Below are 115343 nucleotides of genomic sequence, written 5' to 3' on the forward strand. Positions count from 1 at the left end.
TCCCATTGAAATAAAGTCTGCAAATAAACCTAATTGTGCATCAGGTTGGCGGAAATATTCAATACAGAATCTAAACACGCCATAGCCTAATAAAAATACACCGGCTACACTGCCTGCTGGGCGTGGCTTTTTAATAAACCATTGCAGGATTAAAAACAGCACTAGGCCTTCAAAAAATGCTTCGTATAATTGCGATGGGTGACGCGCAAGCGGACCGCCCGTTGGAAATACCATTGCCCATGGCACGTCGGTAACTCGGCCCCATAATTCACCGTTTATAAAGTTACCAATACGTCCAGCTAAAAGCCCTACAGGAACCAGTGGTGCAACAAAGTCGCCCACTTGAAGAAGCGACTTTTTACGCGTCCACGAAAAAATTGCGACGGCAGTTATAACGCCAAGTGTTCCACCATGAAACGACATACCGCCCTGGTCTATTCTAAATAAATACAGTGGGTTTTCTATAAAGTAACTAAACTGGTAAAACAATACGTAGCCAATACGCCCGCCTAGTATTACCCCTAACATGCCGTAAAACAGTAAATCGCTTACTTGCTCTTTAGTCCAACCCGAATTTGGCTTTGATGCTTGACGATTTGCAAACCACATCGCAAATGCAAAACCTATTAAATACATTAAGCCATACCAACGTACGCTTAGCGGTCCAACAGAAAAAATAATTGGATCAATTTGAGGAAACTCAAGTGCCATAAAAAATAAACCTTTAGCTAAAAACCATTTTAATTGCGATAACTACAAGCAGCACCGCGAAAACTTTTTTAATTGTATTAACAGGTAAATAGTGAGTTGCTTTGGCGCCAATAGGCGCAACAAACCACGAGGTAATAACAATTCCAAATAATGCAGGTAAATAAACAAACCCAGCAAAACCATGCTCTAAATCGGTAACATGCCAACCTGCGCTGATGTAACCAATAGAGCCAAATAATGCTATAACAATTCCGCACGCGGCTGCGCAGCCAATTGCTTTTTTTATATCAACCGAAAAATAATTAAGCATAGGTACTATTAAAGCACCACCGCCAATACCAATTAAACCTGATAATCCGCCCATTATCGCAGAAAATCCACCTAAAATAGGACCTGCCGGTAACGGTTTATCTGACATCGGTTTATTACGCGCGGATAGCACCATTCTTGCTGCAATAAATACAACACTTATAGCAAACACTGTACGCAATATTTGTTCAGGGATTAAACTTGCTGCAAAGCCACTAATAAGTGCACCTAAAGCCACGCCCGACATAACCCATGGGGCTATATCCCAAGGCACGTTATCATTTTTATGATGAGCCAGCGCTGAAGACGTTGAAGTAAATAAAATAGAAGCGAGTGAGGTTGCAATAGCAATTACTAATACATGATCAGCTGACGTTACATTAAATGACAGTAGCAGAGTGCTTAGAACTGGAACGATAATTAAACCGCCACCAATGCCTAGTAACCCAGCTAAAAACCCAACAATACAGCCTAGTAGTGCGCAGCTTGCGACTAACAAACCTAAGTCATACATAGTAATCTCAAATACCCTTTTAAGGTTTATATATTAAAGGATTATAAAACTAATAGCATCTGTGTATTGCAATTAATTAGGCGTATAAGCTTATTTAGGAGTGTAAAACAAATCACCTAATTTATGCTCTAGCATAAAGCTTCGCGTTAAACGTAGTACTTGTTTGGCTGTAGATTGCGCTAAGCATTCACTTAATAGTTGTTCCATGTCACTAACATTTAAACGCCTAAGTACCCATTTAACTTTATTAAGCGATGATAAATTCATACTAAGGCGCCTGTAACCCATGGCAATAAGCAAAATAGCCCCTTCAGGATCGCCGCCTAGTTCACCACACAAACTAAATGGCAGTTCATATTGCTCACATTCACGCGCTACTTTATTTAGTACCCTGAGTACGCCCGGATGATAAGGGTTAAAAAGTTCGGCAACTCGTGCATTAGCCCTGTCTACTGCTAATAAATACTGTGTTAAATCGTTACTACCTACTGAGCAAAAATCGACTTTTTTTGACCACTCTGGAAGCATAAATACACTTGAAGGTACCTCTAGCATTATACCTATGTCGGGTCTTTCTATGGTTTGCTCTGGGTATTTTTCACTTAACTCAAAATAAGCCTGTTCAAATAACGCAAGTGACTCATCAACTTCTTCAGTGCCGCTGATCATAGGGAGCATTATTTTTAAATTACCCAAACCAATGTTTGCTTTAAGCATCGCTTTTAGTTGATCTAAAAATAACTCTGGATGATCAAGGCTAATACGAATGCCACGCCAACCTAAAAATGGGTTTTCTTCGGTAATGTTAAAGTAATCGAGTACCTTATCGCCCCCAATATCCAATGTACGCATAACCACAGGATTAGGATGATAGCTAGTTAGTACTTCTCGGTACCAGTTTTCTTGCTCTGATTGCGAAGGAAACTGACCTTTTTGCATAAACCACGCTTCGGTTCGATAAAGCCCCACACCGTCACAAATATGCGCGCTACTTTGCTCGGTATTAAGCTCAAGGCCTGCGTTTAATAATAAGCTAACATGTTCACCGTCAAGCGTAATTGATTCTGAGTCTTGCTCTGCTAAAAAGCGGTTATTAAGTAGGTTATCTTGATGCTGTAACTCTGTGTATTCATCCATCAACATTTGCGAAGGCGATATATATAAACGCCCAGCAAATGCATCTAAAATCATCGGTTTGCCATTAAACTGCAGTAGAGGTAAATCTTCTATACCCCAAATGGCAGGGATCCCCATCGCACGCGTTAATATAGAGGCATGGCTATTTGCAGAGCCATTTACGCTTACAACGCCTGTTAAGTGACCTTTTGGCACCTCAGCTAGCATGGCGGGTGTTAAGGTATTAGCAATTAAAATAGTGTTGGCCGGATAATTTTTAACAGCGTGCTCGGTATTTACAAGATGATGTAATACGCGAAGACCAATGTCTTTAACGTCAACAGCACGCTCTTTTATATAAGGGTCTTGCATGGCATTAAATTGAGATATTAAACGCTCTATTACAATTTTTAGGGCGCTTTTAGCACACCAGCCTTCTTGTAATTGCATTTCAACATTATGCCCTAAACTTTTAGCGTCAAGCAGTTGTTGATACACATCAAATACCGCAAGAGCTTCGTGCGGAATAGAATCGCTTAGCGTCATAGATAGGGTATTAAATTCTTTGCGTGTTGCAGCTACAGCTTGAGTAAACAAACGGCGCTGCTCAGTAACGTCACTGTCTTTTAAAAGCTCAATAGATTTAAAATCGAGTTTTGGTAATACAACAAATGCTTGCCCTATACCTATTCCAGGCGCGCTCGATACGCCTTTTAAAACAGACGTTTGATGAGATGACTCATCTTGGCGGAGTATTTCTTTAATTTCAGCATGCGCTAATTGTGAAGCAAGTTGAGCAGAAAGCGTTATTAAAAACGACTCTTCGTCTTGGCTAAATACACGTGCCATTTTTTGTTGAACAACAATAACACCCAGTACTTTTTTTTGATGAACAACGGGTACAGATAAAAAAGCGTTGTAGCCTTCTTCATTTACTTCGGGGGAAAGCTTAAAACGAGGATGCGATTTAGCAAATGCAATATTAATAGGCTCTTCGCGTTGCGCTACTAGGCCAACCAAACCTTCGGTAAAACCAATTCTAAACTTACCTACCGCATCGGGGTTTAGTCCTTCGGTTGCCATAAGTACAAAATTGTCTTGGCTGTAATCTGCAAAATAAATGGAGCAGCACTGGGTTTTCATGGCATCTTTAACCATTTGCACAAAGCACACTAATGCGCTGTCTAAATTCGCTTGTCGCGATACAGACTCCGCAATAGATCTCAGTGTAGCCAGCATACCCTGCTCCTTTATTGTATCGAGAAATTACTACCTTTTACTTCGCCAATGATCTTTATGTTGTTCTCTCTTATTAAAAGGCATAGCGAAAGGAGCAAACTCTTTCATTACTCGTCGATAAACATCCCGTTTAAACGATACAACCTGTCGTACAGGATACCAATAACTTACCCAGCGCCAATCATCAAACTCTGGATGATGGGTTTTAAGTAAATTTACATCTTCGTCTTTACAGCGTAATTTTAGTAAAAACCATTTTTGTTTTTGCCCAATACACACCGGACTAGAGTCTCGGCGGATTAATCGTTTGGGTAATTTATAGCGTAACCAATGTTTTGAGCTTGCGACTATTTCTACATCTTCTGGTCGCAACCCTACTTCTTCGTGTAATTCACGGTACATGGTTTGTTCTGCAGTTTCGCCATCATCAACACCACCTTGGGGAAATTGCCAAGAGTGTTGACCATAACGTCTGGCCCAAAAAACCTGTCCCTGATTATTGCAAATCACAATTCCGACATTGGCACGAAAACCTTCGGCATCAATCACCTTAGTGCCTCATTTGTAAGTCGATTTTTAATGATTGTTCCACATTAGCCGCAATACGGCAAATACTATTATACCCAAGCCAATTAGTGAGCTAAGTTTAAGCTTTTAGTATGTTGATAAATTAATAGAGAATAGGTAAATATTTAGAAAATAACTCAGCAAAGCTATTGCGGTTCTTGTTTTCCTCTAGTTACTCACAGTTTGTGCATAACTTTTGTAAAACACGCTCATTTTGCAAACAAATCCACAATATTAGATCTTAAAACTTAGCTTCTCCACAGATTCTGTGGATAAACATGTTCATATAGTTGTATTTATCCTTACAACTTTTAAATGGCTTAATCAAAACTGAACGTGCACATTTAAAAAAACCTGCAGAGTCAGTAACTTAAAGTAAAGTAGCTTAATTTCAATATGTGCAAAATTAACACAAACCACAGACGAGCAAAAAACGTACAACCCTAAAGATATCCACGGCTTAGCCTATTTGCTATCATGGCTATGGTATTTATACAACCGAAATTAAGAATATGCGACCTACAAAACCACACTCAATAAACGACTTAATGCAGCGCGTTAACAGTATTGCCGGATTAACACTTGGGCAACTTGCAAATCAGTACCATTTTAAAACGCCAGATGACTTACTACGTGAAAAAGGCTGGACTGGGCAACTCATTGAATACGTACTAGGCGCTACTGCAGGCTCAAAACCCCTCCCCGATTTTGAAGATTTAGGAATTGAGCTAAAAACACTGCCTATTTCTTATAAAGGTAGGCCACTGGAAACTACGTTTGTATCGGTTACACCTTTAATGAACGTGACGGGAATGACGTGGCATACCAGCTCTGTGCGTAAAAAACTAAATCATGTTTTATGGCTGCCAATTTTAAGCGAACGTGATATTGCGCCGTTTGACAGAACTATCGGCAGCGGCTTTTTCTGGCAGCCTTCACCTGAACAAGACGCTTTGTTACAACGCGACTGGGAAGAGCAAATGGAGCTAATTGCGCTAGGTAGAGTCGACGAAATATCAGGCCATTTAGGCGATGCTATGCAAATACGCCCTAAAGCTGCTCATAGTAAAATAGTCACTGATGCTATTGGCCCAAATGGGCAAATAATTAAAACCCTACCCCGTGGTTTTTATTTAAAAACCAGTTTTACAGGTGATATTTTAAAGCAGCAGTTTCAGCTATGAGTGCGTAAGAAGTTAAAGCATGAGTAAAGCGTTATACTTTTGTGCTCCACTCTTTAGTGCTGCGTACATCAACAAGCTTAAAGCCTACAATTTATTTTCATCTCTTTGGAAAAGTATCAGGCATAAAAAATCCCCGCATAGGCGAGGATTTTATCATCTAAAATTAAAAGTTAGATTCTATATAAAATAGAATTACTGACCTTTAACCTCTTTAAGACCGTTGTACGGTGCTTTATCACCTAATTGCTCTTCAATACGTAGCAATTGGTTGTACTTTGCAACACGGTCAGAACGGCTCAATGAACCTGTTTTGATTTGACCTGCAGCCGTACCCACTGCTAAATCAGCAATTGTTGAATCTTCAGTTTCACCAGAACGGTGAGAAATAACAACAGTAAAACCAGCATCTTTAGCCATTTTGATTGCAGCTAAAGTTTCAGTTAAAGAACCGATTTGATTAAACTTAATTAAGATTGAGTTAGCAATACCGTTGTCGATACCACGTTTTAAAATCTTAGTGTTAGTTACAAATAAATCATCACCTACTAATTGGATTTTATCACCCATTAGTTTAGTTTGATGTGCAAAGCCATCCCAATCAGACTCATCAAGACCATCTTCGATAGAAACGATTGGATACTGATTAGTAAGATCTTGTAAGAAGAAGTTAAATTCTTCAGAAGTGAATTTTTTACCTTCACCTTTAAGATCGTAGATGTTTGCTTCTTTGTCGTAAAACTCAGATGCAGCACAATCCATCGCTAAAGTAATATCTTTACCTAGCTCGTAACCTGCGTTTGCAACAGCTACTTTGATTGCAGCAAGAGCCGCTTCGTTAGATGCAAGGTTAGGTGCAAAACCACCTTCATCGCCAACCGCTGTTGAGTGACCATCAGCTTTAAGTACTTTAGCAAGGCTGTGGAATACTTCAGCGCCCATACGTAGGCCTTCGCGGAAGTTTTTAGCGCCAACAGGTTGGATCATGAATTCTTGAATATCTACAGAGTTATCTGCGTGCTCACCACCATTGATGATGTTCATCATTGGAAGTGGCATAGAGTAAACACCTGGTGTGCCATTTAAGTCAGCAATATGTTCATAAAGCTCAACTTTTTTAGACTGTGCAGCTGCTTTCGCAGTTGCTAGTGATACAGCTAAGATTGCGTTTGCACCTAATTTTTCTTTATTTTCGGTACCATCTAAATCTAGCATCACTTTATCAACAGCGTTTTGATCTAATGCATTTTGACCAGCTAAAGCATCAGCAATTTCTTTATTAATATAACCAACTGCTTTTAATACGCCTTTACCTAAGTAACGTGATTTATCACCGTCGCGTAACTCTAATGCTTCACGAGTACCAGTAGATGCGCCTGAAGGTGCTGCTGCACGACCCCAAGAACCATCTGCTAAATGTACGTCTGCTTCAACAGTTGGGTTACCACGCGAGTCCATAATTTCGCGACCGATTACTTTTACGATTTCTGACATCTTGATTCCTCTATATTCCCAAAATGGTGAGTTCAGCTAACTTTACTACGTTTTATATAGCTTAGTCAGCCCTTAAAACAAAAAAGCCGTGCAATATGCACGGCTTTTAAAATTACGAATTCGCTTTTTGGTGGATGTGCGCAGCTGCTACAAACCCTTCAAATAACGGATGACCATCACGTGGCGTTGACGTGAATTCCGGGTGGAACTGCGCGGCAATAAACCATGGGTGATCTTTATTTTCGATAATTTCTACCAGTTTTTTATCTTCTGATAAACCAGTAAAGCTTAAGCCTGCTTTTTCAAGTATTTCTACAAAGTTATTATTTACTTCGTAGCGATGACGATGACGTTCAACAATTTCGTCGCTGCCATATACTCCATGTACTTTAGAACCAGGCGTTAAATGACATTTTTGTGCGCCTAAACGCATAGTGCCACCTAAATCAGATTTTTCGCTACGTGTTTCAACATTACCTTCAGCATCTAGCCATTCAGTAATTAAGCCAACTACCGGTGCTTCTGAATTTGCATTAAATTCTGTAGAGTTTGCATCCGTTAAACCTGCAACATTACGTGCATATTCAATTAATGCTACTTGCATCCCTAAACAAATGCCTAAGTATGGTACTTTATTTTCACGTGCATATTTAGCTGCTAAAATTTTGCCTTCAACACCACGTCCGCCAAATCCACCCGGTACTAAAATAGCATCTAAGTGTGAAAGTAATTCAACACCTTTGCTTTCTAAGTCTTGTGAATCTACGTATTCAATGTTGATTGTTAGGCGGTTTTTAAGACCCGCATGCTTTAATGCTTCGTTAACCGATTTGTACGCATCTGGTAATTCAATATATTTACCAACCATACCAATGGTCACTTCACCCGTTGGGTTAGACTCTTGATAAAGTACTTGTTCCCACTCAGCTAAATCAGCTTCTGGTGGATCTAAGTGAAAACGACGACATACAAAGTTATCTAATTCTTGTGTTTTTAATAACGCAGGAATTTTATAAATGCTGTCTACATCGGGTAGTGAAATAACCGCTTTTTCTTCTACGTTTGTGAATAATGAGATTTTTGCACGCTCATTATTAGGTAGTTTACGGTCTGAACGACAAATAAGAATATCTGGTTGAATACCTACTGAGCGTAACTCTTTAACAGAGTGCTGAGTTGGTTTCGTTTTAACTTCACCGGCAGGGCCTAAAAATGGCACTAGCGTTAAGTGAATAAATAGCGCGCGTTCGCGGCCAATTTCAGTTCCCATCTGACGAATTGCTTCAATAAACGGTTGTGATTCAATATCACCTACAGTGCCGCCAATTTCTACAATAGCAATATCATAACCTTCAGCACCGTCGTATACACGTTGCTTAATATCGTTAGTGATATGTGGAATAACCTGAATAGTAGCACCTAGGTATTCACCACGGCGCTCACGACGTAATACGTCTTCATATACACGGCCTTGTGTGAAGTTATTACGACTAGTCATTTTGGTACGGATAAAACGCTCGTAGTGACCTAAATCAAGGTCAGTTTCTGCGCCGTCTTCTGTAACGTAAACTTCACCGTGTTGAATTGGGCTCATTGTGCCTGGGTCAACGTTGATGTAAGGATCCAGCTTTAAAATGGTAACATTTAAACCACGGGCTTCTAAAATAGCGGCCAGTGAAGCTGCGGCAATACCTTTACCCAACGAAGAAACAACTCCGCCAGTAACGAAGATAAATTTTGTACTCATGCGAACCCTAGAATATCAGGAATTAAAAGGAATATAACACCCAAAGAAGAGCCTAAGGGTATATCATCAAGACGGGGCGAAATTGTACCAAAACACTGCTTATCAATCCAGCTAAAATTAGCTAATACGCGCACAAAAAATGTGCACTATTTAACATTAAGCCTATTTTACTTTTTTAATCGCATCCCACGCACTATCCATCTCTTCAAAGGTTGCTGTATCTAAGCTTTTACCTTGCGCATGCAAATAGGCGTTTACCTTTTCAAAACGCGCTGAAAACTTATCATTAGCGCTACGAAGCAGTTGTTCGGGATCTCGTTTAACATGACGTACAACATTAACCGTGGCAAAAAGTAAGTCGCCGAGCTCTTCCGCTGTATGATCAGATAGCGGGTCTTGCTCAATCGCTTCTTTTACTTCAAGCACTTCTTCACTCACTTTATCTAGTGCACCATGATACGTTGGCCAATCAAAGCCAAGGGAAGCCACGCGTTGTTGAATTTTTTTGGCTTTACTTAAGCTTGGCATATTGCCAGGGATATCTTGCCAAAAAGAAGGGGATTCGGTTTGCGCTTTAGCACTTCGCTCCTGTGCTTTGATTGCTTGCCACTGCTGCGATAATTGATCGTCTGTTAGCTCTTTTTTTTCACCAAACACATGCGGGTGACGACGGGTAAGCTTATCGTTTAATTGCTCTACTAGATCATTAAAATCAAATAGATTTTGCTCTTGTGCAAGTTGCGCATAAAAAACTATTTGAAATAGCAAATCACCCAATTCACCTTTAAGCTCATCTAAGTTGCCTGATTCAATACAGTCGGCAACTTCGTACGCTTCTTCTAGCGTATGCGGCACAATAGATTTAAAATCTTGCTTGAGATCCCACGGACAACCGCTCTTGGGATCTCGCAGTGTTTTCATTATGCTAAGAAGTTGTGTAAGCGCTGCATTATCATTCATGATTAATGACCACGCTTGGCATCATGTACACCTTCAATTTGGTGTAACTTAGAAAGAACACGGTTAGTACCCGATAAGTCATGTACTTCTATTTGCATTGTAAATATAGCTAACTGATTATCTTCAACCGTATTTACGTTCATGTTTAAAACATTTACTTTTTCGTTAGCAAGTACTGAGCTTATATCGCGTATTAGCCCTGAACGGTCGGTGGCTTCTATTTTAATACTTAGTGCGTACGAGCCGTTGATATCATCAGACCAACTTACCGAAATAACACGCTCAGGATGCTGGTTTTTTAAGTTATTAAACGAATCACAGTCTTCCTTATGAACACCTATTCCTCGACCTTGGGTTATATAACCTATTATTTCATCGCCAGGTACTGGGCGACAGCACTTGGCTACATGGCTCATTAAGCTGCCAACGCCATCAACCACAATGCCGTTTTTGTCACCAGTTACTTTACTTGGTGCTTTAATGCGAATAACCGGCTCATCTTCAGTCCGATCACTTACAAAGTTAAGCATTTGATTGAGGCGAACATCGCCCGCACCAATCGCAACCATTAAGTCATCCAGCTCTTTAAAGTTAAAACGCTTGATGGCTGGTTCTAAATCTTTGTATGTTAAATTGAGCTTTTGTAATTCACTGTCGAGAATTTCTTTCCCCGCACTTAAGTTTTTGTCGCGGTCGAGCTGTTTAAACCAGTGGTGGATTTTAGCTCTAGCACGGGATGACTTAATGTACCCTAATGACGGGTTTAACCAATCACGACTTGGATTTGGTTGTTTTTGGGTCAGTATTTCTACCTGATCCCCTGTTGTAAGTTGATGCGTAAACGGCACTATTTTGCCGAATATTTTTGCACCAATACAACGATGCCCCACATTTGAGTGAATGTAGTAAGCAAAATCAAGCGGTGTAGCGCCAAGTGGTAAATCGATAATATCGCCGCTTGGGGTAAATATGTATACGCGATCTTCTACTACTTGGTTTTTAAGCTCTTCTGCTAAATCGCCACCATCAACCACTTCTTCTTGCCATTGGAGTAGCTTACGCAACCAGCTGATTTTTTGCTCATAACCCGATCCGCGCCCTGGTAATGCACCTTCTTTGTACATCCAGTGTGCAGCCACCCCTAACTCAGCATCTTGATGCATGTCGCTGGTACGAATTTGTATCTCTACCGTTTTACCTTCAGGTCCAAATACCACGGTATGAATTGACTGATAGCCGTTTTGTTTTGGGGTTGCTACATAGTCGTCAAACTCTTTATTAAGATGACGCCAATTGGTGTGCACAATGCCCAGCGCACCGTAGCAGTCTTGCAATCGTTCAACGACGATACGCATAGCCCGAATATCAAAAAGCTGATCAAACTCGTAGTTTTTTTGCTGCATTTTTTTATAAATGCTGTAAATGTGCTTAGGACGACCATAAACTTGGGCTTCTATGCCCGCTTCACTTAAACGGTTTTTTACTTGCTCAACCATATCTTCCATGTAGGCTTCGCGTGTAAGGCGTTTGTCGTCAAGTTGTTTGGCTATGCTTTTATAGGTGCCTGGGTGCAAATATCTAAACGATAAATCTTCTAGTTCCCATTTTAATTGCCCTATTCCTAATCTGTTTGCCAATGGTGCAAAAATATCAGCCGTTTCTTTAGCGGCAATGACGCGGTCTTCTTCATCCGCATTTTTTACATTGCGTAAATGACATACCTGCTCGGCAAGCTTAATGACCACGGCGCGCACATCTTCAACCATGGTTAATAACATTTTTCGAATATTATCAACTTGCATAGTGCCTTTACCTTGATGCGATAAAGTACTAATAGTGGCCATTTGTGCAACCCCAGTTAGCAGCATAGCTATGTTATTCCCAAGCTGCTCTTCGATGGTTTCAAGCGATATTAAGTCGTTTAAAAAATACGGGGTTAAATACGCAGTAGCTAACGATTCGGGGTCAAGATTTAGCTCAGCTAAAATTTCAACCATTTCGATTGCAGTAGTTTGCCTACTTTCACTATCACATTTTACGCAGAGCGCTTGGGCTTTAGTAAGTAGCTCTGTTTTTTCTTCAGACAAGGCAAGAAATGAAAGCCGAGTGCTAAAATCTGTTGTCTCATCTTGTTGATGTGATTGTCGTGTAGCTACCATAATGCGTTCTACCTCCGTTGAAATAACGCCATAGTTTCAATATGCCCTGTATGAGGAAACATATTCATTAGCCCAATTTTATTAAGATCAAAGCCAGCTTGTGAAATAATTGCGCTGTCACGGGCTAAAGTAACAGGGTCACAAGAGACATATAAAATAGTTTTAAACTGCTTTAAAGGTAATTGCTCTAATACAGCCATAGCACCAGTCCTAGAGGGATCAAGTACAAGCACATCTAAGTTTTTGCTAAACCATGGGGCGCTCTGTATGCTTTGGGTTAAATCAAAGCAATGAAACTGCGCATTGGTAATAGAGTTAGTTTGCGCATTTTGAGCAGCCATTGCAACCGCTGAAGTCACACCTTCTACACCAATTACAGATTTTGCTTGTTTTGCTAACACTAATGAGAAATTACCAATACCACAAAATAAATCCAATAAATTTTCATCACCTTTTAAATCAAGCCAATTTGCAGCTTGCTTTAACATAGCTTCGTTAACTTGTGCATTTACCTGAATAAAATTACCTAAACCAAATTCAAATTTTAGATCAAATTCTTTAAGATAATAAAATGGCATGGCTAAGTGTGAATGTTCTATTGCATCGCTCTCGCTTTGCCATACAATTTCAAACTGCTGGCTTTTTGTTATGTGCTCAACCAAAGCCTTTGTATCATCATTAATTGCTTTAGTGTGACGAATAACAACAAAGTTTTGTTTATCACTTTGGCATAACTGTAAATGGCTTATACTGTGCAGTGCTTTGTGTTGATTAATTAAGTCATCAAAAAGTGTAAAAACATCTGTAAATACTTCATCAAGTACTGCACATTTATTAATACTCACAATATTTTTTGAGCCACTTGCTCTGTAACCCACACGCATTTTTTTAGCTGTTTTATCAAACATAACGGCTATGCGAGCGCTGCGTCTATAATGCACAGGTTTACTTAATAATGGGGTTTGCCAGTTTAAGCTGTTTAATTTAGCAAACTTACTAAATAACTGAGTAACTGCAGTTTGTTTTTCTACAACTTGTTGGCTTACTTCTAAATGCTGTAATTGGCAACCACCACACTGATTATAGTGCTCACAAAAAGCATCTACTCTTGATTCACTCGCTTGAATAACTTTAATTACTTTTGCACTGCTGTATTTAGCTTTATCTTCGACGAGTGTTGCTTTAACTGTTTCGTTTGGTAATGCACCGCTTACAAAACATACTTTATTGTTATGTTTAGCAATGCCACGCCCTTGATGATCCATTCCCGTTATAATTAATTCTAGTGTTTGTTGCTTTAACGTTTTTTTTTTCGCTTTAAAAATTTGCGCCATTAGGCATTACCTTAACTTTATTTATGAAGCACCTATATTTAGATGCTTTAGAATGCGTGTTGAACCGTATATACTCAAGTCATACTAATAACGATAAAACGCTCTCATTATGACCAAATTAGGCTTACGCGATTCTGTTTTAACACTGACCCTGATCCCAACGGTGATCATAGGATTACTACTTGGTGGCTATTTTACAATAAATCGTTACATTGAGCTTGATGAAATTTTATATCAGCAAGGCACTACTATTTCTGAGCCCCTTGCTATTGCGCTTGAGCAACCCATGCTCGAAAAAAACAAACAGCTATTGAATCGCCTTATAAGCTACACACATAACAAGCACTCCCCTACAATTAAGTCGATTGCAATTTTTGATAAAAATAATGCGCTATTAATGACCAGTAATTATCACCGCTCATTTGAAAAGTTAATTAGTCAAAAAACGCTCATAAATTTAAAAACCACCCATGTGCAAAAGTCAGATGAGCTTGTTACATTTTTCACCCCCATTATTAACCATACAAGTCACGATTCTAAATGGGACCCGTCGGCTTTTCAGTCATCTCTAGGCACCGTTATTATACAGCTAAACAAAGACCAAGCTGTTATAGGGCAACAACGAGCTTTATTAATTAGCGGTATTGTAATTATTTTATCGTTGGTGTTTGCAGCTATTTTAGCTTTAAGGTTAAGCCGCATGTTTATGACGCCGCTTAATAAGTTAGTACTTGCAACCGACAAGTTAGTTGAAGGTAAAAGAAGTACTGGCCTTAACGACAACATGATTGGTGAGTTTGAGTTACTTCGAGAAGGCTTAAACACCATTGCTCACACTATGGTGATGCAAAAAGATGAAATGCAAAAAAATATTGATCAAGCAACAAGCGACTACCGCGAAACACTAGAGCAATACGAAACGTCAAATATAGAGCTCTCGTTTGCAAAAAAAGAAGCGCAAGATGCTAACCGTGTAAAATCAGACTTTTTAGCTAAAATGAGTCACGAGCTTCGTACTCCTCTCAACGGTGTTATTGGATTTACACGCCAGCTTTATAAAACACCGCTGAATAAACATCAAAAAGATTACCTCGACACCATTATGCTCTCAGCAAATAGTTTAATGACTATTATTAGCGACATTCTAGACTTCTCAAAACTAGAAGCAGGTGCAATGGAGCTTGAGTCGATACAGTTTCAACTTCGTGATGCTGTAAATGAAGTAATGACACTACTCGCTCCTAGCGCACACGATAAGCAATTAGAGCTATCCATTTACATTAACCAACAAGTACCGGATGACTTAACAGGCGATCCCACTCGCTTTAAACAAGTGCTGATAAACCTATTAAGTAATGCGATTAAATTTACCGAAAAAGGCTCTATTAAGGTCGACATAAGCCATCGGTTACTCGATGACGAACGCACTTCTTTACTTGTGTCAGTAACAGATACTGGCGTGGGTATACCTATGGATAAGCAAGACTCTTTATTCACTCCATTTGGACAAGCAGACTCAAGCATTACACGTAAGTTTGGTGGTACAGGCCTTGGTCTTATTATTACCAAGCATATTGTTGAAGCAATGAGTGGTCGTATAACGTTAAATTCTGCGCCTGGTAACGGTACCTGCTTTACATTCAATAGTGTGTTTAGTTTGCCAAATCACGTATTTACAAATGACTTACCGACTAAATCGCTCATTGGTAAGCGTATCTTATATTTAGAGCCACATGAGCATACGCACCATGCCGTACTTTCGTTATTAACCCAGTGGGAATCAAACGTTACGGCATGCTTTAACGAAACTAGCTTTTTAGACGCTATAAAAAATACTGAACATAAATATGACGTTTGCTTAATTGGCCATATGGCATCAGTTGATGATATGCAGCAACTAAAAAGCTATGTAAAAGCCGTGCGTGAATCTACAGATTACTTATATTTAATGCTTAATACTGTATCGCACAATATGCGAGAAGCCTTTATAGGCAGCGGAGCTGATGCATGTTTAAGTAAGCCACTTAATCACCGTAAGTTATGTGAAGTACTTGCAGCACCTTACAGACTTGACCACCCGACTCATAATATTGAACAAAACGATCAAGCTTTGCTGCCGTTAAAAGTATTGGTTGTTGATGATAACGATGCCAATTTAAAACTTCTCCATACTTTATTAAGTGAACAGATTGAAGTAATAGAAACGGCTCATAATGGTTCACAAGCATACAGCTTAAGTAAAAGTCATAAATACGACATAATTTTTATGGATATACAAATGCCAATTATGGACGGTATAACCGCATGTAAGCTTATACAAGAATCATCACTTAATGAAGATACACCCATTATCGCTGTAACGGCACATGCCCTTCAAAGCGAAAAAGAGCAACTGTTAAAAGATGGCTTTAAAGGCTATTTAACTAAGCCTATTGATGAAGATATGCTTAAACAAATTATTAGCGACCATAGCCCACAGACTCCTGTTAATCGTGACAAAGCTAAAACAGATACACCGCAAAGTCCTGCACCATTTCAAAGTAGTAGAATTGATTGGGCACAAGCCCTGCAGCGTGCTGGCGGAAAGAGCGAGTTAGCGCTAGAGATGCTTAACATGCTACTTTTAAGTGTCCCTGAGACCCTTACATTACTTGCTAAAGCAATAGAGAGTAACGATTGCCAGCAAGTGTTAAGTATTGTTCATAAATTTCATGGTGCATGTTGTTACACTGGTGTACCTAAACTTAAATCACTCGCAGAAACAATTGAAACATCGCTTAAAAATAAATGCTTGTTAGAGAATATTGAACCTGAATTATTTGAGTTACAGGACGAGCTTGAAAACCTACTTGCAGATGCAAGTGTGACCGAACTGCAAAGATAAGCTTTGAATTTTAGATACAAAAAAACGCGGTATTTACCGCGTTTTTTAATTAAGCTTTTTAAATGCTTATGTTTGCTTATCTTACATTCTTGCTTCAATCATTAATCGTTTCATGTCTCGTACGGCTTTATCGAGCCCATCTATCGCTGCACGAGCAATAATAGCGTGACCAATATTTAGCTCATAAATCTCAGGCATTGCAGCGATTGGTTTCACGTTATGATAATGAAGACCATGGCCAGCGTTAACAATCAAACCTAAGCTTGCTGCGTATTTAACACCTTCACGAATGTGCTCTAACTCTTTGTGTAAATCAGTATCATTTGTTGCATCAGCGTACGCGCCTGTGTGTATTTCTACATAAGGAGCACCACATTCTTTGGCTGCATCTAACTGTGCTTTATCTGCATCAATAAATAGCGATACTTTAATACCCGCTTCGGTAAGCGTTTTTGTTGCTGCTTTAATTTTATCTATATTACCGGCTACGTCTAAGCCACCTTCGGTTGTTAATTCTTCGCGCTTTTCAGGTACTAAACACACGTACTCAGGTTTTACTTCAAGCGCGATTTTTATCATTTCATCGGTAACAGCGGTTTCAAGATTCATACGAGTTTGAATGGTTTTAGCCATTACATAAACGTCGCGATCTTGAATATGGCGTCTGTCTTCACGTAAGTGAATCGTAATACCGTCTGCGCCTGCATGCTCTGCTACACTGGCTGCATGAGCTGGATCTGGGTAACTTGTTCCACGCGCTTGGCGAAGTGTTGCAATATGATCTACGTTTACACCCAAAAGAATATCTTTCATTTTCTTACCTGTAAAATTACGTTTATTGAGAGGCCATAAATAGCTCGCGGCTTTTTAATGGTTTACTACCTAATAAGGGTTTTAATAAATAGCGACTTAATTGCTTTGCCATATATAGCACATCATTTTGGCTAAAGTCATGATTTGCTATGGCGTTGAGTTGTTTGCCACTAAATCCAGAACGCGTATCTTCTTGTACTAAAAAACCAAGTTCAGGGAAATACCTATACGTCTGCTTTTCATCTATTGGTTCACCACTGGCGTCAAAACTAAAATCCACGCCATAACCGAGTAATTCCAATAGTTGAAACTCGTATGAACGAAGCACTTCTTGTAAATTGGCCCCGCTGTTTAGGTTTGATAGATGAGTTTTATATAGCTCAAATACTTGTTCAATTGGCTCGTTAACAGGAACGATACGATTAGTAAGCTCATTTAAATAAAAACCACAATAAAGCTCATCACCTTTTAAAAAGTGCGAGTTCCCATGCAGTTCAAACTTATTGATATATTTTAAATCGTACTTGCCACTGTAATTAACAAGCAGTGCCTGAAACGGCTGAAGTTGTGCTTTATGTTTAGTGGCCTGGCGACCACTAATTCGGGCCAGCATTCTTAACTGACCAACGCCTTCTACAAGCATATCTAACATTACTTGGGAGTCACTATAAGGACGCCGATGTAATAAATACGCGGTGTAGAAGTCGCTATCCATTCACTAAGCTACTGCTTGGTTTAGTCTTCACTGTAACCTAAGCTTCTTAGTGCACGTTCATCGTCAGCCCAACCCGACTTAACTTTAACCCAAAGCTCTAAAAATACTTTGTTATCAAGCATTTCTTCTATGTCTTTACGGGCTTCACGGCCAATGGTTTTTAGCTTTTCGCCTTTATTACCAATAACCATGCGTTTTTGTGTTTCGCGCTCAACAAGAATTAACCCGTTGATATGCCATATACCGTTGTCTTGCCATTTAAACTGCTCAATTTCAACAGTTACAGAATACGGCAATTCTTCGCCCATAAAACGCATTAGTTTTTCACGAATTACTTCAGCTGCCATAAAGCGCATTGAACGGTCAGTTACATAATCTTCCGGAAAGTAAAATTCGCAAGGAGGTAAGCGTTTAGTTACTTCTGCTTTGATTAAATCAACATTTTTACCTTGCGTTGCCGATACTGGCATAATTCCAACAAAATCAAACTTGTCACTTAACCACTTCATATGAGGCAACACAAGGTCACGGTCTTTAACTTGGTCTATTTTATTAATAACCAATAATACCGGCTTACCACTTTGCGATACTTTATTAAGTACCATGTCGTCATCGGCATTCCAATGAGTGCCCTCAACTACAAAAATAATAAGCTCAACATCACCAATAGAGCTAGACGCGGCACGGTTCATTAAACGGTTAATCGCACGTTTTTCTTCAACGTGTAGACCTGGTGTATCTATGTATACCGCTTGGTGTTTACCTTCGGTATGAATACCCATAATACGATGACGCGTGGTTTGTGGTTTACGTGAGGTAATACTCACTTTTTGCTCAATAATTTCATTAAGCAAAGTCGACTTACCTACGTTTGGGCGCCCTACAATAGCAACCATTCCACAAAACGTATCTACATCACCTTCATGAGGCTGTATTAGGGTATCAAGGTTCATTTTTAAGTATCTTCAATGCTTTTTCAGCAGCTTTTTGTTCGGCTTTACGGCGCGAGCTACCTACAGAAATTATGCTATCCATTCCATCAACAATACATTCGACCGTGAATGTTTGATTGTGTGCTTGGCCTTTGGTATCAACCACAGTGTAACCCGGTAAAGATAATTTACGGGCTTGTAAATACTCTTGCAGCAGGGTCTTCGGATCTTTTTGGTTAAGCCCTGGTGAAATAGCATCTAATCGTGATTCGTACCATGACAATATAAGATCGCCACAGCTATCAATACCTGAATCTAAAAATGCAGCGCCAATAATAGCTTCTACTGCATCAGCAAGCGTTGACTCGCGACGGAATCCGCCACTTTTAAGCTCGCCCGGCCCTAAGCGTAAATAATCGCCTAGGCCAAATTCAAGACCAAACTCGGCAAGTGTTTGACCACGCACAAGCGTTGAGCGCATGCGGCTTAAATCGCCTTCACGCGCTTTAGGAAATTTGGCATAAAGTGCATTGGCAATCACAAAGCTTAAAATAGAGTCGCCTAAAAATTCTAGTCGCTCATTATGCTGGCCTTTGTGGCTGCGGTGCGTCATTGCTTGCTCAAGTAAACCTTGATCGGCAAATTCATAGCCAATTTTTTTATATAATTCTGTTACATTTTTTTTCATCGTTACTGAATATTACCTAGGCGCTCAAAGCGAACACCAGTTGGAACCCATCCTGGTAAAATATCATCAGGGCCATTCTCAAATTCAAAACTCATCCATATAAAGACAGCTTTACCCACCAAGTTTTCTTTTGGTACAAAGCCCCAAAAGCGACCATCTTGGCTGTTGTCGCGGTTATCACCCATCATAAAATAATGATCAGCAGGAACAGTCCATTCATCAGAAGGCGTGCCCGGTTGCTGGTAGTAACGCCCTTTTCTCTCAGGCGCTTGTGGGTTGATTAATATATCATGCGTAACTGTTGTTAAATTTTCATTTACACGAGCTAGAGGCATTGGGCCTTGTTTAAATTCGTTATCATTAATTAGTTTAAAATCAATTTTATTGAATTCATTACATAAAAGCTCACCCTGCTGGGTTTCGCCTTCTTTACAATTTGGCTGAATATATAAACGTTTATCGCGATAAACAATTTTATCGCCAGGTAAACCAATTGTACGTTTAATATAGTCAACATTTTCATCTAAAGGGTATTTAAAAACAACAATATCACCACGCTCAGGCTGCCCAATATCAACTAATTGAGTACGCCAAACAGGGTCTTTTATTCCATATGAATACTTTTGCACTAAAATAAAATCACCTACTAATAGTGTAGGCATCATTGAACCGGATGGAATTTGAAACGGTTCAAAGATAAATGATCTAAAAATAGTAATTGCTGCAATCATCGGGAAAATCGACTTTGCTGCTTCTGTTAGCACTGGTTCTGGTGCAATTAATGCCGCAGTTTCTTCATCTAACGGAGCTCCAGCAGACGTTTGCGCTATCGCTAAGCGCTCCTGTCTTTTTGGGGCGTACATTAAGTGATCTATTAACCATATTAAACCTGAGCCTAAAGTTAATAACACCAATAAAACTGAAAAATAACCAGCCATTTATAATCCTTTGTTTTTATTTGCCAACTTTTAAAATAGCTAAAAACGCTTCTTGAGGCACTTCAACATTACCTACTTGCTTCATACGTTTTTTACCATCTTTTTGCTTTTTAAGTAGCTTTTTCTTACGACTCACATCACCGCCGTAACACTTAGCAATTACGTTTTTACGTAATTGTTTTACCGTGGTACGGGCAATAACATGTTGTCCGATAGCAGCTTGAATCGCAATATCAAACATTTGACGTGGGATAAGCTCTTTTAACGCATCAGCTAACTGACGACCACGAGACTGCGCACCATCTCTGTGAACAATTATCGCAAGTGCGTCAACGCGCTCACCATTGATTAAAATATCAACACGCACCATATCTGATGTTTGAAAGTGTTTAAAGTTATAATCAAGCGACGCAAAACCACGGCTAGTTGATTTTAATTTATCAAAAAAGTCCATCACCACTTCAGCCATAGGTAACTCGTACGTTACAGCTACTTGCTTTCCGTGATAAGTCATTTTTGTTTGGCTACCACGTTTTTCAATACACAAAGTAATAACGTTACCTAGGTATTCTTGTGGTACCAAAATATTAGCTTCAACAATCGGCTCACGAATCTCTACAATATCGTTTACTGCAGGCAAATCAGATGGATTATCAATCTGAAATGTACCTTCTTTAGTAACTATCTCATAGATTACCGTAGGTGCTGTTGTAATTAAATCAATATCGTATTCACGCTCTAAACGCTCTTGAATGATTTCCATGTGTAGCATACCTAAAAAGCCACAGCGGAAACCAAAGCCTAGTGCAGTTGAATTCTCTGGTTCAAAGAATAACGACGCATCGTTTAAGCTTAATTTATTAAGTGCATCACGGAACGATTCATACTCATCTGATGCAATTGGGAACATACCCGCATAAACCTGAGGCTTAATTTTTTGAAAGCCAGGTAAGCGAAGTGGAGCTGCATTTTTTTGATGAGTAATAGTGTCACCTACTGGCGCACCATGTATCTCTTTAATACCAGCAATAACAAACCCTACTTCACCTGTTCTTAAAATACCGGTGTTGGTTTGCTTAGGTGTGAACACACCTACTTGGTCAGCAGTATGTATATGCTCGTTCGACATTATTTTTATTTTGTCGCCAGTGCGTAATTCACCGTGCTTAATACGCACTAGTGATACAACGCCTTGGTATGGGTCAAACCAAGAATCGATAATAAGTGCTTGTAAAGGTGCATCTTTGTCGCCTACTGGCGGCGGTACATCTTTAACAATCATTTCAAGAACTTCGGCAATACCTACACCTGTTTTAGCGCTACACTGCACTGCATCAAGGGCATCAATACCAATAATCTCTTCAATTTCTTCTGCAACACGTAAAGGATCCGCTTGCGGTAAATCGATTTTATTAAGTACTGGAATTACTTCTAATTCCATTTCAATAGCGGTGTAACAGTTAGCTAGTGTTTGTGCTTCAACGCCTTGGCCTGCATCAACAACAAGCAACGCGCCTTCACAAGCAGCTAAAGATCGTGAAACTTCATACGTAAAATCAACGTGTCCTGGAGTATCAATGAAATTAAGTTGGTAGGTTTCGCCGTCGTTCGCTTTGTAATTCAACGTTACACTTTGCGCTTTAATGGTAATACCACGTTCGCGCTCAATATCCATTGAATCCAAAACTTGTTTTTGCATTTCACGGTCGGTTAAACCGCCACAAACTTGGATCAAACGATCTGAAAGGGTCGATTTACCATGGTCAATATGGGCGATGATCGAAAAATTACGGATATGCTTCATAAACTGGATTCTATACTTCTATTTTAATGGACTAAATATGAATACCTAAGTGACTTGAAAATACTTGCTTTAGGATGCCATAAGCTAAATTTGTATATAACAAACTGTACTTACGCTTTTTAAGATGGGTTACAACCATTTTATGTATTGAATAACAATAAGTTATATTTACTTAACTTAAATAATTCAGCCAGATAAAATAATTTAAAAAACCACGATTCCCTGTATTTCCAAGTTACTTTGGTATAAAACGGCAATTTTACATTTAATTGGCGTCAATCACCATCTATTTGAGTTAAAGGGATACTAATTGGGTGAATTTTTATAACTTTTATATCGTGCTTTAGAGATTTCACGCGAGTTTTAGCTATAAAAAAGCCAGTAACACCACCTATAGCAGCAGCTAAAATCTGCCAGCCTTCGGAAGTCATAAACAATTGCGCCGCAACAAATGCAAAAACAAGACTCAAAAGGAGCGGTAGCATGTAAACCGCAAAAGCATGCTTAACAACATGACTATCATCTAGTGACAAAGTGACCTTTTGCCCTATTTCTACAGAGGATTCAAATTTATAAGGAAAGGTTTTTTTTGCAGTGCCAAATAATTTACTAAACACTTGTGAGCCGCAACGACCATTGCAGCCTTCACAAGCTTGTTTTTGCTGTGCTTCTAAATAAGTAATGTGGCCATCGAGGGCCACAACAGTGAGGGTTTGTTCAATCATAACAATCCTTACGGAATCGTCTATAGTGCGCGAGTAACTGACTCTGCAATCGCTTTTGCGGTCATACTCGGTACATTACCAACAACCGATACATCAAAATTACCGCCATTATGCACATATACTGTCGTTGCACCAGAAGTGAGTGCTCCACTTAAACGCTTACCTGGTAATGGGCGCTGAATAAATACAGAAACCTCAACAAAACCATCAGAGAACAAGTAATAATCAGTTAATTCGTTATTTAAATCGAGCTTATGTCTGTCTGATTTTAGTAACTCAAAGCCATCTGGTAACCAGCTGATTTTCCAGTTTGTGGCAGTACTATCTTCATTTATAAGTGCATCGTTTGGCAAAGGCGTTGGAAAGTTTCGATTGAGCACTTCAACTAGCATACCGGCTGGCTGCTCTGTCACGCTAATGTGTGTAAGCTGTAACTGCTCTAAGGCTTCACCTTCATGGTTAACGTACGCGGCTTTTAGTAACAACGACGATTCCATATCCAACCAAATCCAGTAATTATATTTATACTCGTCTTTAGATTCAATTCGAACAAGTTGCGCTGCACGCCCTGCAATACGCCCTTTTCCGCCTAGTACAAAATCATAATGCGCACTTAAGCGATCTATATCTTTAAAAAGTACTTCAGGGATTGGACCTGCTATTGAATCTGTTTTTAGAGAATATGGTTCAGACTGAGGTTCAAAATAAGTTACTTGATTATCGATACGGACCATTTCAAGCCCAGCACCGTTAAGTAAACTTAAATGCTCAAGTTCGGTGTCACCTTGTAAAGCATGCACCCATCTGTAGGGTTCCATTGTTTTACCTTTGACAACCACAAACGAGGCGTCAAAATTACGGGTGTGAACGGCATTAGCCATTTTGAGTAATAAATCTTTGGCAGGATTTGTGTCGTTGGCAAATGCATTAAAGCTTACTACCAACGACAGAACAAAAGTGATTACTTTCATTTAATTAGTTTTTTTCCTCAGACGCTTTGGTATTAGTTTGCGCTGTTTCTAAAGAATTCGCAACTCGTGCTTGGCGTTGATGCTCAAGAACTAATGCGCCAATACGTTGTTGCTGTAATTCACGTAAACCTTGCTCTGCATTTTCAAGCGCAGGCTCAGACGAATAACTTACTGGCGATGCCATACCTGCTAACGGTGTGGTTTGCAGTAATGGAATTTCACTTTGCTGCTCATTGTTACTTTGAGGAAGCGTATTAACGCCCACAATAGCAAACATCGCTACACTTGCTGCAATAGCTAATTGAGCAACTGGTTTGCGCCAATTAAAAGCGACTACTTTATTATCTTGTACTGTTTCAGTGATTGCTTGAGGCTGTGTTTTTGACTGACTAAAGTCAGCATAAACAGGCTCGCTTTCAAGTGCTAATGCAACGCGATCGCTAATATCAATATGTATGTCGTTATTATTTTTTTGAGCACGCATCGCATCACCAATTAACGCATAACGGCCAAACGTAGTTACATCTTGCTCTGCAATTTTTGCATCATTTAGATGTTGCTCGCCATCAAGTAATGCCGATAACGCTTCGTTATCTAACTTGTTAAGGTGTGCTTTTGTCATACTAAGACTCGCCTATTAATGGGTTTAATTTGTTATCTATTGCTTCACGGGCACGAAATATACGCGAACGCACAGTCCCGACTGGGCAATCCATTACCACTGCTATTTCTTCATAGCTCATCCCTTCTATTTCTCTAAGGGTGATTGCGGTTTTAAGATCTTCAGGCAAACTATCAATCGTATTAAAAATAACAGCGCGTACTTCTTCGCTTAAAAGTAGGTTTTCAGGAGATGCATTCGATCGCATTGAATCTGCACAATCATAAAACTCGGCATCTTCAGCGTCTATATCATTTGCTGGCGGCTTACGCCCCTGGGCTACTAAGTAATTTTTAGCACAATTAACGGCAATACGGTATAACCACGTGTAAAAGGCGCTGTCACCTCTAAAGTTAGGAAGTGCACGGTAAGCTTTAATAAAAGCTTCTTGTGCTACATCAGCAATATCGCCTTGGTTAGATACATAACGTGAGATCAAACCTGCAATTTTATTTTGATACTTCTTTACTAATAGGTTGAAGGCGTTTTTATCTCCTTGCTGGACCCTTTTTACTAGCACTAAATCTAATTCCTGCTCGCTCATTCGAGCCGGTACTCCTATGTCTGATTTTTGCTTGTTATTCATATTGTCGTCATTGTTCACAAATACTCTGACCTCTTTATGAATAAAAAGTTCTGCTTAATATTATTTTTTTATAAAATAGATGATAATAACGGCGCTAAGCCTTTAAAATCACTACGTAGTAGTATGACAAATATGATACAACTACAGATATTAAAAACAAATATTGCTCTATATGAGCATTGTAACCGCAAAGTACCTCTGACATGAACCAAAATAAACATCACATTGCAGATGTCGCTATTATAGGTAGCGGCGCAGCAGGCTTATCACTTGCATTATCTCTAGCTAATTATTGTAACGTTACCGTGATCAGTAAAGGAGCGCTTACCGAAGGTTCTACTTTGTATGCCCAAGGCGGTATAGCTGCTGTATTTGATAAACAAAACGACAGCATAGAATCTCATGTTGAAGATACTCTCGATGCAGGCGGCGGTTTATGCGATAGAGACGCTGTTCATTATACCGCCAGCAATGCTCACGATTGCCTACAGTGGTTAATCGACCAAGGCGTACCCTTTGATATGGAGTTTGATAGCAAAGGAAAAGAGCGTTTTCACTTAACACGTGAAGGTGGTCACAGCCATCGTCGTATTTTGCATGCAGCCGATGCAACAGGCAAAGCTGTGCAAACCACGCTTATTAGCCAAGTTAAAATTCATAAAAATATAACGCTTTTAGAGCAATACAACGCCATTGATTTAATCACAGATAAAAGCGCCGGAAAAACAGGCTCACACATTGAAGGTATGTATGTGTGGAACAAAAAAGCTAAAAAGGTAGAAACCATTTCAGCTAAATTTGTTGCTCTTGCCACTGGTGGCGCAAGCAAAGTGTATTTGTATACTTCTAATCCAGATGTATCAAGTGGTGATGGTATTGCAATGGCATGGCGCGCAGGCTGTAAAGTTGCCAATATGGAATTTAATCAATTTCATCCAACAAGCCTTTATCATCCAGAGCTACAAAACTTTTTAATTACAGAAGCTATGCGCGGTGAAGGGGCTTATTTAAAACGACCTGATGGCACTCGTTTTATGAAAGACTTTGACAGCCGTGAAGAACTCGCTCCACGCGATATAGTGGCACGCGCAATCGATTTTGAAATGAAGCGTTTAGGTGCTAATTGTGTTTATTTAGATATTAGCCACAAAGATAAAGACTTTATTATTGAGCACTTTCCTACTATTTACGCAAAATGCCTAAGTGTAGGGCTTGATATAACAAAAGAAGCAATCCCTGTTGTACCTGCTGCGCATTACACTTGTGGTGGCGTAATGACCGACTTTAACGGTAAAACAGATCTCGATAACTTGTATGCTGTTGGCGAAGTTGCTTACACAGGCTTGCATGGTGCAAACCGTATGGCAAGTAATTCACTATTAGAGTGCATTGTATTTGCCCACGCTGCAGCTAAAGATATTTTAAGTAAAATTGAACATGCACCAGAGCCGATGGCGCTTCCTCATTGGGATGAGAGCCGTGTTAGTAACTCAGATGAAGAAATTGTTATTACCCATAACTGGCATGAACTACGTTTATTTATGTGGGATTATGTAGGTATTGTACGCTCTACTAAACGCTTAGAACGAGCACTGCATAGAGTTGAGTTGCTACAGCAAGAAATACACGATTACTATGCAAACTTTAGAGTAAGTAACAACTTACTTGAGCTTCGTAATTTAGTGCAAGTATCAGAGCTAATTATTAGAAGTGCTATGGAGCGAAAAGAAAGTAGAGGCTTGCATTACACTATTGATTACCCTGAACAAAGTGAAAACCCAACGCCGACTATTTTGACTCCAAAACGCAATTAATTGCGCCGACAGTGGCACGTTTTAGACGCGCATAACTTTGCTCATTAACGCCATTGGCTGAAATTATAAGCCAATGGTTGTTACTAAAACCTTTAATATGAAGCCATATATTATTACCATAAAATCGGCTTTTGTTACTTATTTCACCCTGAATTTTTAAGCTCTCGCCCTCAAACCTAAATAACTTTGGTTCTAATATTATAATGCCCTCATGTGGGTGAATTGCTAATACTTTGCGCCACATTATCAAGCCAGCTAGTGCATTTAGTATTAAACAAAAAAGCATAGCTAATAGTGAATCTAAAAATAAACATAATATAAAACTGAGCATACAAAAAAAGACCACAATTGGTTTGTGGTCAGCTTTATTATTTGTAACCGTAAACCTATACACGAACTCGGTCTAAGATCAGCGAAACCATACCGTTTAACTGCTCGTCTTTACATTCTTCATGACCCATAAACCATGCAAATAAGTCAGGGTCTTCTTCTGTTAGCAAACGCTGAAAGATAGCCTGTTGCTCTGCGCTCAAAGAGTCGTATGCTTCTTCTACAAACGGCATAAACAAAACATCTAGCTCTAACATGCCACGACGACAAGCCCAACGAATACGTGCTTTACTATGAATTTCAACCATTTTAAACCTCATACTTAATTGACTCGAGTTTAACAAACACAAGCCTATTTAGCAGCTATTAATCTCTCATTAAATAATAAACCCGCGCCAATAAGCGCTTGTCTGTACCATACGTAACAACTGCGTTATTATGTCACTTCATTTATATTGCAAAGAAGGTTTTTATGTCGAGCGTTTATGCATGTCCGTTATCTCATCAACTTATTAGCCTCTGCGGTGCTGATAAATTATCTTATTTGCACGGACAAATCACTCAAGATCTAAATAAATTAACCAGCAGTAATTATTTGTGGGCTGGCCATTGCAGCGCCAAAGGTAAACTTTGGGGTGTATTTAAATTATTTTCTTACCAAGATAGTTACTACCTTGCGGGTAGCCAAGCTGAAGTTGAAAAATCATTAGCTGAACTTAAAAAATACGCTGTATTTGCAAAAGTTGATATTACTGAATGCTCAAAGCGTTTAATTGGTTTAATTGGTGATGATTTATCTGATGTACTGGCACAACTTGATATTAGCTTTGAAGGCGATGCAAGCGCGTGTGATTTTACTAATGGTAAAGCGCTAAAATTAGCTGATAACCGTGTTTTAATAATGGTTGATAACCAATTTAGCATGCCTGATAACGTATCCACACTTGATAACGAAGCCCCTTGGCAACAAGCAGCGATGCTTGCCGGTGAGCCTCAGCTGAGTGCAGATGCAATTGGCGAGTACGTTCCTCAAATGGTAAACCTACATGCTATTGGCGGTATAAGTTTCAAAAAAGGGTGTTATACCGGTCAAGAAACAGTAGCCCGTATGAAGTACCTTGGTAAAAATAAACGTGCAATGTATATCGTTTCAGGGCAAAGCGAAGGGATTCTTTCAGAGCCTGATTTAGAAACCCAATTAGGCGAAAATTGGCGCCGTGCAGGTAAACTTATTGCACAAAGCTTTGATGAGCAAACAAATAAATTAACAGGCCTCGTTGTGTTGCCAAACGATACTGATGTAACTCAGGTACTTCGTGCAAAACACACACCTCAGGTGGAGCTAAGCATTCTGCCTCTACCCTACTCTCTTGAAGATGAATAAATAGGAATGACTATGATCGTTGCGGCAAACAAAGTGGTAAAAATGCATTATTCAGTAATGGATAATGATGGCAATAGCATTGATAACTCGTTCGGTGGTGAGCCACTACACTTTATCATTGGCACAGGCTATTTAATTTCAGGCCTAGAAAATGCTTTGCTGGGCAAGCAACCAGGCGACACGCTTAGCGTAAAGGTTGAACCTGAAGAAGGTTACGGCGAGCGCCACGAAAACCTAATGCAAGCAGTACCTAAATCAATGTTTGAAGGTATGGAAATTGAAGTTGGCATGCAATTTCGTGCATCAACAGATGATGGTGACCAATCAGTAATGATCATCGATATCCAAGATGAAGAAGTGATTGTAGATGGTAATAACCCACTTGCAGGTATAACACTTAACTTTGATGTAGAAATACTAGAAGTACGTGATGCGACAGAAGATGAATTAACTCACGGCCACGTACATGGCGAAGGTGGGTGTGGCCACGACCACTAATGCACTGCTAAACAGATAAAAAAGCGCCTAAGGCGCTTTTTTTATATCATATTGTTACGCTTAACCGTTTCAGCTTTTGGCTTACTAGGCAGCGCGATTGATACGTTTTTTTCTTTTAAAGCAGCTAGTAAACCTTTTTGATCGTTTGTACCAACTCTATACAAGGTGCCATCTTTGAGCGTTAACTGTATTGCACTAAAGCCAGATACTGTATACACCCAACCATCATGAGTAATTCGCATACCAATACCGTGCCTGTAAGAGTTTTGAACTGCTTTTGCTTCTGCTACTTCGCTAAGCTCAATACTTTGCCCAGCAACGCCTGGACCAAACGCCCAGCTAATATTTTTATCATCTACTTTTACTGTTAGGCCATGGAACAAAAAGCCCACCAGCACTAAAATCCCAGTAAATATTATTAAAGGTCCATCAGCGCCTAACAAGTTCCACGCAAGCGCCACAAAACCGCCAATCCACGCTAATACAAAAAAGATAAACACCGCATACTGTTTATGCTGATACATAATATTCTCTAAATTAAATAAATACTTAAAAGCTGTATACCAATGTAGCACTCAGCTCTGAGTCAAACTTGAGTTTATCATCTTCGGGTTTTGAATTATAACGATACATGTAGGTAAATTTGAGTGATACCGCGCCAATCACTTGGCTTATCAGTGCGGTTTCCGATTTTAAGCGAGAATTAAGACCTGAAAGCGACTGCTCTATACTCACATCTTGATTAAAACGAGTACGCTTAGAAACTAAACGTTCCCACTGCATTGCAACACGTACTAAATAACCGGTTTTATCAATTTCATCTTCGCTCACATCCGAATCTTCATCGGCGACTGAACGGTATAAACCAGGTCCTATATCAATATCTACTTTGTTTTTAGAGCCTTGATATACACGCGCACCATAGCCTGTCGCCACCGTGCTTTTAAAATCAAGTCCACTAAACTCATCTTCTTCGTAATCACCGTAAATAAAAAATGAGGAGTTTTTAACACCTACTTTATAGTTACCTTGCGCTGATACAAAAATACGATTAGCTGTAACATCAGTGCCACCGCTTTCATCGTTCTCATCACGCTTATAAAGAGAGTCTATTTTGAATTGGTTACGCCACTTTTCAAAATCTTGGTATAAATTACCTTTGAGCTTAAAACTGGTCGAATTGGTGTTACCTTTACTTAGAATAAAACCAAATTCAGTATCACCGTAAAGCATATCACCTTTGTGTAACTCATGAATTTCTTCATCAGAGAGCTTGCCATATTCATGAAAATCTTCAAATGGATCAACAGCCCAACTTGGGCAGCTAATTATTAAAAAAATTAAAAATAAATACTTACGCACAACACTCTCTCTGCACACAATTATAAAAATAAGCGGTATTGCTTATTCACTCTCTTTCCATAAAATATGACAAAACGGAGCATCTTTATCACGACTAATCAAAATTTTAGCAAACAAAACATCATCATTTTCAAATTCTAAACCAACTAGCACCTGAATAAAGTGCTCTGGCTCTATCTCAAGGGCAACAAAATCTTGCCACTGATCGTCTGGCTCGTCTTCTTCAATAAAGCCTAGGTCTTCTCTAAACTCATTAAAGTCTTCAACATCTTTATCACTCAAGTTATTTGGCGCTAGCTCTAAAAAAATATCATAAGCTTGGTGAGTAGCTTCTTCTACCGTATATAAACGTGGACCCGACATATGTGCTTAACCTTAAGCTTTTAAGTTGCGCTATATTATCAAATCTCATCATCATTTTGATAAAAAAAAGCGTAAAACACTGACTTTTTTGTAACTGAGTCATGCTTTATTCAGCATACAGCTCAAACAATAAATAACAATTTAACTAACCCATTGAATATCAAGATTACTTTTTTAATTTAAGCTTAAAACAACAACGTAAAAAATTTTATTATCTCAAGTGCTAATTGTTTAGCTTTTTCTCATCTAAATCTAACCCTTTAAGACTACAGCTTTAGCAATAAATTCCATTTATTTAAAAAATACCGTCACTTTACTTAATTCTTATAACAACATAAGCTCAACTAACAGGTCAGAGGAGTGTGTAATGATAAAACTAGAAAAACAAAATGGCATTGCAACCGTCACGCTTAGCAGAGCAAAAAAACAAAACGCATTAAGCTTTGAAATGTTTGTAGAGCTAAACAAAGCCATTAAAAATATAAAAAAAGACCGCAGTATTCGTGCTGTAGTAATAAAAGGTGATGGCGAGCATTTTTGTGCAGGCCTTGATATATCAGCCGTAATGGCGGCACCACTAAATATTATAAAATTACTGCTTAAATGGTTACCTGGCAATCAAAATTTAGCGCAAAAAGTAGTATTAGGCTGGCAGTCACTGAGTGTGCCCGTTATTGCACAAATTGATGGCAACTGTTTAGGGGGTGGATTACAAATAGCACTAGGTGCCGATTACAGGATTGTTCATATTGATGCCAAGCTTGCCATTATGGAAGCGCGTTGGGGCTTGTGCCCCGATATGGGCGCAAATGTAATGATGAGCGGTTTAGTTAAGCGTGACCAAGCCCTTTGGCTTGCAAGCCACGCAAACCTAATCACAGCACAACAAGCAAATGAGCTAGGTTTAGTTACTCAGCTTACCGATGATACTCAACAAGCCACGCAAAACATGCTCAATACATTACTTGAGCGCTCACCCGATACGCTTGCTGCTATTAAACGTGTTACACAACTTAGCTACAAACCAAACCAACGAAAAATACTCGCTAAAGAAACCTTTAGCCAAATTCGCTTATTGCTAAACCCAAACACTAAAAAAGCAATTGCTAAAGCAAAAGGAAAAGCGGATATAACCTACGCAAATACAAAGCACTGGTAGACTATTGCACAATGCATAAAAGAGTTTGATTTGTTAAAGTTAAGCTCTTATCTTTTCTGTGAGCCACTTTGATGAAATATCTGCTCAGTAGCGCTATTATTTTACTATGTTTAGCCTGCGCTAAACTCATTATGCACTTTATTGGTGGAAGCTTTCCTGCGCCGTTACTCGCTATGGTTATTTTATTAGTTTTACTCTTGTCGGGTATTGTAAAAGAGCAACATATAAAACCATGCGCCTCCCCTATTTTAAATATTATGCCTATATTTTTCATTCCTGCTGGCGTGGGATTTATTGAACATCTCGGCCTTATAAAATCGCACTGGGCATTTTTAGCATCAGTTGTGGTGCTTGTCCCTATAACTATCTTATTGCTTGTTAGCAGTGTAATTGCGTACTTTAAGGGAAAAGAAAATAATGACTAATCTTACTTTTTCCGCTATTTCAGAGCTACAGCCTAATTTATGGTGGCTAAGTATTCCTTTTATTATTGTATTATTTTTAGCACTAAGGGCCGTAAACCAAAGTATAAAAAACAGCGTATTTAAATCGCTCACCAACCCCGTATTTTTAAGTATTAGTATTATCGCTTTACTACTTGTTAATCTAAATTTGCCTTATACGCAATTTGCCACGCACAGCAAATTACTAAGCTGGTTATTAGAGCCCGCAATTGTGGCTCTAGCGCTTCCTTTATATCAGCAGTTTACACACGTACGAAAAAATCTATTACTCATAGTCGCAACATGTAGCTTAGGCATTGTTAACGCAACCGTTGTGGCATTTTTGCTAAGCATATTATTTAACGCACCTGCACAGCTAAGTGCATCTGTTGCCGCACTCAGTGTGACGACCCCAATATCTTTAATTGTTACCGACTCGTTAGGAGGGATTAGCTCACTTGCTGCGGCTTTAGTTATTTTTATTGGTTTACTAGGCGCTTTATTTGGTTTTATGCTTTTTAAACTCATTAATATTTTTAATCACGAATCTCAAGGCGTTGCCATGGGCACAGCTTGCCATGCAATTGGGACCGCTGCTGCTATTGCTGAGCATCCAAAAGTAGGCGCTTACTCATCAGTTGCAATGGCACTAAGTGCTTTATTAACAGCGATTATAGTGCCGCTGTTATATCCATTTTTAGTCAACATTTTGCTATAGTTGGAAAAATACAACATAGCCCTAACATAGAGCGCTTTATGATCAGTTCTGAAATCGAACAGTTTGAAAAATATTACACCATGCTTACTGAGTATATGGTTACCTACAGTATGCAAATTGTTGGCGCTATTTTTATCGTCCTCATTGGTTTGTGGATAGCACAAAAGCTTGCCAAATTTGTAGCCGCGTTAATGACCCGCCATAACGTTGATATTACGCTCACAAACTTTGTCAGTAGCGTGGTAAAAGTACTGCTCATTGTAATGGTTATAATTATTGCACTTGGCAAAATAGGTATCAGCGTTACGCCATTTGTAGCAGCCATTGGTGCTGCATCTTTAGGTGCTGGTTTAGCGCTGCAAGGAATGCTTTCTAATTATGGTGCAGGCCTTGCCATTATAGCCACTCGACCTTTTGTTGTTGGTGATACTATTGAAGTTAAAAATGTAAGCGGCCAAGTTAAAACAATTGAGCTTGGCTACACTATTTTAATCAATGAAGAAAAAGTAGAAATTACTATTCCAAATAAGCATATAGTGGGTGAAATACTTCATAACTCATTTAGTTACTCATTGGTCAAAGGTGAAATAGACATAGCCTATAGTGCTTGCTCTGATAACGCGATTAGCCTCATTGAAGACGTACTTAAAGCACATGAATTAGTCGCACAAAATCCGTTATCACAAGTGGGTATTGAACGCTTCGCCGATAGCGGTGTTACAATAAGCTACCGATATTGGGTGCCTACTACTAAAATTATCGAAACCAAACTGGCTATTAACGGTGGTGTTTATAAAGCAATTAATAACGCTGATATTGAAATTCCATTCCCTCAACGCGTCATTACAATTAACAAAGCCGACCTAGAAAGCTAATTTATTTTTATTTTGAGCTTGCATATCTGCAAGCTCATCCTTTCCTACCCCCCCTCTCTGCTCAGAATAAACTCAAATAGTTGTGTTATAGATTTATTTGCCATATAAATAGTGTTAATAAATATCAATACGCACTTAATTTTAATAATAAAAAAACAATAATGAGTAATGATGATGCGCAACCCCTTCTACCTAGGCGATTGGCAAGTAACACCTTCAACTAACTCAATTCAACTCACTGGTAAAGCCAAACAGTTAGAGCCCAAAGCGATGGAAGTTTTATTGCATTTGTGTCAACAAAATGGCGACATTGTAAGCAGCGATGAATTGCTCAATAAATGCTGGAAAAATACTGATATTGGCGATAATCCATTACATAAAACTATCACTCAGCTAAGAAAAGCGCTCGGTGATAAAGCCAATGAACCACATTACATTGAAACTATCCGTAAACGTGGCTACCGCATTATTGCAAAATTATCTTTTCCGTTAGCAGATCCTATCCCAAGCACTAAGAGTACATGGCAGGGAGGATCCCCTTTCTTAGGCCTGCGTGCATATAACCCAAATGATACCCACGTTTTTTTTGGCCGTACCCAATCTATAGCTACCCTGCTGGAAAGGATATCTAGCCAAGTAAATTACGGTCGTGCTTTTTGCTTAATACTTGGCCCTAGTGGTACAGGTAAATCCTCGCTTGTTAATGCTGGAATTTTACCAAAACTGCTAGATGAGCGAGGCTATAACGGCATCGGGGTTATTTCCTACACCCAGATCGACTTTGCAGATGTGCATAAAAATAGACTTTTTCTAGACTTAGCTTCTGCATTACTTGATTGGGATATAAACGACCAGCCTGTGTTTGAAGGATTAAGCGCGCAAACACTTGCAGAGCAACTAGAATTGGCAATAGATGGCGTAATTAACGCCATACAAGCTGCACTTAGTAAAGCCTCTACACAACTTAAAACACCCCAGTTATTTTTATTTATTGACCGCTTAGAAGTACTGCTTTCTTCTCCTATATTTAGTAGCGAAACACGCAGCCATTTTTTATCGGTTATTGAACGCTTAGCAATCTCTAAAGCTGTGATTGTATTTAGTGCGTGTCGTAACGACTTTTATCCTTTAGTGGTTGAACAACCAAGTTTAATGGCAGGCAAAGCTCATGGCGCGCACTACGATTTAACACCGCCAAACCGTCAAGAACTCCAACAAATTATTCGCCTGCCAGCGTTAACCGCTAATTTAACGTTCTCCAATGACCCACAAACTCAAACACCACTGGATGAAATATTGTGCGCCGATACCGCCAATAACCCCGATGCATTGCCCATGCTGCAATACACATTGCAAGAGCTGTACTTACAGCGCAGTGATAATAACGAGCTACTGCACAGTGTTTACAAAAAACTCGGGGGTATTGAGGGCGCCATAGGCAAAAAAGCAGAAGATATATTTATTGGCCTTAGTAATGAGCAACAGCAACAACTAAAAAGCGTATTATCACAACTGATCACTTTAAACCCAGATGGTAAAACCATTACGAGCCGCGCTGCCCGCTGGCAAACATTAACCAACACAAGCCAAAAAGAGCTTGTACAAGCCATGGTCGATAGCCGTTTATTTGTATCGCATTTACAAAACCAAGAAGCCTGTTTTAGTCTTGCTCACGAGGCATTATTGCGTCAATGGCCGCGCGCAAAACAATGGATTAATGACCATAAAGATGCCTTAGCAATAAAAAGTCGTTTACAACATCAAGCACAAAATTGGGTAGATGAAGGTAAAAGTAGTGCTTACCTCCTAGCGCCAGGTAAACCGCTACAAGAAGCGCAGCTATTACTTAACGACAAACTGTTTAAATTAGATGATAACGAGCATGCTCTTATCAAAAGCTCTGTAAAAAAAACAAAAACAAAAATAAGAGCAAAAAGAGTGACCGTTGCTTTATTGTGCTTACTTACATTTACCGCGTTATTAATGAGCTTTACTAGTTTTAAGGCCCAACAGCATGCGCAAAAAAAGCAGCTTGAGGCCGAAAGCTTACTAGGGTTTATGGTCGGCGACTTTGCCGATAAATTACGTAGCGTTGAACGTATGGACTTACTTGATGGTATTAGTAATAAAGCACTTGAGTATTTTACTGATCAAACTGACCAATCAAGTTCACTTTTTAGCTTTAGCGATAATAAAGCACAATTTAACAAACGTTTTCAGTACGCACAAACCCTCGAAGCAATGGGTGAAGTAGCTTATTCGCGCGGCAAAACCGATGAAGCCTTTACCGCCTTTGAAAACGCCCGCACCCGCCTTGAGGCATTATTAAAAATACAGCCTAGCAACTTAGAGCTACTAACGCTTGCAGGCGCCAATGCCTTTTGGCTTGGTCAATTAGCTTATGACCAAAATGATCATCAAGCTACTGAGCAAATGTTTAAAAAATACCACGCTTACAGTAAAAAAATGTATGCGCTGGCAGCCAATGATTTTAACTCCATTATGGAATTATCGTATTCATCTAATTCTTTAGGTTCTTTATACATAGAAAAATCCAACTACAGCGCTGCTAAAAAGAACTTTGCAGAGTCACTTTTACTTAAAAATAAAGCGCTTAAACTCAAACCTAATAACAAAGATTTACTTCGAGATAAATCCGATACGATTAGTTGGCTTGCAAAAACAGAAGAGAAGCTAAGTAACTTTAATGAAGCAGTTAATATATTGGAAAGTGCAGTTGACGTAATCACAAAATTGATTGCTAACTACCCTAGTGATGCAAGCCTTTTTTACACGTCAGCAAACCTATATATGCAACAAAGTTATTTACTGAGCTATTTGAGTGATAAACGGATGGCCCATAAAAAAGCCAGCTTGGCGAATCAAGTTATCAATGAAGCTTTAGTACAAGACCCAAAAAACAATAAATTTCAGCTTATGTATTATCGCTCTTTAGCACATTCACTAATGCTATCTACTGATGAAGCTACTGACTCAACAATTGAAAAAATAATTAATTTTTTAAAATCTCAAAATTTTAAAAATACCAGCACTATTAATACACAAATTACACTGATTCAATATTTTATAAATAGACAATCACCACTCAAAGCGCAGGAGTTATTAACTGAGCTTGAGAATAATGAAAACTACAAACATCAATTAGCCAACCTAACTAAAACTGGTGATTACTTAGTATATACAAGAATAAACTTAATCAAAGCAAACTTAGCTACAACTAATAAACAGCGAGAGCAATTTTGCTTAAGTGCTATCAAAGCTATTTCTGAAGCTGCAAAAATAAGTCAGAGCGTAAAAATAACATACCCACTAGTACAAGCTTATACCTGTTTAAACAGAGAAGACGAGATATCAGAAATAAAAACAAGCCTAGTTAAATTAGGCATTACGAACTTCCAACTATAATTACTCATAAAGGAAATGATATGAATAACACCCTAGAGAATGTCGACTTTCAAGTAAATATTAAACTTAACAACGGTAAAGCTATTTTTAGCTATACAAAAAATGGCGAACCCGCTACTGGCGGTGGTGTTGTAAGAACTGAAACCGCTGGCAACTACAATTTAGACGATGCCACAATTCAAAATGGTTTCGTATTTACTGGCGCTACTATCACCGATATCGACACACAAAAACCATGCGCCCAAGACTTCAGCTATAAAGTAAGTGACAACGGCCACACAATTATCATTACCGACACAGATGAAAATAATGGCTCTGTATGCTTAATCTTTAACGTTGAGTGTAATGGCAATAAATATGAAAGCGCTGATCCTCAAGTTAAGAATGAAAAAGAACTCTAATTAGTAATGCTTATTTTTAAATTGCACAGGCATATTAATTGCGGTGCAATTTATTTAAAAACGCCCCTTAAATAAACATAAATAACAACAACTTAAATCAGAAGGTTACCGAAAGGTTTAAAAACGATAAATTGAATAAACTGCTAGACATAAAGTTTCATTAACAATAAAAATGAGCAACACCATGTCTAACAATAATGAAAATAGCAGAGCAAACAACACCGACAGCGCTGTATCTGCATTAATCAGCAGCATTTCTAATACCGTTAACAATGAAAAAATAAGCGCAATTATTAATGTTACTAATGTCATGGCCGATGCTATTTTTATTGTTAATGCAGATGGGGTGTTTGAATCAGTAAATCCCGTAGCAGCACGTTTTTTCAATGTAACGTCTGATTCATTAATAGGTAAAAAATGGCAAGATTGTTTACAAGAACAGTATCGCGATGACTATAAATACATGTTTGAAAGTTGGAAAAACAACTATCAAACACCACTCAATCATGGTCCAAAAGAAGTTAAAATAAGAAAAAACAATGGTAACTGTTTAGATGTTGAGTTATCTATATCATGTTTACCCGAATCGGTAGTCGCAAGTACCCCACTTTTTATTTGTATAATGCATGATATTTCAAAGCACGTTAAAAAGTATAAAGTACTGGAAAACGTAGCCAAACTTGATCACCTCACTGGTATTGCTAATCGTTGTACTTTAGAAAAAACCATCATTAAAAATTGGCAAGAGTGCATAGTTAACAAGCAGCCTCTTAGCTTTATACTTATCGATATTGATTACTTTAAATTATTTAACGATAACTTTGGCCATGTAAAAGGTGATAAGTGCCTTCAAAAAGTCGCTCGTACAATTGAAGAGTGCTTACCATCTAAAGACAGTTTAGTAGCACGCTATGGTGGTGAGGAGTTTGCTGTTGTGCTGCCTCGTTCGCACATTTCAAATGCACAAATGATTGCTAAGCGTATTCAGGAAAAAATACTCAACATTAATTTTAGAGATCTCGGTTTACCAGCGAATGTAAAAATAAGTGTAAGTCAGGGTTTAGCATGTGAATACAATAATCAATACAGAACATCTGAGGCATTAATATGCGCGGCGGATACGGCCTTATACAGAGCGAAGTCGGAAGGTCGTAATAAATTATGTATAAGGTGATGTACTAACTATTTGGTATAGCATTTATCTACTAAAATAAAAAAACCGCAATTGCGGTTTTTTTATTACTTGAGAAAAGCTTAAATATCGATTAGCAATCCTTCGTCTTTTTTAATCTTTTCGATCACCATATAAGTATGATGAGTACCCACGCCGGGAATATCTACTAAGTCGCCAAGAACTTGTCTATATTCTTCCATATTAGAAACGCGAATTTTTAATAAGTAATCATAACCACCAGCAACCATGTCACATTCGACTACTTGTTCTATCCTTAATATGTGCTCTCTAAATACTTTAAATACAGCTGTATTTGAAGCAACAAGCGATACTTGAACATGCGCTACTAAGCTCTGATTAAGTTTAGCTTCGCTAAGCTTGGCATAATAGCCTTCAATATACCCTTCTTGCTCTAATCGTTTAACACGATCTAGGCACGGGCTGGCACTCAAATTAACCTGTTTTGCGAGGTTAACATTAGAAATTCTGCCGTTCTTTTGAAGAACGTCTAGTATGGCTAAATCAATACGATCTAGCATGCGTAATCTATTTGGAATTGTCATAACAGAATTTTATGCGGATAAGTTAAATTTATACCCTGTAAATTATCGTAAATCGCGAAATTTAACCAGCATATTCTGCTGAATTTTAATTAGAATGCACTCACAATATCACTGGTAATTTATTGGTAATTAATTTTACTTTAATTCTTAACATCCTGAGGGTTGCTTATGTTATTCAACGGCGATTTAACTACTACTTGTCCTATCAGACAAAGAATCCGTGACTTTTACCGCATAGATGAAAATGCAGTTATTGATCATATTTTACCGCTTGCAGAAGTAGGCGTAAAAGCACGAAGTCGTGCCTGGGAAAGAGCCCGCCAGATTGTTTTGAACATTCGTAAAGAGCAAGATGGGCAAGGCGGTGTTGATGCGCTTTTAAATGAATTTTCACTCTCTAGTGAAGAAGGCGTTGTATTAATGTGTTTGGCCGAAGCACTGCTTCGCGTACCAGATAAAGCAACTCAAGATGTACTTATTCGTGACAAGTTAGCCAAAGGTGATTGGAGCTCTCATTTAGGAAGCAGCGATTCTTTATTTGTAAACGCATCTTCTTGGGGATTATTAGTTACCGGTAAAATGGTTAACTACACAGACAAAACTAAAGAACAACAGTTCGGCATGCTTAAAAAGACCATTGGTCGTTTAGGTGAGCCAGTTATTCGTAAGTCTGTAAACTTTGCTATGAAAATTATGGGCAAGCAATTCGTAATGGGTCGTACCATTGACGAAGCAATTGAACGTGCTGCCGAAACAGAGCAAAAAGGTTATGTGTATTCTTACGATATGCTAGGCGAAGGCGCGCGCACAATGAAAGATGCGAAGCGTTACTTTGACAGCTACATGAATGCTATACACTCAATTGGTAAAGCGGCCAATGGTCGTGGTCCAATTAAGAGCCCTGGCATTTCAGTTAAGCTTTCTGCTATTCATCCACGCTATGAGTTCACTCATAAAGACCGTGTGATGGAAGAAATAGTCCCTAAGTTAAAAGAACTTGCTCTTGCCGCTAAAAAATACGATATCGGCTTTACCGTTGATGCAGAAGAAGCAGACCGTTTAGATATTTCATTAGATGTAATTGAAGCGGTATTCAGTGATGAAGATCTTGGTGATTGGCAAGGGTTTGGCTTAGCGGTTCAAGCCTATCAAAAACGCGCTATTTTTGTAATTGAATGGCTAACTGACCTTGCAACCCGCGTTGGTCGCAAGATGATGGTACGTCTAGTAAAAGGCGCATACTGGGATACTGAAATAAAAACCACACAGCAAGATGGTTTAGATCATTACCCAGTATTTACCCGTAAAGCAACAACAGACGTTTCTTACAAAGCGTGTGCTATTAAAATGCTTGAAGCGCGCGATGTGCTTTATCCGCAATTTGCTACACATAACGCTTACACTGCCGCGACTATTTTAGAAGTAGCAAAAGGCGACAACACAGGTTTCGAATTTCAACGTTTGCACGGTATGGGTGAGTCATTATTCGACCAAATCGTTAACGAAGAAAAAATTCAATGCCGCGTGTATGCCCCAGTTGGTCAACACGAAGACCTCCTTGCGTACCTTGTTCGTCGTTTGTTAGAAAATGGTGCTAACTCATCATTTGTGAACGCCATTGTAGATACAACAAAACCTGTTGAATCATTACTACCAGACCCTGTAGAAACATTGCAAGGCTTGCGTAACAAGTACAATACGCAAATCAAAATGCCAATTGATTTATACGGTGAAGAACGTGCTAACTCTAAAGGCATGGATTTAACCGACATCAACGTTATCACCCCTTTCAAAGAGAATCTTGAAACATGGTTTAACGAGCACTTAATTGAGCAAAGTCAAGTACCTGAAGGCTCATTAGCTGTTAAAAACCCAGCAAATCACAAAGAAATCATCGGCCACGTTAAACTGCAAACTGGCGAAGAGATGAAAGTATTACTGGCTAACGCTGAAGCAGCACTTGAATCATGGTCACAAACACCAGTAAGAGAGCGAGCTAACTTACTGCGTCGCGTTGCTGACATATTAGAGCGTCATCACGACGAACTTGTTGCTATCTGTATTAAAGAAGCAGGTAAAGTAGCGCAAGATGGTATTGATGAAGTACGTGAAGCGGTTGATTTTTGCCGTTACTACGCGGCGCGCGCTGAGGAGCTATCGCAAGATGAGCGTTTTGAAGCCCGTGGCGTTATTTTATGTATTAGCCCGTGGAACTTCCCGCTTGCAATATTCTTAGGCCAAGTTGCCGCTGCGATTGTCACAGGTAACACTGTAATTGCAAAGCCTGCTGAGCAAACAAGTTTAATAGCCCTTCGTGCTATTGAACTAATGCTGTCTGTTGGTTTACCTGAGCATGTTGTTCAACCGGTTATTGCTCGTGGTTCTGAAGTAGGCAAAACAATTGTTCCTGATGAGCGCATTCAAGCGGTTATGTTTACAGGTTCTACTGAAACTGGCACATTAATTTCTCAAACACTTGCTGCACGTAACGATATTCAAGTACCGTTAATTGCAGAAACAGGTGGCCAAAACTGTATGATTGTTGACTCAACGGCGCTTCCTGAGCAAGTAGTTGACGATGTGATCAGTTCTGGTTTTCAAAGTGCTGGGCAACGTTGTTCTGCTCTTCGTGTGTTATTCATTCAAGATGACGTAGCAGATGGCATTATCGAAATGCTTAAAGGTGCCCTAGCTGAGCTACACATTGGCGACCCATCGTTACTATCAACTGATGTTGGTCCGGTAATTGATGAAAAAGCACTTAAAAATTTAAACGAGCACGTTGAGTACTTAAAAGGTAATTCTATACTTCATTACGAGTGTAAAATCCCGGATAACACTCAAAATGGCGCATACTTTTTTGCACCTCGTTTATACGAAATCAAAGATTTATCAGTACTTAAGCGTGAAGTATTTGGCCCATGTGTTCATATTGTTCGCTTTAAATCGAGCGAACTTGATGATGTGATGGATCAAATTAATAACACAGGTTATGGCTTAACAATGGGTGTACATTCACGTATTGAAGAGCGCTGTGAGTACCTTGCTAAAATGTCACGTGCAGGTAATGTTTACATTAACCGAAACATGATTGGTGCTATTGTTGGTGTGCAACCATTTGGTGGCCGTGGTTTATCAGGTACTGGCCCTAAAGCCGGTGGCCCTAACTACCTTCAACGTTTAGTAAAAGAAAAGGCATCACCAGATAACGTGCAAATGACAAACCTGACGCCAGATGAGCTTGATTTACACCACTATAGCGGTGCAAATGAGCAAGTTAAAAAGCTAATGGCTAACTCAATGCGCGATGAAAAAATCTGGCGTGCAACACCACTAAACGACCGTGTTTCAGCTGTGCGTCAGTTGCTTGCTAAAATCGCGACGGTAGAAATTATCGACGATTTAGCAGACGATTTAGCATTAACATTATCAGAAGCTCGTGCACAGCTTAACCGCCTTGAAAAGCACATGCGTAAATTTACTACCCTGCCAGGGCCAACGGGTGAGTCTAATACACTTCATCTAGAAGCGCGTGGCTGTGTAGTGTGTTATGCAGATAAGAGCACATCATTTAACTTCTGGGCATTGTCTATCATTACCGCTATTGCCGCAGGTAATACGGTAATTACTGTAGCGTCTGAGCTGTTTTACGATGAAGCTGTTGCCTTTAAAGATAAATTTATCTCTACAGGTGTTGCTGAAGGTGTTTTCCAAGTAGCTAAACCTAATCAGTTACAAGCTATCTTGGCTCACCCTCATTTAGCTGGTGCGGTAGTTGCTGCTCGCTCGTCTCGTTTAGGCTACTTTAGCCAACAGCTTGCACAGCGTAAAGGCGCAATTTTACCGGTAATTAGCTCTGAGTATTACGATACATTAATCAAGCGCTTAATTACTGAAAAAACAATTAGTATTGATACAACAGCATCAGGCGGTAATACCTCGCTAATGACGCTTGTTGAAGATGATGAATAATTAAGCTAATGCTTTTTTACTAAAAAATAAAATAAGGCACTGTAAAGTGCCTTTTTTATTTGGTCGTTACGTATAAGTTTGTTAGTTTAAAAGTAGATTAACAACTGAAGCCGTAAAATTGAAAACCATTCCTATTACTAAGTTAGTCCCAGGTATGTTTGTGCAAAGCGTTACCAAACAAACTGGCAGTATTAAAATTAAAAACCAAGGCTGGGTTAAAACTCAAGCTGGTATTAATAACCTGATAAAAGCAGGTATTTTAGAAGTAGAAATCGACCCAGATAAAACCCTCATTGATTCAGTCCCTGAAAAAGATCCTATCGCTACACCTACAACAAAAATAAAGCGTGATCCTTGGCAAAAAATAAACAGCGCTGAGCAAGAAATGGGAAAAGCAAAAAAGCTCTATGACGAAGCAAAAACACTGCAAATAAAAGCATTTAAAGATATAAAAGCTGGCCGTGATATAGATATAGCGCCGTTTAGAGAACTGGCAAGTGGCTTTATGGATTCTGTTTTTAGAAATCAAGATGCCCTAGCCTGCCTTACCCAAATGCGCCAAAAAGATGCCTACCTACTTGAGCACTCAATTAATGTATCAATATTAATGGGTATTTTTGCAAAACACTTAAATATAGAGAAAGATACTATTGTTGAGCTGACTACCGGCGCACTATTACACGACATTGGTAAAATAAAAATCCCTGATGAAGTGCTAAACAAACCTGGGCGCTTTACAGACGACGAATTTAAAATAATGAAAATGCATTCGCTTTTCAGTAAAGAGATATTAGAAGATTCTGGGTTAACAGGGATCGCGGTAGACATTGCAGGTATGCACCACGAAAGACTCGATGGTAAAGGCTACCCGTTTGGTAAAAAAGGTGACGAGATAAGTCAGTATGTGCGTATGGCGTCAATGGTAGATGTTTATGATGCACTTACCGCAGAACGTGTTTATAAAGCAGGCATGGAGCCAATAAAGGCGTTTAAAATATTAAAAGACGGGTGCCCAGATAGCTTTGATCCTGTGCTGCTTAATAAATTTATTCAATGTATTGGCATCCATCCGGTAGGAACGCTTGTCAGGTTATCGAGCCAAAGAGTAGGTTTGGTCACCAAGAGTAATCCGGGGGCACCACTAAAACCTGTCGTTAAAACATTTTACAGCGCTAAGCATAGCCGCTACACCGAAGTAAAAGATATTGATTTATCTAATAAAAAAACTGTAGACACTCTTGAGTCAGCGGTTAAACCTAAAGAATATAATATTGATTTAGAACGCTTTTATAAAAATTCAATATTATCCTAAGCACTATTGAGAGCTCAATATTCTACCGAGCTCTCAACATGATAACTAAGCGCTTACTGCGGCCAGTCTTGCAAAGCTTTTAAGCTAAACTCATAACCATCAAAATCTAGCACACTTTGCTCAGGTGTAATTTCTGTGACTGTTAGAGCACCTATGCTTTCTCCTTCGTGTAATTCTCGACCATTTAGCTTGATCCAGCGTTTATCAGCACTCGATGAATATATATGCGCTTGATATTTAATACTAGGTAACATTGATTGCAAACCATCAGGTAATAACTCAACAGGCTCAACACGTGATGACGTTTTTGACGCTTGAGTAACTTCATAATCTTGGTTTTTTTCGACATCTTGTATAGCTTGCGCAAATGCATTTTTAAGAGTTGTAGGCACGGCATCAAGCTCAGGGTCACTCGTCTGTTGAGATTGGGTGCTGCCATTAATTGGCTTACCCAATACTTTATATTTACTCATATCAAGTTGAGCCGATGCGGTATTTTGATTTTGCCCAAATACCGCAGTGTTTTGTGCATTATTTGGATTGTAATTACTTTGTGGGTTAAACGCTGGCTGATTATAATTTTGAACAGGCATTACTTGTTGCATGTTTTGCTGATTATAACCTGCTGCGCTCGTAACCTGGCTCGACGGCATAGGAATATACTGACCATTTGGGGTTAATAACATTTGCTGTACACCATTGGGGGTTTGCACATGCACAAGTTGCCCTTCAATCGTTGCAGTATTTGTTGGAGCTACTTTAGCAGGCTCCAACTTAGCTACTTGCTGTTTTTCAGCTTCAGCATCTTCCTCTTTAACGTCTTTGTTAGGCGATGATTTTTCGCTTTCCACCACCTTAATTACAGCGGGTCCCGCTGCGTTTAATAAAGTTGTACTTTGAAACCACTTTCCGGCGGTAAAGCCACCCGCTACCGCAATAAAAGCAGCTAAGCTTGTACCAAATACTAATGCTAATCGTCTATAACGCTTAAGTGCTTGCTGTTGCTTTAACTGCTCAGATTGTAAGTCGTACTGTTCAGCACTCATATCTGATTGCTGCGACTGCTTTAGCGCATCTAATAAATAAGACATAACTTACCTAACTATAAAATAAATGAAAGACCAATGCCTACGGCAAATAAAGCAGCGAATGCAAGGCTATAGGGTACAAATAACGTTGCTTTGTTAGCTTCGTTAACCGGTGCTACAAAGTCCATCGGTAATGACTCATGAGCTGATTTTTTTATTATATCGCTATCAACTATCAACTGCTGCTTTGCAAAAGTCCCAACTAAAGCACGCTCACAGACCAAATTCATTAATCGTGGCACACCGCCAGTTAATTGATGAACAGCTTGCATGGCATCCATCGAAAAGATTCCTTTATCACACCCTGCAATATGTAACCGATGCTTTATGTAAGCGACTGTTTGGCCTTGCGTAAGTGGTAATAAATGGTAACGAGCCGTTATCCTCTGGGCAAGTTGCCTTAATTCGTTGCGCTTCAAAAGGTCTTGCAGCTCAGGTTGACCAACCAATACTATTTGTAATAATTTTTTATGATCGGTTTCTATATTTGTCAGCAAACGTAATTGCTCAAGCACGTTAGGGGCAAGTAATTGTGCTTCGTCGATAATAAGTATAGTGTGCCCGCCCGATTTATTATTAGTCTCTAAATGCTTTTTTATAATATCGGTAAGACTTTTAAGCGTCGCATTATGAACATCGTAACTAATATTGAGCTCATCACAAATACTGGCTAATAACTCCAGCTCTGAAAGCGCTGGGTTATGGATCATCGCTACTTGAGTGTTTTCAGGAAGCTGCTCTAACATACTGCGGGTAATTGTAGTTTTACCTGTACCTACTTCACCTGTTAATAATACAAAACCACCGTCTTCACCTAATCCATAGGTAAGGTGTGCTAAGGCTTCTTTATGTCGTTCACTTAAAAATAAGTAATGAGGGTTAGGCGAAATCGAAAAAGGTTTTTCGTTCAGGCCAAAATAGCTTAAATACACCGTGATGTTCCTTCGTAATTAAATCACGGCCTATAATGGCAAAAAAATGCGCTGAGTGACAACGTTGTAAGCGCTTTATTATTGAAATAACGTAAATTTATGTAAAACAAAAAAGTGCAGCTGTTTTAAGGCTGCACTTTTGTCTGTCTAATCTTAGTATGCATTTTACTCTTCGTAGCGCACTAATCGTAAATACACATTACTGGTTTTAGCATGTAAGCTATTCAACCCACTATCAAATTGATAAACCCACGCTGAGCTCATTGTGCTTACACCCGATGTATTTGACCAATAGTTTTGAAGCTTAGTGCCCAAAAATACGTTTTCATTAATACTCGGCTCTGTGCAACTGTGCTCTAAAATACTCGCCAATTCTTTAATGTTAGGCATTTGCCAATCATCGTAATCTGCGGTTGTATCATTTTTAGCACCACGAAGTGCTTCTTGCCAAGTAAGGGAAGGTGTTGAGCCTTCACAAAGTTGTGTCTCTGTATTATAAGTTTGCCCATAACTACAGCGTTGCCACATAAGGCCTGTTTCGCTATCAGACACTGTGCCATCTGCATTTATGGTAAATCTATCTGTCGGTGTTGTGGTATCTGCACCGTCGTAGCACGTTTGCGCCGCTGCAATATTAAAGCTCAAGCTTATAGTTGCTAGTGCATAGAGTAATTTTAATTTCATTATTTTCTCCTAACGACTTCTAACTAAACGTACATAAGCAGTATTTTCTTTTGGATAAGCAAGGTCGTTACCATCACTCATATCAATGATATACGCTTGCGATAAACTGGTACCATCAGCTGCTGTTTGTGAGGTCCAGTAACGTAAATGGCTTAATGCACTTTCACTTGGCATATTAGGTAAAAATGCCTCATCAATTAATATACTTTGCCCTTGTTTACCGTAATCAATTAAGCCCAAAAGCTCTGTATAAGTAGGTAATCGCCAGTTTGTACCACCACAAAAATCTAAATCATTAACTTCGTTTATATAACTTTGTACTCCACAACTTGTATTGTCCGGACACGTTGAATTGGCGGTACTGGTATCGGTAAAAGTCGTATTCCCTACATCCCAAAAGTAATGATTTTGACCATCACGTAACGAAGTATTTGGTACCGTGCCAGATGCCACACTTTTCACCTCCCATACAAGCCCAGTAACATTATCGCGTATACAGGTAAAGTCACTACTATCATCACCAACTTCATCAGCAAACTGATTAAGTTTAGTGTAATCAAACGCTAAATTACCTTTGCCAACTTTATCTAAGCGATTTGCATAGCTATCGCGTCCAAGCTCTGCATCTTGCGCTGGAAAGTCATCACTCTCACAATTAATACGTTGAGTATTGTTATAACACTCACCAACACCACTATCGTTGATGAGTCCAAGTGCTTTGGGTGATACATCAACAAATAAAGAGTCTGTATCGGTGCGCCCCTTTGAATCGGTTACCGTGACTTCAAAGCTCAATGTAGACTCAGTATCAACATCTGAGGCAAAAAATGTCGTTATACATTGGTCGCTATTGCTTAATGTTTCGCTATTACCGGTAAGTTGTTGCCATTCACACTTATAGGTATCGGTAACGGTTTCGCTATTTGTAGCATCAAGCGTTACTTGCTCAAACTCTTCGACATTTTGATCTGCGCCTGCATTTGCATCCACTAACTCATTTGTTTTGTTGAGTGTCATTGAATATTGAGTGCTCGCCTCGCCACCTTCATCATCAGTGACAGTTAGCTGCCAAGATAAATTCACGTTACTTTCAAGTAATGGATGAGAGAAACTAAGAGTCGATTCATTAAAACTCTCAATATCTAAATCAGGACCCGATAGCAATTGCCACAAATAACTATCAATTTGGCCATTATCATCAGGATCGCTCGACTCTAGGGCACTCAAAGTCACTGTATCTTTGTATACAGAGGGAAGTGTTTCAGGAGATGTTTGTGTAACAACAGCAAGAGGTAGTTGGTTATTAGAGCTCACTGAAATAGAAATGTCGTCACTAACAGCGCTACTACCTGTACTTTGATAGCTCACTCTTAATATTATTTCACTATCAGTTTTTACGTCAGGTGCAGTAAGTGTTTGCTCAGCGCCTTCAAGGGGGAAACCTTCTATGCTTGGGCCGCTAACTTGTTGCCATGAAAACGTACCATCAGCGGGGGAACCTTGTGCTGTGATGGTAAATTCAGATTTTTCGATAATTTGTAAATCGGCTCCAGCATTAACAGACGTTTCAACAACTGTATTATCGCTATCACCGCCACCGCCTCCACACGCACTCAGTAAACCACACGAAATGAGGGGGATTAAAGCAAACGCTTTCATACGCAGCACCTTATTATGTCAAATAATTACTATAGTGTAATCACTAGCAATAAAGATGCCATTAAAGTACTACATATATGTATCTTGATGAATGCGTACAAACAACTTCGTACCGATTTTACTGTAATCTATTTTGTATTCACGCCCGTCTAGAGCTTGAATAAACAGCAACTGCTTTTCTTCGCCAAATACATCAGCGCTACTTACATAAACCATTTCTAAATAACGCTCTTTTGCATCACGGCGGTTTTTAGGTAATTCTTCTTTAAATGGCTCCAGGCCATGTTGCGTTACTTTAATTCGAGGATGAATTTCAGAGTTTACAATCACTAAATCATGCTTTTTATCTTTATGTATTATGGTATTTCGACCACTTTTTAAAAAGGCTCTGTCTTGACTCATTTTTCTTTCCTACAGTCGTAGCTTAATTACTAAGCTGCGACGCTATAAACTGACTAGGCTCGCGCTTCCACTTATTTAAGTTAGCACTAAATGCCCAAATATCTCTATCTAACACGCTGGCAGGCAATAATAAATCGTAACCTGTTAGCTGCTGAAGGTGCTTAGTTCTATTAGCAAACATGGCTATAAGCCCAGTATAGCTTATCCCTTTATGGGATGTGTAATGTGTATCTTCTATTAACCATTCTGATGGGCAATTGCCATTTTTGCAATGTTTTTGAACAACTTGCATAAATAAATTACGCTGCTCTATTAATAATTTCCCTGCAATTCTAGGCGCTATGCTTGATAAAAAGTCGTCTATATCATTTACCTTAACGCCAACCGCATTTAATTCTAAATAGTCAAAGCCATCTTCTACTTTGGGTATTCCACTGTGATGAAAGTTACTATGAGGCATACACCAAGCTCCGTACTTGTGGCAATAAACGAGCTCAGATTCGCTTAATATAAGGCTATGGTATGGTTCTTGAGATTTTAAAAATCCAATAAAAATAGCCACAAGGCACAAGCTCACTAAAAATATTTCAAGTATGCTAATCTCACCCGGCCTCAGTAAATTAAATAACATAATAAAGACTAAGCCTATAGCACCTACAACAATCACCTCAATTGCGTTTCGCGCGCCCTGTGCCCGAAACTTAATGACATTGTCAGATTTATCCATATCGGTAAAACACCATATAAAAAACAAACATAATAATGCCCCAAATTATGACCTTTCTTGTTGTTATACATAAGTTACAGCTAGTTTTAAATTTCATACATTACCGCTTTTTCCTCAACAAAATAGGAACAATGAATAAATCTTATTTACTTTTACGCTTAACGCACAAATTTATGAGATACATAACCGTCTTTTCACGGTCTTATTTCGTACAATACTTACAATTCATTTTCAGGTATGAAATCAATGTACTCAAGACAATCAGGTAAAGCACTTTTTCCATTTATTATTACGTTACTTCTAATATTTAGCGTTTATTTATATTTACCCGCTAGCCACGGCGAACAAGCCGATTCATCACAAATGTCTACCCAAGTAACGGCTCATACTGTTACCTCTGAGGAAAACGCAGTGATGATAGAGGCCATCGGTAGTGCACGTGCAAACCAAGCTATTTATATAAAAAGTGCGCAAAACGATTATGTCACAGATATATATTTTAAAGATGGCGACTTAGTCAGTAAAGGACAAAAATTAGTACAGTTACAAAGCCAACAAGAGCAACTTGCAGTTAAAGAACTCGGTATTAACTTACGTGAGGAAAAACGTCAGTTAGATCGCCTTACCGAACTTTCACGTTCGCAATCAACGGCAAAGTCATTACTTGAAGAACAATTATCTCGTGTTGATGCCACTGAAGCTCAACTAGAAAGCGCTAAAACAAAGTTAAATGAAATGACTATTACCGCGCCATTTTCAGGCCTGTTAGGTAAGCGTGAAATATCAGTTGGCGCCTACGTAAGCAACACAACAATAATCACCACACTTGATGATATTAGTATTATTAAAGTTGACTTCAAAGTACCTGAAAAATATTTAGCACAATTAAACATGGGTATGAAAGTACTTACCCAAAACGATGCCTACCCAGGGCAGACATTTAACGGCAAGGTAACACATATTAGCTCGCGTATTGATTCGGTAACACGCAGTGTTGAAGTAACTGCAAGTTTTGCTAATAAATCAGGATTACTTCGCCCTGGCATGTTATTAAATACAGCACTTGAGCTAAGCAGTAACCAAGCTTTAATGGTGCCAGAAAAAGCGGTTATCCCTTTACAAGACAAACACTTTGTTTTTCAAATTCAAGACGGAGTAGCCAATAAGGTTGAAGTGCATGTTGCTGGCAGAAATAATGGCTGGGTTGCTATCGATGAAGGTTTAAATGATGGCGAGCAAATTGTTACTGAAGGGCTAATAAAAATTCGCTCTGGTAGTAAAGTAAGCGTTAAGGGGTAATACGTGAAAATTACTGATACTAGCGTTAAACGCCCCGTTTTTGCCATAGTAATTAATTTACTACTTCTTACTTTTGGTCTGGTTGCATTTACTATGCTGCCACTTCGTGAGTACCCTGATATTGAAACGCCAATAGTAAATATCAGCACTGAATACACAGGTGCTTCTGCCGAAATTATAGAAACCAAAATAACGCAAATAATAGAAAATCGAATTTCCGGTATTGAAGGTATTAAAAGTATTAACTCTTCGAGCCGTAATGGGCGCTCAAACATTACCATTGAGTTTGATATTAACCGCGACATAGATGCTGCATCTAACGATGTACGTGAACGTGTAGCACGTGCACTTGATAGTTTACCCGATCAGGTACGCCCACCAGAAGTGTCTAAATCAAATAGTGATGAAAGCCCTATTGCATGGTTTGTATTAAACAGCGAAACAATGGACTCGTTACAGCTCTCTGATTACGCGCAGCGTTTTATTGTTGACCGCTTAGCCGTAGTAGATGGTGTATCTAACGTGCGTATTGGTGGTGAGCGCCAATACGCAATGAAAATTTGGCTAAACCGCCAAGCAATGGCTGCACGCGGCATTACCTCAAGCGATATTGAAAATACACTGCGTACAGAAAACGTTGAATTACCTGCCGGCGAAATAGAATCAATAGATCGCGACTTTACCGTGCGTACTGCACGTAGTTATAAAGATCAGCGCGATTTTAAAAACCTGGTAATTAAACGTGGTGAAGAAGGTTATTTAGTGCGTTTAGGTGAAGTTGCCGACGTAAAATTAGAAGCTGCCGATGACGAAAGCTTATTTCGTGGTAACGGGCGCAACATGATTGGCCTAGGAATTGTAAAACAAGCTAAAGCAAACACGCTTACCGTAGTAGATAACGCACGCAGCGAACTTGAAAAAATCAAACGTAACCTACCTGAAGGCACCACAATTCAAGACAGCTACGATTCGTCTGTATTTATTAAAGAATCAATTAGTGAAGTTTACAGCACACTTGCCATCTCTATGGGTTTAGTCGTACTCGTTATATTTTTGTTTTTAGGCAATATACGAGCAACGCTTATTCCTGCGGTTACCGTACCGGTCGCACTTGTTGGTAGCTTTATGTTTTTATTAGCAATGGGCTACTCAATCAACTTACTAACTTTACTTGCCTTAGTACTGGCTATTGGTTTAGTAGTAGATGATGCCATTGTAATGCTTGAAAACATTCACCGTCGTATTGAACTGGGTGAGCCGCCATTACTAGCTGCATATAGAGGTGCGCGTGAAGTTGGTTTTGCCATAGTAGCAACCACGCTTGTACTAATATCGGTGTTTGTGCCATTGGTGTTTATGGATGGCCGTATAGGGGCATTATTTACTGAGTTTGCAATGGCGGTAAGTGCTGCCGTATTTTTCTCAAGTGTTACAGCGCTGACTCTCGCTCCAGCCTTGTGTTCTAAAGTACTTAAAGTATCAGACAAACCAAATAAATTTAGCCAATGGATGGACCGCCAGTTTACTAAAATTGAAGTAAGTTACCGTACTTCACTCTCCACTAACATAACCCGTAAATGGGGCTTAATGGTGAGCTTATTATTAGCGGGCTTTGTTAGTTACTCGTTGTTTTTACAAGTTCCCTCTGAGCTAACGCCAAAAGAAGACCGTGGCACGTTCTTTATTATGATGAGCGGCCCTGAGGGCGCAAGTTATGAAAATAACGCCGCTAATATGGCTCAAATTGAAGAACGTTTAATGCCTTACTCGCAAGCAGGTGAGCTAAGTCGTGTACTTGTTCGAGTGCCTGGCTGGGGTGGCAGCGGCGGTGTTGCGATTGTCGGAATGGCCGATTGGGATAAGCGTAAACGCTCAACATGGGAAGTAATGGACGAAATAAGCGGTAAAATGCAAGAAGTTACCGATGTGCGTGCATTTGCCATTATGCGTCGTGGTATTGGCGGTGGTGGTTCATCTCGCCCTATTGAGTTTGTATTGCAAGGTAATGATTACGCTCAACTTGCCGATTGGCGTGACCGTATAATTAAGCGTGCCGAACAAAACCCTGGTTTAGTAAGAATCGATCATGATTATAAAGAAACCTTCCCGCAGTTTTTAGTCAGCATAGATAAAAACAAGGCTGCTGATTTAGGTGTTTCGGTATCTGATGTAGGCCGTACACTTGAAACAATGCTTGGCCAGCGCCGTGTTACAACCTTTATTGACCGTGGTGAAGAATACGATGTAATTTTAAAAGGGACAAAAGAAGACTTTGCTAACCCTACTGACATTTCAAATATATATCTTAAATCACGAAGCGGTGAACTAGTCCCACTTGATAGCCTTATCAGCTTAAAAGAAGAAGCAACTGCATCGCGCTTAAACCGATATAACCGTATGCGCGCAATTACATTAAGCGCCAACTTAGCCGACGGTTATACGCTTGAGCAAGCGCTTAACTTTTTAAACGAAGTAGCCGCGCAAGAAAACGATATAGATGGCGCCGTAGATTACAAAGGCGAATCGCAACTTTATTACGAAGGCGCATCAGCGATGACCTACGTATTTATACTTGCACTCACGGTTACCTTTTTAGTACTGGCAGCGCAGTTTGAAAGCTTTATGCATCCGTTCGTCATTATGCTTACCGTACCACTTGGTTTAATGGGCGCTATGTTCGGACTTTGGGCTACAGGACTTACCTTAAATATTTACAGTCAAATAGGTATTGTCATGCTTATAGGGTTAAGTGCTAAAAACGGTATTTTGATTGTGGAATTTACTAACCAACTGCGCGATAAAGGCGTTGAATTTAGTGAAGCTATTTTGCAAGCAGCAACTCAGCGTTTACGCCCTATTATTATGACCTCGTTGACTACGGTTATGAGTTCGGTACCTTTAGTACTTGCTTCAGGTCCGGGCGCTGAAAGCCGTATGGTTATAGGTGTGGTCGTGTTTACTGGGGTTATTGTATCGACCCTACTTACTCTTTTTGTTGTACCTGCTGCATATTATGCACTTGCACGTAACACTCAATCACCTGAGTTTTTACAGCAAAAATTAGACAAACAAGCCGCTGAAAAACCTTTCGAAGAGATCTAGCCTCTTAATTGCGCCGTAACCTTGTTGTTGCGGCGCATACAATTTATGCTCGCTTTTAAAACCCCATATACATTTTAGGAATACTTATGAGCTCAACAACGCAAGTAGCAACATTTGGTGGCGGCTGTTTTTGGTGTATAGATGCTGCATTTAGACGTGTAAATGGCGTACTAACCGTAAGCTCTGGCTACACTGGCGGTGAAACAAATAACCCAACATATGATTCTGTATGCTCAGGCACAACCGGTCACGCTGAGGTTGTTAAAATTGAATTTGATACTACTGTAGTTAGCTTTGAAACACTTTTAGCAATGTTTTTCACACTGCATGATGCAACACAATTGAATCGCCAAGGTAACGATATAGGCACACAATATAGAAGTGTGGTTTACTATCACGATGAAGCTCAACTTAAGCAAACCAACGAAATGATAGCTCAACTGCAAAGCCATGTCGCTGAGCCAATTGTGACAGAAGTCAGCCCTACCACTACGTATTACCCAGCAGAGCATTATCACCAAGATTACTATAACGAAAATCCACAGCAGGGTTACTGTAGTATTTTAATAGCACCTAAGTTACACAAGTTTGAAACCGTATTTGAAGAGTTCTTAGCTGACTAGCTAATTTTAGTAGTTAAACTTAGCTAAACATTAAAAAGCCCGACATATGTCGGGCTTTCTAATATTAATAAATACCGTTAAAACTGGTAGCTTGCGCCTGCAAAAAAGCGACGCTCTGGCGTGTTGTAGTAATACACTTCACCCGTTGTAAAATCAGCGTTTGAATCAACAGCGTTATATTCTTTATCAAATAAGTTTTCTACACGAAGCGAAACTTCAATATGTTCATTTACTTGATAATTACCCGCTAAGTTCCAAAGTGTATAAGAGCCTAAGCGCGTCACAGCACCTTGTCGGTCGCTACGGTATTGCATGTCTAAGCTTGCATCAAAAGCACCAAACTGTTTTGCAAGTTCCCAGTTAAAAGTACGTTTAGCAACATTACGCAACTCTGCGCCCGTTTCTTCGTCTTCAGCGCTTAAGTAAGCAAAGTTAAGGTTGCTATCAAAACCAAAAAACTGCTGAGATAAGCTAAATTCAACCCCTTCGTAGCGTGCTTCATTTAAGTTGATAGGAAAAAAGTTAGAATCTAAAGATATCTTATCTTCAATATCATTTCTAAAAATAGCAACGTCAATACTTGCTATATCAAAATCTACATTTAACCCAATCTCTTGATTTAATGATTTCTCAGGCTCTAAATCTGGATTAGATGAAGGTGGAAAACCAGGAAAAGCCGGAAAGTATAAATCGTTAAATGTAGGTGCTTTAAAGCCAGTACTTTGGCTTATACGGAATGTTGCATCTTCAGATAAGTGATAACCAGCAGCGGCTGTATATGTTGTTTCATCACCAAACTGTTCATCATCGTCTTGGCGAATTGTTAAATTAGCTAACACTTTTTCAGCATTGTAATAAGCCCCAACAAATACTGCTAATACATCACGCTCTTGCATATCATACTGCGTTGAACTGTGCGATACATCATCGTTGTACCAGTTAACACCACCGCTAATATTAAGCTCTTCAGATAGTATATATTGACCGTTATAATCAAATTGCACACGTTTCGTTATAAAATCATTTACACCAAATGCTGAGGTATCGTGAGAGTCATCTGTTGAAATAGAAATATCAATACTGTGCGATTGGTTAGTGTAGTTTTTACTCCAACCTGCAGAAAGCTGATAGTTTTTAAAATCACCTGTTTCTATAGTACTTGTGGCTGGACTAAAGCGACTGTCGTAATCTGCATAGCCTTCACTGTATTGGCCTAATAACTTAAAGTCGCCGTAATGTGCATCGGTGTAGTTTATTTTAAAACCAAGGTTTTTATTTTCATAGCCATCTTCATCTGGTGCAACGCCTTGCAGTGCATCAAAGTTATCTGTTTTTTCAAAGCCTGCGTTAAATGCTGTTGTTATATCATCTGATTTTACAGAGCCTGCAACTTGATAATTTTGATAAGAGTCAGAACCAAATGTAGCGCTTAGGGATAAGTTATCTGACTCACGCGTAATAATATTAATAACACCAGCGAGTGCATCAGAGCCATAAACAGCCGCGCGAGAGCCTTTAATAATTTCTATGCGTTCAATACTATTTAGAGGGACATTATTTAATGCTTTTTGACCTAGTGTTGCTGAGCCTGTACGTACACCGTCAATTAAAATCAACGTATCGCCAGAGCCCGTACCACGAAGTGACACACCTGTATTTTGACCAAAACCACCGTTTGGATTAACCTGAAAACCCACTCGCGTGCTTAAAAGTGTAGGTAAATCGCGTACGTTACTAGCTTCTATTTCAGCACGTTCAATAACATTTACACTCGCTAAAACGTCGTTAATTGATTGCTCAAACTTATTAGCTGTAACGGTTATTTTTTCAATTGATTGCTCTGCACCAGACACAGAAAATGAAAGCGCAGCAGAAATTGCAACGCCTAGAGTTGTTTTGTTTAACATGAGGTCCCCTACCTTTGCCCACCGCAAAGATTTAAGTAAGTAAGATTGCATCAAGGCCGGTCTCCGGACTCAGTAAGCATATAAAAACATGCAATACTTTACCGTTGCGGGGGCAGTGTTGGGCTTGTAGTCATCATGAAAACTCACCAACTTCCCGATTATCCTGCTAAAAAAATCATTGCATGAAGTGGCTAGCAAGCACCTTGAAAATATGCCGTCATTGTGAGCATTTTGTTTACAAATGTCAATGGACGTCTATATAGCTAAAAGCTATTTCAGTTCAGTGCTGTATTATTATAGCTTGAAGTAATACCGTACTTATCAAGTAGCTTCTGAAGTTGCATTTGTGTAGTAGGTAAATTTAATATTTCATCCATTTTACGACTAGATATTTTATTTGATTGTGAGTTAATCAAAAAATGTGTTTCATACACTGCATCTGGTACGTCACTCTTAAATAGTAAATCCATATTTAAGATATTCTGCTTTTTAAAATACTGATAAGCAACACTGTTTAAAACCCCGACTTCAGCGCGCCTTAATAGCAGCATTTTAACTACATTGAATTCATCAATTGTTAGGCTTACCTGGTGCTCTTCTCTCAAGTATTCGGCATTTGTATTAAATCCTGCAAATTGATACGAGTACCCTAAAACCCCAACTTTGGTTAATTTATCCAGATTGTCAAAATAAGTTTGTTCTGATGCATTCTCTTTGAGTGTATAAATCTCGTTTTTGGTGATGGTATAAAATTCAGTTTTTTCAATATTCTCCTGCGATGCTTGTGGCAACCATTGCATTGCCATTAAAAATAAAACGTCGAAGTTATTTTTTTCAACAGACAAAGTAAGCCTTTTTACAGGTAAAGAAATAAGTATAAAGTTAAATTCCTCCTGTGCGTCGTTTATAATATTAATAAACTCAGGAGCAAAGCCCTGCTTTTTTTGCGCGTTAATAATAATCGGAAAGTAGCCATCTTCGACCAATACATCAATATCAACTGGCTTTGATAAGCTTGGCTTGGTAAATATAAGCAAAACAAATAACAGAAATAATTGATGGGGTCTCATTTTAATACCTTCTAGAGTGAAATTTTTATTATATTCAATTAAATATAATAGCTTAAATATCAAAAAGTGGATTAACACATGCAGAACTACGAGAGGATAAGGTGGGAAAGTTGTAAAAAGATTAAGTAGCTTTAATCTGTCTGCAAATATAGACAAATTAAAGCACTTTTATTAAAAACAGTTTATAAATTAGTCGCGAAAGTTTTTAAACTGAAAAGGCTGACCTAAATCGGCACTGCGCACTACCTGCATTGCTTCTTGAAGATCGTCACGCTTTTTACCTGTCACACGTACTTCTTCGCCTTGAATAGCGGCTTGTACTTTAACTTTTGAATCTTTAATGGCTTTAACCACTTTTTTGGCCATGTCTTTTTCGATACCTTGCTTTAACCCAACGTTACGAAATACATTTTTTCCTGCACGGCTAATATCTTGAAGTTCTAAACTAGCTACATCCATACCGCGCTTTGAAATTTTTCCCGCTAAAATATCGAACAACTGCATAACTTGAGAGTCAGCTTCTGCTTTAAGCTTAATTGTTTTATCGTTTAACTCAATAGATGCATCAACGCCCCTAAAATCAAAGCGAGTCTCTAGTTCACGGTTTGCGTTATCAACCGCATTTTTAGCTTCGTTCATTTCTACTTCAGATACAATATCAAATGAAGGCATTAGTATACTCCTAACTATTTAATCTTAATTTTATGTGGCAATTATAACGCTAAAATTATAAATCTTTACATTTTTCTGCATCTTGTTCAGGTGCGATACTAAATTAGTTTGATATACTTGCGCCTCTTTTTTAAGCGATTTTAGGATTTGTCGTGACAAGGCGTGTTTATCAAGCAGTTTTTTTAATCAGCATAGTGGCTTTCACCTTTTTATTTGCTAAAGAAATAAAAGGTGGCGTTGTAAATTTATTCCCTCATGTTGATAAAGTCGCCCATTTTGGGATTTTTTTTATATTAGCCATAATAATGGATAAGGCTTTTAAGCTTCCTTTATATGCTCAAATACTCTTATTAGCAGGCTATGGCGCCTCGATAGAAATAATGCAAGACGCACTTCCTTATAGGCAAGCATCACTTGGTGATTTTTTTGCTGATTTTGCAGGTGCTGCAAGCTACTTTTTACTTAGAGTAATTTTTACACCTCGAAAAAAGAACCCACATGGCTAATATTTTAATCGTTGGCGATGGCGCTATTGGCTTATTGCTGAGCCACTTTTTGAGCGCATCGCATAATGTCAGCGTTTTAACTCGTAAAAACCCAACAAACACCCGCTTTTATAGCAGAGGAAAGGGTGCATCTAAAAAAATTGACGCTAAATTTATTTCATTAAATCAGCTAAATAAAGCGGCTGAACTTGATGTTGTTTTATTTACCGTTAAAGCCTTTCAAGTACTTGATGCATTTACGCAAATAAAGCCATTTTTACCAAATCATTGCTCTGTTGTACTTTCGCATAACGGAATGGGTAATGTTGATGAGGTAAATAGCCAGCTAAGCACTCACCAAGCACTCTACTTTTTAACGACAAGCATAGCTGGCTTTAAATCAAACCAATACATTGTGCAGCACACTGGTGAGGGACAAAGCGTTATTGGTGCTTGTAATGAATTAGCTTTTCAAAATAGCGCGCCAATAGCTGATATTTTTAAAGTAATACCCAATCTAAAGTTTACTAATAACATTCAGCAGCTTCGTTTTGAAAAGCTACTCGTCAATATTGCCATTAATCCATTAAGCGCTTTAAGTAATGTAAAAAATGGCGAATTACGTGCACCTAAGTACAATACAATAATTTTTAATGCACTCACTGAAGCATGCAATATTGCAAAGGCTCAAGGGCTTAATATCCCATTAATTAAAGCTCTCAATACCGCTTATAAAATAATGGAGTTAACCGCAAATAATTACTCATCAATGCAGCAAGATATAGCTCACAATAGAGAAACTGAAATATCAGCTATATGTGGCTATATTAGCCAACAAGGTAAACTTCACAGTATTCCAACGCCTTACAACGATGAGTTGTTAGTCAAAATTCAGGCAAAAAAAAGCGTGGTATAAACCACGCTTATATAAGCTTTTAACTTTACGGGCGATAAACTTTTACAGTTTCGAAGCCCTGTTCGTGCAGCATAAGTGCCTGTAGTTGGCTCATTACGCCTCTGTCACAATATAAATAGTAGTCGGTGTCTTTTGGTAAATCACCAAACTTAGTAGCTAAACGGAAGAACGGCAAATGCACCACTTCAACACCATCGATTGCAAGCGGTGCAGCTTCTTCTTCTTCTGGTGAGCGAATATCAATTACTACAGAGCCTGCAGGTAAATCAGCAACCGACTCAGCCTCTTTTAGCTCTTGCTTTGCTTCTACGTCAATATCGCGTACATCCATTATGCGCGCGTTATTTACTACGGTATCTAGCACATCAAAATCGAACTTTTCTTCTTCGGCTTCTATTACTTCAATTTTGGCTTTAACTGTCGGCTTTTTAGAAATAACACCACAATATTCAGGCATCGTTTCAGCCATTTCAGCTGTACCAATTTGGCGAGCAAGATTAATAATTTCTTGTTTATCATTTTGAATTAGCGGGCGTAAAATAAGCGTTTCAGTAACGCGGTCAATCACGCTTAAGTTCGCTAATGTTTGACTAGATACTTGGCCAATACTTTCACCAGTGACAAGCGCCTGAATGTTTAACTTTTCAGCCACTACACTTCCTGCTCGCATCATCATACGTTTAAGCACAACACCCATTTGGCTGTTTTCAACGTTTTCTAAAATTTCAGCAACAACAGGTTCAAAATCAACTGTTATAAATTTCACTTTATGTGTTGAGCTGTATTTTTTCCATAAAAAATAGCTCGCTTGCTTAACACCAATCTCGTGCGCTGCGCCACCTAGATTAAAGAATAAAAAGTGCGTACGTGCGCCTTTACGAATCATTTGGTAACTTGCTACGCCAGAGTCAAAACCACCCGACATAAGAGAAAGCACGTCTTCTTGCGTTGGTAGTGGAAAGCCCGCCATACCAAAATGCGTTTGCGAAACAATATAAGCTTTATCGTCTTTTACTTCTAAGCGTATTGTTACTTCTGGACGGCTAAGTTTAACGCTTGCGCCTTCAATATGTTGATTTAGCCCACCACCAACATAACGCTCTAAATCAGTCGAGGTAAAGTCGTGTTGGCCTATACGCTTAGCACGCACACAGAAGGTTTTACCCACAATTGTGTGACCCACTAACACTATTGTTTTTTGATAGATATCATCGAGAGTTTCAAATTGCGTCTCAGTTACTTCAATAAACTGAACGATACCAGGTATGCGTTTAAGGCTGTCGATAAAATCAAGGCGAACTTGTGCATCTTCAAGCTTTGTAACAACTGAAATATTATCCCAGTTATTTCTTACTTGTACTTTTTCGTCAAGACGTCGCAATACAATTTTAATGTTATTTTCTAACACTTTAGTAAAGCGTTTACGGACCGAACGGCTTTTGATGGCTATTTCAGGATGTAGTTTGACGATAAATTTAAGCATAGTTCACTCTTAGACTGCGGGAATTCGCGCTCCCAGGCATTTGGCGCGCGATTATAGCAAAAAATTCAGCGTCTAGGAAACAGCCAAAAGGCAACGGCTAAACAACAGTTGGGGCTTGTTGCGCTAATTCAGTGTATTTTTCGCGTAATAGGTTCATTTTATCAATACTTTTATCGGTACTGTACGCTCTAAATAATGTAAGTACTTTTAAAATACCGTGATATATATCTTGCTCAGCAAGGGTACCGCTTGGCCTACGAGCCTTAATATAAGGCGTCCAAAAGCTAACAGTTAACTTTAGTGTATGGGCTAAATCAATGACATCTTGCTCATCAATAGCAATCATTTCACTATCGCGAAGACCTAGAATAATTTTACGAACTTGCTCTAATAATTCTAACTGAAAATCAATGTAAGCTTGTTTTAGCTCAGTGTCTCTGGCAAGTATATCGCCAAGATTGTCGTAAAAAAAATGGTAACGCCACATCAATTCAAATAACGAATCTAAATAAGCCGTTAAATGATTAAATGCATCATCATCTTTATTAATAGGTTTAAAGTGAGTATTTAAATGATCGCGATACAACGCAAAAATATGACGGATAATGTCTTCTTTATTTTTAAAATGATAATAAAGATTACCCGGGCTCATCCCTAAGTTTGATGCAATATGATTTGTCGTTATTGCACGCTCACCATTTTCGTTAAACAACAAAATACTGGTGTGTATTATTTTATCCTTGGTATTCATATGCTAATACTCAAATTATCTATAGGCTACATTACACTCAAAAGAGTTAAACAGTATAAACAAATATGAATCATTAAAACACTCAAACCTTGGACTGACCTGTTCAAAGAAAGTAAGTGTTTATATGCTTTATTAGCTAGGCTGCTTTGTGGCATAAACACTGTTAAACTAGCGCTAAAATCATAAATAGTGAACATTATGAAAGTTATTGCAATTTACCCGGGCACCTTTGATCCACTAACCAATGGTCATACAGATCTTATTCAACGTGCAGCTAAAATGTTTGATACCGTATTAGTTGCGGTTGCGAACAACCCAAGTAAAAAACCCTGTTTTAACCTTGAAGAACGTGTTGAACTTGCAAACTCTATTTTAAGTCACTTAGATAATGTTAAGGTCATTGGTTTTTCTGGCTTATTGGCTGACCTTGCGCGCGATCACAATGCTAATGTGCTTATTCGTGGTATTAGGGCTGTATCTGATTTTGACTATGAATTTCAATTAGCTAACATGAACCGCCGCCTGAATCCTGATTTAGAAAGTGTATTTTTAACACCCGCAGAGCGAAATTCATTTATTTCATCAACGCTTGTTAAAGAAGTAGCTCGTCACAATGGTGATGTAAGCGAGTTTGTAGACCCTGTAATTGTCAAAGCTCTAAAAACTAAACTGGGCTGTGGTGCCCAATAACACTTCCCGAATTAGCGCATAACTTGTATGCGCTAATTCGGCTTTTGTATAGATGATAATTTTAATTTTTTAATTAACCAAACAAGTTTTAGCAAATCTTTATTGATAATTAGTATTAGCGCCATAGTGATATCAATAATAGGCATAAGAAAACCATACAGCATCCACAGCCACCAAAAGTCCCGATTGCCATAAAGAGTATTATCAATATACATGCTCATAAACAGTGAGGCATTGATACCAAGCCCTACAATAAGATAATAAAATTCGTACGGTATTTTGCGTCCTAAAAAAATACGCCACATAAAAATAACGGCAATTGTTAGTACATCAAATATAAACATCTTTAAATGCGGAGCTGCAGTAGTTATGTCCATAAATAAACTAGATGTGTACGAAGCCATCATAATAAAGCTAAGGTGAACTCGGCTTTTATCTTGCTTATTAATGGCAATTGATAGAGTGAACAAAAAAGCAAAAACAAAAAGCCATGTAATAAGTATTCCAAAATACACGTTAATTGAATTTAATTGCCAAAATAGATCCTCCATTCTATTCAACCTTTTGATGAGTGCTTTTTCTACGATTAAGTAAATACCGTTTTAATGCAACCAAACCTAAAAAATCTTTATTAATTAGGAGAACTAAAAGCATCGTTAAATCAGAAATTATTTGCCCTATTGCATATAAGGCCCAAAACCACCAGTAGTCTAAATTTCCTAAAACAATACTGTCATAGTGCATTCCAAAAAAAACAAATGCGTTAAAGCTAAGTCCAACTAAAAGATAATAAAAGGCTACGGGGAGGTTTTTACTAAAGTATATCCGCCATATAATCAGAAAAAATATAGTTACGATATCTAATATGAAAAGGGTCAAATGAGGTGTGTTGCTAAAGGGATCCATAAAAATACTTGAGGTGTAAGATACCATCATAATGAATGCAAGCTGTGTGCAGCTTTTGTCATACTTGTTAATGCTTGCAGACAAATTGTATAAAAAAGCGAGCACAAAAGACCATGTAATAAAAATAATTATATAGTCGTATAAACCAACCAGCTGCCATAAAAAATCATGCATTGCGTGACCTTTTAAATTTTTCAGTTAAAAATTTAGTAAGCTTAACTAGACCTAAAAAATCTTTGTTAGAGATAAGCGCTAATGGCATTATCAAATCTGTAAAGTACATACCAAATACATAAACGTTCCAAAACCACAAATAATATAGAGTGCCTAAAATCTCTATATCGTAATGCATAGCTAAAAATAAAGATGCGTTAATACTCAGACCAAAAACAAGGTAATAAAATGCGTTAGGAATTGGGCCACGACTGCAGTACCGAAACGTAAAAATAATGATTAGAGTTACAATATCGAAGTAAAAATAGTTTAAGTGAGACACTATAACCATATCGAACAGTGTACTTAAGGTATACGAAATCATCATAATACCAGAAAGGTACATTGTATTTTTATAGGGACTGTTTATGCTTGCTGACAAATTATAAAGAAATGCAATTACAAAGAACCATGTAATAAAAATACCTACATAATCTCTAATCGCTACCAGATCCCACAGTATGTCAGCCATCATGCCCCTTTATGAATTTATTATTTCGCAACCACCCTTTTAGTTTATACAAACCTAAAAAATCTTTGTTTATAAAAAATATAGCTACCATCATAAAGTCGGCTAAATTAACAACAATTGAATAAAAAAACCAAAACCACCAAGGTTCGTAATTATTAAAAACTGACACATCTATATACATACCAAGAAATAATGATGAGTTTATAATCAACCCTAACAACAAGTAGATCGATATAAGATTTTTAATAATGAACAACCTTAAAATAATAATGGCGAAAATAGTTGTTATATCAAACAAAAAGAGCTGAAGATACGATATGTGTTGTATATCTATAAACAGGCTTGAGGAGTAAGAAATTGACATAACCAACGATAACCATACAGCTTCTTTTTTAGGTGTGTTAATACTTACAACTAGTGAGTACAAAAAAGCCATTAAAAAGCCCCACTGTACAAATACACCTATGTAAAAAGAAATTGCTGGATTAACTAGAATATTATCCATTATTTTTGAGATTCTTATTGAATACTAGTGACAGAATCATTAAAACATCGAACATATTTACACCGATAGAGTAAACACTCCAATACCACCAAGGCTCATAGTTATATAAGACGTATAGATCGTAATGTAATATTAAGGTGAGTACAGCATTTATTATTAACGCAAAGATGATGAAGTGAAAAGCTATAGAGCGGTGAAGTACTTTAAAGTACTCTAAAATTAACAAAGCTAAAATTGTAATAAAATCGTAGAGCGCCGAGTTTAAATATAGACTTTCTAATAAGTCTATATAACCACTAAAAACATATGAACAGAGCATAAGCGTAGATAAATAAACAGGAGACTTATTTTCTTTATTTATCGCAGAGGTCAAACAATACAGGAAGGCCATTAAAAAACCCCACTGAGTGAAGGCTTTTACATAAACCATGAGGGGTTCAGTAACGTACATTTGAACTAGGTTACTTTGTTGGTATCGTTAGACTTGAAGTAACTGAGGGTTTTGTTCTTTAACTTATGAAGCCCTAAAAAGTCTCTATCTACTATTAATGATACAACCATTAATATATCGATAATATTTATAGTGAACTGATAGAGGCTCCAAAACCACCAAGGTTCGAGGTTCTCATAAAAATAAACATCTAAGTACATCAAAATAAAAAAGGTAGTGTTAATAAAAAGGCCGATTAACAAGTACAAAAAAGAGGGAGTCGTTTTCTTTATCACAAAAAATAGAGTTGTAAGAAAAGAGATTGTGACTATGTCGTGTAAAGCCCAGTCAAGATAGGTTGTTTGATAATAGGAAAGCCAAGTATAAAAATAATCTGTCGCAGTATAAGATACCATCATAACGAATGAACTGAGTAATAAAGTCGTCTTTCTTTTAACGCCTAGGCTATATACAAAAATATTGAAAAAGAAGGCCATTAAAAAAGCCCACATAACAAAAGCTGATAATGAAAAAAGACCAAAGAACTCAGTTAAAAACATTCAATACCTTACATTTATTTAGGTTTCTGGCCTGAAAGAATAGAACCACCACCACGCTGCAATTCATTACTCGCAGCAGTCATCGCTTCTTGTGAGATGCTTACTGTATCAGATTGTAGGGTTTTAGGGCTAGCAGTTTGTTCCATTGCAGGCTTTAATTGTTGTGTTTTGTTGTATGCTTGCATTTGTAATTGGCTATTAGCTGAAACTTGCATGTGATTGATCCTTATAAAAGTTTTAATTATATTTGGTGCAACTTTTAACCACATTATTATGTAGATAAATGCATTACCTGTTTTAAGCAGTGATAGCTATTTTGCTACCTATCTAATACATAGCAACCAATGTGCCAACTTTTTTTGACACATTAAAATTCACTCAAAAAATATAACCCAACCAAACAACTCCGACCAGTTTACTGCAAATATAAAAAAACGCACAGGGATAACCGTACGTTTTTTGTATCCAGGGAGTTTAAGCTACGTATTTACACGGGATCTCCGCACGTGTACTTAGCTTCAAAATATATTCCATTGCTACTTCGTCACAATTTTCTTTACGAAGGCAAAGTTCACAATCTTTCATTACTTTTTCAGGCAAAGAGTCTTTGCTACAAAAAGTAAAACGCTGTTGTTCAAAAAAATCGGGTACACGGGTCAATACAATAACTCGGTTAAGTGCCAATTTTTTGGCTTTAGCAAGTAGGTGCTCTACAAGCTGTCTACCCTGCCCCGTCACTTTACTTTTTGGGTCTATACCCAATGAGCGTATTTCAGCAAGGCCGGTATCGTAAATGTATAACGATGCACAACCTGACACTTTTCCATTTATTTCAGTAACTGCAAACTCGTTAATAGAGTGCACCATATCGCTTTTTGCACGAGGTAGGTTTTCGCCTACCGTTGCCCAATGCTGTATAAGTGTGGCAATTGCCTCTACATCATCTAAATTTGCATCACGTACCGTTATTTGCTGTTTTTTTTTGGCTTCTTTAACAGCATTAGTTACTTGCTCAATAGACGTCCCACCAAGCGCTTGACGCGCTTTTATACACGCATCAATTTCAAGTACTGGGTAAACATCGTTTTCAAATACAGTGTTTACTGATTTGTACTGCTCAAGTGATAGCTCCTCAAGCGTTTTACCTTCGCTAATCGCAAGCTGTACAAGTACACCCACAATGTGATGCCCTTCTCTAAATGGCACACCTTTAGCAACTAAGTAATCTGCAAGTTCGGTGGCATTAGCGTGGCCGCCTTTTGCCGCTGCTAACGTTTTATCGCCATTTACTTTTACGCCTTTAATACATGCTTGCGCCATATGAATACATGCAAGCCATGTTGGCATAGCGTCAAACAGACCTTCTTTGTCTTCTTGCATATCTTTATTGTATGCAAGTGGCAGTGCCTTTAATGTCATCATCATAGCGCTAAATGCACCAAATACACGTCCGGTTTTACCGCGAATAAGCTCGAGTGCATCAGGATTTTTTTTCTGAGGCATGAGCGATGAGCCTGACGTGACGTTATCAGCAAGCTCTATAAATCCGGCTTCACCCGAATTATAAAAAATCAGATCTTCAGACATACGAGATAAGTGAATCATCGAAATAGACGCACAACTTAAAAGATCTAACACGAAGTCACGATCAGATACGCCATCAAGGCTATTTTTTGTAGCCGCTGTAAAACCTAATCCGTGGGCTAATGCTTGGCGATCAATCGGATAAGCTGTACCTGCTAATGCACCACTGCCTAATGGGCAAAAATTCATGCGCGCTTTAGCATCTTGCAGGCGGCTTTCATCGCGCTCTAGCATTTCTACATACGCCATACACCAGTGGCTAAACAATACTGGTTGTGCGCGCTGTAAATGCGTGTAACCTGGCAATATTGTGCCAAGCTCTCGTTCTGCAAGCGCTACAAATTCGCCTTTTAGCTGTGCAATGGCATCTAATAAATGATCGGCTGTATCACGGCACCATAGTCTAAAATCGGTGGCAACTTGGTCATTACGGCTTCGGCCTGTATGTAATTTTTTAGCTAAATCACCTACTTTTTCAATTAGAGCAGCTTCAACGTGTGAATGAATATCTTCTGCACCTGAAGTAGCAACTGATTGTGGATCAGCTTTAACTTCTTCAAGTAGCTCATTTAATGCAGCAACTAATTTTGTATGCTCATCACTTGAAAGTACATTTACCTGTTCAAGTGCACCTGCCCATGCCACAGAGCCAATAATATCTTGCTCTGCTAACTGGTAGTCAAAGGGAAGAGAGTCGTTAAATTGCTTAAACGCCTCATCTGGACCCGTAGAAAAACGTCCGCCCCATAATGCCATGAAATCTCTCCAAACCCTGTAGTGCCCCTTTTATAAGGGGCTATAAATAATTTACTTTTTAGCCAATGCTGAAATTCTGCTTGAAAGCGAGAATAAACGAATAAAGCCTTCAGCGTGTGACTGGTCATACACATCATCTTCACCAAATGTAGCAAATGCTTCGCTGTATAAGCTATTTGGTGATTGCTTTTGAACCGCAGTTACTTGACCTTTATATAGCTTAAGTACCACTTCACCTGTTGCCACTTTAGAAAGTGCTTCTGCACCGGCTAAAATAGAATCTTTAAGTGGTGTAAACCAACGTCCGTCGTACACTAAATGTGAAAATTCACCACCTAGTACTTCTTTCCATTTACGGCTTGCTTTATCAAGCACTAGCTCGTCAATGGCTTGAAGCGCAGCCATAATTACTGTGCCACCTGGTGTTTCATAACAACCGCGTGACTTCATACCAACTAAACGGTTTTCTACAATATCAACACGTCCAACGCCATGAGGCGATGCAATATCGTTTAATTTAACTAAACAGTCATATGGTTTAAGTTCTTCGCCATTTACAGCAACTACTTCGCCTTCAACAACTTTTAAAGTTACTAGTTCTGATTTATCAGGTGCTTGCTCTGGAGAGTTAGTCCAAGTCCATACTTGCTCAGTTGGTTGGCACCATGGATCTTCAAGCTCACCACCTTCGTGCGAAATATGCCAAGCGTTAGCATCACGGCTATAAATTTTTGTAGCAGATGCTGAACACGGAATGTCACGCTCTGCTAAGTAATCAAGTAATGATTCACGACTCGATAAGTCCCACTCACGCCATGGCGCAATTACTTTTAAATCTGGAGCAAGGGCTGCAAAACATGATTCAAAACGAACTTGGTCATTACCTTTACCAGTACAACCATGAGAAAGTGCATCAGCACCTACTTTACGTGCAATTTCAACTTGTGCTTTAGCAATAATAGGACGCGCCATAGACGTACCTAGTAAATAAGTACCTTCGTAAATCGAGCCCGTTTTAAGTGTTGGATAAATGTAATCACTTACCATTTCATCTTTTAAATCAACTACGTAACATTCTGAAGCACCTGAAGCGATTGCTTTAGCTTCTACGCCTTCAAGTTCTTCTGCGCCTTGACCTACATCCGCTACAAACGCAACAACTTCACAACCGTAGTTTTCTTTTAACCATGGCACGATAGCCGATGTATCAAGACCACCTGAATAGGCTAAAACGACTTTTTTAATTGAACTCATAGGTGTTCCTTAACAAAATTTGGATTTAGTAATGTAACTAGCAAAGCATTTTGCGCGTGCATGCGATTCTCTGCTTGTTGAATAATTTTCGATGCTGGACCATCCATTACCTCAGAGGTAATTTCAAATTCACGGTGTGCCGGTTGGCAATGTAATACCGTAGTTGCACCTGTTTGATCTAGCAATGCCTGATTTAATTGATAAGGCATATATTTTTCTTTAACTTGCTCAAGCGGTGTTGTATCACCCATTGATACCCATGTATCTGCATATACAACGTTTGCACCAACAGCCGCTTCAACACGGTCACTTACCATCACTGATGCGCCATTCATTGCCGCTATTTGCTCTGCCTTTTTAAGGATTTGCGAGTCAGGCGAGCTGCCTTTCGGCGTTACAGCAACAAAATCAGTGCCAAGCGTTGCCGCTAAAAGCATTAATGAATGAGTTACATTGTTGCCCTCACCTAAGTAAGCCACTTTAAGCTCGCTCACATCGCCGTGAACTTCTTGAAGCGTTAAAAAGTCAGCAAGAGCTTGGCATGGGTGGTATAAATCACACAAACTATTTACTACCGGTACTGATGCGTATTCACCTAATGTAGTTAATGTGCTGTGCTGATTTACGCGTGCAACAATACCATCAGCCCAAGTAGAAATATTAAGTGCGAAATCTTTAATTGATTCACGTGCACCCATAGCGCCATTTTGCTGATCTAAATAAACTGCATGGCCACCAAGGCGGTTAATACCTATATCAAACGATAAGCGAGTACGTAAACTTTGTTTTTCAAACAATGTTACGATTGATTTTCCCGCTAATACATTGCTGTATTTTTCTGGTTTTGCTTTTATATCTTGCGCTAACTTTAATAAATTAAGTGCGCCTTCTTGGTCTAACTCTAAACCCGTTAAAAAATTCTCAAACATAATAAACCTATGGTGTAATCTTAGTTCCGACATGCTCGCCTTGTAGCAGAGCAGTTAAATTTTCTGGCTTTTGCCAGCTGGAAATATACACACCGCGTCGTAAATGTTGGGCAGCGTGAAGGCTGGTCTTAACTTTGACCTCCATCCCGCCCACAATTACTCCATTTGTAATTAAAGTATCAATGTGTTTTGTGTCAAGTTGATGTAACGGCTGTTTATTTTCGTCAAGCACTGCTTCAACATCCGTCATAAAAATAAGCTCAGCATTTAAGTTACTAGCAATAGCCGCTGCTGCTTCATCTGCATTTACGTTGTACCAAAGCCCTTGCTCATCAAAGCCTATAGAGCTAACAATGGGTAGGCGACCGATTTTAAGTAAATCATTAACAATAGAATCGTCGTTGCTTTTACATTTACCCACTAAGCAAAGCGCTTTTAGCTTTTGAGTTGCAGTAACACCTGCCTCAAAAAGGCTTAAGCCGACAGGCTTGTGCCCTGCACTAATAGCTTGAGTCATTAATTGTTTATTAGCGCAACCTGCAAGGGCACCCACTATATAAGGCATTTGCTCTGCTGGACTAATACGTAAACCTTGGTGTTTAGCACTAGCAAAACCCGCTTGCTTTAGCCATGTATCAACTAAAGCGCCACCGCCATGAACAATGACAAACTCATCATTTTTTTGCTCGCTTAGCACGTCAAATAACGCTTTGGCTGCATTTTCTGTATTAAGTACTGCACCACCGAGTTTAATAACCCACGTTTTTTTACTCATTTAAAACGCTCCTTTTAAGCCCGTAGTGTGATCTAAATTCATAGAAATATTAATACACTGCAAAGCTTGTCCAGCAGCGCCTTTTAATAAGTTATCAATGGCAGACATTACAATTAACTGCGTGCCTTGTTGCTGCCAACCAATATCAACAAATGGCTGCTTAGCTACACCTTTAATTGAAGGTACTTTATCGCCTAATAAACGAATTAATGGCTCGCTCGAAAGTACTTGATAAGCCGATGCAACGTTTTCCTTGGTAACGCCTGGCTTAAGCTGTACATAAATAGTTTCTAAAATACCGCGCGGAAAATTACCTAAGTGCGGTGTAAATAACACTTTGTGGCCAAGGTGTTGTTCAATTTCAGGGCCGTGGCGATGGTTAAACAAACCATAAGGTGCAAGCGACACTTCACAAAAATGTGTTCCTACACTGGCTTTACGCCCTGCGCCTGTAACGCCCGAAACCGCATTAATAATAATACTTTCGCTGCTCAATAAGCCTGCTTGCTTAAGCGGTTTTAACGCATTAAGCGCTGCTGTTGGGTAACAACCTGCAACAGCAATTAGCTTTGCATTAGCGATAGCATCATGGTTCCACTCAGCTAGACCGTAAGCCGCTTCATTTAAAAGCTCTGGATGTTGATGCTCAAAACCATAGTAAGTAACGTAGTCGTCATTGTTTGCTAAACGATAGCCACCAGATAAATCAAATACCTTTTTACCCATAGCTAAAAATTGCGGCGCTAAATCAACACTTACCTTGTGATCGGTACATAAGCATACGTAATCAGCATCACTTTGAATGTCATCAAAAGCTGATACGCTAAGAGGAAGTAAAGGGCAGTCTAGTAAGCCAAGGTGCTCTGGGTATAAATCACTTAGCAATTTATTTTTATCTAAGCTACCCTCTGATACATAACAGCCTGTTAAAGTTAAGTTTGGATGCTTAGCAACTAAACTTGCTAACTCTGCGCCGCTGTATCCGCTTGCGCCAATAATCACTACATTCATTTGTTACTCGTTATCTTAAAATTAATTACTACTTATCTATAATGTTCGCTTAAACTAGCTTAGACGCTAATTAAGTCTTTTTTATTAATGAATTTTGATTATCGTCGCATTATTTTCATGGCGTTACTTTTAATATATTTATGCTTAAAAAGTGAATTGATATTCATCATAAATACTTTTATATTGTTATGCAATTAAATTGAATAATAATTTTGGATTTTTTTATGCCTTTGCCTTCGTTTATTTCCATGTACCAACAATTGATTGCAGCCCCTTCTATTAGTGCTATTGAAGACAACCTGTGTATGAGCAATAAAAACGTAATTGAACTCCTAGCCAGTTGGTGCGAAACAATCGGTTTTACGTGTGAAATTATAGAATTAGAAGGAGGTAAAGGGCGCTATAATTTATTAGCAAAACGCGGAGAAGGTGATGGCGGATTAATGCTAGCTGGTCATACCGACACAGTGCCTTTTGATGACAGTCGTTGGAATCATAATCCATTTAAACTTACCGAACTCGATAACAAATTGTATGGGCTAGGAAGTATTGATATGAAAGGCTTTTTTGCTTTTGTATTACAAGCGATTAGTGAACTTGATGAAAAGCAGCAAACTCAGCCTATTTTAATCCTTGCCACCGCCGACGAAGAAACAACGATGGCTGGTGCACAACAAATATGTAAGCACCCGAATTTAAAACCTGCGCGTTGTATAATAGGCGAACCTACTGATATGACCCCAGTATTTATGCACAAAGGCCATATGAGTACAGCAATAAGAGTAGTTGGTCGCTCTGGGCATAGCTCCGATCCCGAACGTGGTCTTAACGCCATTGAAGTAATGCATAAAGTGATTACAAAATTGATGATCTTAAAAGAACAATTAAAGCATAAGTATTCAATAAACCACTTCGAAATCCCTTATCCAACATTAAACTTAGGTAATATTCATGGCGGCGATAACGCGAATAGAATTTGTGGTTGCTGTGAAATGCATATAGATATGCGCCCATTACCAGGTTTAAGTGTACAAGAACTACAAGCATTAGTACTCGATGCAACGAAAGAGATAAATCAGCAATACCCAAATGCGGTGAGCGTTATTGATTTACATGAACCAATACCGGCATTTAGTGGTAGCACCGACAGTGCTTTAGTAAAAATGGCTGAAAAAATAGCGGGGCAAAAAGCGGTCGCGGTAAATTACTGCACTGAAGCGCCGTTTATCCAGCAACTCGGTTGTGAAACGATTGTAATGGGCCCAGGCTCAATTAACCAAGCACACCAGCCTGATGAATTTTTAGCGATGGAAAAAATAAAACCATCACAACAAATAATCACTGATCTTATAAAAGCAAATTGCTTTAACTAATAAGATTACAATAAAGGCGCCAATTGGCGCCTTTATTAATACAGAACTAAGGCCTAATCACCTTTAACTTCTAAGTTAATAAACTTAACTAGTTCTTCAGGTTGCCCTACTAGCATCATAACTTGTTGGTTAATTTCCATCATAGTTTTACCTTCAGGTAGCTTTGCAGACACACTGAATGAATTTAAACCTTTCGCAAAGCTAGTTAAAGCCTCTGCAATATCTTCAGTTACAGGAGCTTGTTGTAACTGTTGCTCTAGCGTCATTTCCATTTGCTCAAGCGTCATACCTTGCTTTTCAAGCTCGCTTGAGAGTAAATCTTTTAATTTACCCTGGTTATTTAAGGCAAAGCTAACATTACGTGGCTCTAATTTACTCATTGCTTGCATAACAAGTGTTTGCTGCTGTAATTCTTGCTCATACGTCAGCGGTTGATCACCCGCTTCTTGTTGCGCCTTGCTAATAGCCAATGAAGCATCCATTAACGCTTTTGAATTAGCTAAACCCATATCCATATTAAAACTAACAATGTCTTTTGCATCAAGCTTAACTACTACATCACTATTGCCAGACTCTTCATCGTAATCAAGTGATGAATGTAAGTCGTAACTTGCCGACGCTAACATTTCGTTTGTATCAGCTGGTAATTTTGATACGAAGCTTTTATCAAACTGAAAGCTTTTTACATCAAATGATGTATGTGGTGATATTTTATCCGACTCGTAGCCAGTTATTTCAATGCTTTGAATATTAGCAACATTGTCACCTTCAGGGCTTATTACTTCCATATTTGTTATTTCTACACTCTTTGAAATAACACTTGCCGATAAACCAGCGTATTTAAATGTAGCGCCAGTTTGCTCGCTTACTAAAGCAAGTTGCTTATCTACTTCTGCACGCACTTCTTGAGTTGCTACGTAGTTTGCGTAACTAACACCACCCACGCCTGCGGCCACAAGAGCTGCAACTATAACTAATTTTTTCATGTCATTTCCTTATTTAATTCTTTCTATAAAGTGTCTCAACTTAAGAGTAACACTGAAGAACATCACCGATAAGTGTTAATTAATCAAACTAAGTAACTCATGTACGGTTTTTACAGGGGTAATTTTAGCGCCTAGCCCTTCCATCGATTTATGGTAATTACGAAATGGAATATATATTTCTGTAAAACCATGTTGTGCAGCCTCTTTAACACGCGGTACACCACTGTCTATTGGGCGTACATCGCCGTTTAAGCTAAGTTCTCCCATAATACACGTGGTACGAGGTACAACAAATTCGTTTAAACTGCTAAGTAACGCGGTTACTAATGCTAAATCGATGCAGGTTTCTGTCTCATCAATTCTTAAACCACCCACAATATTAAAAAACGTATCGTGAAATATTTTAGTTTTAGTATGCTTACGTAATATACCGGTCAGCATTTTTATACGATTCATATTTAAACCAACACAAACACGCTGCGGAAATTCAGCTTCTGTTTCGGTAGTTAAACATTGAATCTCAAGCAATAAATTACGATTCCCTTTACGAATACAGGTAATAGTAGAGCCAGGTGAGTCAGTGGTTGAACCCGATAAAAATATTTCACTTGGATTATCAACGCTTAACATCCCACGTTCACACATTTTAAAAATGCCAACAGTATCAATATCACCAAAGCGGTTTTTATTTGCCCTAAGGGTTCGTATTTGCCCATCGTTGGTATCTATGTGTAAAAGCGCATCAACAATATGTACAAGTGTTTGAGGGCCTGCTATTTCGTTATTTTTATTTACGTGAGCAATAATGAACATGGTTACATCATTTTGCTTACAGTACTGAGTTAATGCTTGGGCGGCGCTTTTTACTTGCGAAGGCGAACCTGGGCTACCATTTGCCGTATCGGTTACAACAGCTTGAATAGAGTCAATAACAGCAAACTTAATTTTATTTTTCTCGAGCTCTTCGATGATGGTTTCAACGCTCGTTTCTGAAAGTAAATAAAGCTCGTCCGGGTTATAGTTTAACTTTAAACGTTTTACCCTGTTTTTAAACTGCGATAAAGATTCTTCTGCCGTACAGTAAAGTGACGGCATCCGTTGTGACATTCTCGCCACTAAGTCAGATAGCAAAGTTGTCTTACCCGCCCCCGGATCGCCCGAAATTATATTAACAGAGCCAGTAGTCACCCCGCCGCTTAGTACGCGATCAAGCTCGCCGATTTCAGTTAGCTGCTTTTCAGCCTCTGATGTAGCAATATCATTGATTTTTTTAGAGCCACCACCAACACCACCAGCATAACCACCAACGTTTGCTCGTATTGATGCTTTTTTACTGTGCCCTGCTGAAGGCTTAAATTCCGCTAATGTGTTCCACGCACCGCAGCGACATTGACCCTGCCAACGTTGATAGTTCATGCCACATTCGGTACAAACAAATTCTACTTTTGCCGCTTTAGCCATTGATAACTTTACCTACTATTCTTTAAATTAAAAAAATTCTTACTATTAAGCGCTTATTTTGCCATTTCAGGCATTTACTTAGCAACAAACTCTTGCCTGCTTAAAAATCTAGCGTCACAATCAATAAATACACATGGTGTTTCTTTTTAGCTATAATTTAGGGCATACTTTTTGCTTTGTAATAGTTTAAAGTAACTTGCCAATAAAATGGCAAATAACACATACATAACAAGAGCTAAACAGTAGTAACTCAAATAATTGTACCTATATTAATAACATAGAGCGATTTAACGTTTATTGAACTTCTAATAAATGGACTTAACAGTATACCTACTTTTTCAATTAGACGGTGATGGTTTTATAAATGGCTGATGACATAATGCTCAAACACGAAGACCTCGTGAATGAGTTAAAAACATATTTAGGCAACGCTAAATTTGATCTAATTTTCAAATCAAAAACCGCAGGGTTAACCAAACCTGAGCAATTTTTAATGAAAATGGAAATGTCGCGTTTATCTCAGCCAGTGGCACGTTTTGTTGATCTTCGTGGATTAGTGACAGGCCAAGTAAAACCATATGAGCATAACGGCAAGCAACACTTTATGGATGACACAGCCATTGAAGTGTTTGAAAAAGCGCTTAAACAACATGGTGAATACACCTTAGCTGTTTACGAAGCCGTAATGAATACAGAAAATAACCACCGCGTATTACAAAAACAAGCAGCCGAAAAATCAGAGTTACAAGAGCTAGAAAATAACTTAAACACTGAAGTAATTAAGTTTGCCTCTTACGAGAGCCGCCGTGAAGAACGGATGAATTACTCAATAAAAGTAACGATTGATTACAAAGATAAAAAGAACATTGCTGCTAGCACCTCAGATATATCTTTAAGCGGTTGTAAAGTTAAGCTTGCAACGCGCTACTCTATAAAAAAAGGCGAACTCATCGCAATGCGCTTAGTAGGCCTTGAGCAAGACTTTGAACTTGGCCTAAAAAACGGTATTCAATACGAAGTTGTTGCAGTAGAAAATATCTCTCGTGAATTTAATCACATCCGCTTAAAGCGCACTTATATAGAAAACAACGATGCCTTTAATGACTTTTTAGAAAGTTTTATTCATGGTAATAAGCGTCGTTATAAAGTAAATCTAGATAATACGCTCGATGCTGTAGTATCAAAGGGGTATGAGCAGTACTACATTCCTCGCGTAACGTCATTATATGTGTTTTTAAGTAAAAAAAAGGAGCAATATTACCCAAGCCTCAGCCTTACCACTGAAAATAATATTTTTATTCAGCGCTACTTTACCGATGAAAAAAAAGTACCGTGCTTGTACAATATTCTTAATCATCAGCGTATTACACAATTACTAACTCAAATTACCGCAGTAAAAGAAGATTACCTCTATACATTTACACATATATCATCAGGTAAAATTTATTACTACTCAGCGACGCGTACAGAGTTAAATAACAACCCTAAATTACGTGATCTATTTTTAGGTTTTGGTAGCCAAAAAGAGAGCTGGCAGTGCTTTAAAATACAAATAATGCCAAGTCATCCAGATGATTCTTTTATACCGCTTTCACTACCCAATAGTGCCGGTGAAAATATAGAAAAATTAAATAAGCCACCTTCACCTCGTGTAAAAGGCCTTATAAAAGATGTTAAGTATATTGTTGTACTTACAAATATTGGCAATAAAGCTGAACAAGCAAATTATAAACAACTTACTTTTGATAAAGCATTAGTAAATCAGCTTAAGCACTTTGGCCACGCAAAACACAAAACACCACCCTACTTAGATATTGTGCCACTTGAATACGTAAATTTACGCTCGCATAAGCGCTATCTTTATAAAACACCAGTTAGTGTTACTATTAATGATGAGGTATTTAATGGCTATACACGTGACTTTTCGGTAATGGGTTTGCAGTTAGAGTGCGAACAACCTGCCACATTTAAAAAAGGCGATATAGTACTTTTAGCATTCCCTGAACTTCAAAAAATAACTAAAAAGCATAAGCTTAGTGAACTAAAGTACGAAGTAATGGCCATCAGTAAGTCATTTACTACTATTAACCTAAAAGCAAATCGTATTGCTGATTTACCCCATGCTGGCGTGACCTTTTTCACTCAGCTAATAGAAGGTAATAAAGACAAACTTAAAGTATCTGAAGAAGCACCTAAAGTAGAAGGCTTATCTACCGCACTTAGAAATATGGTTACAAAAAGCGTTTGCCAATTTCCGCTATATTTACACAAAGAAGCTGCACACTTTAAAACCGGCGCAATTGGATATGGGTTATACGCCAGCCCTATTCACGTAATTTTGCAAAACTTTGGTTTATTAAGTAACAAAACTGACTTTTCGAGCATTCTGACTGAAGAGCAAATTATTAATGTAATAACACCAAATATCAAAGATCGCAGCCGCCAAGATGCACCACTTGCTTTTACACTTGCTATTAACTTCGACCCTCGAAAAGGCAGTATTGAAGAGGCTATTGTTAGCCAATGCGCTTTAGGTGAAGACTACTCAAGCTTTTATAAACAAATTAGTAAAGGCATTACATCGCAACTTATATTCGTAATGCGTTTGTATATATCGCGCACAGGTCGCCCCGATACTGATTATCTTTCTAATGAGCTAAAATACGTAAGTCAGTACGCAATGCACAAAGCTAAAGATTTAGAAGAAGCCTTATGGGCCGTAGCTGGTGTGGGTGATGTAGTAGATATAACTGAAGAAGCGCTAAGCCATTTAGAACTTAAAAAAGAGCAAGTTGCACAAATGAGCCGCCGTAAGCTAATTTGGTTAAACCGCTTACGTTAAGCGGTTTAACTTAATTTATTTTAAAGTGTTGGTTGTTTTTCTAACGGAATAGCCAACATATACAACAATTGCAATAATGACCCTTCACAAATAGCCGCTTGTGCTTGCTCAACCACTTTAGGCTTACCATGCACGGCCACACCTAGGCCTGCTTTTGCCATCATCACTAAATCATTTGCGCCATCTCCAATAGCTACAGTTTGTGCTTTTTTAAGCCCTAGCTTTTGCTGAAGCACCTCTAATACGACCGCTTTTTGCTGCGCATCGACAATCGTACCCAGTACTTTACCTGTTAGCTTGTCGTCTTTAAATTCGAGCACATTAGCGTGCACTTCATCTAAATTAATCAGCTCTTGTACACGCTCTGCAAAAGGCACAAAACCACCTGAGGCAATCGCCAAATACCAGTTATGTTGCTTTAAAATTTGGCACAGTATTTTAATACCAGGCATTAATGGTAATGTACTTTTCAGTTCTTCAATTAAGCTTTTTTCAATACCTTCAAGCTTGGCTACACGCTGATATAAACTCTCACTAAAATCAAGTTTACCCGCCATTGCAAGTGCAGTTACAGAGGCAACTTCATCGTATACGTTCGCAAGGCGTGCTATTTCGTCTATGCACTCAATAGTTATTGCAGTTGAATCCATATCCATAACCAATAAACCAGGCTCATATAAATTAGGCGGCGTAGTAACTTGCACTAATTGACAATCAAGCGTGTTTGAAAATTCTTGTAGTACTAACGGGTTTATAGTTTTATCTGCATTTTGCGCGTAAAAACACAGTGCTGGTGCAAGCCCTAAATCAGGTTGGTATTGGCATATAGCGGTGACGTTTTGGTTATGTGTCGCTAAAAAGTCAACAATACTGGCAATGTGTTTTTCTTCAAAATCACCTGCAAATGCGATGCTAAATAACCCTAATGCTTTGTTTGGAATATAATCGAGAGGTGTAGATACACCACCACTATAGCTAAACCATTTATTTAGAGTTAAGTGTTGTAATGGTTGCTCAGCAGCTTGCTGTGCCATGTTGATTTGCGACATGGGATCTCCGTGTTTATTTTTATTTTCCTGATAGTTGGCATCTCAAAACTGCTATTCTCAACACTAAATTCGCCATCAGGTGGGGTTTAAGGTTATAGTTAGTGTAGTTGTAACATCAAATCAAAATGCTGTCAGTAGCATAAACGGTGACTATGAAAAATAACCATATTAAAAACCCTATAAGCGCATCCCAAAGAAAGCGACTCGTTCGCTTAATTCTTGCGGCTGGCTGTTTTGTATTACTAAGCTGGGTGGGTGTTAATAGTAGTTTTCAGAGTCACCAGTTACTTTACGATAGCGCCGACAGCACCGCAAAAAGCCTCACTCAGTTTATGGCTTTAAATGTTAAAACACCTTTAATCGAAAAAAACAAACCCCAGCTCAATGCAATTTGTAACGATATAAGTAAAGATGAGTTCGTGCTTTCGGCCACTATTTACGATCAACAGGGTATTTTATTAGCCAGTAGCGACAATTGGCAGTCGCATCATGTTTATGGTCAACTTTCTGATTCTACCCCCGGAATAAGTAAGTTAAAAACACCTTTTATGGAACCTGTTATAAGCGATGATGACCGCCCTATAGGTTTTGTATCTATTACTTATTTAACTCGCGCTGCAATATCCGACAGCCATAATCATTTTCATGACTTAGGCAGGCAGGTTTTACTAATGCTAGTGATTGCTTGTATATTTACGTGGCAGTTAGGCCGAGGGTTAAAACGTTGGCAGGTAAACCGCTATATGCAAAAAACATCTGAACAAGAATCATAAAGCTGCTTTGCAAGCGTCTCTTTTTCGCTGTGTGGCTTTAAATCACATAGTGCGTCAAACACATTAGGTATATGTAATGGCGTGTTAACCTCCCCTTGGTAGCCACTTAACGGCATTGAAGGTGAATCTGTTTCAAGCACTAAGTACTCGGGCTCAATAGCGGCAATAACAGCACGGGTTTTAGTTGCACGTTCATAGGTAATAACACCGCCTACGCCAAGCTTAAAGCCCTGTTTGATATAGTACTTCGCTTGTTGGATTGAACCTGAAAATGCATGAATCACTCCCCCATTTTTTGGCTTACAACGTTTAAACGCTTGCGCAATTAAATCATGGCTTTGCCTGTGATGTACAATGAGCGGTAAGCTTAGCTCATTAGAAAGCTTTATTTGCTGTTCAAATAAATAAGTTTGTTTAGAGAGGTTTTCAATGCTTCTATCAAGCCCACACTCACCAATAGCCACCAGCTGATGCTTATTTGTAGTTGCAAAGTCAAATAACGCTTCTATGTGCGATTCTTTATGTTGCTCTAAGAAGTAAGGATGTAGCCCTGCCGCTATTTTTATACTTGGATAGGTTGCTTTGAGCTCTATAAGAGTATGCGATTGAGCAAGCGTAATACCCGGTACAACAAACTGATTAACTCCCTTTGCGACGCACTCGCCTATGAGCGATTCACGACTTGAATCAAACTCACTAAAATCGAGGTGGCAATGAGAGTCAATAAATTGCACGGTTACTTACTCATCTATTTATTAAGGATTTAAGCGTGTAATTTGCCAGCTATTATCTGCTTGGCGTTGATACATAAAACGATCATGTAAACGATGCGCCCCACCTTGCCAAAACTCAATTTTAGTGGGCACTACACAATAACCGCCCCAAAAATCAGGTAATGGAATTTCACCTTTAGCAAACTTATTTTTCATATTAGCAAAGGTTTCCATTAGTACTTTACGTGATGACACCGGACGACTTTGCGCTGATGCCCACGCTGCTAATTGGCTTTCTTTAGGACGAGATAAAAAGTACTTTGCCACAGCAGAAGTTGGTAATGGTTTAGCCTCGCCATAAACAATAACTTGGCGTTCCATGTGATGCCACGGAAAGTGCAAGGAAATTTTGTTATTGCCTTTAAGCTCCTGCGCTTTACGCGAACCTGTATTGGTAAAAAATACAAAGCCGTTATCATCCAGATGCTTTAAAAGCACTATACGCTGTGAAGGCTGACCGGTTTCATCAACAGTTGCTACAACCATCGCTGTTGGGTCGGGTAATTGGCTTGCTACAGCATGCTCAAGCCATGTTTCAAACTGCTTGAATGGGTCATCTTGCAAGTTATCTTCGCTTAACGCGTCTTGCAGGTATTCACGGCGGATATCTTCGAGTTTCATAACAAATCCTTTAAATAAAGACTTAGAAAAGAGCTTAGAGTAGCGCGCTTAAAACAATAGATATTGAGTAATAACAAATATTAAGATTCAGGTATATGCGATAGTAATAACACCGAGTCTCGAGTGTATTCGATAGCAGTAAACATAGAGTCTCAGGTGTATCGTTGGGTTTCGTTTCACTCAACCCAACCTACAACGCAAACTACACATCTCTGCAAGTGTAGGAGTGCTAGCAAGGCGGTAAAACTATTTATGCCAAGTAGCATACGGTTTGTATGTGACTTAGGCTAAATAGTTTTACCAACGCAGCTAAAGCGAACTACACGCAGCAGACGGTTCACCTAAGTAGTTTAGCCTAAGACAAGGCATCCAACCCGACTTATCCCTATGAGCATACGGTTTGTATGTGATTAGGGTAAGTCGGGGTGGATAACGCAGTATTAGGTTAAAATACGACGGTGATTACATTTGCTCCATAACTTCAATGCCTAGCAAATCCAATCCCGTTTCTAGTGTTTTAGAAACCAAATTACACAACACTAAACGGCTATCGCGCACGCTTGGCTCTACGCCTTCTTTAAGTACTGGGCAAGCTTCGTAAAATGTCATGTATAAGCTTGCAAGCTCGTATAAGTAACCACATAGTACGTGCGGTGTTGCTTCGCTGATCATTAAATCAAGTACTTCTTCGAGCTGTAGTAGCTTAAGTGCAAGTGCTTTTTCTTGAGGCTCAACAATTGCAACGTCTGAATTTAATGTAGCAGCATCAACGCCTGATTTGCGGAAAATACTGCGTACACGTGTATAAGCATATTGTAAGTAAGGAGCTGTTGCGCCTTCAAAACTTAGCATGCTGTCCCAGTTAAAAATGTAATCACTGGTACGGTGCTTAGAAAGGTCGGCATATTTAACTGCGCCAATACCTACTTTACGTGCAATTTCGCTGCGATCGCTATCACTTAAATCAGACTCACGTTCAGCTAATTTTGCTGCTGCGCGGTTAATTGATTCTTCTAATAAATCAGCAAGTTTTACTGTGCCGCCAGTACGTGTTTTAAATGGTTTATTATCGGCGCCCATCATGGTGCCAAACGGGCAAAACTCGTAACTTGTTTCGTCTCTTAATAAACCAGCTTTACGCGCTGTTAGCTCTACTTGGTTAAAGTGTAGATTTTGACGTGCATCTACAAAAATTAAGATGCGATCAGCACCTAATTTGTTTGAACGATAGTCACATGCCGCTAAGTCTGTTGTTGCATATAAAAAACCACCGCCAGATTTTTGTACGATAAACGCTGATGGCTCGCCATCTTTATTAGCTAGCTCATCTAAAAACACCACTTGCGCGCCTTGCGACTCCACGGCAATGTTTTTATCTTTAAGTAGGCTAATAATATCGTTAAGCTCTGCATTGTATGCGCTTTCAGCCATAATATCGGCTTGAGTAAGCGTTACATTCAAACGCTTGTATACTTCTTCAGAGTGTTTAACTGAGGTGGCTATAAATAGTTTCCAAAGTTTTTCACAATGCGCATCGCCGCCTTGTAATTTAACAACGTAGTCACGTGCTTTATCTGCAAAGCCTTCTTCGTCGTCAAAGCGTTTTTTAGCGTCGCGGTAAAAAGTTTCTAAATCAGCAAGCGCAACAGTATCTAAGTCAACGCCTTGACTAATTTGATCTTCTAAATGCGCGATTAACATACCAAATTGCGTCCCCCAATCACCCATGTGATTTTGACGCACAACCATATCGCCTCTAAATTCAAGCGCACGTACAATTGAGTCACCAATAATAGTTGAACGTAAATGACCTACGTGCATTTCTTTAGCTAGGTTTGGTGATGAATAATCAACAACAACTTTTTGTGGCTTAGCGTGCTCGTTTACAGCTAGTTTTGCATCATTGTTAGCCGCTTTAACGCTTTGCGCTAAAAACTCAGGCTTTAAATGGATATTAATAAAACCAGGACCCGCAATTTCAGTCTTTTGTGCAATATCGCTTACATCAAGGTTATCAATAATTTTTTGTGCAAGCTCACGCGGGTTGCTTTTCATTTTTTTAGCTGCGCCCATGGCTGCATTAATTTGGTAATCACCAAATTGTGGACGCGTGCTTTGCGTTACTGCCGGGTTTGTGTCTTCAGGTAAGCCTGCACCGACCATAGCTGCAATGGCTTTTTCAATTAAAATAGTACGAATATTCATATTTTTTTACCTTTATAAACCCGCCAAAGCAGGTTTTCTTTTAATTCTTGTAAATGAGCTCTAGTTTTCGCGTGTATGGCTAAACGTTACTTCTGGGTAACGCTCTACCGATAAATTAAGATTTACACGGCTCGGTGCAATGTAAGTTAAGTTATCACCGCCATCGAGTGCTAAATTGCTTTCGCATTTACGTTTAAATTCTTCAAACTTTTTAACGTCATCACTGCTTACCCAGCGTGCCGTATTCACGTTTACGCCTTCATAAATAGCATCAACGTTATATTCTGCTTTTAAACGCGCTACAACCACATCAAACTGAAGTACACCTACCGCGCCTACTATTAAGTCGTTATTAATAAGTGGTCTAAATACCTGTACAGCCCCTTCTTCAGAAAGCTGTACTAAACCTTTTAGCAATTGCTTTTGCTTAAGCGGATCGCGAAGGCGAATACGACGAAATAGTTCAGGGGCGAAGTTAGGAATACCACTAAATTTAAGTTTTTCGCCTTGCGTGAACGTATCACCAATTTGAATTGTACCGTGGTTATGCAAGCCAATAATGTCGCCAGCGAAAGCATCTGCGGCACGTTCACGATCGCCCGCCATAAAGGTTACCGCATCAGAAATGCTCACTTGCTTGCCAATTCGCACGTGATTCATTTTCATGCCTTGGCTGTACTTACCCGATACAATACGCATAAATGCAATACGGTCACGGTGTTTAGGGTCCATGTTGGCCTGAATTTTAAATACAAACCCGGTAAAGTTTTCTTCAGTTGCAACAATTAGTCTGTCTTCGGTTTCACGTGGTAATGGCGTTGGCGCCCACTTAGTTAAACCATCTAACACGTGATCAACACCAAAGTTACCAAGTGCGGTACCGTAATAAACTGGCGAAAGCTCACCGGCTAAAAACAGATCTAAATCAAATTCGTTTGATGCACCAATAACAAGCTCAAGCTCATCACGTAACTGCGCAGCTAAGTCTTCACCAATGGCTATATCTAACTCTGGATTATCAAGGCCTTTAATTGTGCGAACATCTTGAATTTTATGACCTTGGCCCGTTTTATATAAAACAGCTTCATCATTATGAATGTGATAAACACCTTTGAACTCTTTACCACAACCAATTGGCCAAGTAATGGGTGCACAGGCAATATTTAGCTCTGTTTCAACTTCGTCCAGCACTTCCATTGGGTCGCGAATATCACGGTCACATTTGTTCATAAATGTAACAATAGGTGTGGTACGCAGGCGTGTAACTTCCATTAGCTTACGGGTACGGTCTTCTACACCTTTAGCCGCATCAATAACCATTAAGCACGAATCTACTGCTGTTAATGTACGGTACGTATCTTCAGAGAAATCTTCGTGTCCTGGCGTATCAAGTAAATTAACAAGTGCGTCGTTATATGGAAATTGCATTACAGACGTAGTAACTGATATACCACGCTCTTTTTCCATTTCCATCCAGTCAGATTTAGCATGCTGGTTAGAGCCGCGACCTTTTACAGTACCAGCTCTTTGAATAGCTTGTCCGAATAACAATACTTTTTCGGTAATCGTTGTTTTACCAGCATCCGGGTGAGAGATGATAGCAAAGGTCCTTCGCTTGCTGATTTCATTGATAATAGTCTGGTCTGCCATTGATAAATTCTTTTAGTTTATATGCGGGGTTGAATGCATTTTAATAAGCGTCTGCGAGTAAACCCGTTATGTTGATCGTAATTAACTACTATTCTCGCTGATTTTCACGTTGCAAACAGCTGATAATAAAGCGTCAATAGTTGATTTTTTAATAATGGCAATTGTAACAGGAGTCGGTATAAAAGTGTGCTATCTACTTAAAAATATCTTAGCTTTAAAATAAATGTGTACAGCAAGCGATATTTAAACGACCTACAATTTAGTCGTAGATCGTTTAAATAAAAATGAGTAGTTACTTAACAACATCAATTGTAGGTACAACCGACATTCCAACACGTAGTTGACTAAGTAAAGGCTGCTTAGCATCTAAACTAATCTTTACCGGTAGGCGCTGCGCTATTTTAGTAAAGTTGCCTGTTGCATTATGCGCACCAATAGTGGAGTAACTTACACCACTTGCTGGACTTAGACTGTCAACGTGTCCTTTTAATGTCACGCCTGGCAATGCATCAACTTTAATTTCAACCTGTTGACCAACTTTTACATTAGCTAGTTGTGTTTCTCTATAATTTGCACTTATAAACACTTTATCCAATGGCACAATAACGAGAAGTGGCTTACCTGGGCTTACAAAGCCACCTACACGCACAGCCTTTTGACCAACAATACCGCTAACAGGTGCTTTAATTTTTGTGTAAGAGAGCTTTAATAATGCTTCTTCTAATGAGGCATTTGACTGAGCTAATAATGCTTTTGCTTTATCTTGATCAGCATTTAAAATAGCTGTTTGCTGCTTTGCTGCAACTAGTGCTGCTTCTTTTTTATGTAAGTTAGCTTTTTGAATTGCTAGCTTTGCTTGTGCTTCTTGAAGCGCTTGAACAGTGCCCGAGCCATCAGACGCTAAATTACTGTATCGAGTTAGATTTACATTTGCTAATTCAAGCCCTGCTTTTTCAGCTTCAATACCGGCCTCTGCTTGTAATATTACAGACTCCTGATAAATAATTTTTGCTTTTAGGCTTTTAATATTTGCCTGTGCACTATTAACCCGTGCTTTAGCTGCGTCAATAGCAACTACATAATCGCGGTCATCAATCGTTGCTAACACATCGCCTTTTTCTACACGCTGATTATCTTTAATTAATACCTCATTTATGACACCTGATATTTTAGGCGATACAAATGTAAAGTCGGCTTGTATATATGCGTCATCTGTTGTTTGCTTTGAAGCCGATGACTCTGGTGTATTTAAATAAACAATACTACCTGCAACAACAGCAAATAAGGTTGCTACCACGGTAAATTTAACTGCTTTTGATAATGCCATAATTTATTACTCAATTTTAAAAATAAGGTTTAAGATTTATTTAGATTCGGTGCAGGTACAAAGTCCATGCACAGTGCCAACGGAATTAAGACAAGGGCTATAATTCCCAACACTAAATACGCATCAGCAATAGATAAAACTAAAGACTGCTGAGCAATAACACTACCAAGCTCCGCAGGTGTTGCGCTTTGTGGTAGAGAGTTACCAACTAGTGAAGCATGATCTAATAACATTTCGTTATGAAAACGACTTCGAACAACGATCAACTGTCCAACAACTGCACCACCAATTAGCGACCCAAAAACACGCAAGGTATTTATAGTTCCCGAAAAGTAAGGGCCCTCACTTGGGTCTAACACGCTAGTCATTAAGAATAATATAGGGACAACGGCCATTGGCTGGCCAAATGCCTGCAATAACTGGGCTGTTAAAAATTGATCGCCATGCCATTGCGGCGTTATTTGAGTACCACTAAAACAAGCAAGAGAAATTAAGAACAGGCCTATTGCCATAACAAATCGTGCATCAACCCATTTTTTATATAAAAAAAGTGCAACAACAGATCCCAGCACTAACTGCGGTAAAGCAATAAGCAACCCAATAGGCGCTAACTGTAATGCTCGATAGTTATGTAAATTTGTTAAATGAACTGAAGGAAGCATTGAACCCGACATAAAAACCACCAACAATAACGTTAGTATCACCGCGCCAATACCTAAATTACGTTTACCGATTAGCTGAGGCTTCATAAATGGGGTTTTATGATGCCACTCCGTAAACAAATAACATCCAAACAAAACAATTCCAGCACTAAAGCATACGGTAATAAGTGATGAATTAAACCAGTCAAGCCGAACTCCTTGATCGAGAGCTGTAGCAATTAACGCAAGTGATGAAACCCCGCATATTAGACCTAACCAGTTACCTTCTTTAAAGCGAGCATACTTAACACCTTCTTTTGGTAAGCCCCATGCTGTTAGAGAGCCGGCTACAAGACACAATGGAATAACTTGCCAGTAAATTAAGCGCCAATCAGATAACCCATCAACCCATTGGCCACTTAACCAAATAGCAAAATTAGGTGCAAATGTAGCAGTCATTGCATATAAAGCTAAACCATGTAAACGAATATGAGGAGGTAGAAACTTAAGTGCGGCCATCATTAAAATAGGGATTAACGCGCCACTGCTTACACCTTGGATAAAGCGTAAAGCGATCAGTAAATCTAAGTTGTGAATAAACGGCAATATTGCGGCTATAAAACCACATACTGTCACCATACTAATATGAAAACGCCTAACCGATAACGTAATAGCAAACCATGAAGCAAACGGCATTGCTATTAATTCTCCTACGGTGTAAGCGCTCGATAGCCACGATGCATCATCAAGGCTTGCGCCCAACACGCCACGAATATCAACAAGACCTAAAGAACCGACACGATTATTTAAACCGGCCATCATTGCCGCAATAAAAATACCTAAGAGCCCGGCAATTGCTTGTTTAGAAGGTCCTGCGGGTCTTACAATGGGATCCGCGTTTTGTATGGGCACATTAATTGTGGCTGCATTCATTACTCCCCCTCCGCAACTATTTCATTTCTCGCTGATGTTTTTTTAGGCAAAATATCAGGATTCCAGCCTCCACCTAATGATTTATATAAGCTAACCACCGCAAGTGATGCATTAGTGGCGCTATTGTTTAAATTAGTTTGGCTTGCCAGTAAGTGGCGCTGTGCAGTGAGTACACTAAGATAATCTGCAGCACCTTGCTGGTAAGCTCGCTCAACACTATGTAGTGCTTGTTTATTAAAGTTATATGCTATTTCTACTTTATCGTGGTGATTTTGCTGTGCCGCCCAGCCATCTACTGCGTTATCTACTTCATGCCATGCTTTGAGTACTGTTTGGCGATAATTTAATGCCGCATTTTTCTCGCGTTCTTTTGTTAATTTAAGTTGTGACTTTAAGCGTCCACCTTGAAAAATAGGCAAATATACATTGGGCCCAACAGAAAATACGCGTGAGTCCCACGTTGATAAATCGTGCTGCGCATAACCTTCAACACCTAATGTACCCGTTAACGTAATACGCGGGTAAAAATCTGCTTGTGCTGCACCAATAGCGGCTACGGCACTGTGTAAATTTGCCTGAGCTTGTAAAATATCTGGGCGACGTTTTACAAATTCAGATGGGATCACCTTAGGTATACCAGTAGGAATATGTGGCTGTGGTATACGTGCTGCTAATAAAGCATTTAATGCACGCGGTTGCTCTCCAATTAATAATGCAAGTGCATTCATTAAAGTATTACGACGCTGTGTTACCTCTGGTAATCCCGCATTAATTGTTGCTAGTTCTGCCTGGGCACTAATAGTTTCAAACCGCGTGCTTACGCCATTTTTTTCACGACTTTGCACAAGGGTTAATATACGCTCTGCAATGCTTTTATTTTCATGTGTGATTTCTAATTGTGTTTGCGCACTTCGCAGCAACAAGTAGGCTTTAGCAACTTCGCCCGCGAGGCTGACCCGCACAGCTTCACGTTCAAATAATGACGCTTGCAACATAGCGATTGCGCCCTCTTCTATTCGTTTATTACGACCCCATAAATCCAGCTCCCAACTGGCATCAAACCCTAGTTGCCAAAAGTTATCAGCATCTGGTGGCGCACCAAGTGCGACAAATTTACCGTTTTCGCTAAGACCTTCACGTTTGTAATCAAATCCAGCAGATACGTTTGGCAAACGCTCTGATGATGCTATACCCAACGCAGCTCGACTTTGTGCAATTCGACTTGAAGCCATTTGTAAGTCAAGATTACCCAGCTGCGCTTTTTGCTCTAATTCAGTTAAAATAGGGTCGTTTAATATAGTCCACCAGTTCCATACTAATTCAGCTTTGTTGCTTTGCTCGCCTTGGCCAAAGTCGGCTGTAGGCGTTACAACCGTGTTATTTATGTTTGCATTAGGCTCTTCAAATGTAGGACCTACAACACACCCCGATAAAATAGCAATTGACGTAAGTGCTATGGCTGTGTGCCGTGAATAGTTAAAAAGCCTTTTATTAAAACGCAGAATTGCCATTTCGATATCCCAAATTTAACAATGCAACAAACATGTACTGTACCGCTCGGTTTGACTTATTAACAGAAAAATTCAACAAATCAATATTAGCAAGCTCACAATCATGAATGTATTTTAGAAACAATCAGCTAAGTTATATTAGCGTTACTGAAGTGGACTAGTTACAGAAAACTCAAAGCTTAAATTGAACTGTACCGCTCGGTTTGGTATGCTATTCGTAATTTAATATCATGTCAAGGTGAAATGTAATGACAAAAGAGCTTACTAATTCCCAAAGCACTACGCCTCCTAGTGAGCTAGAGCTTGGCGCAAAAGCAAGGACAGTATTACAAGCAGCTCGTAAAATATTTTTAACTCATGGGTTTAACGGTGCAACTACTGATATGATCCAACGTGAAGCAGGGGTATCAAAATCGACGGTTTACGCTCACTTTGCAAATAAAGAAACATTATTTTTAGCAGTCATAAAAAGTGAATGCGAAGTATTTACGGCTTCAATTCATAATATTACTTTTAAACCGGGCAACTTAACTGAAAACTTACGCCGCTTAGGGTATGCCTACTTACAAGTCGCCTTGGCGGAATCTGCAATGGCGCTATACCGCGTCGTAATAGCTGAAGCTCCCCGCTTTCCTGCTCTTGGTCATATGTTTTACAACTCAGGTCCGCTTGTAGTTAAAGGTAAAGTTTCTAAGTACTTAACAGATGCAGTCGCTTCAAACGAGCTTAACTTTGAAACTATTAGCATTGAAGAAGCTACCGATGTATTTGTTGCGTTAATGCGCAGCGAACTGCATTTGTTATATCTAACTCATCCGGATAAACCAATAACTAAAGATGCGATTGATCGATGGGTTGAAATAACCATCGACTTTTTAGTACGCTCATACGGCTGTTAAATATGTAATTATTTAATAGGTAATAACATTATTACGAATGCGTATTTCTTACACGTGTTCGTTTTAAACAAACACTCAAAATCATCGTATTAAACCTTGCTATGCCTTCTCAGCCTCACAGCCTTATTTCACCTATGCATCAATATATAAACTCGTGGCAGTAAATCGACTATGGAGAGCAGCTTGGCAAAAATATAAAAGCATGTGGAGTGTTTTGTGTGCAAATTTCGCTCTACAAAAGATGCTTCCCAATTTGGCAATAAATTCGTAACTTTAAAAAATGTAAAACTATGTAAGTTTTTTAAACACTGAATTGATATTATTCAGTGTAATTTGTTAAATTTAAATAACTTAAACATAAAAAAAAGAGCTAAAGATCATGCAACTAATGATTGTAATTTAGCCACCAAGACCGCTATAAGCTTGTGTAATCAGGTCGTAACGCATATTATTGGCAGATTGCATGGAGGATAAGTCGTTTGGTCATGAAAACCAGTAAGTTAAGTATAAGATTATTATGGTATATAACACCTCTTGTTATTCTACCACTGCTATTTTTAGGTGGCTTTACGCTCACCAATGTCACTAATTCAACACAAAAACAAGCTGATTTAATAATGAGCCGTTTTGTTGAGCAACAACAGCAAAAAATATTCAACTATATCGACTCTTTTCACTCTACTGCAAAACTACTTTCAAATTCGCCAGTACTTAGTGACTTTTTAGCAAACGATATTAGCGCCAACGGTAATTACACCCGAAAACTTGGCGCGCTTATGGATGTATTTGCCAGTTACAGCGAAGCTTATCCAGATATAATTAGCATTAATTTAGTTTCAGCAAGTGGGAAAAGTGATGCCTACTACTCTAATAACCTAACAACAGCGCCTAAAAGCTATCCATTTTTTAATCGAGTATTGCAAAGTAATTTAAGTACACAGCAATTTATGATTCAAAAGGACGATGGCACCACGAGCTTATATTTCATTCAACGAATTGACAGCGTTGATTACTACTTGAAACGTCCACAGCAGCTTGGTTTTATTGTAATACATATAGAGCCTTCAATACTCAACTCCAGTATTTTAGAAGCGCCATATAACAACACACTTAATTTAATGTTGACCAAAGACGGGAAAATTTTATTTAGCTCCGACTACAACATGCGCGGCCAATACATAAGCGAATATGAACTTAACCAAGTACACGATCTTGCCGATATAGGCATGCTTTCTACCATTGAACTCTCAAGCATAGATAAAATAGAGCGAATGATTTTTGCCGTACAAATGCCCGGTGGATATTATTACGTTTCAACCATTCCCAAAGGTGTGCTTTATCAATCAGGTAAAGCCATAAGCTTAATAACAGGCTTAATTGTTATTATTTCGATAATCACCCTGCCAATATTAATTTTTATAGTGGTACGTAATTTATTACTTAACCCAATTGAATTATTAGGTGCTGCAAGCCACCGTGTTGGTGATGGCGATTTGTCGGTGCACTTACCAGCTCATACAAATGACGAAGTGGGTGTTTTGTTTAACGACTTTAACCACATGGTTAATCAAATTAGACACTACCAGCAGCAGCTTGAAGAATATAAACACCACCTTGAAGATAAAGTAGAAAGTCGTACTAAAGCACTTGAAGCCATGAACAGCCAACTAGAGCTTGCAATTGGCCAAGCCGAGCAAGCTAATCAGCTTAAAAGTCGTTTTTTAGCTAATATGAGTCACGAAATACGAACGCCACTTACGGCTATTATGGGCTTTACAGAGCAATTACTCCACAACGACAAAGTAGCCAACGACAAACAACATCTAAGCACTATTTTACGTAATTCAAAACACTTACTAGAGTTAATAAATAACATACTCGACTTATCTAAAATTGAAGCTGAAAAGCTAGCTGTCGATTTGTCTGCGTTAAACGTAGTGCAGCTTGTGCATGACATTGAATCGATTATTCAACCACTGGCACAAGAAAAACAATTAACCCTTAATATTGATTACCAACTGCCGCTACCTCGCACCATTTATAGTGATGTGACCCGCTTAAAACAAATACTTATAAATATTGCAAATAACGCTGTTAAATTTACCGAAAATGGCAGTGTGTCTATTTGCGTGCATTATTTACAAGCAAGTCAAAAGCTAGAATTTGTAATTAAAGATACCGGCATTGGGATGTCTGAGCATCAAATAGAGCGTGTGTTTAAACCGTTTGAGCAAGCCGATGCCACAACCACACGCCGTTTTGGTGGTACAGGCCTTGGGTTGTGTATTTCTAAAAATTTAGCACTGTTACTTGGTGGCGATGTAACGCTTGAAAGTGAAGTTGGTGTTGGAAGCCGCTTTACAATTAGGGTGTCGTGTCAGTTATCTGATGATCAACCAATGCTTGAGTTTTTAACGCAGGAAAGCCAGTTAATACCAGAGAAAGACCCTCTCTTATCGTTTGCGACCAATAACTTTGAGGCTAATATTTTAGTCGCTGAGGATAACCCTGATAACCAACTATTAATTAAATTATTACTGCAAACTTGGGGCCTTGAACCCGATATTGCTAGTAATGGCGCACAAGCTGTAGAAATGGCACTCGTTAATGACTATCAGCTTATTATAATGGATATGCAAATGCCTGTAATGGGCGGATTAGAAGCGACTAAAATGCTTCGTCATGCAGCATACGATGGCCCCATTATTGCCCTTACTGCTAACGTAATGAATCACGATATAGGCACTTACCTAGAAGCTGGCTGCAATAAAGCACTCGCTAAACCCATTGATAAAGATGCTCTGGAAAATGTACTCGTAAGCTACCTACATCTTGAAAAGGATAATCAAAATAAGTGGGACAGCTTATTAAAAAGCGAAAAGTTTCAGCAAATTACTGATAACTATTTAGCCAACTTACCTACTTATTTAGAAGAAGTTAAAACTCTGAAACATTGTAATGACTGGGAAGCATTAAGAGGTATAGCGCACAGTATTAAAGGTAGTTCTGGGTGCTTTAATTTTGATGAAATTTATCACAGCGCTGCGGCACTTGAAGAAAATTTAAAAAGTAACAATAAAGTGCCAAGAGACGAGCTGGTAAATAAATTAATAGCAGCCATTGAGCAAGCAATTAGTGGCAAAGTAACCTAAAAGAAAATTTACAAAATAGTACAAGTTCGGTGCGTTAGCGCTCTATGCTTAAAACGCTAATCACCGACTTTAATTATGAAAAGTTTAAACCTAATGCCATGCCCATTAAAATAGCGTCTTCAAAGCCATTTTTGGCCGGATTATCACTTGGATAGTAGTTTTTACGCACTGACATCTCTGTAAAGCCAGCGTTCTCGTATAGCGCAATAGCCCGCGTATTAGATTCGCGTACTTCTAAAAAGAGGTTTTCAGCATTTTGCTGTTCACCATATTCAATAAACTGGGCTAACAACTGCCTTGCAATACCCTTACCCTGGTGGCTTGGTGTTACACAAATATCCATAAGCGTAAAATCAGGCCCTGCTTTTTCACCAATATAAAAACCAATCATGCTCACCTCATCAAATGCGGCAACATTAAAATAGCGCCCGCCTATACATGAACTCATTGTATTTAAAGTCCACGGATGGCTATGACATGCTGTTTCGATGGCCATTAATTGAGGTATTGCAGTTTCATCTACTGATTTAAAGTTTATCAAGGTGTTCACTCATTAAAGCCCATAAAGCGCGCTTCTCAGAGGCGTTGAGCTGTGGGGTTGGCAATGTAAGCTGATTGTCGTTTAATTGCATCTCACTGCCCTGTACAACGCTATTTATAATAATAGGTTCTGCACTGAGTTTAATGTCTGCAAGTAGTTGCTCATTTAGCGTTAAAGAACTAGCTATCGTGCTTTGCGATAAAGTATTAGCTTGGTCATTTGCTTGAGGACAATAATGCTGATTGAGTTCAAGATTTTCTATATCAAAAATAGCTGCGTAACGTGGATGCATAACAACTCAGTAGATTAGACATTTGAACAATATAAGAAGTAATAAAAACGATGTAAAGAAGAAATGGCAGGGGCGGAGAGATTCGAACTCCCAACCATCGGTTTTGGAGACCGCTGTTCTACCAATTGGAACTACGCCCCTGCAATGACGACGAATTATAGAGAAGTTTCGCCAAAGGTAAAGAGAAAAATCACTCTTTTAGTTTAACTGCTTTTTAAATAAACAAAACGGCGAATTAGCATGCTAATTCGCCGTTTTTTAATCACTTAAAATTAGTTAATTAAAACTAAAATTAATTATTCCCATTCGATAGTTGCAGGTGGTTTACCTGAAATATCGTAAACTACACGAGAAATACCATCAATTTCGTTAATGATACGGTTTGAAACCACACCTAAAAATTCATATGGTAAATGTGACCAGCGTGCTGTCATAAAGTCGATTGTTTCTACACAACGAAGTGATACAACCCAATCGTACTTACGTGCATCGCCCATAACCCCTACCGATTTAACTGGTAAGAATACAGTAAACGCTTGGCTTACTTTATGGTAAAGCTCAGCTTTGTGTAGCTCTTCGATGAAAATCGCATCTGCGCGGCGTAGTAAATCACAGTACTCTTTTTTGATTTCGCCAAGTACACGTACACCTAAGCCTGGTCCAGGGAAAGGATGACGGTAAAGCATGTCGTACGGTAAACCAAGTTCTAGACCAATTTTACGCACTTCATCTTTGAATAATTCACGCAATGGCTCAACAAGGCCCATTTTCATGTCATCTGGTAATCCGCCCACATTGTGGTGAGATTTAATAACATGCGCTTTACCTGTGGCAGATGCCGCAGATTCAATAACGTCAGGGTAAATTGTACCTTGCGCTAACCATTTCGCATTTTTAAGCTTTTTGGCTTGCTCATCAAATACATTAATAAACGTGTGACCAATGGCTTTACGTTTATCTTCTGGGTCTGACTTACCAGCTAAATCATTTAAAAACTGCTCTTCAGCTTCAACTTTTACAATGTTTAAGCCAAATTTATTACCAAACATGTCCATCACTTGCTGACCTTCGTTTAAACGAAGTAAACCATTATCAACAAATACACATGTTAGCTTTGCGCCAATTGCACGGTGAATAAGCATAGCCACAACTGATGAATCAACACCACCAGAGAGACCTAAAATAACTTCGTCATCACCTACAGTTTCTTTAATACGCTCAATAGCATCATCAATGATTTTTGCAGGAGTCCATAATTTTTCACAGCCACAAATATCAATAGCGAAACGCTCAAGCAAACGTAACCCTTGATGAGTATGCGTTACTTCTGGGTGAAATTGTACGCCGTAAAAACGCTTTTCTTCGTTAGACATTGCAGCATGTGGACAAGTAGATGTTTTAGCTGTTGTTGTAAAATCAGCTGGAATGTCCATTACTTTATCGCCATGACTCATCCATACGTCAAGTATGCCGTTGCCGCCATCAGTAATATGGTCTTCAATTGCATCAAATAATGCACAGCTGCCTACTTTTTCAACTTGTGCGTAGCCAAACTCTTTTTTATCAGAGCTGTGTACACTTCCACCAAGTTGAGCTGCCATTGTTTGCATACCGTAGCAAATACCTAGCACAGGCACGCCTGCATTAAATACATACTCAGGAGCGCGCGGGCTGTTTTCAAGTGTTGTTGATTCTGGACCACCAGAAAGAATAATACCTTGTGGGTTGAACTCGCGGATTTGCTCTTCAGTCACATCCCATGCCCAAAGTTCACAGTAAACACCAATTTCACGCACACGACGGGCGATTAATTGAGTGTATTGTGAACCAAAGTCTAAAATGAGAATTCGTGAATCGTGAATATCTTTGCTCATGGAGTATCTCGTAAAGTCTGATGCTAAATGCCGTTTGTTAATGTAAACGACTAAAAAGAGGGCTTGCAAAGCAAGCCCAGTATATTAAATTAATTACGCTGCTTAACCTAAGCGGTAATTTGGTGCTTCTTTAGTGATTTGCACATCATGAACGTGCGACTCACCCATACCCGCTGAAGTAACACGTACAAATTGTGGTTTTGTATTAAGCTCTTCAATTGTTGCACAACCCGTTAAGCCCATAGCACTACGTAAGCCACCTACTTGCTGATGAATAATCGTTGCAATAGGACCTTTGTAAGCTACGCGACCTTCAATACCTTCAGGTACTAACTTGTCAGCTTCATTTGATTTTTGGAAGTAACGATCTGATGAACCTTCTTTTTGATCCATCGCGCCCAATGAGCCCATACCACGGTAAGATTTGTAATAACGGCCTTGGTACAATTCAACTTCACCTGGTGCTTCTTCTGTACCAGCAAGAAGAGAACCCACCATTACACACGATGCACCAGCAACAAGTGCTTTAACAATATCACCAGAAAAACGAATGCCACCATCAGCAATAACAGGAATGTCGCGACCTTTTAAGCCTTCAACAGCATCTGAAATAGCGGTAATTTGTGGAACGCCACAACCGGTAACAATACGTGTAGTACAGATAGAACCAGGGCCGATACCTACTTTAACTGCATCCGCTCCGGCATCAGCTAGTGCAATCGCACCTTCAGCTGTTGCAATGTTACCTGCAATAATTTGTAAGTCTGGGTACTCTTTGCGAGTTTTAGTAACACGGTCAATAACGCCTTGAGAGTGACCATGCGATGTATCGATAAGTAAAACATCAATACCCGCTTCTACTAATGCAGCAATGCGCTCATCAGTACCTGCGCCAACACTTACAGCAGCACCTACACGTAAACGACCTTGGTCATCTTTACATGCGTCAGGTTTGTCTTGGGCTTTTTGGTAATCTTTTACTGTGATCATGCCTTTAAGTTTAAATTCATCATCAACAACTAAGATTTTTTCAATGCGGTGTTCGTGCATTAAGCCTAAAATCTCTTCGCGTGCTGCGCCCTCTTTAACGGTAACAAGCTTTTCTTTTTTAGTCATAACGGTAGAAACAGGCTGTTCAAGCTTAGTTTCAAAACGCATATCACGACTAGTAACAATGCCTACAAGCACATTGTTGCTGTCGGTAACCGGAAAGCCTGAAAAACCTTTTTCGTGCGAAAGCTCAATTGCATCTGCAATTGTTAAATCGGCAGTGACCGTTACAGGGTATGAAACAATACCTGCTTCGTAGGTTTTAACTTTACGTACGTTTTTCGCTTGTTCTTCAATAGTCATGTTTTTATGAATAAAACCAAGACCACCTTCTTGCGCAAGGGCAATAGCTAAACGAGCTTCTGTAACAGTATCCATAGATGCTGAAATAAGCGGCAAGTTAAGTTTGATACCACGCGTTAAGCGAGTTGAAATATTTGCCGTGTGTGGCAAAACAGTAGAATGACCAGGTACTAAAAGTACGTCATCAAAGGTAAGAGCTTCTTTAGCGATTCTAAGCATTTTGGCAACTTCTCACATGTGGATCTAAGATAAGGAATTGCGGCCAAATTTTAACAGCGTTGTTGGCATGAGTAAATAATATTTCGCAAATATTTATGATAAAGTAGTGCAATAAATAGTTTTAGGTTGTTTTTTATGTTTTCGAAGCCTTCGCAGACGGTTTACACCGTGTCGCGCCTTAATAGAGAAATTCGCACAATCCTTGAGCAAGGTTTTGCATCTTTAGTGCTCACGGGCGAAATTTCTAACTTTATTACCCCTGCATCCGGCCATTGGTACTTTTCGTTAAAAGACGATAAAGCACAAATTAAAGCCGCTATGTGGCGTGGGAATAATCGCAACCAAAGCTATCGCCCTGCAAATGGCGCGCAAGTTACAGTAAAAGCGCGTGTATCACTTTATGAACCTCGCGGTGACTACCAGCTTATTGTTGAGCATATGGAACCGGCCGGCGAAGGTCAGCTAAAACAAGAATTCGATGCGCTTAAAATGCGTTTGGCCGCCGAAGGATTATTTAGCTCTGCGTATAAAAAACCACTTCCGCAAAATATTAATCGTATTGGTGTTATTACCTCAGCAACCGGCGCTGCTATAAAAGATATTTTAACGGTACTTAAACGCCGTGCGCCGCAGTTAGAAGTAATCATTTACCCTGCTATGGTACAAGGCAAAGAAGCACACCTACATTTAATTAATCAAATTGAATTAGCTAATGCTCGTGATGAAGTAGACGTACTTATTTTAGGACGAGGCGGCGGATCACTTGAAGATTTATGGTGCTTTAATCACGAACAGCTCGCACGGGCTATTTTTGAAAGTGAATTACCTATAGTAAGTGCAGTAGGCCATGAAATAGATACAACCATTAGCGATTACGTTGCTGATGTTCGTGCAGCAACTCCATCAGCCGCAGCTGAGCTTGTAAGCCCAAATACGCAAGAGTTACACAACAAAGTAACACAATTAGTTAATCGTTTATCTAACGCGTTTAAGCACGGTATTGCCGATAAACGCGCATTAGCAACGCAGTTACAACACCGCCTTAATTTGTGTCATCCGCGTAATCAGCTGAGTCAAAAATCACAACGTTTGGATGAGCTAAGCATTGCGCTGCAACAAGCTATGCGTAATCGTTTATACCAACAAGAACGCACACTCAATAACTTAACGCCGCGTTTGATGCGCCAATCACCTGATAAAAAACTCACTTCAGCAAGCCATCAACTCTCGCAATTACAAGCTAGGCTACACCAAGCTATACAGCATCAGTTACAACAAGCGAATAATAGCTTAGCACTGCAAGCAAGCAGGTTAGACTCGGTAAGTCCGCTTAATGTTTTAGCGCGCGGTTATAGCATCACTAAAACACAGCAAGGGAAAGTAGTTAAATCTGTGGGGCAAATTAAAACAGGCGATGTTTTAGTTACAGAGCTCGTTGATGGCTCTATAGAATCACAAATTATTTAAAGCTCTGTACTTAGCAACATTTTAAGTTCGCTATCGCTCGATGTGGAGGTAGTGCTTTTAAATTGTTGCCAAAACTCTTGTTCCATCAACTTATCGTTTAGCTCTCGCCATTGAGCATTACCAAATGTGTCGTTATCAGTAGGAGCGGCAAGTTCAAATTCACATACTGTTTTTTTACATTTTGCACTAACAACGTCAGGAATAATTGATAAATCAGCTGTTAATAAAAAATCTTGTAATGCCATTTCAGTACGATAAGCCCATTCTTCGTCGCGCGTTTGCTTTTCAAATTTATCACGTAAAATCTGCTCAAAATCTGAAGGGCTCCTCATTTTCTTTAAAACACTTTTGAGCGCCGCTTTCTGTTCGGCGAGTTGCTGCTTAAGCTGAGTTACTTGCTCTTCTAAAGGTAGTTCATCAAGCATTTGGGTTTCTGAATTGGTTGTAGGCGTGTCTTCAGCGGGCTCTATACTAGCGACTTGCTCAGGTACTACAGAGTCTGCATTACTTAATACCTCATTACTTTGTTGTTCAGTATGAAGCTTTTGCTGTTTTTCATAACTTGGCTGCGACTTAACAGATTCTGGATGACTTGAAGCTGCGTTAAAGTAGCTCCAAGTTAAACCTACACCCGCAATAAACCCAATCCCTAGAGCCAATAAACTATTCTTGTTCATGTTAATTCCTTTTAAGTTTTATTATTTTTAATTACTTATAACATTGCACTCGTGTGCGATTCGTTTTCAGGCTCAGGATTTGCTAAAAAATTTTGGTTCATACTTTGCGCCGGACACTCACAATCCGGTCGACCAATAATTTTAGCGGGTACGCCAACAGCGGTTGTGTGTGGTGGAACATTGCTAAGTACAACTGAGCCCGCACCAATTCGTGCGCCCTCACCTACTTCAATATTACCCAGTACTTTAGCGCCGGCGCCAATTAATACGCCCGCTCTAATTTTGGGATGACGATCGCCCTGCTCATTGCCTGTACCACCAAGCGTTACAGATTGTAAAATTGATACGTTATCTTCAATTACCGCTGTTTCACCAATAACAATACCGGTTGCGTGGTCAAACATAATGCCTTTACCCACTTTACATGCAGGGTGAATATCGACCCCAAACACTTCAGAATTACGGCTTTGAATAAAGCGCGCTAACTCTTTGCGGTTTTGTTGCCACAAGCAATTAGCCAAACGGTGCGCCTGAATAGCATGAAAACCTTTTAGATTTAATATAACCGTAAGATAGGTTTCTGATGCAGGGTCGCGGTCTTTTACAGCTTTAATGTCCTCAGCAACAAAAGATAGCATACGGTCACATTTTACAAATGCTTGGTCAAACAGCTCTCGGATAGTGAATGCAGATACCACCGCATCAGCCAACTTATTGGCAACAATAAAGCTCAATGCCGAACCTAAACAATCATGATTTAAAACACATGAATAAACATGACTTGCTAATAATGGTTCACGTTTTACTACATCGTTAGCTTCGTCGCGAAGCTGTTGCCAAATTGCATGACGCATAATACTGCACTGCCTTAAGTTGATATAAAATAGCCTTTTCCCAAGTCTAACGGATTTAGCCATCAAGGTGTTAATCCCTTAGTTATTTGTTCTGGTTATTAGGTATAACTGTTTATTAAGTTTCATTATTAAATAATAAAAATGCCTCGACGCTTATAGCACCGAGGCATTATTTTAACGCTTAAAAAACACTTAAATTATTGAAATACTTTATCGACTTTCATCACTTCAATATTTTTTGCAGGAATTGCTAATTTATAATCAGCAATTACTTTATCCTCAGCAACCAACTCAGCAGGTTTATTAGTGTTGTAAATCATTGGCGATGTTTGCTGCGATGCTAAACGTTTTTGCATATCAGCGCCGTCACCAGTAATAAATACATAGTGAACATTGTCTGTTTGTAAGTTTTCTTTAATAACGCGATTAACATCAGCAAGCGTTAGCGTTTTAAGTTTATTAGTTACGTAACTTACAAAGCTATCAATGTTGTAAAATTCGCTATCAAGCGCGTAACCTAATTGGCGATTTTGACTTGCAACCATTTGCGGCACAAAGTTAATTAAAAAGTTACGCGTAGCTTCAAAGTCGTCTTCGCTCATACCATTTTTAATTAGCTTATCTAGCTCAAACAAAGCGGTACGTGTTGCAAAGTGCGCATCGTTATTAGAGCGAAGTGGGCGTAACCACACTTGAAATATTTGCTCTGAGCGCCCTAGGTTTGCATCTGGCTTGGTTTGAAACATACCACGTGGAAAGTATTCAATGTATGCGTAATCGCCATAGTTCATGCCGCGAGTTTCACGAATGCGCTCATATAAAAAGCTGTTAGAACTACGGTGCTCACCAAAGTACGAACGCACAAGCCAAAGGGCTGTCCAGTCTTCGCTACTTCTAATTGTATCAATAGGGAAACCAAACGATACCGCCGTCGATTGCGCTGACTTTTCTACAATAGTTGCATGATGACCTTTAAGCGCTGGCGCATCAGGAATACTTAAACGGCTTTGCTCACCCTTTGGTAGCGTTGCAAAATCGCTCATCATTTTAGCTCTAAGGTTTGCAGGCACAGCCCCAATTAAGCCAACCGTGAGTTTAGATTGCGTAAGCTCGCTGTTATAAAACGCTTTAACATCATCTAGTGTCAACGCTTCTAAATCCGAAATATCACCGTAGTTGTAACTTTCGTAAGGGTGATTTTTGTAAAGTGCACTGTATAGCACTTCTTTACCTAGCTCTTCATCGTTAGATGCTTTTAAGCCTGATTTAATACCATCGATCATTTCTTTTTTAAGGCGTTTAAAGTCATCGTCTCTAAAGCCTGGGTTTAATAATTGATCGCTCACAAGTGAATACCACTGCGCTGCATTGTCTTTATGAATGCGCCCTTGGAACGACAGCATTTCTTTATCTATTTGATAGCCAAAGCTACCCGCAAGCGGATAAAGTGCTTTTTGAATATCTTTATAGCTTGTCGCCTCTGAGCCACCTTGTGCAAGCATAGCCGCAGTTAACGCAGCAACACCTTTTTTACCTTGTGGGTCGGCAGCCGCGCCGGTATTGAATAAAAAGTTAACATCGATTAATGGCGAGCTATTGGTTTTATCAAGTACTTTAAATGTAGGCTTCGCAGGTGCTTGTTCAAGCTTTGCAGTAAGCGCATTTAAATTAACTTCTTGCTCAAAACCTGGGGCTTTATCAAGTGCCGACATTGTTAATGTGGTACGTGCGTTATCAGTAAAGTATTTATTAGCAACGGCTTTAATATCTGCGCTGGTAATGTTATCTGCCGATTTATACAGCTGGTTTATAACCTCAGGATCGCGCTCAAAATGCATGTAACTAGCAAGTGTTGATGCAATCGCTTGCGACGAATCTAAGCCATTTATAAAGCTGTATTTAAGGTTCGATTTTAAATCACTGAGCTTTTGCTCATCAACAAGCTCAGTGCGTGCTTTTGCATAAGTTCGGTTAATGGCATCGCGCGCAGTGGCTAAATCGTCTGCGTTTTCTACTTTAACAAATACGTGTAATAAACCCGGATCTTTAGTCTCTGGGTTATAGGTAAACATTTGGCTGGCAATTTGTTTGTCGACCACTAGCTCTTGATATAAATCTGAATTACTAGAAAAATAAAGCTGTGAGATTAAATCTAGTGCCGCTCTGTCTTTTTTAGCAGGCTCCCACGCAGCGCCTTTGTACGATACAAGTAACCAGTGTCCTGGTAGCGCTTCATCTTGCTGGTGCAAATATTTTGGTGCTTGTTGAACAGGTTCTGCTTTAATGTCAGCAACATAGTTACCCTTTTTCCAGCTGCCCCAATGCTTTTTAACCATTGCCATTGTTGCTTGTGGGTCTACATCGCCCACGATGACAAGTGACACATACTCAGGCTTATAAAACTTAGCAAAAAATTCTTTACCATAGGCCATTTGATCTGGCATGGCTTCTATGTCTTTAAAAAAGCCCATAGTGGTGTGTTTATACGTGTGCTTATCAAACGCTTCTTCGCGTACAGCGCTTAATAATTTACGAATTGGGCTCGCGTTGTTTTTTAAGTACTCACCTTTTACCGTTTGTGCTTCGGTTCTAAATTGCTCTTCGGTGTAGGTTAAGTTTTGAAAAATATCAGCTTCAAGCTCAAGTACTTTATCAAGGTGCTGCTTCGAAAAGTTTAAATGGTAATTTGTGTAATCGTTTGTTGTATAAGCGCGGTTATCAACACCTGAATTTTTTAATATGTCTGAGTACACATCTTCAGGGTATTTTTGTGAGCCTTTAAACATCATGTGTTCAAAAAAGTGAGCAAAGCCTGTTTTACCCTCTTCAACTTCGTTACGCGATCCAACCGATACCGGAATTTGCAGCGACACTACATCAGGGTAATCGGTTTTAACAACCATGACACGTAAGCCGTTTTCTAGCTCTTCAATTAAGTAATCTTGCGAAAAAACACGGTCATCAGCTTTATTTACTTGTTCTTTTTGTGCTGTTGTTTGCGTGCTTTGGTTTTGTTGCATGGCGCAACCTGTTAACGCCAGCGATACCGCTAAGCTGGTTGCTAATAATTTAAATTTCATTGTTGTCCCTTTTTAAATTGAGCAAATTTGTTGTCAGATTTAACTCTTTAATTATGCCCCAAAGCCAATAAATATAAGAGCCCCAAGGGAATTTATTATGTAAACAACTGTGTCAATTATAAATAATGGGAACAAGCACTATGAATAAACATCATGTTAATTGAAAAACTTTCATTAAATAAATCTATCTAGACGTCTAAATGGCTGCTATATTAAATCCATCAAAACAAACTTAGCTGGAATGAGGATTATGGCTTTATCACTAAAAGAGAAGATAGTGGACACCAACCAAGGTGTTTATCTTATTGGTACTACCCCGCCTAAAATTGGCACCGATAAAGCGCAATTAAAAACCATTGCAGAAAAGCTATTAGGTCGCTTACACGAAATTGAATACGACGGCGTGATAATTTACGACATTCAAGACGAAAGCAGCCGAACTAATCAAGACCGTCCATTTGCGTTTAAACAAACCGTTGATCCGCGTGAATACAGCCATTTACTTCGTAATTTATCTGCACAAGATGTGATTACTTATAAAAGTGTGGCGCAGCGTGGCGTAGGCGAATTTAAAGATTGGCTAAGTGAAACTAAAAACGACTACGATTTACAAAATGTTGTTTTAGTAGGTAGCCCATCATCGATAGGCGATATAAAGCTAAGCCTGCCAGATGCGTATAAAGCATTGGCTGAGCAATCAGATGATTTCTTTTTAGGTGGCGTTACGATTGCCGAGCGCCATTCAAGTAAACGAAATGAGCACGAACGATTAATAGAAAAAACAGCACAAGGTTGTCAGTTTTTTATATCGCAAGCTGTTTACGACGCACAAGCTACTATAGAGTTAATTACTAGCTACGCACGTACATGTAAAGCAAAAGGGATTACACCTCAACGTATTATATTAACGTTTACCCCGTGCGGCGGCGAAAAAACCTTAGAATTTATGCAATGGTTGGGTATCTCAGTGCCAGAGGCAACTAAATGGCGTATGCTTGATGCAGACAATACATTAAGCGAATCAGTCCGTATTTGCCGCGAAAACCTCGACTTAATACTTAAAAGCTGTGCCCACCTAGACGTGCCGCTGGGTTTAAATATTGAAAGCTTAACAAACCGTAAAGAAGAAATTGACGCGTCAATTAACTTATACCGTTTATTAAAAGCCATTATGGAATTAAACCTTGCTGAAAAGCTAATAGCTTAAAGGCTAGGTGAGAGCGAATTAACACCCTTCTTGGCAAGCCTAATGGCTTGCTTTTTTATGTCCGTACTTTGAAAAATAAATTAATAAGTACAAGTAAAAATTTGCAGCTTAAGCTATCCATGAAAGCTATTTTTGGTTATTACTCTCAAGCCTTTTTAAGGCAAACCCCATAGAGGAGCACATAACACCAAAAATAATTCCCTCATCAGATATAAATCTAATGCTAGGAAGCGCTTCAAATAAGCTTATTATTGCTAATGAAAAAATAAAACCTATCGCAGAAAAAACCAGCCAAGTTTTTGTGGCATGAGTCATGACGAACTTCCTTTTATTATTGTGCTTTTTTAGCGAGCCTATACGCTTGTTTATTTTTATACATTGCGTGGTCGGCATCATTTAATAGCGCTTCAAAGGGCTGCTTTTGTTTATTAGTAAAACTATAACCAATGCTGAGCGATAAATCGCAAACACCTTCTTTTAGTAAAGCATTTGTATACTCAGTCGAAATTTTATCCATGATGTAGCTAATTTTGCTTTTATCGCTTAATTGCATTACTGCAACAAACTCATCACCACCTAAACGCCCTACTATGTCGGCATCTCTTAAATGGTTTTTTAGCGTATCCGCCAAAATAATTAAGGCTTTGTCACCTACTTCATGTCCAAAGGTGTCGTTTAATTTTTTAAAGTCGTTTATATCTATAAACAAGCAACATACGTCGAATCCCAAACGCAGTGCTAAATTTAGCTTTTGCTGAGCTAGTAAGTTAAGTGCTCGACGGTTATAAATATCTGTTAATGAGTCTAACATGGCTATTTCGCGCATTTGCTCATAGCTATACACAAGCGCTAGGTCGTCTTCAATTAAATCGCGTAATTGCTCTATGAGCTCAAAGTATTCATCAGTATAGCTAGTTATTTTAGTGTCTTTTAAGCATAGCGTGCCAAATACTTCACCTTCTGGCCAATGGATAGGTAAGCCTAGGTAGGATTCAACACCATCCTCAACTACTTCTGGCAGGGTGTTCCATGCATCGTTATTGCTTGCATCATTAATATATAAAATATTATTAGTTTCAGCGACGTGCCGACAAAAAAGAGGTGTTTGAGGGGGAAGTATCGGGTTGGTTTCAAAGCTTGAGCCACCTTCGTTATTTCTAATAACAACGCGATAGCCTTTGCTTGTTGCCTGAACTATATAACCAGACGGGGCTGAAAAAAGCCCCGTGATAAGGTCCATTGTTTTTTGCCATTTATGCAAAGATATTTGGCCATCAACACCAGAGAATGCCCATTTATCAGTTTCAAACATTAACTTTACCTCGGCTATTTAATAGCTCCAGTATAGGCAAAAAAGTAAAGTAAAAGCTATTATTTACGACGTCTACTTGGCTCTCTTTTACCTGTAATGCGTTTTTTATCGCGATCTTTTCGAGATTTATTCGTATTTTTACGATTATCTTTGGGCTTTTTATTTAAGTCAGGCTCGTAACCTTCTAACCACTGCGGCGTTAAACGCGTATCGAGTAATACTTCAATTTCTTCTAGCAGCCATTGCTCATCAAGACTTACCAATGACATAGCAAGCCCTTGTTCACCAGCGCGACCTGTACGGCCAATACGGTGTACGTAATCCTCAGCAATGTAAGGCAGTTCAAAATTAATTACGTATCTAAGTGTAGAAATATCTAAACCACGCGCAGCGACGTCGGTTGCAACAAGTACGCGTGTAATACCCTCTTTAAAGTTTTGCAATGCACGGTCACGTGCGCCTTGCGATTTATCGCCATGGATTGATTCGGTTTTTAACCCATCTTTACACATTTCTTTAGCAAGCTGATCGGCCATTTGTTTTGTGCGAGTAAAAATAAGCACTTGGCGCCAGTTTTTCATGCCAATCATGTGCGATACAAGTTCGCGCTTACGATCTTCATCTACAGCGTAAATAACTTGCTCTACTTCAACCGCAGCTGAGTTACGTTTATCAACTTCAATTAGCTCAGGGTTTTTAAGTAGTTTTTTACTGAGTTCAAACACGCTGTCATCAAACGTAGCTGAAAATAGTAAAGTTTGGCGATCGCCCGGGATATGTCGCAATATACGTCTAATTTCATCAATAAAGCCCATATCAAGCATGCGGTCAGCTTCGTCAAACACTAAAGAGTCTACGCTTGAAAGTACCACACTGCCTTTAACTATATGATCAAGCAAACGCCCTGGTGTGGCCACTATAACTTGTGCTGTTTTAAGTGCTTTTATTTGAGGGCCAATACTTGCACCACCATAGGCTAAAGCACCATTGATGTTAGTGCCTTGTGCGTACTTTTCAAAGCTGGCAAATACTTGCTGAGCAAGCTCTCGTGTTGGCGTTAAAATTACAACGCGGGCAAGGCCTTGCTCATCTTTTTTAGGGGTATTTAAAAGCTTATGTAATAGAGGTAAAACAAAGGCGGCGGTTTTACCCGTACCTGTTTGCGCGCTGCCCATTACATCACTTCCGGCTAAAATAGGCGGAATAGTTTTAATCTGAATTGCGGTAGGCTGAGTGTAATTATTTTGCTCAATCGCTGTTAATAATAACGGGTCGAGATTAAGTGATGAGAACGTAGTGGCAGACATAGGCTTAGCTTTAAAATAACAAAGAGAGCTATTGTACGCATATTACTGTACTGCGTAAATTAACCAGTCCAGAAAAGTATTTAATCGTGATTGCTCTCTTTCGCTTTAGCGCTAAAACAATAAAAAAGGCGCTAAATAACTGTTGTATTTAGCGCCTTTTTTAATTTGCTGTAGCTTTAAGCTGGCTTTAGTGTCGCTTTACGTTCGTTGTAAAACGCTATTAAATCGTCAACTGTTGCTTGGCAGTATTCGCGAATACCCGAAACCACCATGTGCTTTTCACCACAACCCACTTTAACGCCGTTTTCTAACAGGTTGAAACGTAGTGTAATTTTTCCGCGCTTACCGGCGTACTCAAAGCTTGGCTCTGCAAATTCAAGTACTGGCGCTGTTATATCAAGGTTATCAAGATTAATAAGCATTGATTCGTAAATTACCATCGGACGAGCAGGGTTTATCATTACCTCTTGCTTGCCCATTAATGGGATAATTACATGCGGAAAGGTAGTACCAGAAAACTCAACATAATTTTTTATTAGACTATTAGTTAGTGCTGGGCATTGGCTGGTTTTACCGCTGCGCTTTACCTTTAAAATTACTTTTTCGCCATTGGTAACATCAAACTCATCTGCTCCCTCAGGGAAATGTAGTTTGGTGTTTTCATCAACCATACCGGCAAAAGTAAATTCCATTTGTTCACTAATACCGTAGCGGTCTAGTACCAATGAAAAAAGTAAGTCTCCTGGCGCGCAAAACTTTTTGGCATCTTTGTCATGAAGTGGATTGTAATCGTCAGCAACGCATTTAGCGAAGCGACAACCCTGCTCACGAGAGATAGAAACATAATCAGCATGCTGCTGAAAAAAAGGACTTAACATAGTTTGTTCACTGCTTAAACTGCTTATAACCTATCTATATTACCAGAAAAAAAATATTGAGAGGTCGAATCTGTTAGATTAATGGCTAAATAAAACAGAGTAATAAAAAACAATGACCTTTTATTTATTAGCACTATCAATTATATGTGTTTTTCCGTACTGCAAAATATCAATAATGCGGCAACCCCTTTGGCACTACTTAATGGCTTTAAGTGTAGTAAGTGGGTATTTTCAAGGTTATGTAAATTTGTATGCTCTGCTCAGCACTGGGCTTTACGTTGTTTTATACTACTGTGTGCTAAATGCAAAGTGGGCAATAATACGCGCTATTTTAAGTACTGTTTTTATAATTTCCTCACTGGCATTAGCACTTCATTGGGTGCCTGGTTTTAATAACCTCCCTATTGTTATAGATGAGCGTATTACAAGCGATGCGATTGCTTTTACCCTTTATGCTAATTTTGATAAAGCTATGGCTGGGTTATTTCTTTGTGCTTACTTTTATTCGAATAAAAAAGCTTTAAAAGCAGACTCTAATAAAGCAGGCCCATTAAACGTTAAACAACCTATTTTTATAATTATTGCTACTGTTTTAGCTTCGCTCACTGCGGCTTTAACACTTGGACTTGTAAGCTTTAACCCAAAAGTGCCCAACTTTTGGTTAGCCTTTATTGCTATTAATCTTTTATTTACCTGTGTAGCTGAGGAAGCTTTGTTTAGAGGTTTATTACAAACCAAACTTAGCCAAATAATCACATCTACTCGCCCAGCGCTACTTGCTCCAATAATGACAGCAGCAGTGTTTGCTTTGGCACATTTTGCAGGAGGATTTAACTATGTATTGGTTTCATTTATTGCAGGCTTAGGATATGGCTATATTTTTTATAAAACGCAGCGCTTAGAGTGGGCCATTATGTGCCATTGGTTAGTTAATGTTTGCCACTTCTTTTGGTTTACTTACCCTATGCTCAGTAAAATCTAAATACATTTACAAATGCTAACAATTTACCCGTTGGCAAACATTGCCAGCATTTGATTTTGTTAGTAATTTACTACTTTAAATAATAAATTAAGGGACTAATAAATATGCTACGTTTTATAATGGCAATAACAGTGCTGGCCACAATAACTGGTTGTTCAGGCATGACTTATCATACAGATATAGACAACGGTGTTTTATCTCAAGAAATTGGCACCTACGTTAATAAAAGAGATTTACAGCAATTTTATAGCGACCAAGAAGCACACGAAAGTGGCGCAACACTTTTAGGCCGAATAGAAGGTGAAAGCTGTGATGGCGACGGTATGGGCAGCAATAATGTAAGTTACAATCGCTCTAAATCAAACGCGATTGATTTACTTAAAGCTGATGCTATGCGCAGAGGCGGGAATGCTTTTACTATTAATTCCTGTAGTGAAACCTCTGTATCGTATTGCGACCTATCTGTTTTATGCACCGGACAGGCCTACGACTATTAATAAGTAAAAGTGCAAATTATATATTAAGCGCAAAGCTCAGTAGCACACGCTTTCCAGACTCGATTTTAGATACGCTGTGTTCGTACTTATCGGGTCTGAAGAAATACACGCGATTAAATAAATTTATAATGCATTTTGAGCATTTAAATACCCCACCCGCTTTAGGTTTCTCTAATACAAAATTGAGCTTGTAATAGCGCCCTTGCTGCACAGGGTCAATATGGTTCATTACGCTGTGATTGGGTGGGTAAGTAACAAGGTTTATCGAAAATGTGTTACTGCTAAAAATGGCTTTGTTTTTTACAGGTGCAATCATACTGCCTCCTATGAGTTTATATTCCCTATTGTATCATTGGGCTAAGTACTAATACTTTAGTTAAACAATATCAAAATACGATGTCATATAGCTAAACAGCCTGAAACAAAAAAGCCGAACTTATTTTACTAAGCTCGGCTTTTAAAAGTACATTGTTTAGCAATTATGCACTTGGGTATTCGCGGTACGCACGCTCTATATTTTTAGCCTGCTTTTTAGAAATACCTAAATGAGCAAGCGCTACACGTAAACGAGCACGTGATAAGTCAGAGCCTAATATTTCCATTGCATCAAGCACTGACGTACTTGATGTTTTGCCTGTAATTGCGACAAAAATTGGCTCTAAAAAGTCTTTAATTTTAAGCTCGTGGAATGTAGCCACTTCTTTTGCAATTGCAAAAATAGCGGGCTTATCAAAGCTACGTAAGCCTTCAAGCTGCCATACAAAAAATTGTAGGGCTTGGCGTATTACGTTTTCGTCTGCTTTACCAGCTGTTAATAGCGCAGGATCGTAAGTTGGAATACCACCTACAAAGTGCCCTGCCAGCTCAACCATATCCGAAAGGGTATTAATACGCGTTTTAGCCTCTGGTAATACTTTAGCTAACATTTCACCGTTAAACTTCCAATCAACAAAGCGCTGAATTAACTGCTCGTCGGTTAGATTTTCACGGATCCACATGCCGTTTAACCAGCTTAATTTATCCACGTCGAATACTGGGCCACCAAGCGATACGCGCTTCATGTCAAAGTTTTCAATCATTTCATTAAGTGTGAACTTTTCACGCTCATCTGGCATTGACCAACCCATACGACCTAAGTAGTTAAGCACGGCTTCTGGCAGGTAACCCATTTCTTTATAGTAATTAATAGATGTTGGGTTTTTACGCTTAGATAGCTTTGATTTATCTGGGTTACGTAGCAATGGTAAATGACCAAGTACTGGCGCTTCCCAACCAAAATCTTCGTAAAGTTTTAATAACTTAGGTGCTGAGTTAATCCACTCTTCGCCACGGAAAATATGACTAATTTGCATATGGTGGTCATCAACTACGTTCGCTAAAAAGTACGTTGGGAAACCATCCGCTTTTAAAAGCACTTGCATGTCTACGTTTTCCCACGGGATCTCAATTTCATCTCGTAGGTAGTCGTTAAACTTAAATGTGCCTTCGCTTGGAATTTTCATACGTATAACGTAAGGTTTGCCTGCCGCTAAGTTTGCTTTAATTTCTTCATCAGTATGGTTTAAACCACGACCGTCGTATTTAGGGCGCAAGCCTTCTGCCATTTGCTCTTCACGCATTTGATCAAGCTCTTCGCTTGTTGCAAAGCAGTAAAACGCTTTACCATCGTCAACTAACTGATGCGCGTATTTTTTATATAAATCGCTACGCTCAGATTGACGGTAAGGACCAAATTCGCCACCCACATCAGGACCATGATCCCACTCAAGCCCTAACCAGCGTAAGCTATCCATAATTGCAAGTTCAGACTCTGGCGTGCTACGTACTTGGTCTGTATCTTCTATACGAAGTACAAATTCACCGCCTTGTTGTTTAGCAAAACAGTAGTTAAATAAGGCGATATAAGCGGTGCCAAGATGCGGGTCACCAGTTGGCGACGGGGCAACACGGGTGCGAATTGTCATGGTAAATTCTCTTTAAATAAGTGAGATAATAAAAGTGGTTTATGCAGCTACTTTGTTTAAGTAAGCAATAATATCGTTTGATTCATACAGCCATTGTACTTGGCCATTTTTCTCTATACGCAGACAAGGCACTTTAACTTTGCCGCCTTGCTCAAGAAGCTCTTGACGATATTGCTCATTATTTTTTGCATCACGCGTTTCTATGTTTAAGCCTTCGCGCTTAATAGCGCGGCGTACTTTTACACAAAACGGGCATGCTTTAAATTGGTACAGTTTAAATTGTGAGGTTTGCTGATCAAGCTGTGCTTGCTCGTCGCTTGCACGCTTTTTACTGCGAGGAGTAAATACAAAATTAAAGAATAAGATTATACAACCTAAAAACCAACGAACTAATTTCATGTTCTGTGCTCTGCTTACAACAATTTAAGGAGCCAGATTTTAGCACAAATTTACAATCAAAAAAGCTCAATACTGTTATCTATCTTTGGTTCGTTATTAACTTCTAATTCACTGTAGGAGGTAACTCTATTACGGCCAGTATTTTTAGAGTAGTAAAGCGCTAAATCAGCCTGATTTACAATACTCGATACAGTATCAATACTCACTAATTCTAAAAAACCAATGCTAATGGTTAATTGGCCAATTTGTGGAAAGGGGTATTGGGCAACATTAAGGCGTAACCGGTTAAGTGCAACATGTGCATCAGCCTCTGTTTTTGCTTGAAATAACATTGCAAATTCTTCACCGCCATACCTAAATACATAGTCCTCTATTCTAAAATTATTTTTTAGTAGCCGTGCAACAAGTAAAATAACCTCATCGCCAATTACATGCCCGTAGTTATCATTAATATTTTTAAAGTTGTCGATATCGGCAATAGCTAAATACCAACGTCGCTTTTTATTGTTATCATTTCTTGGTAACAAAAAACCGTTACCCGATACAATCTCAATTACTTTTTTATCAAATGTTTGCCTATTTAAAAGCTCTGTAAGTGGATCTAACCGCGACTTATATAATAGCCCAAGCTGATTAGCATAAATATTTAAAATATGTACAGCTAACATAGTTGTTCGTTCTGGTAATTCTTGCTCGGTTTCTATTAATAAAGTGCCGACTACTTTTCCAAAATGATAAATAGGCACGTAACTTGTTGTGCTACTAAAGGCATAGCTCACCCTAATTTTATTTTGAGTGACCTTTTGTAATAACAATGATGCTTCATCTGGGCTTAATTGCTCTAAATTACTATTTGGATTAATAAGAGTAGGGGGTATGGGGGCTGAAAAATTTTTATTGACGTAAATGGCAAAATTATCAACTTCGAGCAAGTCGCTAATTATTTGTATTAATGCGCTATCTAAATCACTTTCTTCCTCTTGCTGGGTAAGCTTAATAATCCATTCGTGCCCACACTTATTTGCCTTCATTACACTGCCTAAACTAATTAAACTTTTATTAGTCTAGACAATACTCATGAATTTACTAAGTTATGAGGTAATACTTATTAACTAATCCTTTAGAATAGGTATTAAAGTAATACTAAGTCGTCGCGATGCAATACTTCTGCACCACTATCGTATTCAAGTAACTCACCTATTTGATTTGAGTGTGCGCCTTTGATTTTATTTACCTCGGTACTGCTAAAACGCGTTAAGCCACGTGCAATTACTTGATTTTTAGTATCTATTAAATCAATTAAATCGCCTCTTTCAAAACGTCCAAATGCATTAGTAACGCCTTTAGCAAGTAAGCTTGCACCTTTATTTTGAAGGGCACTAATAGCACCTGCATCTATAACAATTTGGCCGGTACTTTTAGGCCCAGCTAGTAGCCATTTTTTACGGCCATCTTTTGGGGCGGTGAGTTTTAAAAAGCGTGTACCAGGTAACTCGTCACTCATGCATTTTAAAATA

At 39.0% G+C, this 115343-nt stretch carries 100 protein-coding genes, 1 tRNA gene and 1 riboswitch (2 of these 102 only partly in view); of the genes, 29 read left to right on the forward strand and 72 right to left on the reverse strand.

Going from position 1 to position 115343, the window contains the following annotated elements; all coding sequences use genetic code 11:
• The 4 genes from lgt to rppH all read right to left on the reverse strand — a co-directional run.
• Positions 1-711, reverse strand: partial view of a prolipoprotein diacylglyceryl transferase gene (gene lgt, locus QT16_RS01330; RefSeq protein ID WP_039484768.1) — the 5' portion only. Its footprint begins 93 nt before the window's first position; the window shows 711 of its 804 coding nt (coding positions 1-711); the start codon lies at positions 709-711; its stop codon lies off the left edge, out of view.
• A gap of 13 nt (positions 712-724) precedes the next feature.
• Positions 725-1534, reverse strand: coding sequence for a sulfite exporter TauE/SafE family protein (locus QT16_RS01335; protein ID WP_002958702.1), 810 nt, complete (start codon positions 1532-1534; stop codon positions 725-727).
• Positions 1535-1624: 90 nt separating this feature from the next.
• Positions 1625-3889, reverse strand: a complete 2265-nt coding sequence (gene ptsP, locus QT16_RS01340) for a phosphoenolpyruvate--protein phosphotransferase (RefSeq protein ID WP_002958703.1) — start codon at positions 3887-3889, stop codon at positions 1625-1627.
• A 30-nt stretch (positions 3890-3919) separates the two neighbouring features.
• Positions 3920-4438 carry an RNA pyrophosphohydrolase gene (rppH, locus tag QT16_RS01345; protein WP_002958704.1) on the reverse strand — a complete coding sequence of 173 codons (519 nt, stop codon included), beginning with the start codon at positions 4436-4438 and terminating at the stop codon, positions 3920-3922.
• Positions 4439-4968: 530 nt separating this feature from the next.
• On the opposite strand from rppH, the gene mutH reads away from it, so the two are divergent.
• Entirely contained in the window at positions 4969-5640 is a 672-nt protein-coding gene (gene mutH, locus QT16_RS01350) for a DNA mismatch repair endonuclease MutH (RefSeq protein WP_039484775.1), read from the forward strand.
• A 192-nt stretch (positions 5641-5832) separates the two neighbouring features.
• Here the strand turns inward: mutH and eno are convergent, their stop codons facing one another.
• From eno to rlmD, 5 genes are all read right to left on the reverse strand, one after another.
• Positions 5833-7131 (reverse strand): phosphopyruvate hydratase, encoded by a 1299-nt coding sequence (eno, locus tag QT16_RS01355; RefSeq protein WP_002958706.1) that lies wholly within the window; start codon positions 7129-7131, stop codon positions 5833-5835.
• A 112-nt stretch (positions 7132-7243) separates the two neighbouring features.
• Complete coding sequence (pyrG, locus tag QT16_RS01360; RefSeq protein ID WP_033020682.1) at positions 7244-8878, reverse strand: CTP synthase; 1635 nt, start codon at positions 8876-8878, stop codon at positions 7244-7246.
• A gap of 162 nt (positions 8879-9040) precedes the next feature.
• Positions 9041-9838, reverse strand: coding sequence for a nucleoside triphosphate pyrophosphohydrolase (gene mazG, locus QT16_RS01365; RefSeq protein ID WP_039484782.1), 798 nt, complete (start codon positions 9836-9838; stop codon positions 9041-9043).
• A gap of 2 nt (positions 9839-9840) precedes the next feature.
• Positions 9841-11997 (reverse strand): GTP diphosphokinase, encoded by a 2157-nt coding sequence (gene relA / locus QT16_RS01370; protein WP_024594977.1) that lies wholly within the window; start codon positions 11995-11997, stop codon positions 9841-9843.
• A gap of 8 nt (positions 11998-12005) precedes the next feature.
• Positions 12006-13331: a 23S rRNA (uracil(1939)-C(5))-methyltransferase RlmD gene (gene rlmD, locus QT16_RS01375; protein WP_039484786.1), complete on the reverse strand. Its 1326-nt coding sequence runs from the start codon at positions 13329-13331 to the stop codon at positions 12006-12008.
• A 109-nt stretch (positions 13332-13440) separates the two neighbouring features.
• Here rlmD and barA point away from each other — a divergent pair, with 109 nt between their 5' ends.
• Complete coding sequence (gene barA, locus QT16_RS01380; protein WP_002958711.1) at positions 13441-16215, forward strand: two-component sensor histidine kinase BarA; 2775 nt, start codon at positions 13441-13443, stop codon at positions 16213-16215.
• Positions 16216-16296: 81 nt separating this feature from the next.
• On the opposite strand, the gene pdxJ is transcribed toward barA, so the two are convergent.
• From pdxJ to rpoE, 10 genes are all read right to left on the reverse strand, one after another.
• Positions 16297-17028: a pyridoxine 5'-phosphate synthase gene (pdxJ, locus tag QT16_RS01385; RefSeq protein WP_002958712.1), complete on the reverse strand. Its 732-nt coding sequence runs from the start codon at positions 17026-17028 to the stop codon at positions 16297-16299.
• 22 nt (positions 17029-17050) lie between these two features.
• Complete coding sequence (recO, locus tag QT16_RS01390) at positions 17051-17743, reverse strand: DNA repair protein RecO (RefSeq protein WP_039484789.1); 693 nt, start codon at positions 17741-17743, stop codon at positions 17051-17053.
• Positions 17744-17763: 20 nt separating this feature from the next.
• Positions 17764-18696: a GTPase Era gene (gene era / locus QT16_RS01395; protein WP_002958714.1), complete on the reverse strand. Its 933-nt coding sequence runs from the start codon at positions 18694-18696 to the stop codon at positions 17764-17766.
• A complete protein-coding gene (rnc, locus tag QT16_RS01400) occupies positions 18686-19363 on the reverse strand; it encodes a ribonuclease III (RefSeq protein WP_002958715.1) in 678 nt (225 codons plus the stop codon). Before rnc ends, era begins: the two co-directional genes overlap by 11 nt.
• A gap of 2 nt (positions 19364-19365) precedes the next feature.
• A complete protein-coding gene (gene lepB, locus QT16_RS01405) occupies positions 19366-20301 on the reverse strand; it encodes a signal peptidase I (protein WP_039484794.1) in 936 nt (311 codons plus the stop codon).
• A gap of 16 nt (positions 20302-20317) precedes the next feature.
• Positions 20318-22105 (reverse strand): translation elongation factor 4, encoded by a 1788-nt coding sequence (gene lepA, locus QT16_RS01410; protein WP_002958717.1) that lies wholly within the window; start codon positions 22103-22105, stop codon positions 20318-20320.
• A gap of 275 nt (positions 22106-22380) precedes the next feature.
• Positions 22381-22830 (reverse strand): SoxR reducing system RseC family protein, encoded by a 450-nt coding sequence (locus tag QT16_RS01415; RefSeq protein ID WP_039484799.1) that lies wholly within the window; start codon positions 22828-22830, stop codon positions 22381-22383.
• A gap of 20 nt (positions 22831-22850) precedes the next feature.
• On the reverse strand, positions 22851-23801 hold the full coding sequence (locus QT16_RS01420) for a MucB/RseB C-terminal domain-containing protein (protein WP_002958719.1): 951 nt from the start codon (positions 23799-23801) through the stop codon (positions 22851-22853).
• Between the two features lie 4 nt (positions 23802-23805).
• Positions 23806-24423 (reverse strand): sigma-E factor negative regulatory protein, encoded by a 618-nt coding sequence (locus tag QT16_RS01425; protein ID WP_039484802.1) that lies wholly within the window; start codon positions 24421-24423, stop codon positions 23806-23808.
• Position 24424: 1 nt separating this feature from the next.
• Positions 24425-25006, reverse strand: coding sequence for an RNA polymerase sigma factor RpoE (gene rpoE / locus QT16_RS01430; RefSeq protein WP_002958721.1), 582 nt, complete (start codon positions 25004-25006; stop codon positions 24425-24427).
• 245 nt (positions 25007-25251) lie between these two features.
• Here rpoE and nadB point away from each other — a divergent pair, with 245 nt between their 5' ends.
• A complete protein-coding gene (nadB, locus tag QT16_RS01435; RefSeq protein ID WP_002958722.1) occupies positions 25252-26862 on the forward strand; it encodes an L-aspartate oxidase in 1611 nt (536 codons plus the stop codon).
• On the opposite strand, the gene QT16_RS20950 is transcribed toward nadB, so the two are convergent.
• Both QT16_RS20950 and QT16_RS01445 read right to left on the reverse strand, forming a co-directional pair.
• Positions 26837-27193: a hypothetical protein gene (locus QT16_RS20950; protein WP_039484806.1), complete on the reverse strand. Its 357-nt coding sequence runs from the start codon at positions 27191-27193 to the stop codon at positions 26837-26839. The genes nadB and QT16_RS20950 overlap by 26 nt on opposite strands.
• A gap of 55 nt (positions 27194-27248) precedes the next feature.
• Entirely contained in the window at positions 27249-27500 is a 252-nt protein-coding gene (locus tag QT16_RS01445) for an FAD assembly factor SdhE (protein ID WP_002958724.1), read from the reverse strand.
• Between the two features lie 164 nt (positions 27501-27664).
• On the opposite strand from QT16_RS01445, the gene ygfZ reads away from it, so the two are divergent.
• On the forward strand, positions 27665-28576 hold the full coding sequence (gene ygfZ, locus QT16_RS01450) for a CAF17-like 4Fe-4S cluster assembly/insertion protein YgfZ (protein ID WP_002958725.1): 912 nt from the start codon (positions 27665-27667) through the stop codon (positions 28574-28576).
• Between the two features lie 12 nt (positions 28577-28588).
• The gene (locus tag QT16_RS01455; RefSeq protein ID WP_002958726.1) at positions 28589-29074 is read left to right on the forward strand and encodes an FKBP-type peptidyl-prolyl cis-trans isomerase; all 486 of its coding nucleotides are present in this window, start codon (positions 28589-28591) and stop codon (positions 29072-29074) included.
• 41 nt (positions 29075-29115) lie between these two features.
• On the opposite strand, the gene QT16_RS01460 is transcribed toward QT16_RS01455, so the two are convergent.
• Genes QT16_RS01460 through QT16_RS01470 form a run of 3 tightly spaced genes read right to left on the reverse strand, consistent with a single transcriptional unit; the run spans position 29116 to position 30799 of the window.
• A complete protein-coding gene (locus QT16_RS01460) occupies positions 29116-29598 on the reverse strand; it encodes a hypothetical protein (RefSeq protein WP_002958727.1) in 483 nt (160 codons plus the stop codon).
• Positions 29599-29623: 25 nt separating this feature from the next.
• The gene (locus tag QT16_RS01465) at positions 29624-30436 is read right to left on the reverse strand and encodes a DUF481 domain-containing protein (RefSeq protein WP_024597159.1); all 813 of its coding nucleotides are present in this window, start codon (positions 30434-30436) and stop codon (positions 29624-29626) included.
• A 42-nt stretch (positions 30437-30478) separates the two neighbouring features.
• Positions 30479-30799, reverse strand: a complete 321-nt coding sequence (locus QT16_RS01470) for an HI1450 family dsDNA-mimic protein (protein ID WP_002958729.1) — start codon at positions 30797-30799, stop codon at positions 30479-30481.
• Positions 30800-31166: 367 nt separating this feature from the next.
• Here QT16_RS01470 and QT16_RS01475 point away from each other — a divergent pair, with 367 nt between their 5' ends.
• The 7 genes from QT16_RS01475 to QT16_RS01505 all read left to right on the forward strand — a co-directional run bounded on the left by QT16_RS01475 (position 31167) and on the right by QT16_RS01505 (position 38995).
• Positions 31167-31958: a crotonase/enoyl-CoA hydratase family protein gene (locus QT16_RS01475; RefSeq protein WP_039484810.1), complete on the forward strand. Its 792-nt coding sequence runs from the start codon at positions 31167-31169 to the stop codon at positions 31956-31958.
• A gap of 71 nt (positions 31959-32029) precedes the next feature.
• Entirely contained in the window at positions 32030-32383 is a 354-nt protein-coding gene (locus tag QT16_RS01480; protein ID WP_039484812.1) for a CidA/LrgA family protein, read from the forward strand.
• Positions 32376-33119 carry an LrgB family protein gene (locus QT16_RS01485; RefSeq protein WP_039484814.1) on the forward strand — a complete coding sequence of 248 codons (744 nt, stop codon included), beginning with the start codon at positions 32376-32378 and terminating at the stop codon, positions 33117-33119. Before QT16_RS01480 ends, QT16_RS01485 begins: the two co-directional genes overlap by 8 nt.
• 38 nt (positions 33120-33157) lie before the next feature.
• The gene (locus QT16_RS01490; protein WP_002958733.1) at positions 33158-33994 is read left to right on the forward strand and encodes a mechanosensitive ion channel family protein; all 837 of its coding nucleotides are present in this window, start codon (positions 33158-33160) and stop codon (positions 33992-33994) included.
• Between the two features lie 171 nt (positions 33995-34165).
• The gene (locus tag QT16_RS01495) at positions 34166-37420 is read left to right on the forward strand and encodes an nSTAND1 domain-containing NTPase (protein ID WP_039486005.1); all 3255 of its coding nucleotides are present in this window, start codon (positions 34166-34168) and stop codon (positions 37418-37420) included.
• Between the two features lie 20 nt (positions 37421-37440).
• Positions 37441-37821 (forward strand): DP-EP family protein, encoded by a 381-nt coding sequence (locus tag QT16_RS01500; RefSeq protein WP_039484816.1) that lies wholly within the window; start codon positions 37441-37443, stop codon positions 37819-37821.
• Positions 37822-38005: 184 nt separating this feature from the next.
• Positions 38006-38995 (forward strand): sensor domain-containing diguanylate cyclase, encoded by a 990-nt coding sequence (locus tag QT16_RS01505; RefSeq protein ID WP_039484818.1) that lies wholly within the window; start codon positions 38006-38008, stop codon positions 38993-38995.
• 80 nt (positions 38996-39075) lie between these two features.
• Here the strand turns inward: QT16_RS01505 and QT16_RS01510 are convergent, their stop codons facing one another.
• Complete coding sequence (locus QT16_RS01510) at positions 39076-39558, reverse strand: winged helix-turn-helix transcriptional regulator (RefSeq protein WP_024596882.1); 483 nt, start codon at positions 39556-39558, stop codon at positions 39076-39078.
• A 168-nt stretch (positions 39559-39726) separates the two neighbouring features.
• Between QT16_RS01510 and putA the strand changes: the two genes are divergently transcribed.
• Together putA and QT16_RS01520 are read left to right on the forward strand one after the other, a co-directional pair.
• Positions 39727-43530, forward strand: a complete 3804-nt coding sequence (putA, locus tag QT16_RS01515) for a bifunctional proline dehydrogenase/L-glutamate gamma-semialdehyde dehydrogenase PutA (RefSeq protein ID WP_024596881.1) — start codon at positions 39727-39729, stop codon at positions 43528-43530.
• Between the two features lie 118 nt (positions 43531-43648).
• Positions 43649-44842 carry a cyclic di-GMP phosphodiesterase gene (locus QT16_RS01520; RefSeq protein WP_039484825.1) on the forward strand — a complete coding sequence of 398 codons (1194 nt, stop codon included), beginning with the start codon at positions 43649-43651 and terminating at the stop codon, positions 44840-44842.
• Positions 44843-44895: 53 nt separating this feature from the next.
• On the opposite strand, the gene QT16_RS01525 is transcribed toward QT16_RS01520, so the two are convergent.
• The 6 genes from QT16_RS01525 to QT16_RS01550 form a co-directional block, all read right to left on the reverse strand.
• The gene (locus QT16_RS01525; RefSeq protein ID WP_039484828.1) at positions 44896-45933 is read right to left on the reverse strand and encodes a general secretion pathway protein GspB; all 1038 of its coding nucleotides are present in this window, start codon (positions 45931-45933) and stop codon (positions 44896-44898) included.
• Between the two features lie 11 nt (positions 45934-45944).
• On the reverse strand, positions 45945-46862 hold the full coding sequence (locus tag QT16_RS01530) for an ExeA family protein (RefSeq protein WP_039484831.1): 918 nt from the start codon (positions 46860-46862) through the stop codon (positions 45945-45947).
• A 165-nt stretch (positions 46863-47027) separates the two neighbouring features.
• Positions 47028-47546: an Lcl C-terminal domain-containing protein gene (locus QT16_RS01535; protein ID WP_039484834.1), complete on the reverse strand. Its 519-nt coding sequence runs from the start codon at positions 47544-47546 to the stop codon at positions 47028-47030.
• Between the two features lie 9 nt (positions 47547-47555).
• Entirely contained in the window at positions 47556-49205 is a 1650-nt protein-coding gene (locus QT16_RS01540; protein WP_039484838.1) for an Lcl C-terminal domain-containing protein, read from the reverse strand.
• 69 nt (positions 49206-49274) lie between these two features.
• Positions 49275-49607: a hypothetical protein gene (locus QT16_RS01545; RefSeq protein WP_002958746.1), complete on the reverse strand. Its 333-nt coding sequence runs from the start codon at positions 49605-49607 to the stop codon at positions 49275-49277.
• Positions 49608-49629: 22 nt separating this feature from the next.
• Positions 49630-50334, reverse strand: coding sequence for a DUF2982 domain-containing protein (locus QT16_RS01550; RefSeq protein WP_002958747.1), 705 nt, complete (start codon positions 50332-50334; stop codon positions 49630-49632).
• 246 nt (positions 50335-50580) lie between these two features.
• Between QT16_RS01550 and QT16_RS01555 the strand changes: the two genes are divergently transcribed.
• The 3 genes from QT16_RS01555 (at position 50581) to msrA (ending at position 55358) form a co-directional block, all read left to right on the forward strand.
• Complete coding sequence (locus QT16_RS01555) at positions 50581-51633, forward strand: efflux RND transporter periplasmic adaptor subunit (RefSeq protein ID WP_039484841.1); 1053 nt, start codon at positions 50581-50583, stop codon at positions 51631-51633.
• A gap of 3 nt (positions 51634-51636) precedes the next feature.
• Positions 51637-54735, forward strand: a complete 3099-nt coding sequence (locus QT16_RS01560) for an efflux RND transporter permease subunit (protein WP_039484845.1) — start codon at positions 51637-51639, stop codon at positions 54733-54735.
• A gap of 86 nt (positions 54736-54821) precedes the next feature.
• Entirely contained in the window at positions 54822-55358 is a 537-nt protein-coding gene (gene msrA / locus QT16_RS01565) for a peptide-methionine (S)-S-oxide reductase MsrA (protein ID WP_039484849.1), read from the forward strand.
• Positions 55359-55435: 77 nt separating this feature from the next.
• On the opposite strand, the gene QT16_RS01570 is transcribed toward msrA, so the two are convergent.
• From QT16_RS01570 to QT16_RS01580, 3 genes are all read right to left on the reverse strand, one after another.
• Complete coding sequence (locus tag QT16_RS01570; protein WP_039484852.1) at positions 55436-57265, reverse strand: TonB-dependent receptor domain-containing protein; 1830 nt, start codon at positions 57263-57265, stop codon at positions 55436-55438.
• A 37-nt stretch (positions 57266-57302) separates the two neighbouring features.
• Positions 57303-57486, reverse strand: a riboswitch (cobalamin riboswitch).
• A 54-nt stretch (positions 57487-57540) separates the two neighbouring features.
• Positions 57541-58335 carry a transporter substrate-binding domain-containing protein gene (locus QT16_RS01575; RefSeq protein ID WP_039484856.1) on the reverse strand — a complete coding sequence of 265 codons (795 nt, stop codon included), beginning with the start codon at positions 58333-58335 and terminating at the stop codon, positions 57541-57543.
• Between the two features lie 189 nt (positions 58336-58524).
• Positions 58525-59007 (reverse strand): YajQ family cyclic di-GMP-binding protein, encoded by a 483-nt coding sequence (locus tag QT16_RS01580; protein WP_002958753.1) that lies wholly within the window; start codon positions 59005-59007, stop codon positions 58525-58527.
• Positions 59008-59159: 152 nt separating this feature from the next.
• On the opposite strand from QT16_RS01580, the gene QT16_RS01585 reads away from it, so the two are divergent.
• Both QT16_RS01585 and QT16_RS01590 read left to right on the forward strand, forming a co-directional pair.
• Positions 59160-59513, forward strand: a complete 354-nt coding sequence (locus QT16_RS01585) for a VanZ family protein (RefSeq protein ID WP_002958754.1) — start codon at positions 59160-59162, stop codon at positions 59511-59513.
• Positions 59506-60408 carry a ketopantoate reductase family protein gene (locus QT16_RS01590; RefSeq protein WP_039484859.1) on the forward strand — a complete coding sequence of 301 codons (903 nt, stop codon included), beginning with the start codon at positions 59506-59508 and terminating at the stop codon, positions 60406-60408. The genes QT16_RS01585 and QT16_RS01590 overlap by 8 nt, the downstream gene beginning before the upstream one ends.
• A 25-nt stretch (positions 60409-60433) precedes the next feature.
• On the opposite strand, the gene thiI is transcribed toward QT16_RS01590, so the two are convergent.
• Both thiI and QT16_RS01600 read right to left on the reverse strand, forming a co-directional pair.
• Positions 60434-61891, reverse strand: a complete 1458-nt coding sequence (gene thiI / locus QT16_RS01595) for a tRNA uracil 4-sulfurtransferase ThiI (RefSeq protein ID WP_039484863.1) — start codon at positions 61889-61891, stop codon at positions 60434-60436.
• A gap of 97 nt (positions 61892-61988) precedes the next feature.
• On the reverse strand, positions 61989-62642 hold the full coding sequence (locus tag QT16_RS01600) for a TetR/AcrR family transcriptional regulator (protein ID WP_002958757.1): 654 nt from the start codon (positions 62640-62642) through the stop codon (positions 61989-61991).
• Positions 62643-62840: 198 nt separating this feature from the next.
• On the opposite strand from QT16_RS01600, the gene coaD reads away from it, so the two are divergent.
• On the forward strand, positions 62841-63332 hold the full coding sequence (gene coaD / locus QT16_RS01605) for a pantetheine-phosphate adenylyltransferase (protein ID WP_039484868.1): 492 nt from the start codon (positions 62841-62843) through the stop codon (positions 63330-63332).
• A gap of 32 nt (positions 63333-63364) precedes the next feature.
• On the opposite strand, the gene QT16_RS01610 is transcribed toward coaD, so the two are convergent.
• The 9 genes from QT16_RS01610 to argC form a co-directional block, all read right to left on the reverse strand.
• Positions 63365-63883 (reverse strand): hypothetical protein, encoded by a 519-nt coding sequence (locus QT16_RS01610; protein ID WP_039484871.1) that lies wholly within the window; start codon positions 63881-63883, stop codon positions 63365-63367.
• A gap of 1 nt (position 63884) precedes the next feature.
• The gene (locus QT16_RS01615) at positions 63885-64412 is read right to left on the reverse strand and encodes a hypothetical protein (RefSeq protein WP_039484873.1); all 528 of its coding nucleotides are present in this window, start codon (positions 64410-64412) and stop codon (positions 63885-63887) included.
• A 503-nt stretch (positions 64413-64915) separates the two neighbouring features.
• Complete coding sequence (locus QT16_RS20960; RefSeq protein ID WP_039484876.1) at positions 64916-65428, reverse strand: hypothetical protein; 513 nt, start codon at positions 65426-65428, stop codon at positions 64916-64918.
• 1004 nt (positions 65429-66432) lie between these two features.
• The gene (locus QT16_RS01640) at positions 66433-66633 is read right to left on the reverse strand and encodes a hypothetical protein (protein ID WP_039484887.1); all 201 of its coding nucleotides are present in this window, start codon (positions 66631-66633) and stop codon (positions 66433-66435) included.
• Positions 66634-66892: 259 nt separating this feature from the next.
• Positions 66893-68758, reverse strand: coding sequence for an argininosuccinate lyase (gene argH / locus QT16_RS01645; protein WP_039484892.1), 1866 nt, complete (start codon positions 68756-68758; stop codon positions 66893-66895).
• Between the two features lie 51 nt (positions 68759-68809).
• Positions 68810-70012 (reverse strand): argininosuccinate synthase, encoded by a 1203-nt coding sequence (locus QT16_RS01650; protein WP_007377844.1) that lies wholly within the window; start codon positions 70010-70012, stop codon positions 68810-68812.
• Positions 70009-70941 carry an ornithine carbamoyltransferase gene (locus QT16_RS01655; RefSeq protein ID WP_002958764.1) on the reverse strand — a complete coding sequence of 311 codons (933 nt, stop codon included), beginning with the start codon at positions 70939-70941 and terminating at the stop codon, positions 70009-70011. The genes QT16_RS01650 and QT16_RS01655 overlap by 4 nt, the downstream gene beginning before the upstream one ends.
• 7 nt (positions 70942-70948) lie before the next feature.
• Entirely contained in the window at positions 70949-71716 is a 768-nt protein-coding gene (gene argB, locus QT16_RS01660; RefSeq protein ID WP_039484900.1) for an acetylglutamate kinase, read from the reverse strand.
• A complete protein-coding gene (argC, locus tag QT16_RS01665; RefSeq protein WP_002958766.1) occupies positions 71717-72727 on the reverse strand; it encodes an N-acetyl-gamma-glutamyl-phosphate reductase in 1011 nt (336 codons plus the stop codon).
• Positions 72728-72951: 224 nt separating this feature from the next.
• On the opposite strand from argC, the gene argE reads away from it, so the two are divergent.
• Positions 72952-74100, forward strand: coding sequence for an acetylornithine deacetylase (gene argE, locus QT16_RS01670; protein WP_039484904.1), 1149 nt, complete (start codon positions 72952-72954; stop codon positions 74098-74100).
• Positions 74101-74153: 53 nt separating this feature from the next.
• Here the strand turns inward: argE and QT16_RS01675 are convergent, their stop codons facing one another.
• Positions 74154-75086 (reverse strand): aq_1923 C-terminal domain, encoded by a 933-nt coding sequence (locus tag QT16_RS01675; RefSeq protein ID WP_039484907.1) that lies wholly within the window; start codon positions 75084-75086, stop codon positions 74154-74156.
• Between the two features lie 75 nt (positions 75087-75161).
• The gene (gene radA, locus QT16_RS01680) at positions 75162-76547 is read right to left on the reverse strand and encodes a DNA repair protein RadA (RefSeq protein ID WP_039484910.1); all 1386 of its coding nucleotides are present in this window, start codon (positions 76545-76547) and stop codon (positions 75162-75164) included.
• A 364-nt stretch (positions 76548-76911) separates the two neighbouring features.
• On the opposite strand from radA, the gene QT16_RS01685 reads away from it, so the two are divergent.
• Positions 76912-79389 carry a PilZ domain-containing protein gene (locus QT16_RS01685; protein ID WP_039484914.1) on the forward strand — a complete coding sequence of 826 codons (2478 nt, stop codon included), beginning with the start codon at positions 76912-76914 and terminating at the stop codon, positions 79387-79389.
• Between the two features lie 20 nt (positions 79390-79409).
• Here the strand turns inward: QT16_RS01685 and serB are convergent, their stop codons facing one another.
• A complete protein-coding gene (gene serB / locus QT16_RS01690) occupies positions 79410-80438 on the reverse strand; it encodes a phosphoserine phosphatase SerB (RefSeq protein ID WP_039484918.1) in 1029 nt (342 codons plus the stop codon).
• A gap of 152 nt (positions 80439-80590) precedes the next feature.
• Here serB and QT16_RS01695 point away from each other — a divergent pair, with 152 nt between their 5' ends.
• Entirely contained in the window at positions 80591-81211 is a 621-nt protein-coding gene (locus tag QT16_RS01695; RefSeq protein WP_002958772.1) for an AhpA/YtjB family protein, read from the forward strand.
• Here the strand turns inward: QT16_RS01695 and QT16_RS01700 are convergent.
• The 7 genes from QT16_RS01700 to QT16_RS01730 form a co-directional block, all read right to left on the reverse strand.
• Complete coding sequence (locus QT16_RS01700) at positions 81178-81945, reverse strand: TatD family hydrolase (protein ID WP_039484922.1); 768 nt, start codon at positions 81943-81945, stop codon at positions 81178-81180. The two genes, QT16_RS01695 and QT16_RS01700, sit on opposite strands and share 34 nt — an antisense overlap.
• A 21-nt stretch (positions 81946-81966) precedes the next feature.
• Positions 81967-82605, reverse strand: a complete 639-nt coding sequence (gene pdxH, locus QT16_RS01705; protein ID WP_002958774.1) for a pyridoxamine 5'-phosphate oxidase — start codon at positions 82603-82605, stop codon at positions 81967-81969.
• Positions 82606-83067: 462 nt separating this feature from the next.
• Positions 83068-84810 carry an arginine--tRNA ligase gene (argS, locus tag QT16_RS01710; RefSeq protein WP_039484927.1) on the reverse strand — a complete coding sequence of 581 codons (1743 nt, stop codon included), beginning with the start codon at positions 84808-84810 and terminating at the stop codon, positions 83068-83070.
• Positions 84811-84870: 60 nt separating this feature from the next.
• On the reverse strand, positions 84871-86460 hold the full coding sequence (gene prfC / locus QT16_RS01715) for a peptide chain release factor 3 (protein WP_002958776.1): 1590 nt from the start codon (positions 86458-86460) through the stop codon (positions 84871-84873).
• A gap of 292 nt (positions 86461-86752) precedes the next feature.
• Positions 86753-87787, reverse strand: coding sequence for an HlyD family secretion protein (locus tag QT16_RS01720; protein WP_039484930.1), 1035 nt, complete (start codon positions 87785-87787; stop codon positions 86753-86755).
• Between the two features lie 29 nt (positions 87788-87816).
• Entirely contained in the window at positions 87817-89361 is a 1545-nt protein-coding gene (locus QT16_RS01725; RefSeq protein ID WP_052201189.1) for an MFS transporter, read from the reverse strand.
• Positions 89361-90872, reverse strand: a complete 1512-nt coding sequence (locus tag QT16_RS01730) for an efflux transporter outer membrane subunit (RefSeq protein ID WP_052201190.1) — start codon at positions 90870-90872, stop codon at positions 89361-89363. Before QT16_RS01730 ends, QT16_RS01725 begins: the two co-directional genes overlap by 1 nt.
• 248 nt (positions 90873-91120) lie before the next feature.
• On the opposite strand from QT16_RS01730, the gene QT16_RS01735 reads away from it, so the two are divergent.
• Both QT16_RS01735 and QT16_RS01740 read left to right on the forward strand, forming a co-directional pair.
• The gene (locus tag QT16_RS01735) at positions 91121-91771 is read left to right on the forward strand and encodes a TetR/AcrR family transcriptional regulator (RefSeq protein WP_039484933.1); all 651 of its coding nucleotides are present in this window, start codon (positions 91121-91123) and stop codon (positions 91769-91771) included.
• A gap of 485 nt (positions 91772-92256) precedes the next feature.
• Complete coding sequence (locus QT16_RS01740; protein ID WP_039484936.1) at positions 92257-94923, forward strand: ATP-binding protein; 2667 nt, start codon at positions 92257-92259, stop codon at positions 94921-94923.
• Between the two features lie 73 nt (positions 94924-94996).
• Here the strand turns inward: QT16_RS01740 and rimI are convergent, their stop codons facing one another.
• The 5 genes from rimI to guaB all read right to left on the reverse strand — a co-directional run bounded on the left by rimI (position 94997) and on the right by guaB (position 99202).
• Positions 94997-95464: a ribosomal protein S18-alanine N-acetyltransferase gene (rimI, locus tag QT16_RS01745; RefSeq protein WP_002958780.1), complete on the reverse strand. Its 468-nt coding sequence runs from the start codon at positions 95462-95464 to the stop codon at positions 94997-94999.
• Entirely contained in the window at positions 95451-95756 is a 306-nt protein-coding gene (locus tag QT16_RS01750) for a hypothetical protein (RefSeq protein WP_039484938.1), read from the reverse strand. The genes rimI and QT16_RS01750 overlap by 14 nt, the downstream gene beginning before the upstream one ends.
• Before the next feature lie 64 nt (positions 95757-95820).
• Positions 95821-95897 (reverse strand) — tRNA-Trp (locus QT16_RS01755).
• A gap of 155 nt (positions 95898-96052) precedes the next feature.
• Positions 96053-97630 carry a glutamine-hydrolyzing GMP synthase gene (gene guaA / locus QT16_RS01760; RefSeq protein WP_002958782.1) on the reverse strand — a complete coding sequence of 526 codons (1578 nt, stop codon included), beginning with the start codon at positions 97628-97630 and terminating at the stop codon, positions 96053-96055.
• 102 nt (positions 97631-97732) lie between these two features.
• Positions 97733-99202, reverse strand: coding sequence for an IMP dehydrogenase (gene guaB / locus QT16_RS01765; RefSeq protein WP_002958783.1), 1470 nt, complete (start codon positions 99200-99202; stop codon positions 97733-97735).
• A 135-nt stretch (positions 99203-99337) separates the two neighbouring features.
• Between guaB and xseA the strand changes: the two genes are divergently transcribed.
• The gene (xseA, locus tag QT16_RS01770; protein ID WP_039484944.1) at positions 99338-100669 is read left to right on the forward strand and encodes an exodeoxyribonuclease VII large subunit; all 1332 of its coding nucleotides are present in this window, start codon (positions 99338-99340) and stop codon (positions 100667-100669) included.
• Here xseA and QT16_RS01775 read toward each other — a convergent pair.
• The 3 genes from QT16_RS01775 to QT16_RS01785 all read right to left on the reverse strand — a co-directional run bounded on the left by QT16_RS01775 (position 100666) and on the right by QT16_RS01785 (position 105280).
• Entirely contained in the window at positions 100666-101346 is a 681-nt protein-coding gene (locus QT16_RS01775) for a hypothetical protein (protein WP_039484947.1), read from the reverse strand. The genes xseA and QT16_RS01775 overlap by 4 nt on opposite strands.
• Before the next feature lie 35 nt (positions 101347-101381).
• Entirely contained in the window at positions 101382-102200 is an 819-nt protein-coding gene (gene cysE, locus QT16_RS01780; RefSeq protein ID WP_002958786.1) for a serine O-acetyltransferase, read from the reverse strand.
• 197 nt (positions 102201-102397) lie between these two features.
• Positions 102398-105280: a M16 family metallopeptidase gene (locus QT16_RS01785; protein ID WP_039484950.1), complete on the reverse strand. Its 2883-nt coding sequence runs from the start codon at positions 105278-105280 to the stop codon at positions 102398-102400.
• 250 nt (positions 105281-105530) lie between these two features.
• Between QT16_RS01785 and QT16_RS01790 the strand changes: the two genes are divergently transcribed.
• Positions 105531-106487: a methylenetetrahydrofolate reductase gene (locus QT16_RS01790; RefSeq protein ID WP_039484953.1), complete on the forward strand. Its 957-nt coding sequence runs from the start codon at positions 105531-105533 to the stop codon at positions 106485-106487.
• 126 nt (positions 106488-106613) lie between these two features.
• On the opposite strand, the gene QT16_RS01795 is transcribed toward QT16_RS01790, so the two are convergent.
• From QT16_RS01795 to QT16_RS01810, 4 genes are all read right to left on the reverse strand, one after another.
• On the reverse strand, positions 106614-106802 hold the full coding sequence (locus QT16_RS01795; RefSeq protein ID WP_039484956.1) for a hypothetical protein: 189 nt from the start codon (positions 106800-106802) through the stop codon (positions 106614-106616).
• A gap of 16 nt (positions 106803-106818) precedes the next feature.
• On the reverse strand, positions 106819-107799 hold the full coding sequence (locus tag QT16_RS01800) for a sensor domain-containing diguanylate cyclase (RefSeq protein ID WP_039484959.1): 981 nt from the start codon (positions 107797-107799) through the stop codon (positions 106819-106821).
• 59 nt (positions 107800-107858) lie between these two features.
• Complete coding sequence (locus tag QT16_RS01805) at positions 107859-109106, reverse strand: DEAD/DEAH box helicase (protein ID WP_039484965.1); 1248 nt, start codon at positions 109104-109106, stop codon at positions 107859-107861.
• Positions 109107-109282: 176 nt separating this feature from the next.
• On the reverse strand, positions 109283-109984 hold the full coding sequence (locus QT16_RS01810; RefSeq protein WP_039484969.1) for a DUF3581 domain-containing protein: 702 nt from the start codon (positions 109982-109984) through the stop codon (positions 109283-109285).
• A 112-nt stretch (positions 109985-110096) separates the two neighbouring features.
• Between QT16_RS01810 and QT16_RS01815 the strand changes: the two genes are divergently transcribed.
• Both QT16_RS01815 and QT16_RS01820 read left to right on the forward strand, forming a co-directional pair.
• A complete protein-coding gene (locus QT16_RS01815) occupies positions 110097-110966 on the forward strand; it encodes a CPBP family intramembrane glutamic endopeptidase (RefSeq protein WP_039484972.1) in 870 nt (289 codons plus the stop codon).
• Positions 110967-111070: 104 nt separating this feature from the next.
• Positions 111071-111463 (forward strand): hypothetical protein, encoded by a 393-nt coding sequence (locus tag QT16_RS01820; protein ID WP_039484976.1) that lies wholly within the window; start codon positions 111071-111073, stop codon positions 111461-111463.
• Between the two features lie 16 nt (positions 111464-111479).
• On the opposite strand, the gene QT16_RS01825 is transcribed toward QT16_RS01820, so the two are convergent.
• The 5 genes from QT16_RS01825 to proB all read right to left on the reverse strand — a co-directional run.
• A complete protein-coding gene (locus QT16_RS01825; RefSeq protein ID WP_039484979.1) occupies positions 111480-111779 on the reverse strand; it encodes a hypothetical protein in 300 nt (99 codons plus the stop codon).
• Positions 111780-111942: 163 nt separating this feature from the next.
• Positions 111943-113427 (reverse strand): glutamate--tRNA ligase, encoded by a 1485-nt coding sequence (gene gltX / locus QT16_RS01830; protein WP_002961608.1) that lies wholly within the window; start codon positions 113425-113427, stop codon positions 111943-111945.
• Between the two features lie 39 nt (positions 113428-113466).
• Positions 113467-113826, reverse strand: coding sequence for a glutaredoxin family protein (locus QT16_RS01835; protein ID WP_002961611.1), 360 nt, complete (start codon positions 113824-113826; stop codon positions 113467-113469).
• A gap of 56 nt (positions 113827-113882) precedes the next feature.
• On the reverse strand, positions 113883-114857 hold the full coding sequence (locus tag QT16_RS01840) for a GGDEF domain-containing protein (RefSeq protein ID WP_039484990.1): 975 nt from the start codon (positions 114855-114857) through the stop codon (positions 113883-113885).
• A 101-nt stretch (positions 114858-114958) separates the two neighbouring features.
• Positions 114959-115343, reverse strand: the end of a protein-coding gene (proB, locus tag QT16_RS01845; protein ID WP_039484993.1) for a glutamate 5-kinase. It continues 719 nt past the right edge of the window; only the last 385 of its 1104 coding nucleotides appear in the window; the start codon falls outside the window, past its right edge — the gene reads right to left on this strand; the stop codon is at positions 114959-114961.

This window comes from Pseudoalteromonas distincta (assembly GCF_000814675.1).
Lineage (GTDB): Bacteria > Pseudomonadota > Gammaproteobacteria > Enterobacterales > Alteromonadaceae > Pseudoalteromonas > Pseudoalteromonas distincta.

What these genes read in the sequence shown, in the direction of transcription:
- pyrG (WP_033020682.1), bottom strand. Translation starts at nt 8,878, where the DNA reads ATGAGTACAAAATTTATCTTCGTTACTGGCGGAGTTGTTTCTTCGTTG.
- cysE (WP_002958786.1), bottom strand. Translation starts at nt 102,200, where the DNA reads ATGCGTCATGCAATTTGGCAACAGCTTCGCGACGAAGCTAACGATGTA.
- QT16_RS01425 (WP_039484802.1), bottom strand. Translation starts at nt 24,423, where the DNA reads ATGACAAAAGCACACCTTAACAAGTTAGATAACGAAGCGTTATCGGCA.
- QT16_RS01835 (WP_002961611.1), bottom strand. Translation starts at nt 113,826, where the DNA reads ATGAAATTAGTTCGTTGGTTTTTAGGTTGTATAATCTTATTCTTTAAT.
- QT16_RS01640 (WP_039484887.1), bottom strand. Translation starts at nt 66,633, where the DNA reads ATGCAAGTTTCAGCTAATAGCCAATTACAAATGCAAGCATACAACAAA.
- QT16_RS01740 (WP_039484936.1), top strand. Translation starts at nt 92,257, where the DNA reads ATGAAAACCAGTAAGTTAAGTATAAGATTATTATGGTATATAACACCT.
- radA (WP_039484910.1), bottom strand. Translation starts at nt 76,547, where the DNA reads ATGGCTAAAGCGGCAAAAGTAGAATTTGTTTGTACCGAATGTGGCATG.
- mazG (WP_039484782.1), bottom strand. Translation starts at nt 9,838, where the DNA reads ATGAATGATAATGCAGCGCTTACACAACTTCTTAGCATAATGAAAACA.
- QT16_RS01590 (WP_039484859.1), top strand. Translation starts at nt 59,506, where the DNA reads ATGGCTAATATTTTAATCGTTGGCGATGGCGCTATTGGCTTATTGCTG.
- QT16_RS01495 (WP_039486005.1), top strand. Translation starts at nt 34,166, where the DNA reads ATGATGCGCAACCCCTTCTACCTAGGCGATTGGCAAGTAACACCTTCA.
- guaA (WP_002958782.1), bottom strand. Translation starts at nt 97,630, where the DNA reads ATGAGCAAAGATATTCACGATTCACGAATTCTCATTTTAGACTTTGGT.
- guaB (WP_002958783.1), bottom strand. Translation starts at nt 99,202, where the DNA reads ATGCTTAGAATCGCTAAAGAAGCTCTTACCTTTGATGACGTACTTTTA.
- recO (WP_039484789.1), bottom strand. Translation starts at nt 17,743, where the DNA reads ATGGATAGCGACTTCTACACCGCGTATTTATTACATCGGCGTCCTTAT.
- rlmD (WP_039484786.1), bottom strand. Translation starts at nt 13,331, where the DNA reads ATGGCGCAAATTTTTAAAGCGAAAAAAAAAACGTTAAAGCAACAAACA.
- QT16_RS01490 (WP_002958733.1), top strand. Translation starts at nt 33,158, where the DNA reads ATGATCAGTTCTGAAATCGAACAGTTTGAAAAATATTACACCATGCTT.
- QT16_RS01695 (WP_002958772.1), top strand. Translation starts at nt 80,591, where the DNA reads ATGAAAAATAACCATATTAAAAACCCTATAAGCGCATCCCAAAGAAAG.
- QT16_RS01510 (WP_024596882.1), bottom strand. Translation starts at nt 39,558, where the DNA reads ATGACAATTCCAAATAGATTACGCATGCTAGATCGTATTGATTTAGCC.
- coaD (WP_039484868.1), top strand. Translation starts at nt 62,841, where the DNA reads ATGAAAGTTATTGCAATTTACCCGGGCACCTTTGATCCACTAACCAAT.
- relA (WP_024594977.1), bottom strand. Translation starts at nt 11,997, where the DNA reads ATGGTAGCTACACGACAATCACATCAACAAGATGAGACAACAGATTTT.
- argS (WP_039484927.1), bottom strand. Translation starts at nt 84,810, where the DNA reads ATGAATATTCGTACTATTTTAATTGAAAAAGCCATTGCAGCTATGGTC.
- QT16_RS01460 (WP_002958727.1), bottom strand. Translation starts at nt 29,598, where the DNA reads ATGTATCAGCATAAACAGTATGCGGTGTTTATCTTTTTTGTATTAGCG.
- argE (WP_039484904.1), top strand. Translation starts at nt 72,952, where the DNA reads ATGCCTTTGCCTTCGTTTATTTCCATGTACCAACAATTGATTGCAGCC.
- QT16_RS01555 (WP_039484841.1), top strand. Translation starts at nt 50,581, where the DNA reads ATGTACTCAAGACAATCAGGTAAAGCACTTTTTCCATTTATTATTACG.
- pdxJ (WP_002958712.1), bottom strand. Translation starts at nt 17,028, where the DNA reads ATGAAAGATATTCTTTTGGGTGTAAACGTAGATCATATTGCAACACTT.
- ptsP (WP_002958703.1), bottom strand. Translation starts at nt 3,889, where the DNA reads ATGCTGGCTACACTGAGATCTATTGCGGAGTCTGTATCGCGACAAGCG.
- QT16_RS01415 (WP_039484799.1), bottom strand. Translation starts at nt 22,830, where the DNA reads ATGATTGAACAAACCCTCACTGTTGTGGCCCTCGATGGCCACATTACT.
- eno (WP_002958706.1), bottom strand. Translation starts at nt 7,131, where the DNA reads ATGTCAGAAATCGTAAAAGTAATCGGTCGCGAAATTATGGACTCGCGT.
- QT16_RS01525 (WP_039484828.1), bottom strand. Translation starts at nt 45,933, where the DNA reads ATGTCTTATTTATTAGATGCGCTAAAGCAGTCGCAGCAATCAGATATG.
- nadB (WP_002958722.1), top strand. Translation starts at nt 25,252, where the DNA reads ATGAACCAAAATAAACATCACATTGCAGATGTCGCTATTATAGGTAGC.
- QT16_RS01475 (WP_039484810.1), top strand. Translation starts at nt 31,167, where the DNA reads ATGATAAAACTAGAAAAACAAAATGGCATTGCAACCGTCACGCTTAGC.
- era (WP_002958714.1), bottom strand. Translation starts at nt 18,696, where the DNA reads ATGAACCTTGATACCCTAATACAGCCTCATGAAGGTGATGTAGATACG.
- xseA (WP_039484944.1), top strand. Translation starts at nt 99,338, where the DNA reads ATGTTTTCGAAGCCTTCGCAGACGGTTTACACCGTGTCGCGCCTTAAT.
- QT16_RS01800 (WP_039484959.1), bottom strand. Translation starts at nt 107,799, where the DNA reads ATGTTTGAAACTGATAAATGGGCATTCTCTGGTGTTGATGGCCAAATA.
- QT16_RS01820 (WP_039484976.1), top strand. Translation starts at nt 111,071, where the DNA reads ATGCTACGTTTTATAATGGCAATAACAGTGCTGGCCACAATAACTGGT.
- serB (WP_039484918.1), bottom strand. Translation starts at nt 80,438, where the DNA reads ATGTCGCAAATCAACATGGCACAGCAAGCTGCTGAGCAACCATTACAA.
- rnc (WP_002958715.1), bottom strand. Translation starts at nt 19,363, where the DNA reads ATGAAAAAAAATGTAACAGAATTATATAAAAAAATTGGCTATGAATTT.
- QT16_RS01720 (WP_039484930.1), bottom strand. Translation starts at nt 87,787, where the DNA reads ATGGCATTATCAAAAGCAGTTAAATTTACCGTGGTAGCAACCTTATTT.
- argH (WP_039484892.1), bottom strand. Translation starts at nt 68,758, where the DNA reads ATGGCATTATGGGGCGGACGTTTTTCTACGGGTCCAGATGAGGCGTTT.
- QT16_RS01545 (WP_002958746.1), bottom strand. Translation starts at nt 49,607, where the DNA reads ATGAGTCAAGACAGAGCCTTTTTAAAAAGTGGTCGAAATACCATAATA.
- QT16_RS20950 (WP_039484806.1), bottom strand. Translation starts at nt 27,193, where the DNA reads ATGCTCAGTTTTATATTATGTTTATTTTTAGATTCACTATTAGCTATG.
- QT16_RS01785 (WP_039484950.1), bottom strand. Translation starts at nt 105,280, where the DNA reads ATGAAATTTAAATTATTAGCAACCAGCTTAGCGGTATCGCTGGCGTTA.
- prfC (WP_002958776.1), bottom strand. Translation starts at nt 86,460, where the DNA reads ATGGCAGACCAGACTATTATCAATGAAATCAGCAAGCGAAGGACCTTT.
- QT16_RS01775 (WP_039484947.1), bottom strand. Translation starts at nt 101,346, where the DNA reads ATGAACAAGAATAGTTTATTGGCTCTAGGGATTGGGTTTATTGCGGGT.
- QT16_RS01470 (WP_002958729.1), bottom strand. Translation starts at nt 30,799, where the DNA reads ATGTCGGGTCCACGTTTATATACGGTAGAAGAAGCTACTCACCAAGCT.
- QT16_RS01610 (WP_039484871.1), bottom strand. Translation starts at nt 63,883, where the DNA reads ATGGAGGATCTATTTTGGCAATTAAATTCAATTAACGTGTATTTTGGA.
- QT16_RS01535 (WP_039484834.1), bottom strand. Translation starts at nt 47,546, where the DNA reads ATGAAATTAAAATTACTCTATGCACTAGCAACTATAAGCTTGAGCTTT.
- QT16_RS01570 (WP_039484852.1), bottom strand. Translation starts at nt 57,265, where the DNA reads ATGTTAAACAAAACAACTCTAGGCGTTGCAATTTCTGCTGCGCTTTCA.
- QT16_RS01540 (WP_039484838.1), bottom strand. Translation starts at nt 49,205, where the DNA reads ATGAAAGCGTTTGCTTTAATCCCCCTCATTTCGTGTGGTTTACTGAGT.
- QT16_RS01335 (WP_002958702.1), bottom strand. Translation starts at nt 1,534, where the DNA reads ATGTATGACTTAGGTTTGTTAGTCGCAAGCTGCGCACTACTAGGCTGT.
- QT16_RS01730 (WP_052201190.1), bottom strand. Translation starts at nt 90,872, where the DNA reads ATGGCAATTCTGCGTTTTAATAAAAGGCTTTTTAACTATTCACGGCAC.
- QT16_RS01600 (WP_002958757.1), bottom strand. Translation starts at nt 62,642, where the DNA reads ATGAATACCAAGGATAAAATAATACACACCAGTATTTTGTTGTTTAAC.
- lepA (WP_002958717.1), bottom strand. Translation starts at nt 22,105, where the DNA reads ATGAAGCATATCCGTAATTTTTCGATCATCGCCCATATTGACCATGGT.
- QT16_RS01445 (WP_002958724.1), bottom strand. Translation starts at nt 27,500, where the DNA reads ATGGTTGAAATTCATAGTAAAGCACGTATTCGTTGGGCTTGTCGTCGT.
- QT16_RS20960 (WP_039484876.1), bottom strand. Translation starts at nt 65,428, where the DNA reads ATGGATAATATTCTAGTTAATCCAGCAATTTCTTTTTACATAGGTGTA.
- msrA (WP_039484849.1), top strand. Translation starts at nt 54,822, where the DNA reads ATGAGCTCAACAACGCAAGTAGCAACATTTGGTGGCGGCTGTTTTTGG.
- QT16_RS01790 (WP_039484953.1), top strand. Translation starts at nt 105,531, where the DNA reads ATGGCTTTATCACTAAAAGAGAAGATAGTGGACACCAACCAAGGTGTT.
- pdxH (WP_002958774.1), bottom strand. Translation starts at nt 82,605, where the DNA reads ATGAAACTCGAAGATATCCGCCGTGAATACCTGCAAGACGCGTTAAGC.
- QT16_RS01825 (WP_039484979.1), bottom strand. Translation starts at nt 111,779, where the DNA reads ATGATTGCACCTGTAAAAAACAAAGCCATTTTTAGCAGTAACACATTT.
- QT16_RS01805 (WP_039484965.1), bottom strand. Translation starts at nt 109,106, where the DNA reads ATGTCTGCCACTACGTTCTCATCACTTAATCTCGACCCGTTATTATTA.
- QT16_RS01750 (WP_039484938.1), bottom strand. Translation starts at nt 95,756, where the DNA reads ATGCATCCACGTTACGCAGCTATTTTTGATATAGAAAATCTTGAACTC.
- gltX (WP_002961608.1), bottom strand. Translation starts at nt 113,427, where the DNA reads ATGACAATTCGCACCCGTGTTGCCCCGTCGCCAACTGGTGACCCGCAT.
- mutH (WP_039484775.1), top strand. Translation starts at nt 4,969, where the DNA reads ATGCGACCTACAAAACCACACTCAATAAACGACTTAATGCAGCGCGTT.
- QT16_RS01815 (WP_039484972.1), top strand. Translation starts at nt 110,097, where the DNA reads ATGACCTTTTATTTATTAGCACTATCAATTATATGTGTTTTTCCGTAC.
- QT16_RS01650 (WP_007377844.1), bottom strand. Translation starts at nt 70,012, where the DNA reads ATGAGTTCAATTAAAAAAGTCGTTTTAGCCTATTCAGGTGGTCTTGAT.
- QT16_RS01485 (WP_039484814.1), top strand. Translation starts at nt 32,376, where the DNA reads ATGACTAATCTTACTTTTTCCGCTATTTCAGAGCTACAGCCTAATTTA.
- QT16_RS01500 (WP_039484816.1), top strand. Translation starts at nt 37,441, where the DNA reads ATGAATAACACCCTAGAGAATGTCGACTTTCAAGTAAATATTAAACTT.
- QT16_RS01455 (WP_002958726.1), top strand. Translation starts at nt 28,589, where the DNA reads ATGATCGTTGCGGCAAACAAAGTGGTAAAAATGCATTATTCAGTAATG.
- QT16_RS01795 (WP_039484956.1), bottom strand. Translation starts at nt 106,802, where the DNA reads ATGACTCATGCCACAAAAACTTGGCTGGTTTTTTCTGCGATAGGTTTT.
- QT16_RS01840 (WP_039484990.1), bottom strand. Translation starts at nt 114,857, where the DNA reads ATGAAGGCAAATAAGTGTGGGCACGAATGGATTATTAAGCTTACCCAG.
- argC (WP_002958766.1), bottom strand. Translation starts at nt 72,727, where the DNA reads ATGAATGTAGTGATTATTGGCGCAAGCGGATACAGCGGCGCAGAGTTA.
- QT16_RS01810 (WP_039484969.1), bottom strand. Translation starts at nt 109,984, where the DNA reads ATGTTAAGTCCTTTTTTTCAGCAGCATGCTGATTATGTTTCTATCTCT.
- QT16_RS01580 (WP_002958753.1), bottom strand. Translation starts at nt 59,007, where the DNA reads ATGCCTTCATTTGATATTGTATCTGAAGTAGAAATGAACGAAGCTAAA.
- QT16_RS01615 (WP_039484873.1), bottom strand. Translation starts at nt 64,412, where the DNA reads ATGCATGATTTTTTATGGCAGCTGGTTGGTTTATACGACTATATAATT.
- QT16_RS01725 (WP_052201189.1), bottom strand. Translation starts at nt 89,361, where the DNA reads ATGAATGCAGCCACAATTAATGTGCCCATACAAAACGCGGATCCCATT.
- QT16_RS01735 (WP_039484933.1), top strand. Translation starts at nt 91,121, where the DNA reads ATGACAAAAGAGCTTACTAATTCCCAAAGCACTACGCCTCCTAGTGAG.
- QT16_RS01550 (WP_002958747.1), bottom strand. Translation starts at nt 50,334, where the DNA reads ATGGATAAATCTGACAATGTCATTAAGTTTCGGGCACAGGGCGCGCGA.
- QT16_RS01675 (WP_039484907.1), bottom strand. Translation starts at nt 75,086, where the DNA reads ATGAAAAAATTAGTTATAGTTGCAGCTCTTGTGGCCGCAGGCGTGGGT.
- barA (WP_002958711.1), top strand. Translation starts at nt 13,441, where the DNA reads ATGACCAAATTAGGCTTACGCGATTCTGTTTTAACACTGACCCTGATC.
- putA (WP_024596881.1), top strand. Translation starts at nt 39,727, where the DNA reads ATGTTATTCAACGGCGATTTAACTACTACTTGTCCTATCAGACAAAGA.
- QT16_RS01505 (WP_039484818.1), top strand. Translation starts at nt 38,006, where the DNA reads ATGTCTAACAATAATGAAAATAGCAGAGCAAACAACACCGACAGCGCT.
- QT16_RS01655 (WP_002958764.1), bottom strand. Translation starts at nt 70,941, where the DNA reads ATGTTTGAGAATTTTTTAACGGGTTTAGAGTTAGACCAAGAAGGCGCA.
- rpoE (WP_002958721.1), bottom strand. Translation starts at nt 25,006, where the DNA reads ATGAGCGAGCAGGAATTAGATTTAGTGCTAGTAAAAAGGGTCCAGCAA.
- lepB (WP_039484794.1), bottom strand. Translation starts at nt 20,301, where the DNA reads ATGGCTGGTTATTTTTCAGTTTTATTGGTGTTATTAACTTTAGGCTCA.
- thiI (WP_039484863.1), bottom strand. Translation starts at nt 61,891, where the DNA reads ATGCTTAAATTTATCGTCAAACTACATCCTGAAATAGCCATCAAAAGC.
- ygfZ (WP_002958725.1), top strand. Translation starts at nt 27,665, where the DNA reads ATGTCGAGCGTTTATGCATGTCCGTTATCTCATCAACTTATTAGCCTC.
- QT16_RS01685 (WP_039484914.1), top strand. Translation starts at nt 76,912, where the DNA reads ATGGCTGATGACATAATGCTCAAACACGAAGACCTCGTGAATGAGTTA.
- QT16_RS01575 (WP_039484856.1), bottom strand. Translation starts at nt 58,335, where the DNA reads ATGAGACCCCATCAATTATTTCTGTTATTTGTTTTGCTTATATTTACC.
- argB (WP_039484900.1), bottom strand. Translation starts at nt 71,716, where the DNA reads ATGAGTAAAAAAACGTGGGTTATTAAACTCGGTGGTGCAGTACTTAAT.
- QT16_RS01480 (WP_039484812.1), top strand. Translation starts at nt 32,030, where the DNA reads ATGAAATATCTGCTCAGTAGCGCTATTATTTTACTATGTTTAGCCTGC.
- QT16_RS01420 (WP_002958719.1), bottom strand. Translation starts at nt 23,801, where the DNA reads ATGAAAGTAATCACTTTTGTTCTGTCGTTGGTAGTAAGCTTTAATGCA.